This window comes from Coleofasciculus sp. B1-GNL1-01, assembly GCF_040220235.1.
In the GTDB taxonomy this organism is placed as follows: domain Bacteria; phylum Cyanobacteriota; class Cyanobacteriia; order Cyanobacteriales; family Coleofasciculaceae; genus Coleofasciculus.
The window spans coordinates 1-115,343 of sequence record NZ_JAVJTO010000157.1; the positions used below are offsets into that span (position 1 = coordinate 1).

At 45.7% G+C, this 115,343-nt stretch carries 98 protein-coding genes (1 of these 98 running past the window's edge); 51 read left to right on the plus strand and 47 right to left on the minus strand.

Annotated elements, in window-relative coordinates; genetic code table 11:
- Positions 1-161: 161 nt before the first annotated feature.
- From RID53_RS33720 to RID53_RS33730, 3 genes are all read right to left on the minus strand, one after another.
- Complete coding sequence (locus RID53_RS33720; RefSeq protein WP_446392244.1) at positions 162-2,741, minus strand: single-stranded-DNA-specific exonuclease RecJ; 2,580 nt, start codon at positions 2,739-2,741, stop codon at positions 162-164.
- Positions 2,742-3,244: 503 nt separating this feature from the next.
- Positions 3,245-6,232 carry a Calx-beta domain-containing protein gene (locus tag RID53_RS33725; protein WP_446392245.1) on the minus strand — a complete coding sequence of 996 codons (2,988 nt, stop codon included), beginning with the start codon at positions 6,230-6,232 and terminating at the stop codon, positions 3,245-3,247.
- Positions 6,171-6,383 (minus strand): hypothetical protein, encoded by a 213-nt coding sequence (locus RID53_RS33730; protein WP_446392246.1) that lies wholly within the window; start codon positions 6,381-6,383, stop codon positions 6,171-6,173. The genes RID53_RS33725 and RID53_RS33730 overlap by 62 nt, the downstream gene beginning before the upstream one ends.
- A 351-nt stretch (positions 6,384-6,734) precedes the next feature.
- Between RID53_RS33730 and RID53_RS33735 the strand changes: the two genes are divergently transcribed.
- Positions 6,735-8,492 carry a peroxidase family protein gene (locus RID53_RS33735; protein ID WP_446392247.1) on the plus strand — a complete coding sequence of 586 codons (1,758 nt, stop codon included), beginning with the start codon at positions 6,735-6,737 and terminating at the stop codon, positions 8,490-8,492.
- 608 nt (positions 8,493-9,100) lie between these two features.
- On the opposite strand, the gene RID53_RS33740 is transcribed toward RID53_RS33735, so the two are convergent.
- Positions 9,101-9,376 carry a TRADD-N-associated membrane domain-containing protein gene (locus tag RID53_RS33740; protein WP_446392248.1) on the minus strand — a complete coding sequence of 92 codons (276 nt, stop codon included), beginning with the start codon at positions 9,374-9,376 and terminating at the stop codon, positions 9,101-9,103.
- Between the two features lie 162 nt (positions 9,377-9,538).
- On the opposite strand from RID53_RS33740, the gene RID53_RS33745 reads away from it, so the two are divergent.
- Together RID53_RS33745 and RID53_RS33750 are read left to right on the plus strand one after the other, a co-directional pair.
- Positions 9,539-10,750, plus strand: a complete 1,212-nt coding sequence (locus tag RID53_RS33745; RefSeq protein ID WP_446392249.1) for a pentapeptide repeat-containing protein — start codon at positions 9,539-9,541, stop codon at positions 10,748-10,750.
- Between the two features lie 37 nt (positions 10,751-10,787).
- The gene (locus RID53_RS33750) at positions 10,788-11,603 is read left to right on the plus strand and encodes an SDR family oxidoreductase (protein WP_446392250.1); all 816 of its coding nucleotides are present in this window, start codon (positions 10,788-10,790) and stop codon (positions 11,601-11,603) included.
- 96 nt (positions 11,604-11,699) lie between these two features.
- Here the strand turns inward: RID53_RS33750 and RID53_RS33755 are convergent, their stop codons facing one another.
- Together RID53_RS33755 and RID53_RS33760 are read right to left on the minus strand one after the other, a co-directional pair.
- Complete coding sequence (locus RID53_RS33755) at positions 11,700-11,867, minus strand: hypothetical protein (protein ID WP_446392251.1); 168 nt, start codon at positions 11,865-11,867, stop codon at positions 11,700-11,702.
- Positions 11,868-11,972: 105 nt separating this feature from the next.
- Positions 11,973-12,212, minus strand: coding sequence for a helix-turn-helix transcriptional regulator (locus RID53_RS33760; protein WP_446392252.1), 240 nt, complete (start codon positions 12,210-12,212; stop codon positions 11,973-11,975).
- Positions 12,213-12,532: 320 nt separating this feature from the next.
- Here RID53_RS33760 and RID53_RS33765 point away from each other — a divergent pair, with 320 nt between their 5' ends.
- Positions 12,533-12,994: a hypothetical protein gene (locus RID53_RS33765; protein ID WP_446392253.1), complete on the plus strand. Its 462-nt coding sequence runs from the start codon at positions 12,533-12,535 to the stop codon at positions 12,992-12,994.
- Between the two features lie 96 nt (positions 12,995-13,090).
- Here RID53_RS33765 and RID53_RS33770 read toward each other — a convergent pair whose 3' ends face one another.
- On the minus strand, positions 13,091-14,014 hold the full coding sequence (locus RID53_RS33770; RefSeq protein ID WP_446392254.1) for a Sll0314/Alr1548 family TPR repeat-containing protein: 924 nt from the start codon (positions 14,012-14,014) through the stop codon (positions 13,091-13,093).
- Positions 14,015-14,143: 129 nt separating this feature from the next.
- On the opposite strand from RID53_RS33770, the gene RID53_RS33775 reads away from it, so the two are divergent.
- The 4 genes from RID53_RS33775 to rpiA all read left to right on the plus strand — a co-directional run bounded on the left by RID53_RS33775 (position 14,144) and on the right by rpiA (position 17,446).
- Complete coding sequence (locus RID53_RS33775; RefSeq protein WP_446392255.1) at positions 14,144-14,812, plus strand: ABC transporter ATP-binding protein; 669 nt, start codon at positions 14,144-14,146, stop codon at positions 14,810-14,812.
- Positions 14,813-14,868: 56 nt separating this feature from the next.
- Positions 14,869-15,558, plus strand: a complete 690-nt coding sequence (rsmG, locus tag RID53_RS33780; RefSeq protein ID WP_446392256.1) for a 16S rRNA (guanine(527)-N(7))-methyltransferase RsmG — start codon at positions 14,869-14,871, stop codon at positions 15,556-15,558.
- Between the two features lie 451 nt (positions 15,559-16,009).
- A complete protein-coding gene (locus RID53_RS33785) occupies positions 16,010-16,453 on the plus strand; it encodes an RNA recognition motif domain-containing protein (RefSeq protein WP_446392257.1) in 444 nt (147 codons plus the stop codon).
- Positions 16,454-16,735: 282 nt separating this feature from the next.
- Positions 16,736-17,446: a ribose-5-phosphate isomerase RpiA gene (rpiA, locus tag RID53_RS33790; RefSeq protein WP_446392258.1), complete on the plus strand. Its 711-nt coding sequence runs from the start codon at positions 16,736-16,738 to the stop codon at positions 17,444-17,446.
- Positions 17,447-17,819: 373 nt separating this feature from the next.
- Here the strand turns inward: rpiA and glgX are convergent, their stop codons facing one another.
- Positions 17,820-19,943: a glycogen debranching protein GlgX gene (gene glgX, locus RID53_RS33795; RefSeq protein ID WP_446392259.1), complete on the minus strand. Its 2,124-nt coding sequence runs from the start codon at positions 19,941-19,943 to the stop codon at positions 17,820-17,822.
- Positions 19,944-20,286: 343 nt separating this feature from the next.
- On the opposite strand from glgX, the gene RID53_RS33800 reads away from it, so the two are divergent.
- Positions 20,287-21,093, plus strand: coding sequence for a pantothenate kinase (locus RID53_RS33800; RefSeq protein ID WP_446392260.1), 807 nt, complete (start codon positions 20,287-20,289; stop codon positions 21,091-21,093).
- A gap of 255 nt (positions 21,094-21,348) precedes the next feature.
- Entirely contained in the window at positions 21,349-21,531 is a 183-nt protein-coding gene (locus tag RID53_RS33805; protein WP_446392261.1) for a hypothetical protein, read from the plus strand.
- 125 nt (positions 21,532-21,656) lie between these two features.
- Here the strand turns inward: RID53_RS33805 and RID53_RS33810 are convergent, their stop codons facing one another.
- Positions 21,657-22,256 (minus strand): hypothetical protein, encoded by a 600-nt coding sequence (locus tag RID53_RS33810; RefSeq protein WP_446392262.1) that lies wholly within the window; start codon positions 22,254-22,256, stop codon positions 21,657-21,659.
- A gap of 273 nt (positions 22,257-22,529) precedes the next feature.
- Between RID53_RS33810 and RID53_RS33815 the strand changes: the two genes are divergently transcribed.
- Positions 22,530-24,110 carry a BON domain-containing protein gene (locus RID53_RS33815; protein ID WP_446392263.1) on the plus strand — a complete coding sequence of 527 codons (1,581 nt, stop codon included), beginning with the start codon at positions 22,530-22,532 and terminating at the stop codon, positions 24,108-24,110.
- A gap of 560 nt (positions 24,111-24,670) precedes the next feature.
- The gene (locus RID53_RS33820; protein WP_446392264.1) at positions 24,671-26,398 is read left to right on the plus strand and encodes a diflavin flavoprotein; all 1,728 of its coding nucleotides are present in this window, start codon (positions 24,671-24,673) and stop codon (positions 26,396-26,398) included.
- A 21-nt stretch (positions 26,399-26,419) separates the two neighbouring features.
- On the opposite strand, the gene RID53_RS33825 is transcribed toward RID53_RS33820, so the two are convergent.
- A complete protein-coding gene (locus tag RID53_RS33825; RefSeq protein ID WP_446392265.1) occupies positions 26,420-27,340 on the minus strand; it encodes an SDR family oxidoreductase in 921 nt (306 codons plus the stop codon).
- Positions 27,341-27,645: 305 nt separating this feature from the next.
- A complete protein-coding gene (locus RID53_RS33830) occupies positions 27,646-27,990 on the minus strand; it encodes a hypothetical protein (RefSeq protein WP_446392266.1) in 345 nt (114 codons plus the stop codon).
- A 308-nt stretch (positions 27,991-28,298) separates the two neighbouring features.
- Here RID53_RS33830 and RID53_RS33835 point away from each other — a divergent pair, with 308 nt between their 5' ends.
- On the plus strand, positions 28,299-28,808 hold the full coding sequence (locus RID53_RS33835; protein ID WP_446392267.1) for a GUN4 domain-containing protein: 510 nt from the start codon (positions 28,299-28,301) through the stop codon (positions 28,806-28,808).
- Positions 28,809-28,879: 71 nt separating this feature from the next.
- Here RID53_RS33835 and RID53_RS33840 read toward each other — a convergent pair whose 3' ends face one another.
- From RID53_RS33840 to RID53_RS33850, 3 genes are all read right to left on the minus strand, one after another.
- Entirely contained in the window at positions 28,880-29,113 is a 234-nt protein-coding gene (locus RID53_RS33840) for a TIGR02450 family Trp-rich protein (protein ID WP_446392268.1), read from the minus strand.
- Positions 29,114-29,301: 188 nt separating this feature from the next.
- Complete coding sequence (locus RID53_RS33845; RefSeq protein WP_446392269.1) at positions 29,302-29,904, minus strand: rhomboid family intramembrane serine protease; 603 nt, start codon at positions 29,902-29,904, stop codon at positions 29,302-29,304.
- A gap of 277 nt (positions 29,905-30,181) precedes the next feature.
- Complete coding sequence (locus RID53_RS33850; protein WP_446392270.1) at positions 30,182-32,119, minus strand: S9 family peptidase; 1,938 nt, start codon at positions 32,117-32,119, stop codon at positions 30,182-30,184.
- 534 nt (positions 32,120-32,653) lie between these two features.
- On the opposite strand from RID53_RS33850, the gene RID53_RS33855 reads away from it, so the two are divergent.
- From RID53_RS33855 to surE, 3 genes are all read left to right on the plus strand, one after another.
- Complete coding sequence (locus tag RID53_RS33855) at positions 32,654-33,367, plus strand: PEP-CTERM sorting domain-containing protein (protein ID WP_446392271.1); 714 nt, start codon at positions 32,654-32,656, stop codon at positions 33,365-33,367.
- A gap of 353 nt (positions 33,368-33,720) precedes the next feature.
- The gene (locus RID53_RS33860) at positions 33,721-35,445 is read left to right on the plus strand and encodes a rhomboid family intramembrane serine protease (protein WP_446392272.1); all 1,725 of its coding nucleotides are present in this window, start codon (positions 33,721-33,723) and stop codon (positions 35,443-35,445) included.
- Between the two features lie 177 nt (positions 35,446-35,622).
- Positions 35,623-36,411: a 5'/3'-nucleotidase SurE gene (gene surE / locus RID53_RS33865; protein WP_446392273.1), complete on the plus strand. Its 789-nt coding sequence runs from the start codon at positions 35,623-35,625 to the stop codon at positions 36,409-36,411.
- Between the two features lie 308 nt (positions 36,412-36,719).
- Here surE and RID53_RS33870 read toward each other — a convergent pair whose 3' ends face one another.
- Both RID53_RS33870 and RID53_RS33875 read right to left on the minus strand, forming a co-directional pair.
- Positions 36,720-36,947, minus strand: a complete 228-nt coding sequence (locus tag RID53_RS33870) for an indolepyruvate ferredoxin oxidoreductase subunit alpha (protein ID WP_446377919.1) — start codon at positions 36,945-36,947, stop codon at positions 36,720-36,722.
- Between the two features lie 105 nt (positions 36,948-37,052).
- Entirely contained in the window at positions 37,053-37,244 is a 192-nt protein-coding gene (locus RID53_RS33875; protein ID WP_446392274.1) for a hypothetical protein, read from the minus strand.
- An 812-nt stretch (positions 37,245-38,056) separates the two neighbouring features.
- On the opposite strand from RID53_RS33875, the gene RID53_RS33880 reads away from it, so the two are divergent.
- Positions 38,057-40,660, plus strand: a complete 2,604-nt coding sequence (locus RID53_RS33880) for a GAF domain-containing protein (RefSeq protein WP_446392275.1) — start codon at positions 38,057-38,059, stop codon at positions 40,658-40,660.
- A 178-nt stretch (positions 40,661-40,838) separates the two neighbouring features.
- Here the strand turns inward: RID53_RS33880 and RID53_RS33885 are convergent, their stop codons facing one another.
- Complete coding sequence (locus RID53_RS33885) at positions 40,839-41,429, minus strand: DUF3122 domain-containing protein (RefSeq protein WP_446392276.1); 591 nt, start codon at positions 41,427-41,429, stop codon at positions 40,839-40,841.
- A 286-nt stretch (positions 41,430-41,715) separates the two neighbouring features.
- Here RID53_RS33885 and RID53_RS33890 point away from each other — a divergent pair, with 286 nt between their 5' ends.
- From RID53_RS33890 to RID53_RS33900, 3 genes are all read left to right on the plus strand, one after another.
- The gene (locus RID53_RS33890) at positions 41,716-42,051 is read left to right on the plus strand and encodes a cupin domain-containing protein (protein WP_446392277.1); all 336 of its coding nucleotides are present in this window, start codon (positions 41,716-41,718) and stop codon (positions 42,049-42,051) included.
- 282 nt (positions 42,052-42,333) lie between these two features.
- On the plus strand, positions 42,334-44,727 hold the full coding sequence (locus tag RID53_RS33895) for a PAS domain S-box protein (protein ID WP_446392278.1): 2,394 nt from the start codon (positions 42,334-42,336) through the stop codon (positions 44,725-44,727).
- A 153-nt stretch (positions 44,728-44,880) separates the two neighbouring features.
- On the plus strand, positions 44,881-46,758 hold the full coding sequence (locus tag RID53_RS33900; protein WP_446392279.1) for a sensor histidine kinase: 1,878 nt from the start codon (positions 44,881-44,883) through the stop codon (positions 46,756-46,758).
- Between the two features lie 74 nt (positions 46,759-46,832).
- Here the strand turns inward: RID53_RS33900 and RID53_RS33905 are convergent, their stop codons facing one another.
- Positions 46,833-47,039, minus strand: coding sequence for a hypothetical protein (locus RID53_RS33905; RefSeq protein ID WP_446392280.1), 207 nt, complete (start codon positions 47,037-47,039; stop codon positions 46,833-46,835).
- Positions 47,040-47,065: 26 nt separating this feature from the next.
- On the opposite strand from RID53_RS33905, the gene RID53_RS33910 reads away from it, so the two are divergent.
- Together RID53_RS33910 and RID53_RS33915 are read left to right on the plus strand one after the other, a co-directional pair.
- Complete coding sequence (locus RID53_RS33910; protein WP_006101218.1) at positions 47,066-47,506, plus strand: response regulator; 441 nt, start codon at positions 47,066-47,068, stop codon at positions 47,504-47,506.
- Positions 47,507-47,511: 5 nt separating this feature from the next.
- Positions 47,512-48,741, plus strand: a complete 1,230-nt coding sequence (locus tag RID53_RS33915; protein WP_446392281.1) for an ATP-binding protein — start codon at positions 47,512-47,514, stop codon at positions 48,739-48,741.
- Positions 48,742-49,239: 498 nt separating this feature from the next.
- On the opposite strand, the gene RID53_RS33920 is transcribed toward RID53_RS33915, so the two are convergent.
- Positions 49,240-50,031 carry a YdcF family protein gene (locus tag RID53_RS33920; RefSeq protein ID WP_446392282.1) on the minus strand — a complete coding sequence of 264 codons (792 nt, stop codon included), beginning with the start codon at positions 50,029-50,031 and terminating at the stop codon, positions 49,240-49,242.
- Between the two features lie 201 nt (positions 50,032-50,232).
- Here RID53_RS33920 and RID53_RS33925 point away from each other — a divergent pair, with 201 nt between their 5' ends.
- From RID53_RS33925 to RID53_RS33935, 3 genes are all read left to right on the plus strand, one after another.
- Entirely contained in the window at positions 50,233-50,838 is a 606-nt protein-coding gene (locus RID53_RS33925; RefSeq protein WP_446392283.1) for an HD-GYP domain-containing protein, read from the plus strand.
- 389 nt (positions 50,839-51,227) lie between these two features.
- Positions 51,228-52,991: a S8 family peptidase gene (locus RID53_RS33930; protein ID WP_446392284.1), complete on the plus strand. Its 1,764-nt coding sequence runs from the start codon at positions 51,228-51,230 to the stop codon at positions 52,989-52,991.
- Positions 52,988-53,212, plus strand: a complete 225-nt coding sequence (locus tag RID53_RS33935; RefSeq protein ID WP_446392285.1) for a hypothetical protein — start codon at positions 52,988-52,990, stop codon at positions 53,210-53,212. The genes RID53_RS33930 and RID53_RS33935 overlap by 4 nt, the downstream gene beginning before the upstream one ends.
- 159 nt (positions 53,213-53,371) lie before the next feature.
- Here the strand turns inward: RID53_RS33935 and RID53_RS33940 are convergent, their stop codons facing one another.
- Both RID53_RS33940 and RID53_RS33945 read right to left on the minus strand, forming a co-directional pair.
- Positions 53,372-53,938, minus strand: a complete 567-nt coding sequence (locus tag RID53_RS33940) for a Uma2 family endonuclease (protein WP_446362420.1) — start codon at positions 53,936-53,938, stop codon at positions 53,372-53,374.
- 174 nt (positions 53,939-54,112) lie between these two features.
- On the minus strand, positions 54,113-54,907 hold the full coding sequence (locus tag RID53_RS33945) for a hypothetical protein (protein ID WP_446392286.1): 795 nt from the start codon (positions 54,905-54,907) through the stop codon (positions 54,113-54,115).
- A 275-nt stretch (positions 54,908-55,182) separates the two neighbouring features.
- On the opposite strand from RID53_RS33945, the gene argB reads away from it, so the two are divergent.
- Entirely contained in the window at positions 55,183-56,082 is a 900-nt protein-coding gene (gene argB, locus RID53_RS33950) for an acetylglutamate kinase (RefSeq protein WP_446392287.1), read from the plus strand.
- A gap of 297 nt (positions 56,083-56,379) precedes the next feature.
- Here the strand turns inward: argB and RID53_RS33955 are convergent, their stop codons facing one another.
- Positions 56,380-56,715 (minus strand): hypothetical protein, encoded by a 336-nt coding sequence (locus RID53_RS33955; RefSeq protein WP_446392288.1) that lies wholly within the window; start codon positions 56,713-56,715, stop codon positions 56,380-56,382.
- A 399-nt stretch (positions 56,716-57,114) separates the two neighbouring features.
- Here RID53_RS33955 and RID53_RS33960 point away from each other — a divergent pair, with 399 nt between their 5' ends.
- The 4 genes from RID53_RS33960 to RID53_RS33975 all read left to right on the plus strand — a co-directional run bounded on the left by RID53_RS33960 (position 57,115) and on the right by RID53_RS33975 (position 61,014).
- Complete coding sequence (locus RID53_RS33960) at positions 57,115-57,963, plus strand: hypothetical protein (protein WP_446392289.1); 849 nt, start codon at positions 57,115-57,117, stop codon at positions 57,961-57,963.
- 239 nt (positions 57,964-58,202) lie between these two features.
- Positions 58,203-58,757, plus strand: a complete 555-nt coding sequence (locus RID53_RS33965) for a DUF5666 domain-containing protein (protein ID WP_446392290.1) — start codon at positions 58,203-58,205, stop codon at positions 58,755-58,757.
- Between the two features lie 91 nt (positions 58,758-58,848).
- A complete protein-coding gene (gene rppA, locus RID53_RS33970) occupies positions 58,849-59,526 on the plus strand; it encodes a two-component system response regulator RppA (protein ID WP_446392291.1) in 678 nt (225 codons plus the stop codon).
- A gap of 3 nt (positions 59,527-59,529) precedes the next feature.
- The gene (locus tag RID53_RS33975) at positions 59,530-61,014 is read left to right on the plus strand and encodes a sensor histidine kinase (protein WP_446392292.1); all 1,485 of its coding nucleotides are present in this window, start codon (positions 59,530-59,532) and stop codon (positions 61,012-61,014) included.
- On the opposite strand, the gene RID53_RS33980 is transcribed toward RID53_RS33975, so the two are convergent.
- Entirely contained in the window at positions 60,955-65,658 is a 4,704-nt protein-coding gene (locus RID53_RS33980) for an Hsp70 family protein (RefSeq protein WP_446392293.1), read from the minus strand. The two genes, RID53_RS33975 and RID53_RS33980, sit on opposite strands and share 60 nt — an antisense overlap.
- Before the next feature lie 175 nt (positions 65,659-65,833).
- Here RID53_RS33980 and RID53_RS33985 point away from each other — a divergent pair, with 175 nt between their 5' ends.
- A complete protein-coding gene (locus tag RID53_RS33985) occupies positions 65,834-66,031 on the plus strand; it encodes a hypothetical protein (RefSeq protein WP_446392294.1) in 198 nt (65 codons plus the stop codon).
- A 436-nt stretch (positions 66,032-66,467) separates the two neighbouring features.
- Positions 66,468-68,519: a DICT sensory domain-containing protein gene (locus tag RID53_RS33990; protein WP_446392295.1), complete on the plus strand. Its 2,052-nt coding sequence runs from the start codon at positions 66,468-66,470 to the stop codon at positions 68,517-68,519.
- Positions 68,520-68,689: 170 nt separating this feature from the next.
- Here RID53_RS33990 and RID53_RS33995 read toward each other — a convergent pair whose 3' ends face one another.
- Positions 68,690-69,007, minus strand: a complete 318-nt coding sequence (locus tag RID53_RS33995; protein ID WP_446392296.1) for a hypothetical protein — start codon at positions 69,005-69,007, stop codon at positions 68,690-68,692.
- A 275-nt stretch (positions 69,008-69,282) separates the two neighbouring features.
- Between RID53_RS33995 and RID53_RS34000 the strand changes: the two genes are divergently transcribed.
- Both RID53_RS34000 and RID53_RS34005 read left to right on the plus strand, forming a co-directional pair.
- Entirely contained in the window at positions 69,283-69,813 is a 531-nt protein-coding gene (locus RID53_RS34000; RefSeq protein ID WP_446392297.1) for an O-acetyl-ADP-ribose deacetylase, read from the plus strand.
- A gap of 3 nt (positions 69,814-69,816) precedes the next feature.
- On the plus strand, positions 69,817-71,172 hold the full coding sequence (locus tag RID53_RS34005; RefSeq protein ID WP_446392298.1) for an inorganic phosphate transporter: 1,356 nt from the start codon (positions 69,817-69,819) through the stop codon (positions 71,170-71,172).
- A 111-nt stretch (positions 71,173-71,283) separates the two neighbouring features.
- Here the strand turns inward: RID53_RS34005 and RID53_RS34010 are convergent, their stop codons facing one another.
- Positions 71,284-71,901, minus strand: a complete 618-nt coding sequence (locus RID53_RS34010; RefSeq protein WP_446392299.1) for a hypothetical protein — start codon at positions 71,899-71,901, stop codon at positions 71,284-71,286.
- 272 nt (positions 71,902-72,173) lie between these two features.
- Positions 72,174-73,394 carry a peptidoglycan recognition protein family protein gene (locus RID53_RS34015; protein WP_446392300.1) on the minus strand — a complete coding sequence of 407 codons (1,221 nt, stop codon included), beginning with the start codon at positions 73,392-73,394 and terminating at the stop codon, positions 72,174-72,176.
- 154 nt (positions 73,395-73,548) lie between these two features.
- On the opposite strand from RID53_RS34015, the gene RID53_RS34020 reads away from it, so the two are divergent.
- From RID53_RS34020 to RID53_RS34030, 3 genes are all read left to right on the plus strand, one after another.
- Positions 73,549-74,400: an alpha/beta fold hydrolase gene (locus RID53_RS34020; RefSeq protein WP_446392301.1), complete on the plus strand. Its 852-nt coding sequence runs from the start codon at positions 73,549-73,551 to the stop codon at positions 74,398-74,400.
- 80 nt (positions 74,401-74,480) lie between these two features.
- Positions 74,481-75,656 (plus strand): nuclear transport factor 2 family protein, encoded by a 1,176-nt coding sequence (locus RID53_RS34025; protein ID WP_446392302.1) that lies wholly within the window; start codon positions 74,481-74,483, stop codon positions 75,654-75,656.
- Positions 75,657-75,782: 126 nt separating this feature from the next.
- A complete protein-coding gene (locus RID53_RS34030; protein WP_446392303.1) occupies positions 75,783-76,265 on the plus strand; it encodes a DUF4079 domain-containing protein in 483 nt (160 codons plus the stop codon).
- Between the two features lie 119 nt (positions 76,266-76,384).
- On the opposite strand, the gene recD2 is transcribed toward RID53_RS34030, so the two are convergent.
- The 3 genes from recD2 to RID53_RS34045 form a co-directional block, all read right to left on the minus strand.
- A complete protein-coding gene (gene recD2 / locus RID53_RS34035) occupies positions 76,385-78,718 on the minus strand; it encodes an SF1B family DNA helicase RecD2 (protein WP_446392304.1) in 2,334 nt (777 codons plus the stop codon).
- A 366-nt stretch (positions 78,719-79,084) separates the two neighbouring features.
- Positions 79,085-79,219 (minus strand): hypothetical protein, encoded by a 135-nt coding sequence (locus tag RID53_RS34040; RefSeq protein ID WP_446392305.1) that lies wholly within the window; start codon positions 79,217-79,219, stop codon positions 79,085-79,087.
- A complete protein-coding gene (locus tag RID53_RS34045) occupies positions 79,210-81,246 on the minus strand; it encodes an FAD-dependent oxidoreductase (protein WP_446392306.1) in 2,037 nt (678 codons plus the stop codon). The genes RID53_RS34040 and RID53_RS34045 overlap by 10 nt, the downstream gene beginning before the upstream one ends.
- A gap of 148 nt (positions 81,247-81,394) precedes the next feature.
- Here RID53_RS34045 and RID53_RS34050 point away from each other — a divergent pair, with 148 nt between their 5' ends.
- Together RID53_RS34050 and RID53_RS34055 are read left to right on the plus strand one after the other, a co-directional pair.
- On the plus strand, positions 81,395-82,576 hold the full coding sequence (locus RID53_RS34050) for an RtcB family protein (RefSeq protein WP_446392307.1): 1,182 nt from the start codon (positions 81,395-81,397) through the stop codon (positions 82,574-82,576).
- Between the two features lie 170 nt (positions 82,577-82,746).
- Complete coding sequence (locus tag RID53_RS34055; RefSeq protein WP_446392308.1) at positions 82,747-83,823, plus strand: DNA-methyltransferase; 1,077 nt, start codon at positions 82,747-82,749, stop codon at positions 83,821-83,823.
- A gap of 15 nt (positions 83,824-83,838) precedes the next feature.
- Here the strand turns inward: RID53_RS34055 and RID53_RS34060 are convergent, their stop codons facing one another.
- From RID53_RS34060 to RID53_RS34070, 3 genes are all read right to left on the minus strand, one after another.
- A complete protein-coding gene (locus RID53_RS34060; protein ID WP_446392309.1) occupies positions 83,839-84,765 on the minus strand; it encodes a BstXI family restriction endonuclease in 927 nt (308 codons plus the stop codon).
- A 53-nt stretch (positions 84,766-84,818) separates the two neighbouring features.
- Entirely contained in the window at positions 84,819-85,064 is a 246-nt protein-coding gene (locus RID53_RS34065; RefSeq protein WP_446354374.1) for a helix-turn-helix domain-containing protein, read from the minus strand.
- 105 nt (positions 85,065-85,169) lie between these two features.
- Positions 85,170-85,409, minus strand: a complete 240-nt coding sequence (locus RID53_RS34070; RefSeq protein ID WP_446377654.1) for a helix-turn-helix domain-containing protein — start codon at positions 85,407-85,409, stop codon at positions 85,170-85,172.
- Between the two features lie 118 nt (positions 85,410-85,527).
- Between RID53_RS34070 and RID53_RS34075 the strand changes: the two genes are divergently transcribed.
- The 5 genes from RID53_RS34075 to RID53_RS34095 all read left to right on the plus strand — a co-directional run bounded on the left by RID53_RS34075 (position 85,528) and on the right by RID53_RS34095 (position 91,470).
- The gene (locus RID53_RS34075) at positions 85,528-85,779 is read left to right on the plus strand and encodes a hypothetical protein (protein ID WP_446392310.1); all 252 of its coding nucleotides are present in this window, start codon (positions 85,528-85,530) and stop codon (positions 85,777-85,779) included.
- 80 nt (positions 85,780-85,859) lie between these two features.
- Positions 85,860-86,216: a hypothetical protein gene (locus RID53_RS34080; protein WP_446392311.1), complete on the plus strand. Its 357-nt coding sequence runs from the start codon at positions 85,860-85,862 to the stop codon at positions 86,214-86,216.
- A 659-nt stretch (positions 86,217-86,875) separates the two neighbouring features.
- The gene (locus RID53_RS34085; protein WP_446392312.1) at positions 86,876-89,542 is read left to right on the plus strand and encodes an EAL domain-containing protein; all 2,667 of its coding nucleotides are present in this window, start codon (positions 86,876-86,878) and stop codon (positions 89,540-89,542) included.
- 95 nt (positions 89,543-89,637) lie between these two features.
- A complete protein-coding gene (locus RID53_RS34090) occupies positions 89,638-90,906 on the plus strand; it encodes an alpha/beta hydrolase fold domain-containing protein (RefSeq protein ID WP_446392313.1) in 1,269 nt (422 codons plus the stop codon).
- Positions 90,907-91,260: 354 nt separating this feature from the next.
- Positions 91,261-91,470 (plus strand): hypothetical protein, encoded by a 210-nt coding sequence (locus RID53_RS34095; RefSeq protein ID WP_446392314.1) that lies wholly within the window; start codon positions 91,261-91,263, stop codon positions 91,468-91,470.
- 159 nt (positions 91,471-91,629) lie between these two features.
- Here the strand turns inward: RID53_RS34095 and RID53_RS34100 are convergent, their stop codons facing one another.
- Both RID53_RS34100 and RID53_RS34105 read right to left on the minus strand, forming a co-directional pair.
- Positions 91,630-92,682 (minus strand): pentapeptide repeat-containing protein, encoded by a 1,053-nt coding sequence (locus RID53_RS34100; RefSeq protein ID WP_446392315.1) that lies wholly within the window; start codon positions 92,680-92,682, stop codon positions 91,630-91,632.
- An 822-nt stretch (positions 92,683-93,504) separates the two neighbouring features.
- Positions 93,505-93,795 (minus strand): hypothetical protein, encoded by a 291-nt coding sequence (locus RID53_RS34105; RefSeq protein WP_446392316.1) that lies wholly within the window; start codon positions 93,793-93,795, stop codon positions 93,505-93,507.
- A 66-nt stretch (positions 93,796-93,861) separates the two neighbouring features.
- Between RID53_RS34105 and RID53_RS34110 the strand changes: the two genes are divergently transcribed.
- The 3 genes from RID53_RS34110 (at position 93,862) to RID53_RS34120 (ending at position 96,705) form a co-directional block, all read left to right on the plus strand.
- A complete protein-coding gene (locus tag RID53_RS34110; protein ID WP_446392317.1) occupies positions 93,862-94,893 on the plus strand; it encodes a CHAD domain-containing protein in 1,032 nt (343 codons plus the stop codon).
- Positions 94,894-95,010: 117 nt separating this feature from the next.
- Complete coding sequence (locus tag RID53_RS34115) at positions 95,011-95,658, plus strand: Crp/Fnr family transcriptional regulator (RefSeq protein WP_446392318.1); 648 nt, start codon at positions 95,011-95,013, stop codon at positions 95,656-95,658.
- Between the two features lie 435 nt (positions 95,659-96,093).
- The gene (locus tag RID53_RS34120; RefSeq protein ID WP_446392361.1) at positions 96,094-96,705 is read left to right on the plus strand and encodes an alpha/beta hydrolase; all 612 of its coding nucleotides are present in this window, start codon (positions 96,094-96,096) and stop codon (positions 96,703-96,705) included.
- A gap of 300 nt (positions 96,706-97,005) precedes the next feature.
- Here RID53_RS34120 and RID53_RS34125 read toward each other — a convergent pair whose 3' ends face one another.
- The 3 genes from RID53_RS34125 to fraC form a co-directional block, all read right to left on the minus strand.
- On the minus strand, positions 97,006-97,785 hold the full coding sequence (locus RID53_RS34125; protein ID WP_446392319.1) for an ABC transporter permease: 780 nt from the start codon (positions 97,783-97,785) through the stop codon (positions 97,006-97,008).
- Positions 97,786-97,967: 182 nt separating this feature from the next.
- Entirely contained in the window at positions 97,968-98,999 is a 1,032-nt protein-coding gene (locus RID53_RS34130) for a DUF5357 family protein (protein WP_446392320.1), read from the minus strand.
- Positions 99,000-99,091: 92 nt separating this feature from the next.
- Positions 99,092-99,676: a filament integrity protein FraC gene (gene fraC / locus RID53_RS34135; protein WP_446392321.1), complete on the minus strand. Its 585-nt coding sequence runs from the start codon at positions 99,674-99,676 to the stop codon at positions 99,092-99,094.
- A gap of 244 nt (positions 99,677-99,920) precedes the next feature.
- On the opposite strand from fraC, the gene RID53_RS34140 reads away from it, so the two are divergent.
- Complete coding sequence (locus RID53_RS34140) at positions 99,921-101,054, plus strand: cob(I)yrinic acid a,c-diamide adenosyltransferase (protein WP_446376746.1); 1,134 nt, start codon at positions 99,921-99,923, stop codon at positions 101,052-101,054.
- A 100-nt stretch (positions 101,055-101,154) separates the two neighbouring features.
- Here RID53_RS34140 and RID53_RS34145 read toward each other — a convergent pair whose 3' ends face one another.
- The 5 genes from RID53_RS34145 to RID53_RS34165 all read right to left on the minus strand — a co-directional run bounded on the left by RID53_RS34145 (position 101,155) and on the right by RID53_RS34165 (position 106,790).
- Positions 101,155-101,295, minus strand: a complete 141-nt coding sequence (locus RID53_RS34145; protein WP_446392322.1) for a hypothetical protein — start codon at positions 101,293-101,295, stop codon at positions 101,155-101,157.
- Between the two features lie 675 nt (positions 101,296-101,970).
- The gene (locus RID53_RS34150; protein ID WP_446392323.1) at positions 101,971-104,001 is read right to left on the minus strand and encodes a CHASE2 domain-containing protein; all 2,031 of its coding nucleotides are present in this window, start codon (positions 103,999-104,001) and stop codon (positions 101,971-101,973) included.
- A 17-nt stretch (positions 104,002-104,018) separates the two neighbouring features.
- Positions 104,019-104,849 carry a hypothetical protein gene (locus RID53_RS34155; protein ID WP_446392324.1) on the minus strand — a complete coding sequence of 277 codons (831 nt, stop codon included), beginning with the start codon at positions 104,847-104,849 and terminating at the stop codon, positions 104,019-104,021.
- Positions 104,850-104,937: 88 nt separating this feature from the next.
- Positions 104,938-105,426, minus strand: a complete 489-nt coding sequence (locus RID53_RS34160; protein ID WP_446392325.1) for a universal stress protein — start codon at positions 105,424-105,426, stop codon at positions 104,938-104,940.
- Between the two features lie 197 nt (positions 105,427-105,623).
- Positions 105,624-106,790 (minus strand): pyridoxal phosphate-dependent aminotransferase, encoded by a 1,167-nt coding sequence (locus tag RID53_RS34165; RefSeq protein WP_446392326.1) that lies wholly within the window; start codon positions 106,788-106,790, stop codon positions 105,624-105,626.
- A 467-nt stretch (positions 106,791-107,257) separates the two neighbouring features.
- On the opposite strand from RID53_RS34165, the gene RID53_RS34170 reads away from it, so the two are divergent.
- The gene (locus RID53_RS34170) at positions 107,258-107,650 is read left to right on the plus strand and encodes a J domain-containing protein (RefSeq protein ID WP_446392327.1); all 393 of its coding nucleotides are present in this window, start codon (positions 107,258-107,260) and stop codon (positions 107,648-107,650) included.
- 177 nt (positions 107,651-107,827) lie between these two features.
- On the opposite strand, the gene RID53_RS34175 is transcribed toward RID53_RS34170, so the two are convergent.
- From RID53_RS34175 to RID53_RS34190, 4 genes are all read right to left on the minus strand, one after another.
- The gene (locus tag RID53_RS34175) at positions 107,828-108,631 is read right to left on the minus strand and encodes an ABC transporter ATP-binding protein (protein ID WP_446392328.1); all 804 of its coding nucleotides are present in this window, start codon (positions 108,629-108,631) and stop codon (positions 107,828-107,830) included.
- 27 nt (positions 108,632-108,658) lie between these two features.
- Positions 108,659-109,507, minus strand: coding sequence for an ABC transporter permease (locus RID53_RS34180; protein WP_446392329.1), 849 nt, complete (start codon positions 109,505-109,507; stop codon positions 108,659-108,661).
- 141 nt (positions 109,508-109,648) lie between these two features.
- Positions 109,649-110,674 (minus strand): ABC transporter substrate-binding protein, encoded by a 1,026-nt coding sequence (locus tag RID53_RS34185; RefSeq protein WP_446392330.1) that lies wholly within the window; start codon positions 110,672-110,674, stop codon positions 109,649-109,651.
- Between the two features lie 118 nt (positions 110,675-110,792).
- Complete coding sequence (locus RID53_RS34190) at positions 110,793-112,352, minus strand: OmpA family protein (protein WP_446392331.1); 1,560 nt, start codon at positions 112,350-112,352, stop codon at positions 110,793-110,795.
- A 372-nt stretch (positions 112,353-112,724) separates the two neighbouring features.
- On the opposite strand from RID53_RS34190, the gene RID53_RS34195 reads away from it, so the two are divergent.
- Complete coding sequence (locus RID53_RS34195; RefSeq protein ID WP_446392362.1) at positions 112,725-113,087, plus strand: EamA family transporter; 363 nt, start codon at positions 112,725-112,727, stop codon at positions 113,085-113,087.
- A gap of 351 nt (positions 113,088-113,438) precedes the next feature.
- On the opposite strand, the gene apcB is transcribed toward RID53_RS34195, so the two are convergent.
- The gene (gene apcB, locus RID53_RS34200) at positions 113,439-113,948 is read right to left on the minus strand and encodes an allophycocyanin subunit beta (protein WP_446392332.1); all 510 of its coding nucleotides are present in this window, start codon (positions 113,946-113,948) and stop codon (positions 113,439-113,441) included.
- 697 nt (positions 113,949-114,645) lie between these two features.
- Here apcB and glnA point away from each other — a divergent pair.
- Positions 114,646-115,343, plus strand: partial view of a type I glutamate--ammonia ligase gene (glnA, locus tag RID53_RS34205; protein WP_446392333.1) — the 5' portion only. The gene runs 724 nt beyond the window's last position; only the first 698 of its 1,422 coding nucleotides appear in the window; the start codon lies at positions 114,646-114,648; its stop codon lies off the right edge, out of view.

A 115,343-nucleotide genomic window follows, 5' to 3' on the forward strand; every position in this document is an offset into this window, starting at 1 on the left:
CTGGCACTTGGGTTAAGGCTTCCAGGAGATTGACCTTCATAGCAAGCAAATGACTCGATTAAACTATGGCTGCAAGATTTAGTTTACGCTAAATTCTGGTCGTCCTAATTTTCTCTCATCACAATGAATTAGCCCTGCCCCGCTCCCCCTCACCACAGCACTTAGCAGCCCCTATTTGTTGATAGCGCTAACATTCCATGAATGGTGGACAAGGGAACCTGATAAAAATACTGACGCAAAAATTGTTCTTCTTCGACAGCCGATAAAAAGAGTTGAATGCTTTCCTTTGTGGTTGGATCGATCGCGTCTCCATCCCACTCCCCCATTGACCCACTGATTTGGATAGACCAGCCTTGGTGGGTTACCTGAAACCCTAACCCAGAAAGGGCGGTTAGTCCCCGATGTAAGGTGCGATCGCTTAAGTCTAACTTGTCTTGCAATTGCCCTAGGGTAGCGGATTTCCCAGTACGACTGAGGAATTTAGCTAGTCCAACTAATTTCTCCCACACCTGGCGGGAGGAGAGTTGAGGCGGTGGCGGATAGGCGATCGCTAATTTCCGTTCGCTTTGCATCGCCCGTCTAAACCAGAGTTGCAATTCATCCCAACTGGTGGGACATTCGCGAACGGTTAATGGATCACTGGGTTCAGGTGTGGGCGTTTCCTCTGGTTCGCCAACTAAGACGGGTGGAGTCAAAGGATTGGACATCGACAGCAGGTTCTCGCTATCCTCCTGCATTCCATCGCGCCAATCTACAATCCAATCCAGTTGACTGGGAAGATTAAATGAGGAAATCCTATCCCCCGATTGAACGGCGACTAAGCGCACTTCGGGACGTTTTTTGAAGTTATTATAGTCCAGTTCCACAATCGCATTACATCGACCTTTGGGAACTTCATCGCGATAATGTCCCCACCAGATACCGGGAAATCCCATACTTGTGGAATCATCCCAGATTTCTAATTCGGTTTTAATATATTGCACTTTTTTACCTTTCAAGTCCTGAGTATTACGATTCCAAACTGATTCAAACCAACAGTTTTCAATTAGCAATTTGGGAACCGGATTTCCCATGCCACAAGGTTCTAAGAGTTTAAGTTCCTGGAATAGCGGTTTGCCTAAAGCCGCAACCGTGACGACAATATCAGCGGTAACAACAGGGGCTAACAAGGCGTCTTGGGCGGCGACTTGTTGGCGTAACTTTTGATTAATCCCTTCGCTAAATAAGGGAATATTTTCTACAGGCAAACTTAAGCCAGCAGCAAAAGGATGTCCGCCAAATCGGTGTAATAGGTGTTCTTGGGATTGGACTAATTCATACAGGTCTATTCCATTCACTGAACGGGCAGACCCTCTGGCGATCGGCGAAGTGGTGAGTTTTGACCCTTCGCCATCCTCGTAGGGAACCTGGTTTTGAGGGTGTAGGGGCGGGTTTAGGGAATTTCGTTGCCCTATTGGTGATAACCTTTGTTCAAAACCCGCCCTAACGGAGTGTTGAGTGAACTCTTCTTTCTCCTTTGTCTCCTCTGCACCTTCGTCGCCCCAATTTTCACCTGTACTTAATAAAACCGTCGGGCGTCCATATTCTTGGGCAATTTGACCCGCAACTAAGCCTAAAACGCCTGCTGACCATTGGGGATCATCTAGAACAATAACACAGGTGGTTGAAAGGTCAAGTTGTGCCAGTTTTCGTTTAACCTGTTCCGTAATATCTTTCTGTAAGGATTTGCGGCGACTATTAGCTAATTCGGTTTCTAGGGCTAAGGTTTGAGTATAGGCTTCATCGCGACGGGTTAATAATTCCACACAAAAAGACGCATCCCCCTGAATCCGACTGACTGCATTAATTCTTGGACCTAAGCCAAAGGAAATATCCGTAGGGCGATCGCCACTGCGCTGACAGAGTTCTAAAAGTTTAGCTACACCGGGGCGGGTGCGGGTTTTCAATTGTTGCTGTAGCGTTTGAATTCCCCGTTGGGCTAAATAGCGACAATCACCACTCAGTTGGACTAAATCAGCAATTAAACCAATTGCTACTAAATCTAATAAGTCCTCTAACGGTTGTTGAGGACTATCCGGTAATGTTTGATAAAGTGCCTCGACTAATTTATACGCTACCGCCACACCAGAGAGATGAAACAGGGGATGGGTTTCGACAAAATAGCGAGGATTAATAATCGAAACAACGTTCGGTCGCTCCTCTGGTAAAGTATGATGATCGGTAATAATGATGTCTATTCCTAACTGATCAGCATAGTCAATTTCGCTGAGATTGGTGCTGCCTGTATCGCAGGTGACAATCAGTTGAGTTCCCGATTCTGCTAGTTGGTCAATTCCCGAACAATTCAACCCGTGAGATTCGGTGAGACGATTGGGAATATAATAGGTGAGGTATTGATTCTGCGGCAAAAACTGCCCCAATCCGTCCCATAAAACGCTGGTTGCGGTAATTCCATCGGCGTCAAAGTCTCCCCAAATTGCTACTTTTTCCCCCTTATCCCGCGCTTGTTGCAATCGCTGTACCGCCCGTTTCATTTCCTGACCAAATTCAAAGGGACTCGCGGGTTGATATAAGTCGGGATTAATAAATCCAGCTAATTGATTTAACTCCCGAATTCCGCGTTGCCATAGTAATTGGGCGGCGTAATATCCTTCTGATGCGGGGGTGTAGGATTTAACCGCATCCAGGAACCATTGGGGAACATCTGGAGAGGGTTGAACGTGCCATTGGGGTTGAGGCATAAGTCGGCGGGGAGGAGAGTTAGGGGAGACAGTTGACGGTTCGACGGCGTGAGTTGAAACAACGCCCCTATGAAAATCTTAGCCTGTTTTATGCGGGAAATAAGCGGTCACGCCTTTAAATTGGGTACAGTAAGTAGGTGGACACAATTAATGGGAACGGTGAAGAACTCGCTGTCGCGAGTATAACAAATGACGATCTTCACTGTTAACTGTTATTTTCTCTACCTACTTAAGGTGATTAAATCTAAATCCGTCAGGTATCCAGGGATTATCCCGATTAATTTATTGACTTGAGGTTAATTAAAATGGCATCGACTTAAGCTGAGTTCAGAGTCAGCAGTTTAGGGCTAGAAGCGAAGACAGCACGTATAGCAATAGGACACATCATTTATGTAGAGACGCGCCATGGCGCGTCTCTACAATGGTGCTTAAGGGGATACCGCTTACATGAATAAGGGCGCACTGATGTGCGCCCCTACGTGTTTATGGCAGTTTAGGATTAATTAAACGAAACTAAAGGTGGAACTCTCTAAACTTAGAGAAGAAACATTCTGAACAATCCCGATTAATTCATCGGACGTTCCCAAATCCCGGTAGATTCCGGTTCCTTCCGGTAAACTACCAGACGTTGCCATTAACTGATAGTCAGCCGCACTTCCAGCCAGTTGAATCATATCTTGACTGACATCAAAGTCCATAATCAAGGCGTAATCATCCACCCCATTGTCGGCGTATAATGCCCCGGTTCCATCTCCTAAGATAAAGGTATCGACATTGGCAGTTCCGGTCAGAGTATCTACCTCTCCGACACTGGGATCAGTCCCAGTAATCTCGTCCGTTGCACTCTGTTCGTACACTTGAATATTACGGAACTGACTCGCTGCATTGGGATTTTTCACATCATGGTCATTTCCTAATACCAAGTAATTCATTTGACCTGTGAAGAAATCGCCAACCCGGATTTGATAGGATTGCCACTCACCAGCAGTATCGCTGTAATTATTGAAGCCTTTGATGCCCCAGGATTGAGTACCGTCTTCATTGCCATCCCAGGTAAAGTCAACCAAGGCGTTTTTATCTTGGTTCCCCGCGTAGGAGATTAAGGCGTAACTATTGGTTACTTCATCGGTGGTGATGTTTAATTCCGTGGGGAAATCATCTTTAACAATTGTTGCCACACCTTGACTATTATCTAAGATAGCGTTGTTGGGATTACTCAGATTCAAGGCAAAGGTTTCATCATCCTCAAATGCTGTATCGCCAATGACGTCAACATTTATCGTTTGACTGGTTTGACCAGGGGCAAAGGTTAGCGTACCATTGATAGCTGTATAATCACGCTTCACCGTGGCGCTATTATCGGCAGTGGTATAGTCTACGGTAACGGTTTCGTGAAAGGCTTGGGAAAGGTTAACTGTAAATTCAGCATTGGTGATGCCACTGTCACCTTCTGTGAGGCTGATATTCTCTATGGAGAGACTCGGCAAGTCATTATTTTCAATCGTAACCGTTCCTTGATTATCCGCGATCGCACCATTAATCGCGTTACTGAGATTCAGAACCAAGCTTTCATCAGTTTCTATCTTGGTATCGCCGGAAATCTCTACATTGACGGTTTTCGTGGTTTCACCGGGGTCAAAGGTTAGGATACCGTTTGTGGCGATATAGTCTTCACCTGCGATCGCACTTTCATCTGAGGTATGGTAGTCTACACTAACCACCTCACTATAGGCATCGGACAGGTTAACGGTAAAGTTAGCGTATTGGCTACCATTATCTCCCTCAGTCAGGGTGACATCATCCACCGTAATTTCTGGTGGTACAACTAAGCGATTGCGAAAATCAACCTTAGCTTGGGTTTCACCAGGATTGAGGGTAACGGTATGGGTTCCAGGAATTTCCGTGTAATCGCCAACGCCAATCTTAATGTTATATCCACCTGTGCTATAGCCGGAACCACTATTTGCCACAAACGGATCATACCAATTGCCAGAACTACTCACCCCGATATAATAAGTACCGGATTCAAGGGCGGTAAAGTCGAGATAAGGATCAAATCCTGATTCCACTTCCCCAGGTGCAGATTCGTTGTCACTCCAGGCGATGTCATATCCCCTAGCATCAAACAGGTACAATTGGGCGTCAAGTTGAGAACCTACCTGCCAAGCATCAATATCAACGGTAACTCGTTCTCCGGCTTCCAGGTTAACTTTATAGAAATCAACATCAGATTCCGCCATCGTCGGGTTGTCGGGATAGCCATTATCGCCAATGATGGCGGTATCGGTAAAGACACCAGGAGTCGTGGAACTTAACCCAGTTGCGATCGCGTTAAAAATGGTATCGTTAGATTCATCGGGTCCTCGATTATCGTCAATGTCGATCGTTACCTGGTATGCCCCAGTCTTACCCCAACCATTGCCACTATTTGGCACAACGGGGTCATACGTCAAATTATCCGCGCCACTAATTCCCACATAATAGGTATCACTGTGGAATGCTTCAAACTCGATATAAGGTTCCCATACCGACTCACCTGGCGCTAAATCAGTGATACTGAACGCCACTTCCTCGCCAGTGGAATTAAATAGCCGTAATGCTGTATCTAACCGGGAGTCAAATACCTCATCGATGTCAATCGTAACCCGTTGTCCTTGGTTAAGCTGGAAGGCAATCACATCCACATCCGACTCTGGATGATTCGGATTATCGCCAATGATGCCAATATCGGTAAACGTACCGGGATTTGTACCCGTCAAACCACTCTGTAGCGCCTGGGCGATCGTATCATTGGATTCATAACTGAGATCCCTTTGACTCACGCCAACGTCATCTCCACCTAGGGCAGAGATATCATAAGGTAAGCTAATTGTCCGCTGGAATACCCCATTTTGATCCAAAACATCAATGGTTTGATCTCCCATGAAGGAGTCAACATAGATTTCGTTGTTAACAACAGCGACTCCGCCTAAAAGATTTGTTGTCCCGGTAAAAAAGGTATCGCTAATTACGCCAGTGTTTGGATCAATGGCAAATATCGTATCCTGGTCATTAGTAACCAGCAACTGATTCGGATTCGTCATCGCCCCCAGTCCACCAACCCTGTCGATACCGGAATTAATCACATCGATATTGAGAATGTTGGTAACTGTATCGCTGTTGGGGTCAAATTCGATAATATCCTTACGCTGGTAGTCTAAGAGATAGACCTTACCACCCAACGCCGCTAACCCATCAATCGCATCCATTCCCCCCGGAATTACATCGGAATCAATCACTGTTCCGGTATCCGGATTTAGTTCCCACAAGGAATCGAAACCATTGGTAAAGAATAGGCTATTACCATCGTAGGCTAAACCATCCGATCCTTCACTCACCCAATCTGGCGCAGCGAAACGGTTGATTTCTGCACCCGTTAACGGATTTAACTCAACAATGTGATCTGACCCATCCATGGGTGTAGCAAATAACCGTATAATTGCCGTCTTCATCGGTTAGCGTTGAACGTTCGCCGACATCGAATTTACCATTGTGATTGTCATCCAGGTAAACTGTCCCACCTGCGATTTCCGGTTCAAAACTATCCTGGAATCCATTACCATTCAGGTTATGCCAAAGCTTGCCATTAATCTCAGAGTTCATGGGTATTGATGCTGGGTAAAACGAATACTGCTGGGACTAAGACGTTTAAATCTCAGCGAATGTGAATTTTATTTACTTAAGTTTAATTCTGTAAATTATAAGATTATGTGAAATTACCTCTGTTTTTTATGAAGATTTGGTAAAGTTTTGAGGACATTAAAGTTTTTTTGCTACGGACAGGTAAACCTATTTTTTTTTGTAAATAAATATAACAATCTCTCGCTTTTTGCATAAAATTGGTGGGTTAATCGAGAGTAATAAGTAGAACTGAATTTTGCAAATTGATACCTTCAGGTACTTTCAGAGCCAGATTTTTCAGTTCGTTCATAACTATCAAGGTGTACTTCAACCATGATGACTGCTCACAAAATTCGTCAAACGCTTCTCACTCTAACCAGTTTTGCTACGTTAGGATTTGCTGTATCCCTACCCGCCCAAGCCATAGAATTTAGGTCGATTGATGGGTCAAACAACAACCTGGATAATCCGACTTGGGGTGAAGCCGAAATTGAACTGATTCGACTCCTCGAACCCGATTACAGTGACGGAATTTCCGCGCCTGCGGGGATGAATCGCCCCAACCCTCGCGCCATCAGCAACGCGATCGCCTCTCAATCCGAATCACTTCCCAATCCCTTTAACGCAAGCGATTGGCTATGGCAATGGGGACAATTCGTAGATCATGACCTCGACTTGACTGATCCGCCTGCGGGTGCAGAATTTTTACCCATCCCCGTTCCTAGTAATGATCCGATATTTCCACCTGGATCAATTATCCCCTTCCGCAGAAATGCACCCGCCCCAGGAACAGGTACAGATACCAATAATCCTCGCCAACAAGTTAACGCGATTACCGCTTATATTGATGGGTCAAGTGTCTATGGTTCAGACTTAGAACGGGCGAATTTTTTACGATCTGGAGAAGGTGGAAAACTGAAAACCAGTGCTGGGAATCTGTTACCATTTAATACCGCAAATTTGCATAATGCCAATCCCTTTCATGTCAGCCCTGAGGAACTATTTATTGCTGGGGATGTGCGGGCAAATGAACAGATTGCTTTAACGGCGGTTCACACGCTTTTTGTCCGGGAACACAATCGATTAGCCGAGGAAATTGCCGCTGATCCAACAACGTCTCAAAAAGCCGCTGATGCGGGACTTTCTGTAGACGACTATATCTATCAAACCACCCGCCGGATTGTCGGTGCCCAAATTCAGGCAATTACCTACAATGAGTTTCTGCCTTTACTCTTAGGTGAAGCGGCAATTGATCCCTATAGCGGCTACGATGAAACGGTAAATCCTAGCATCAGCAACGAATTTTCCACTGCCGCCTATCGAGTCGGTCATACAATGTTATCTCCAGAACTGCAACGGATCAATAATGATGGCACATCGGCGGGAAGTATTTCATTGAGAGACAGCTTTTTTAAACCTCAAGAAATTACCGAGAATGGGATTGATTCCTTACTATTAGGATTAGCCTCTCAGAAAGCCCAAACCATCGATGCATTTTTAGTCGATGATGTTCGCAATTCCCTCTTCCCTGCTGGGAACGGCGGACTGGATTTAGCTGCTGTAAATATTCAACGGGGACGCGACCACGGACTTCCCGGTTATAATGAAGCGCGTCAGGCGTTAGGATTAGGCGAATATACCAGTTTCGATCAAATTACATCCGACGCCGAAATTGCCCAGCGCTTCCGAGATATTTACGGCACAACCGATGGTCAGGATAACATTGATTTAGTTGATTTGTGGATTGGGGGAATTGCTGAAGACGCCTATAATGGCGGAATGGTTGGCGAATTGTTCAATGTTATTATCTCCGATCAATTCCAGCGTTTACAGGATGGCGATCGCTTCTTTTATCTAGCCGATCAGGATCTCCTAAGTTTAGTCCCGGATATTGGCGATACAACCCTTTCGGATATTATTGTTCGCAATACGGATATTACCACGATTCAGGATAATGCCTTCATTGTCGCCAAAGATGTACCAGAACCTTCTGCACTATTCGGATTGTTTTTAATTGGGGTGTTTGGCGGTAGTTTGGGGCAATTGCGTCAGCGCAAATCTGCCAACCCAGGACATTCCCAATCCATCTAGCGGTTCATGCTGTAGGGGTGCACGCTCCGTCCCGGTTCCCTCCCCTTGGTAAGGGGAGGGTTAGAGTGGGGTAGAGTCAAGGTATTGCTTGGGTTTTCCACTTAAGTTGACACCAATGACGCTCCGTGCGCCCTGATCAAGGTATCGCCTCAGACTGTAAAGGCTTTAGCCTGAGATTTTGTTGGGTAACAGGCGTCAAACCAACCTACGACCTATCTATCCAGTAATTTGAATTATTTATTGCCAGTCAATTGTAGGGGCGGGTTTAGGGAATCAATTCTGCTATTCCCCAATCAATGAACAACAAAACCCGCCCGGGTCGCTTATGTTACAGTTTTTCAGTGCTGCTAACATCTTAAGATGAAAACATTAACCAATAAAACCTTTATTAAGCTGTCACGCATTTAAATTGGGAATGGGTAGCGAGCAAGATGCTCGCACTACTGTTCCCTGTCGGTTCTGGCGGTTCGGGAGCAAAAAAATAAGTGTCGGACTTAAGCACACAGGTCATTTAGGGTAGGGGCACGATATTATCGTGCCCCTACAAGTGGCTTGAAGAGTTTCCCAACACCCGACACCCGACACCCTACCCCCTATTTACTTTTTAGCTATCTTACCCGCCCATTAAGCTTATCGAGTCTATCATTGGCATCTTTTGACAGCTTGAGACAATAGCCAGTCGATGCTAGACCCCCAGTCGCGGTGATGGTTCCCTCATTCGCTTTGCCCAGAAGGACAAGACCAACTCCCGCAAAACTGATTAGAATGCAAGTTGTAGTTGTCATAAGAGCCAGGTTAAAACTCTGACGGGCTTGACGTAATCGTTCTTGGGCAATAATCAGTTCGATGGTGGAGTCAGAGTTAGGGGTTAGGTTGTCATTCATCGGTTTCGTTGTGCCTAAACTTCATAGTTCTAATATGGCTCTAAATCCTTGAAACCCAGACTACACAATGATTTAATTGCCAATCACTTGTGATTTCTCTATGATTGTTCTATGCCCTAGTTGTGATGGAGTAAGCGATCGCTTCTTGAGTTTCCCCAGATTATGACAGATAATAGCCGCTCCAAAAAGAGGAAGATAACTATTCGCGCATCTCCACAAGGGGTAGAGAAGGCAGAGAAAGCCTTGATCCGTCTAGGCTTTGAAACAAAAACAAATTTTTCTAAATCCCGATTTTTATCACGAAGTACAGTTACAAAATTTTTTAATTTTCAACCTATTCAGGTTGATACCTTTAAGAAAATCTGTAAAGAATTGAAATTGAATTGGCGAGAAACGGCAGAAATTACAGAAGATAAAACACCTGAGCGTCTAGAGAAGTCTGATTGCAGTCGTTCGGAGTTGAATGAGGGGAGTGAGGGGGATGAATCGATGCAAAGGCTTAGGCGTCAAGTAACCGTTCTAGACAAAGACAGTCAAGAAACTAAGGTAGTTATTACCTTAGAAGGAAATATAAATTCAGCCCCTAATCTTAAACTTCTAGAATCAGCTCTCAAAACCTATTCGGGACATACTATTAAAATACTTGACATTCAAGCAGGTAGTATCAAATTAATCGTCGAGGGTTCTCAAGAGGATATCGAAAAACTTTTATTGAATTTTCAATCAGGAGAAATCAAGGAGTTAAACGGTTTTCCGGTTGAGGATATTCAAGTTTTGAGTGAAAGCGCGGAGGATGATGAAAACGATAAGTGGCGTTTAGTAGAAGATATTGTCAGGCGAGAGGTTAAGAATCGCAACTTGAGTGGAGCTGACTTAAGCGATGCCAACCTGAGTGGTACAGACCTGAGTGATGCCAACCTGAGCGGTGCAGACCTGAGTGGCGCAGACCTGAGTGATGCCAACCTGAGCGGTGCCAACCTGAGTCGTGCTGACCTGATTTCTGCCAATCTGATTTTTGCTGACCTGAGTGGTGTTGACCTGATTTCTGCCAACCTGAGTGGCGCCAACCTGTGGCGTGCCAACCTGAGTCGTGCCAACCTCATCAGCGCCGACTTGAGGGGAGCTGACTTAGGCGATGCTGACCTAAGCGATGCCAACCTGAGTGGTGTCAACCTGAGTAGTGCCAACCTGAGTGGTGCCAACCTGGGTGGTGCTAACCTGATTTTTGCTAACCTGAGAGATGCCGATGTGAATGAGGCTCGGTTTAAAGAAAATCCAGGGCTTACTGAAGAACTGAAATTTGACTTGAAACAACGCGGAGCTATCTTTGAGGATTCTCCAGGCGATCGCTCTGGGGTTTTGAGCCGTCGCTGACTTAAGAGTTTTTCAGTAACTTTAGCATTTTGAGTTAATGACATTAACCAATAAAACCTTTATTATTACCGGAGCCTCGGCTGGAATTGGACAAGCATTAGCGATTAAACTCGCCAAACAAGGAAGCAATGTAGTCCTAGCCGCACGAAATCAGGCGGCGCTGATGAAAACGGCTGATGATTGCTTAAAAGCCGGGGGTCAAGCGATCGCGGTTCCGACGGATGTCACGAACCCAGAAGCCTGTCAAAACCTGATCGAACAGGCGGTGAGTCGATTTGGTGCGATCACGGGATTGGTGAATAATGCCGGAATCTCCATGTATGCACCGTTTGAGATGGTGACGGATTTGTCGTTATTTGAGCAGATTATGCGGGTGAACTATTTGGGTGCAGTGTATTGTACCCACTATGCTTTACCGTATTTAAAAGCTTCTAAAGGGTTATTAGTCGCCATTTCCTCCCTCTGTGGCAAACATGGAGTTCCTACCCGCAGTGGTTATGTTGCCAGTAAACACGCGATGCAAGGCTTTTTTGATACCCTACGGATTGAGTTACGGGAGACGGGGGTAGATGTGTTGGTAGTTTCACCGGGATTTGTGGCGACAACAATTCGCGATCGCGCTTTGGGTGCAGAAGGTATCCCGATCCAAGCAAACCGACAACATCAGCCACCGCAAGCCATGTCCGTTGAAGACTGTGTGAATCAGATTCTTCAGGCGATGGTACAGCGTCGGCGAGAATTAGTTATGACTCCCAAAGGGCGTTTAGGATTATGGTTAAAATTAATTGCACCAGCCTGGGTTGATTGGATGACAGCTAAAGCTATTCAACCACAGCGTCAGGCGAGTAAGTAGTGGACTGACACAGCTAAAATTGTGGGATAGGTTGTAGGTTGGGTTTCCTATCGTCAACCCAACCTACAACTATTTAACGGGTGCAAGATGTAAGTTTTAACAGATTTTCCTTGAACAAACGGCGGTAATATTCTCTTGGGCTTGACCCTTACCAATAAAACGCATGACTTCAGGATCACCGTAAATGGCAAAGGCTTGGCAAGCGTCCTGTTGGGGTTCATAAGTGCGGACGATGAGACGTTCGGTTTGAAAAAGAATAGTCATTGAGTGGACTCATCACGAAATTACCACTGTCTATGGCGAAGATAGCACCGACGACAAACAGTGCGATCGCTGCCTTGGGTGCAAATCATGGAAAGCGCGGTGATGCTAATTCTCCTCTAACGGCGATTCTGGTGGACCGAAGTCATCGGGAAGTTCTTCTGGTGTCACCTTCAACACAGCCAGCAGGGTTTTAAATTGGGAAACGGTTAGCCTCGGCACAGCCCTGCCTCTTTCCCAATTTGCCACAGTGTCTTGGGTCACACCCAATACATCTGCAAGTTCTTGCTGGGTAAGGTTTTGAAGCATTCTGAGCTTTTTGAGGGGCGACAAAGGCTTTTTCGCCATTTTTACTGAATTAATTTAGCTAAATAGCTTGATACTTTTACTGAATTGGTTTAGACTATTGCTATCGACCCTAAACCGCTTTAGGGAGATAAGCACCAAAAAAGGTACGTGACTGCAACAAAAAGTGCTGTACGCCTAGTACGCGAATCACGTTCTAGGCAATCACTGTCTTGTCCATTAATAGATTACCTATAAGCCAATCAAAAGTAACAGACACTTTACGAGTCACGCAAGATATTGCTGTCTTGACAAAGAAGCAACTGCGTGTTCTGAGTGCAGTCACTAGGGTTCATCTATCAATTAATAAACGAGGAAACTCCATGAAACATTCTGACTGGCTACGCCTTCAAATTGAAGGTGAGAAACTGTGTGCCTTGCTGCGACAACACAATTATCAATGTCTGAAGCAACCCCGCCGCTTATCCTGGAAAATCCACAAAGACGGCTACTCCCACCTCCTGACTTGGCTACCCGCACCTGTGGGCGACTGGGGTTTACTCCCCAACGACACCACCCCAGCACGTAGTATCCTTTGGCATCTCATCCACAGCATCCTCAATATTATCCGAGGTAGAGAACTGACAAATCAACCCATTCCCTCATCTGTGGACTTGACCCGCCCTTGGGCAATTGTTCGCCTTCTCCCCAACGCTCAACGCTACACAATCGCTAGATTCTACAACCGCCAAGATGCCCAAGATTATTTGAGAGTTCTCAACCGCTTCATTCCCAACGCAGAATTTGAACTTTTGTTTGATGTTTCCCCAAAAAGGAGAATCTGAAAGTAAGGACACGACATGTCGTGTCCCTACAGATGGTGGTTCAACTAAAGGATTGCTGGCATCCCACATCACAACGTTGAATGCAACAGCGATCAATTAATTACCTTCTCTGGCGCGATTTCGTTCGGCTCGACAATCCCGATCAATATTATCAACTTCTTCTTGGGCTTTACATTGCTCGTAGACAATTTGACCCGTCGAATAATTAGGAAGTTGCGCCCGTTTTTCTAATGCTTTTTTAAAGTAGTCTAGTGCAGCTTCCGGCTTATCTTGATGCACTAAAATTTGGGCTTTCAGATATAAGACTTCTGGATTATCCGGCGTCATTGCCAAAGCGCGTTCGACATAATCCATCGCCTGATCATATTTTTTCAAATCGCGATAAGCTACAGCAATCCCTCGATACGCCAGATACTTGGGATAACCATGAGTTTCTAACTTTTCAATCGCATCAGCCGGATCAGCAAAGGGGACATTAACCGCTAACATCAAATCCATGTGACCGATGAGTAAGTTCAACTCTGGATCTTCACCATCAATAGCTTTGGCGGCGTCTAAATATTGAAAGACTTTCTGTAATTTACTCAGCGCTCTAACTGGACCTTCTTTCTCAAAGTTATAGGTTCCTTCTAAAAAGTGACCGACCGCCGTGTAAAGATTGCCGCGTAGTGGATCAGACGTAATCAGTTGTTCAGCCGTGGTTCGGGTTTTTGTGGCGTAAGTATTCAGGGTTTCTAACTCTCGCTCAGTGTAAGCGATCGCGGCTAGCATGGCATAGATTAACGGATCAGTTCCTTCACTGGCTTCAGCTTGCTGAAGGTAGTCCTTAGCGGTTTTATAATCTCCTTGTTTAAAAATCGATTCAAATGCGGCTTCTGTCTTATCGCCAATATTGCGAGGATTACTGGGACGAAACGGATCGCCAGCTAAACTCGGAGTCACCCAAAAACTGACAACCATAATCGCTGCGCCAGCTAAAGCATTTACAGTTCGTCGGGGGGTTGGCAACCAATGATTCATCGTCTTCACTACCACTAATGTCTGTTAACGTTCGACGTTGGCGGGAATTGCAGGTTCCAGTCCGCAATCCCAAGACAATCGATGTCAGAATGAAGAAGATCCGACCATCTTTTTGCACAACGGATTTGGATGCTTTATCTCAAAAATATAACCTATCACCCCCCCGCTACTCCCACCGCTATCTTAAAAGGTCTGACTTTAACCCTAGCACCGCAACAACTCGGACTGATTATAGGTCGCAGTGGGTCGGGTAAAACGACCTTATTGGAGATTCTGGCAGGTTTAGCCCAAGCCACATCGGGTGATATATTCTGGGGTGAACAAGGATTAACGCCTGATCACTTGCAACAACTCGCCGGATTGGTGTTTCAGTTTCCTGAACGGCACTTTTGTGGGAGTACGGTGCTAGAGGAATTGCGGATGGGACACCCGGAATTGGGTGCAGAACGGGTTCAGGAAGCCTTAACTGAAGTGGGACTGGGTGATATTTCGCTGTATACCTCTCCTCATGCGCTCAGTGGCGGTCAACAACGCCGTTTAGCCTTAGCGGTTCAGTTGATTCGCCAACCGACGGTATTGATGTTAGACGAACCCACGGCGGGACTGGATTGGTCAATGCGCCGCCAGTTAGCGAATTTGCTCCTAAAACTCAAGTCTCATTGGACATTACTGGTGGTGACTCACGATGCAGGGGAGTTATTGCAAATTGCTGACTCCTGTTGGACAATCCAACAGGGTGAACTGAACGCGGTTGACCCGACGAGTCTGGGACAAAAAGCGGTGGTTACGAGTCATTAGTCATTCGTCTTTTGTCATTAGTCATTCGTCCTTCGTCCTTCGTGGACATGATATTAATGAACGATAAACAATTGCTTCCGGAAATGGTTGAGGTTTGGCAGGAAACCTTAGACTGGCAACCGACTGAGAGTCAGCAACGGCAATTTCAGCGCCTGTATGCTGGAATTTTGGCAGGGAATCGCCAGTTGAATTTAACCCGCATCACCCAACCGGAGGATTTTTGGGAGAAGCATTTATGGGATTCACTGCGAGGTGTGGCTTCCCTGTTGTCAGAGGCGGAGAAACCGCTCAATATTATTGATATTGGTACAGGTGCAGGATTTCCCGGATTGCCTGTCGCGATCGCGCTTCCCTCAAGTTCGGTGACGTTACTCGATTCAACGCGCAAAAAAATTACCTTTCTCGATTCCCTGATTCCCCAGTTAGTTATCCCTAATGCTACAACTGTACTGGGTCGGGCGGAAAAAGTTGGACAACACCGCCAGCATCACCAACACTATGACATCGCCCTGGTTCGGGCTGTGGGTTCGGCATCCGCTTGTGCGGACTATGTGTTACCCTTCCTGAAGCCGGGAGGGTTAGGGATTTTATATCGAGGACATTGGAGTGAAGATCAAACCGATGAGTTGAAGGGGAAGGTTGAATCATTAGGGAGCGCGATCGCATCGGTTGAATCCTTTACCACACCCCTATCCCATAGCATCCGCCACTGTTTATACTTACGAGTTCCAATACGGCTCGGATAAGTCCTCATTTAATTTCTTCTCTCCCAGCTTCCAGACGCGCCATGGCACGTCTCTACATTGCTTCCCCAGCTTCACCGCATTGACAAGCGGCTAAATCATTCACATCTGGTAAACAACCCCAATCTTTCTGATATACTAGCTTGCCTGCGGCAACTCGTGTTAGGTTAACAATAGTGTAAATATTCTGTAATAATTAGAGTTACGAGCCAAAGCATTAGCTTCAAACCTGATATGACGACCCGGAGTTCACAAAAGGGTCGTAGTTAAACCGTGTAAATGGTCAAAAGAGTTTGATTTTACTACATCAGTCTGTGCTGTTGAGGTTGGTCAGGATCAGTGGAAAATTATCTGGACGTAGAAATCGTTCATTCGTTTCCTCTATCCTGTTTCAATCCAATTGCTGGTGTATGCTCATGGATTTAAATTTCAATCACATCTGGAGGTATCCTTCATGTCCGTTCGTCTTTATGTTGGCAACCTGCCAAAAGAACCCGTTGATCGCGATGAACTGCAAGCGGTTTTTGCCGAAGCCAGTCCATCGGTTTCCACCAAAGTGATTAAAGATCGCAAAACGGGGAAATGTCGCGGATTTGGTTTTGTCACCGTTCCCAATGATGAGTTGGCTGAGCAAATTATTGAGAAATTCAACGGTCACGTCTTTAAAGACAGCGCCTTGAAAATTGAAAAAGCCCAGCCCAAGTCAAAAAGTTCCAATGACGATGAATCTCGCCCATCTGGAGGTGGTGGCGGTACCTCCGGGCGTCGAGGGGGTGGCAAAAAATCCAAACGGAATACTCCATCACCCGATTCGGGTTCAGTTCAACCTGACCCCCGATGGGCAGATGATTTGGCAAAACTCAAGGAACTTTTATCGGCACAACCGAATAATTCTTAGAGTTGGTTTAATTCAAAAGCCCAACCAACTGAACTCGTCTAGCGACAAAAGCGACGTTAGACAACCCGCGCTAACCGTAGGACACGGTAAACGCAGTATTTTCTGCTGCCAATTTGCCGTGTCCGTCTTTGTTGCCAAATTTCAGGCAATGGCGATCGCTAAAGACCGACCGACAATGATACCCTTACTTCTGGGGTGACATCCTGAAATCTGGGCATCGTTAACCTAACGATGACATAAGCCCCATCCCCAGTAATTCATAACCAAGAAGGACATTTTAGTATGAGTGCAGAAACTGACCCGGTTAAGGTGATGAAGCAAGAAGTCGGTAAAGCAGCGGCTGAACGGGTGCAATCCGGGACAATTGTTGGCTTAGGTACAGGCTCAACCACGGCGTATGCGATTCAGTATATCGGCGATCGCATCAAAAAAGGTGATCTGAAAGATATCAAGGGGATTCCCACTTCATTTCAGGCAGAGGTGTTAGCTAAAGACCATGGTATTCCCTTAACTAGCTTAGATGCCGTGGATCATATTGACGTTGCCATTGATGGCGCTGATGAAGTTGATCCGCAAAAGAATTTGATTAAAGGCGGTGGTGCGGCGCATACTCGTGAGAAAGTGGTGGATTCTCTCGCTGATCAATTTATTGTGGTGGTTGATAGTGGTAAGCTGGTTGATCGTTTGGGTTCTACGTTTAAACTGCCTGTAGAAGTTATTCCCATGGCGTATGCCCCAGTGATGCGGGCGATCGAGAAATTGGGAGGCAAACCGGAATTACGGATGGGGGTCAAGAAAGCGGGTCCCGTGGTAACCGATCAGGGCAATATGGTGATTGATGTTACCTTTGATTCTATGGATAACCCAGGTGAATTAGAAAAGACGATTAATAATATTCCTGGTGTTTTAGAGAATGGTTTATTTGTTGGTGTGGCTAATGTGGTGCTAGTCGGTGAAGTGAAAGATGGTAAACCGCTAGTACGCGAGATGTAGTCGGTTATCCATCTAGTTTTATTGTAGGGTGGGCAAGACGATAAATAATGAAATGCTGATGTTACCGTTCGTTGCTCTTGCCCACCGAGCGAGTAACTGCAATTTAGTAGTATGGTTAAGTTGGGCGCACGTTGGCAAAGGGCGCACGTCAGTAAGATGGTGCGTTACGCTGCGCTAACGCACCCTACAATTTTATTAATTTGCATTCGATTCTTTTTGTTGTAACGCTTGCTTAGAAGACAGGGCGACCCGAGTAAATTGAATGGATAAAGTTATTCATTGGTGCAAGCGGGTCGCCCCTACACAATGATGGTATTATTTGTGTTTATAAGCACGGGTAGAGACGCGCCATGGCGCGTCTCTACAGCCAACCTTATCGTCGTCGCAACACCATCACCGATCGCGCAGTAACTGGAATCGGCTTATCCTCGGTATAGATGATTTCTTCCTCGACAAAGCGAGGCTTGTCGGTGTCAATCACCACCACCCATTCTCTGGCTTGCAATCCTGGAGGGAGCGTAAATTCAATCATCTCATAGTGAGCATTGAAGCAGATGAAGAAACTCTCATCCATGACTCGTTCCCCCTCCTCTCCTGGCGTGGCAATTTCTTCACCATTTAAGAAAATACCGATCGCCTTGGTATACCCCGCCATCCATTGATCCTCGGTCATGTCGCCACCGTCGGGGTTAAACCAACCAATGTCCTTAACGCTAGAACCATGAATCGCTCGACCGAGAAACCACTTGCGTCGTCGGAATGTCGGATGCTGGCGGCGGAAATAGATCAGTTGACGGGTGAAGTCTAAGAGTGCCGCATTTTCCTCCGGTAAATCCCAATCAAACCAAGAGATTTTACTATCCTGACAGTAGGCATTATTATTCCCCCCTTGCGATCGCCCAATTTCATCGCCGCCTAGTAACATGGGGACACCTTGGGATAACATCAGCGTGACCAAAAAGTTGCGCCGTTGTCTATTCCTTAACTGGAGAATCTCTGAATCATCGGTTTCGCCTTCCGCCCCACAATTCCAGGAACGGTTATGGCTTTCCCCATCCTGATTTTCTTCCCCATTTGCCTCGTTATGTTTTTCGTTATAACTTACCAGGTCGTTCAGGGTAAATCCATCATGGGCGGTAATGAAATTAATGCTAGCACTCGGTCGTCGTCCATTGGACTCATACAAGTCAGAACTTCCCGTGAACCGATAGGCAAATTCGGCTAAACTGCTATCTTCACCACGCCAAAAATCGCGCACGGTATCCCGATATTTCCCATTCCATTCAGACCATAGCAAAGGGAATTTACCCACTTGATAGCCCCCCATGCCCACATCCCAGGGTTCAGCAATCAGCTTCACATTCGAGAGGACTGGGTCTTGGTGAATAATATCAAAGAATGCCGCCAGACTGTCCACCTCATAGAGTTCTCGCGCCAACGCCGAGGCTAAGTCAAAGCGGAAGCCATCCACATGCATCTGTAGCACCCAATAGCGCAGGCTATCCATAATTAGCTTTAGGACTTGGGGATGACGCACGTTCAGGGAATTTCCACACCCAGTAAAATCCATGTAGTAGCGAGGATCATCTTCCATGGTGCGGTAGTATGCCACATTGTCAATGCCGCGCAGGGAAAGCGTCGGACCCAGATGATTGCCTTCGCCAGTATGATTGTAGACGACATCCAGAATCACCTCAATCCCCGCTTTATGCAGCGCCTTGACCATTTCCTTAAACTCACGCACCTGTTGCCCTTGAGTACCACTGGCGCTGTAGTTGGCATGGGGCGCGAGATAGGCGATGGAATCATACCCCCAGTAATTCTTTAACTCTTTATCCACCAAATGTCCCGGTTGGGACAAAAAGTGATGCACGGGGAGCAATTCTACTGCCGTAATCCCCAAGGTCTGAAGATAGGCGATCGCGGCAGGATGGGCAAGTCCCGCATAAGTTCCCCGTAGCGGTTCGGGGATGTCTGGGTTTAGCTTCGTGAAGCCCCTAACATGGGTTTCGTAAATAATCGTTTCGTGAGCCTGTCGTTGCAGCAGTTCGTCCTCTTCCCAGTCAAAAGACTCATCGACAACCACGGCTTTGGGTATCAGATGAGCATCATCACGTTCAGACAAGACCAAGTCTTTTTCTGGATCATCCCACGGATAACCAAAGATTTCCTCCCCGTAGCCAATCTCGCCATCCAATGCCTTAGCATAAGGGTCAATCAGCAGTTTATTGGGATTGAAGCGATGACCCTCCTCCGGTGCAACCGGACCATGGACGCGGAAACCGTACCGTTGTCCCGGACCGATACCCGGTAAATAACCATGCCAGACGAAGTTGCTGACTTCCGTCAACTCGAAGCGTGTCTCCTCATCCTGATCATCGAATAAACAAAGCTCGACAGCCGTTGCGTTCTCACTGAACAAGGCAAAATTTGTGCCTTTACCATCCCAGGTTGCTCCTAAAGGGTAACTTTTACCGGGCCAAACGGGTACGTACATGCATGAACCTCCTTACTCCATCACTATAAAATACTCAAGCTAAAGGCAACCTTTCTCCTAAGCCGTAAGATGGATCTAATTACTTATCGCATTTGCGCCTGATCAGGATCAACCTATAATTTTGCAGATTATTCCCTTCCCTAACAATAGATGCAGTTGATTAGTAATGGGTAGATCAGCCAATCAATTGTTTTGGGGAGTGGTAGGGTTAACGACTGCTTTGAGACATCAAACATCTAACAGAATGGGTCTGCGCTGATGGATGAAACGTTGATTACACCCAATGGTATACCTTTAAACTGTTCAATCACTAATCCTTAATGTCTAAGCAATTCTAACGAACATGAATCTCCCCGACCACTATGTCGCATTGATGATTGGTAACTCTCGGCTGCACTGGGCTTGGTTTGCGGGAGATACGCTCCAAGAGGCTTGGGATACCCAGCATTTCCCAGCCGCAGAGGTGGAATCAATCATTCAACACTGGACATCTGGTCTTTTACCTACCACCATCTTCGGTGAACCATTCGTTTGTGAGTATTCTTCCAATCCATACCTACCCCTTTATATCGCTTCAGTCATTCCTGAGCAAACTCTATTGTGGCAAACTTATCCAGTTGCCCACGTTATTACTCTAGAGGATGTACCTCTGTTAGGCGTCTATCCCACCTTGGGTATTGATCGCGCCCTCGCTGTGTTAGGGGCGGGAGAAACCTATAATTATCCGGTGCTGGTGATTGATGCGGGTACAGCACTAACCGTTACGGGTGTTGATGATCGTCGCCATCTTGTCGGCGGCGCTATTTTACCGGGACTCAAATTACAACTTGAATCCTTAGCCCACAACACAGCCGCTTTACCGTCTATCTCACTGAAGCGCCAATTACCCAATCGTTGGGCGATAGATACCTTGACCGCGATTGAAAGTGGCGTTATTTATACTCTATTAGCAGGAATTCGAGAGTTTATTGCCGATTGGTTGCATCGCTTCCCTAGCAGCCTAATTGCTTTCACGGGTGGGGACGCTGACTTATTACTCTACTATATACATAGTCGTTATCCTAGATTTTATCCTTATCTTGTTGCCGATCGCCACTTAATTTTTTGGGGAATTAAATTTGTGGCTATAACCCAGAATATTTCAGGTTAAGATGTATAGCCGAAACGATAGATATTTATTTAGGGAAGACTAGATCGAGCGCCAAGACAACCACAAAATTCTCTATTGATAACATAGTGTTTAAGTTTTGTTTATCAAAAAATAATTTAATTAAGTTTTGTTGAAAAAATCTTTATCATTTTTTAGCGATAACTTCACAAAAAAAACACAGGTAATACACTGAATTTCTTAGTAAGTCTGGAATACTGGAAATAGGCAATGGTCAACAGTTAAGAGAATAAAAAAATGTCCTTTTCTTACCAACTCCAGCTACTTGATCTAAAAGATATGGAAGAAAATCTTGAAGAACTCCTTTCTAGATGTCGTCAAATCCGACAGGGTTCAGGCGATGACCAAGACACCGAGGTACGACATCAAACCGCTTCTGCTGACCAAGAGTCAGACTCAGACGATACATACTGGAGTTGAGCATTCGGGAGCGCGATCGCATTAGCTAGATTAATTGGCAAGCCTTTGAGGAGTGACCCAAATGCTTGCCTCTAAATTATGCAAATTTTGCACGTTCTGTCAAGTTATTTTACTGAACCGACACTCTAGCTGCCGTAGAGAGTAATCATTTCATCCGGTTCCACCACAACCACTCGGTCAGCCGTAACATTACCCGCAACACCACCAGCGACAGCGCCGCCAATGATTTCTTCAATGTCCGCATCGCCGAAAACTTCACCTAATATCGCCCCACCAGCAGCACCGATACCCGCATCTTCTGCAATTGATCCGGCGGAGGTGTCCCGTGGGTCTTTTTGGTCTTCTATCACCTCTGAAGTAGCATCCAGGTTGTAGGTGCGACCATTCATTCTCACGCCTGTCGCCACATAGCGTAATCCTCCACTCGCTGGTTCATAGCGACCCAAAATAGTTGCACCAGCCGGAATATACATCCCATCGACAGTGGTGCCACGGGCAACTTCCAGATTGTACGAATAAGTCCTGTCATTATTCAAATGAAGCGTCTGGCTTTGAGCGCTCGTTGCTGGAATAGCAGCCGTCTGAGCGACTACCATCTGGTTTTGAGCCTGTGCTACCTCAGATACCAGCAACGGTGTACCGAAAAGTAAAGCAGAACCAGCCGCTAGTGCAGAAATTCCTCGTGTCAGGGAGTTTTTTGAAGCTTGCGAATTTTGATAGAACATAGCGTATAGACCTTTATTAAACGACTCATCTAATTCTATGTTCGCTCTGTTCCGGAGTTTTCTACATCCCTTGATAGTTAGAAAAATCAGAAATCTTTTCTCTTATTAAAGTAGTATTTCACCTGCTACCCAACCTTATTGGCTGGGGTTAAATCAGTTGAAGGATTGCATTTGCCTGTTTCCGAGTGACAAATTTTACTTACGACAGAGGTGAGTTAGTTCTAGATTAGATAGCCTTGACCATGAGGTGTATGGAAGGCAAGCTTATCCACCATGAATTATTTTAAACTGAAAGAAAATGGCGTACTCCAAACATTTTCCTCAGGATTGCTAGCTGCCGTCACGTTAACAGCGCTCACAGCCTGCGCGACCGATCAGATTGAGAGTCGCCCACTCACGACAACAGACTCTCCCACGGCTGTCGCTGTAGCAGACGAACAGTTAGCCGATAGCGAGATTACAGAAACAATTAAGGGTGAATTTTTAGTGGCGCGAGGCGTTCCCTCTGACGCTATTGAAGTGGAAACTAACGAAGGGATTGTTACTTTATCCGGTTCAGTCAATAATATCCTCGCCAAAGACCGCGCCCAACGGATTACTGAAATGATTAAAGGTGTGAGATCTATCGTCAATACTATCAATGTCGCACCATCAGGGCAATCTGATATAGAAATTTCTGGGGATATTTCCGCCGCCCTTGCTGCTGACCCCGCAACGGAAAGTTGGGAAATCAATTCTACGGTCAATAATGGTATAGTCACCCTAACCGGTAGCGTTGATTCCTGGCAAGAGAAACAACTGGTGGCAAAGGTTGTCAAAGGGGTGAGAGGAGTCACTGGACTGGAAAATAATATCTCAGTAAATCCAGATGTTGTCCGTCCCGATAATGAAATTCGCGAAGAAGTTGAGGACGCGCTGCAATGGGATGCACGAGTGGATGATGGACTGATTGAGGTTAGCGTTAATGATGGTATTGTTACCCTCGGTGGTTCAGTCGGTAGTCTCCATGAAAAATCCCTCGCCACTGCAGACGCTTATGTGACGGGTGTGAGTTCCGTGGTGAATGATCCGTTAACGGTTGAGTGGTGGGCGCGTGATCAAATGATCCGCAAGCAGATGTATGCGGATGCAACTGACGAGGAAATTCAGGATGCGGTTAAGGATGCGTTACTGTATGACCCCCGTGTGGCTAGCTTTAATGTGAATGTGGCTGTAGATAATGGCGAGGTTATGCTCACGGGTAACGTTGATAATCTAAAAGCTAAGAACGCGGCGGCACAAGATGCGAGTAATACGCTGGGTGTCTGGAACGTAGAAAACCAGATTAATGTACAACCTGTTGACGAAGTAAGCCAGAGTGATATCACTACCAATGTGAAGAATGCACTTGAGCGTGATCCTTATGTGGAAGCGAGTGAAGTTGATGTGGCGGTGAGTGATAGCATGGTTACTCTCACGGGTGTGGTTGATTCCTACTTTGAGAAGTGGCAAGCGGGTGATGCGGCTGTTCGGGTTAGAGGTGCGCTGGCGGTGGATAATAATCTCACCGTTGACTACGAACAATTAACTTATGAGACTTCTTTCTACGATTGGGACCCGACAGTCTATGACTATGATTATGCGATCGCGTCCAAAACTGATGCCGAAATCGCTGAAGATATAGGAGATGAGTTGTATTGGTCTCCTTTCGTTGACCGCGACGAGGTGACGGTGGCGGTGGATAATGGAGTTGCCACGTTAACGGGTAATGTGGATACCTGGAATGAACGCAATCAAGCCACGGAAGAAGCCTACGAAGGCGGCGCGATGAGTGTGATTAATCAGCTTGATGTTGATTATGATATTCAGTCCTAATCGGCAGATTGGCGAAAATTAAGAAAAAACCTCTCACCGGATGAGAAGCTAGCTGAAGTGTTGAGCCATCCTGCTTTTAGCCCATTTCTTCTTGTCACAGATAAGGTCAAAGATAGGGGTTGTTTCTGGGGGACCAGCCCCCCATACCCCCCGCGCAACGCTTCGCTTGAATATATCTCATCGGGTGGTCTTCATCTGTCAATAAGGCTTCATCTTTGGAGATGCTAATGTCGCTCAAAGCCTTATTTAAAAAGTTTTAGACGGCTTGTCACTCCTTCAGAAAAAACCCTCAACGCGAAGGAGAAATAGGCGTTGAGGGGAGTCATCAGGGTGCATCTACCTTTCCCTCCTTCTCTATATGCCTGACTGTATCCGGAAAAACGCGAAATCCAGGGGGGAGAGAAGGCAGAAGGCAGCAGGAAATAATGATTGTTTAGAGGGACTGGATATTAAATCCTGAATCATTTTCATAAGCTATTTAAATCTAAAACATCCAATTAATATGTAAAGATAATTAAAAAGCAGAGTAAATGAAGTTTATATAAGAAAGGAGACAACCGATGGTCGCAGTAGCAGAGGGAATTCAGCGTCGGTTGACGATGCAAACCGTCGAAATTGCCCCGGATACCACAGCAATCCGATCGCTGGATTGGGATCGCGATCGCTTTGATATAGAATTTGGGTTACAGAATGGTACGACGTATAACTCGTTCCTGATTCAGAGTGAAAAAACGGCGTTGGTGGATACGTCCCATGAAAAGTTTCGCCAACTCTACCTCGATACATTGACGGGATTAATTGACCCAGCCAGATTAGATTATTTGGTGGTTAGCCACACGGAACCGGATCATAGTGGCTTAGTTAAAGATATTTTGGCGCTTGCCCCCAATATTACGGTGGTGGGTTCAAAAGTGGCGATCCAATTCCTGGAAAATTGGGTGAATCAGCCGTTTCAATCGCAAATCGTCAAAAATGGCGATCGCGTTGATTTAGGAAATGGGCATATCCTAGAAGCCGTCATTGCGCCCAATCTCCATTGGCCCGATACGATATTCACCTATGATACCAAAACCCAGGTTCTATTTACCTGTGATGCTTTTGGGATGCACTACTGTGATGATTACACCTTCGATGAAGACATAGACCTGATCGAAAATGACTTTAAATATTACTATGACTGTTTAATGGGTCCCAATGCCCGTTCGGTGCTATCCGCCCTGAAACGGATGGACAAGTTACCCGAAATTAGCACCATTGCCACAGGTCATGGTCCCTTACTCTATCACAACCTAAGTGAACTCACCGGACGGTATCGGCGCTGGAGTGAGGAACAGGCAAAAGCTGACACGACGGTTGCTGTATTTTACTTATCGGATTACGGATATAGCGATCGCCTCTCCCAAGCGATTGCCCATGGGATTACTAAAACTGGTGTAGCGGTGGATATGATGGACTTGCGATCGGCTGATCCGCAAGAGATTAAGGAATTGATGAGTATTGCGTCTGGGGTGGTGATGGGTACACCGCCAACAACGGGAGAGGTAGCTTCTGTCGCCCAAACTGCGATGGGTACAATTTTAGGGGCGACGAATCCGAAGCAATCCTTTGGTGTGTTTGAATCGGGGGCGGGTGAGAGTGAATCGGCGTATCTATTGGTGAATAAGTTTCGGGATTTAGGACTAACGCCAGGATTTGCGCCAATTTTAGTTAAGGATACGCCTGATGAACAGGTTTATCAGTTATGTGAAGAAGCGGGGACTGATTTAGGACAATGGTTGTCACGCGATCGCACGATTAAGCAAACGAAGTCCCTGGATAGTGATTTGGATAAAGCCTTGGGGCGAATCAGCAGTGGGCTATATGTTATTACTGCCAAAAAGGGCAATATCAGCAGTGCGATGGTAGCGTCGTGGGTAGCGCAAGCCTCATTTAAACCCTTGGGTGTCTCGGTGGCGGTGGCAAAGGATCGGGCGATCGAGTCGTTTATGTATGTGGGCGATCGCTTTGTTCTCAATGTCTTGGAAGCCGGGAATTACCAAGGGCTAATGAAGCATTTCCTCAAGCGTTTCCCGCCCGGTGCCAACCGTTTTGAGGGGATTAAAACCTATTCTGCCAGCAATGGTTCTCCGATTTTAGCTGATGCTTTAGCCTATATGGAATGTGAAGTAAAAAGTCGCTTAGATTGTGGCGATCACTGGACAATTTATGCCACTGTTTCGGCGGGACGACTTTCTAAGACGGATGCGATGACGGCGGTACATCATCGTAAGGTGGGGAATCATTATTAGTCATTTGTCATTTGTCATTTGTCATTTGTCCTTGGTTGGTGATGAATGGGTGCGATCGCATCGCTGAACTTGTCGTGGTTTGTCTGCCTCTAATTCTTCTCGCAAGGATAGAGGATCATATCCTAACGCAAACGCCTTGGAACTATCCAAGGAAACATCTGAAGGTCTTGGCGCTGCCATTTTTACATCAGCTTGGCGACAAGATTTTAATCTAGGTTTAGGTAACTGTAACACATCAACCAGGAGACGACCAAAGTCATAACGTGATATCCGCTCTTTTCCCCCCAGATGCAGATATCCTTGAACCTGATCCAGGGCTAACAACAACCCTTTAGCTGCGGTGGTTCCACTCACAGGCGTGCGAAATTCATCAATAAATAACTTTAACTCTTTTCCCGCTTGTAACGTTTCAATAAATGGCTGAATAAAGCTGATTGCCGTTGGTGTCGCCTGACCAAACATTAACGGCATTCTGCAAATTGCTGTTTGAGGATAATGGGTTAACATCAGATTTTCAGCCCTAACTTTTTGCTCTCCGTAATAACTAATTGGCGAAACCGGATCAGTTTCCCGATAGGGTGGATTTAAACCGTTGAATACCAGATCAGTAGAGGTAAATACACAAGGAATACCATAATCTGCACACAGTCCCGCAATATCCCCCGATGCTGTAACATTTATGGCTTCCGTTTCCTGGGGATGCACCTGACAAAAATTGGGATTCGATTGAGCCGCCGTATGAATAACCGCGTCAGGTTTAACCGCTTGGAACATCTGTTTGAGTTCCCAAAAATTGGTTAAATTAATCTTGATTATATTTAAGCCTGGACTATTAACAGACTTAGAACAGCAAGTCCCATAGACATTCCATTTTCGTTTAGATAACTGGCAAATATGCCATCCTAAAAACCCACTAGCCCCTGTCACTAATAACGTTTTCATTTGTCATTCGTCGTTTATCATTTGTCAGTAGTGCGAGCATCTTGCTCGCTACTATAGCGCTACGCGCTGGTGTATTTACACATTAGAAATGGAGGCTTTATCAGGAGTAATTTAGAACATTTGTACTGTAACTACGCGAGAGCGTACTGCTATAAAACTTTCTCAGACTTGTTTCAGATGATGTCCGGACTCATCATCCCTAATAAAAATGTACGGGCTTTTTTACCAAGTACGGGCTTTGTTACCAAGCCCCTACTGTAATTATGGGTATTCAACCGGACATGATATCACCTCCCATCACTCCATCACTCACAGGTCAACACCTGATTAACAGGGGCAAAACCGTCAGGATCATCGTACCCCACTAACTCAGAATAATAATTCTTGTTTTGCAGGAGAATAACCCGTGCCGTATCCAAGGGAGTATCATGAAATGTAAGTTCTCGTTTCGTTGTTAGAGTAATATTTTCATCAATAGTTGAGGGGAACTGTTCATAAGTAACAATTGTGCTTCCCTCGTCTTCTGTAAGAGTAATATATGCCCTCATGCCCAAAGGATTGGGTTTGCCAGACTCAGGATTATATTGACAGACTCTACTACTGCTAGAAGCGGCGCAACTCAACGGAAAAATCACAAAAGCCAGTAGCATGATCAATCGTGACAAATTAATTTTCATAATCAAGCCTTTGAATGAGTTTTGATGATGTCGAATGTCACAGACTTAAGGCTGGTGGGTTGAGCGAAGTCGAAGTGGGTTGAGCGAAGTCGAAGTGGGTTGAGCGAAGTCGAAGTGGGTTGAGCGAAGTCGAAACCCACCCTACGGTATATCAAAGGTTTTGGTGATCTCACAATGCTTAAGGAGCGTGCCATTCGAGCTAAGTCTATATCGGATACGGTTTGCTTTTTGGCTATTAAACTGATAGTTTAACATAATAAGTTCTGTCAAACTTAACTATCATGTCCACTGATTTTAGCATCCCTGATTTTAGGCGTTCAGCTCAGGTGTCTACTTATGCTAACTTGTACGATTTATTACGAAGCAAACGCTGGAAAGAGGCTGACATTGAAACTCGACGGTTAATGTTAACAATTGTCGGTGCGAATCAAAAACCCGACTGCTTACTCACTCAAGATAATATTCAGCAATTTCCCTGTCAGGATCTGGTTTACATTGACCAACTTTGGCGATACTTCAGTGATGAGCGCTTTGGATTTCATCCGATTTATCAAATCTATGTAGAAGTTAATAAAGATTATACGGCGTTGTCTGAACGGGTGGGTTGGCGTAGGGGTAGCAAATGGATCGGCTATAATGATGTCATTTTTACAGATGATGCACCAATTGGACATTTACCTATTACTTGGTTAGTACCAACCACATTTTGGATGTATTGGCTGGCACGTTTTGCCAGTGTAGGTTGGCGTTTACTGTTGGAGCGTTGGGAAGTTTGTCACCCGTTAAAATAAGCTCTATGCTGCTTTATTATTTAGCTTGAATCTATACAATTTATCAACTGACTATGATTTTTGTGCCAATTTTATTCATTCATTTCTTGTAAAGACTGCCAACCTGGTTTCCATAGAGAACGGTCTTTAAGCTGTTTAGCATTCAACCAAAAGCGAACCGTAGGGTCACAAGATGCCACCATTTCAGCAAACACCCATTGACCCTGATTTTTGCGGTTGACCACTTGAAAATGTCGCCAACCCCAGGTTTGTTGCGTTGCTGTCCATTTAGAACCAACCAGATAAGGAAATTTTTGTTTTGCCATTAATAATTGGGAAAATATTGACCCTTCACAACCTTCGAGGGCAGTGTGTAGGGGCGGGTTTCACTATTATCGTTTCTTACTTAACCCAAAGGTAACTAAACCCGCCCCGATCAAGTGTTGAATTAATTTCCCCATCTTCCCCATCTTCCAGACGCGCCATGGCGCGTCTCTACATGCTTCCCCATTCCTTATCCCTTACGCTGAGACAACAGGCGTGCCGCGATGATTCCACCAATAAAGCCAAATAAATGCCCTTCCCAGGATACACCAGGAACCGTTGGTAAAATCCCCCAAATTGCGCCTCCATAGAGAAATCCCACGATCAGGGAAAGCAAAATAGAGGGAACATTACGTTGAAAATAACCACGCAATAGCAGAAAACCCAGATAGCCAAAAACTAGACCGCTAGCGCCAATGTGAACACCGGGAGAACCCAGCAGCCAAACCCCTAAACCGCTAACCACCATGGTGATGGCGGTGACAATAAAAAAGTCGCTGGTTTCTTGTAACATGACAAACCAGCCGAGGGTGAGAAAGGGAACCGTATTAGCAATTAGGTGAGGTAAACCCCCATGCAGAAACGGGGCAAATAGGATACCCCTTAACCCAATAATTGTCCGGGGAAAAATACCATAACGGTTGAGTGCGCCTTGGAAAATAATTAAATCAATGAGTTCCAAACCCCACATCACCGCGACGAGTCCGCCTAAAATGGTAGCCTGGTTTTTGACTTCACGGGCAAGGGCTTGGGTTTCCTGACGGACAAGTTTTCGGGTTTCCCGGTTACTCATGGCTGGATTCTCTGAGATAAATTGTTGAGTATTAATGGTTCTAGGTTAGCAATTTCCTGTGACATCCTCCGATAGCAATCCTAGGGAAGGGCGGGTTTTGTTGTTCCGTTATCGGTGAGAAGGGGCGGGTTTTGTTGTTCCGTTATTGGTGAGAAGGGCGGGTTTTGTTGTTCCGTTATCGGTGAGAAGGGCGGGTTTTGTTGTTCCGTTATTGGTGGATATCTGAATTTAGTCCCTAAACCCGCCCCTACAGTTGAATTTCCCGATAAAATAGGGGTTAAAAATTGTCGATCGCGACGGGTTCGATGGGTTCGGCTAACTCAAACCCGAATATCCGCGAATAAAAGTATAACTCGGCTTCTAAGGTGCGCTTGATGTTCTCCGCCCGTCGGAATCCATGCTGTTCTTCGGGGTAGGTGATGTATGCTACGGGTAATCCCTTTGCTTTTAACGCCTCCACCATCGTCTCGGCTTGGTTGGGGGGAACCACTTTATCCTCTAACCCTTGGAAGAAAATCACCGGACAGGACAATTTGTCGGTAAAATGAATCGGCGATCGCGCTTTGTATAAGTCTTGGCGTTCTGGATAAGCACCAATTAACCCATCCAGGTAACGGGATTCAAATTTATGGGTATCGGTGGCTAGGGTTTCCAAGTCACTGACGCCGTAATAACTCGCCCCGGCTTTAAATACATCTCGGAAAGTAAGGGCGGCTAAGGTAGTATACCCCCCAGCGCTACCCCCTGCGATCGCTAACCGTTCTCCATCCACAAATCCTTGTTCCGCCAAATACTTTGCACCATTGGCGCAGTCATCGACATCCACAATTCCCCATTGATTCTGGAGGCGTTGGCGATAGTCGCGTCCATACCCTGTACTTCCGCCATAATTAACATCTAAGAAGGCAAAGCCGCGACTTGTCCAATATTGAATTTTTAGATTAAACGTACTGGATGTGGATGCAGTGGGTCCACCGTGACTTTTGACAATCAGGGGCGGTTTCTCCGTTTCGGGTGCTTGATAGTCTTTATTTTGCGGGGGATAGAAGAAGCCGTAAGCCGTTTTACCGTTTTCGGTGGGAAATGTGATCGCTTCGGGGATGGAGAGATATCCTTTATCTATGTCTAATGTTGTCGATTGACGCAGAACCTCTATCTGTTGGCTAGCTACGTCCATCTGTACCACGGCGGTGGGTTCGGTGGCGGAACCACCAATAAAGACGACGCGATCCTCTGTCGCTTGCACCGATGAAATACTGGTATAAGGGGTTTCAATCGGGTTTAATTTCTTCGTTTGTAAATCGATACTCCCTAAGCGCCATCGACCTTGGACAGTATAAGCACAGATTAGGCGATCGCGGGATGAAATGCCATAAGTAGACATCCCAAACACCCATTGAGGAAGACCAAATTCCGCCTCCATTTCACACACAGGTTCTATCCCTTGCTGATTCCACCGATAAAAATTCCACCACCCTGTCCGATCTGAAACAAAGTATAATGAACCATCAGCAGACCATTCAGGTTTAAAGATTGACTCGTCAACCCCACCTGCAATACATTTAGATTCACCTAATACTCCATTCCCTTGAATCGGCGCTACCCACAGTTGCGTCCCATCCCATGGCATATTGGGATGATTCCATGTCAACCAGGCTAACTGAGAACCATCTGGACTTAATCGAGGTGAGGCGTAGAAGTCATGTCCGGAAGCGATAATTTGGATATCGTCACGATTATTTAGCGAAATACTGACTAAGGTGTTAACGGGTTCTGCACCCTCACTACTGTGATCTTCCCGCACACAAATCAGCCGTTGTCCCTGGGAATCAATTACCATATCCGCATAACGCAGAGACTTTCCTGACTCTGGGGTGATGGGTTGAGGTTCTGCATCACCTGTCTGTTGGTAAAGGCGCTGATCCTGATAATTGGCAAAATACATAATCCCATCCTTGACCGTATAAGCACCACCACCATATTCATGAACGCGAGTACGCACATTAAACGGAGAGGGGGTAATATCTGCGATCGCGCCATTCCCTTGACGTCGTACAATCACATTACGTCCGGCTTCCATGGGTCGTGCTTCGATCCAGTAGGTATCCGTACCATCTAGGGCAATACTCCCCAAACCAATCGTACCCGCCACAATGAGTTCGGCGGCGATGGGAGAGTTCCAGGAACCGTAGGGAGAGATTTGCGGTTGAGTCATCGTTAATTCGATTATGCCGTCGTTCGTTAATTTTACCGACTTCACATACTTCACGACACGATCACTTAGAGTATTACGCAGATTATGATTATATTGGTAAGGCAGGTTTTTGGGGAATTAGCGACGTTTCCGTTAACTCTCCTCAATTCAAGGATTTTAAGTACCATCCCCAAATTAGGTAAATATACCTAGCATAACACTCGATTTATGAAGCTTTGATGAAGTCAAGGGCTTTTTGTATAAAGATTCAGTAAAGATACGGAAAATCTCTTTCCAAAAAAATAAATTAGCGATAAAGTTACAGACAAGAAAGGAGTTAGTAGCTATCTCGATGTAGAGAGTGGGTGGACGTTTAAATAGTTAGTGCTTGATCCAATTAATGGAAGCCACTGATACCAACATTTGTAGGTATCGAGGTAATCAAACCCTATCTTTGACCGCCTGCTTTATTAAGATTCTGTAATTTTATCTAGGCTCATACTAACTCACTTTGTTAACTTGTGTCAACTTTAGCCGAATTTGGAGATATATAGTATGAACCGTCAAAGTGCATTCGCCGTTGCCTGTGCCGTTAGCGCTACCACAGTGTTGGGAGTTGTGGCAAGTCCAGCTGGGGCACTTACGCTAGGAGAACCCATTATTGTTGGAGAGAAGAAGTTTACCTTCACTGAGTGCTTTATTGTTCGTGGTGGTAATCAAAATGTCAGTCCTGGCAGTTGTGATGATATTGGCATATTACCAATTTTAGGAGAGCATCAAGGTATCTCAATTCGATCTCCCTTTATTGCTTTTGATGATTCCTCTATCGATGTTTCATTGGAATACATTTTAGAAAAGGCAGACCCAGATTCCGATAGTTTGTTCACCGATGCCAAACTATTTTTTAATGGGGCATTTACCGGTCCTGGACTCACAAACGTGACTGAAACTTTCTTTGATGCTGATACGGATGAAGTTATTGGACAATTTGGAGTAACCAATCCTCCACCAGACTTAATGGACCCTCCCCTAGAAACAGTATTTCCTTTTGGAGGAGATGTACCCTTCAGCAAACACGTAGCAAAAGTTAAAGTTAAGAAAGATATCGGACTGGTAGCCTTTGAGGGCGCCCAAGCAAATATTTCGATTATCGATCAAACCTTCAAGCACAAAGACGTACCCGAACCTGGTACAGTGACTGGCTTACTCGCCATCGGTTCCTTAAGCGTCGGCGCAATGTTGAAGCGGCACTTTGGCAAGAAAGCCTAAACTGAATATCTAGGCTACACGCACCAAATCTAATCATTCAGTAGCTGAAACAGTAGCTGAAATTTTGCCGCCGTCAACCACCCAGTTGGTAGGGCGGATTTTTCTTGGCTGTCAATGTTTTGGCAACATCTGTAGGGGCGACCCGCTGTATTAAAATAGGAGAACCAACCTATCAATTTGATCGGGTCGCCCGACCCATGATACCGTCAATTCAAGACTAATAATCTTGGGGTTGCCCCTGAAAAAAATTCACACAGGCAACCCATTCATCTTATCGCGGGAACCCGGCATCAAGTATCAAAAATAATTGAACACCATCTAGATTTAGACTAGGGCGAGTCGAGACAGGTTAATTGTCACACCTCAATAGTTGCTCAGCGACTCGCCCCTACAACCGCGAACCCGATAATTCCCACAACCGCGATCGCGTCTTGGATCGGGTTATGGTTGAAAAGGTGAACTTCGCCAAATCCTCCCAGCCCGATCGCCAATCACTCTTGATGGATATTAATCAGTTACTCCTCTGGATTGTCTGCACCTCCTGCATTCTGAACATTATCGTCGGAATTCGCCGTGCTAGTATTTCGGATTCAGCCGTGTATATCCGTAGCTGGATGCTTGTTTCTGGTTTAGTATTAGCCACAACAGGTGTCTTATATGTCCTCACTCCAGAGAATGCAGGCTGGATTGGTGGGGGGTTATGGGGGTTGTTGATCTTAATGCCGATTCTGGGGTTTAGACTCATGAATCAACTGGCATATCAGGAACGCTTTGGTGCAGCTAGCCGACTGGGTAAACTCCTGTGTTGGCTACACCCCGCCCAAAATTGGCGTCAATTTGCTGAATTGTTGGACACCCTGGAACAATTGAAGCAGGGTTCAACTACTGAAGCCACGGCGATTATTAACCGCTACAAAACCACCAATCGTCCTCTGGTGCGACATACCATTGCCACTCTCTATAAAATGGAGGCACGTTGGCAAGAGTTGCGGGAGTGGATTGAAACCAACGTATCACAGACCGCCCTGGAACATGATCCCAGTCTAATCCTGTACTACCTGAGAGCGTTGGCAGAGATGGGGGACTTAAATCATTTGCTCACCCAAGTTGATCGATTTGAACGTATCTTAGAACGGAGCGATCGCGGCATCAATCAGAGTCAAGCTTATTTATTTGCCTTTGCCTTTTGCGGTCAAAAAGCCCAGGTCGTACAATTACTCACTGGACCTTTAGCATTTTATCCAAAGTACATTCGCCAATTTTGGCTGGCTACAGCAGATTGGGCGGCGGGAGACGTAGAGGAAGCACGTCAGCAACTGTCGGCTATTTCTAACCGCCATACTGGACTCTACCGCCATGCGATTCAAGCTCGTTTATCCCAGTCACCTGTTAACCCTGATGCTGTTTTGACTCCATATTCTCAGCAGATTTTAGCGCGACTTACACTCAATCTCCAACATCAGATGCGATACGGTTCCAGAGAACGGTTTCTAGGTTCTAGAGCCTATACAACTTGGGCAATTATTGGATTAAACCTGATTGTATTTGGATTGGAAATTCACTTTGGTGGAAGTGAAAATCCGCAAGTTTTATACAAACTTGGAGCCTTAGTACCAGAGGAAGTTCTCGACGGTGCTTGGTGGCGGTTATTAACCTCAACATTTTTGCACTTTGGATTTCTGCATCTATTAATGAATATGCTGGGTCTGTATATCCTTGGACCCTTTGTCGAATATGCGCTCTCTGGGTGGCGATATTTGCTGCTTTACCTCAGTTGTGGTGTTGGTTCGATGTTTGTGGTATCTCTAGCCACTCATTTCGGATATTCTGAGGCACAATTTGTGGTTGGGGCATCCGGTTCCGTGATGGGGATTGTGGGCGCAACTGCAGCTATTTTACTTCAAGGATGGCGGCGCGAAAAATCGCGTTTAGCCTCTCGTCGTTTACGGTTTATTTTATTTATTATTGCCTTTCAAGTTATCTTTGACTTATCAATTCCTCAAGTCAGTGTCACGGGTCACACATCAGGCTTAATTATCGGTTTTTTGGTTGGGAGTATACTAAGTCATAAATCATAAACATGCCCTCGAAGGTGATGAAGGGTCAATTGTAGGGGCGGGTTTAGCCACTCGAACAAGCTTGTTACCAATAACTGACCAACAAAACCCGCCCTTACTCAAATCTTGCGCTACTCCCCCAGCCACCAAGCTAAAATCAAACAACGACTTTCATCTCGTGGGGCGCAACTAAGTTTGATGAAATTGCTGATCAGCAACGATGACGGAATTTTTGCCTTGGGGATTCGCACCTTGGCTGATACACTGGCACAAGCGGGTCATGATGTTACCGTCGTTTGTCCAGATCGAGAGCGATCGGCAACGGGTCACGGTTTAACCCTCCATGATCCCATTCGCGCCGAAGCAGTTGATACGATTTTTCACCCGGCGGTTAAAGCTTGGTCTTGTTCTGGAACTCCCTCCGATTGTGTAAAGTTAGCATTGGGAGCCTTAATTGATAGTCCTCCCGATTTTGTCCTATCTGGGATTAACCACGGTTCTAACTTAGGAACTGATATCCTTTACTCTGGCACGGTTTCCGCCGCCATGGAAGGGGTTTTAGAAGGAATTCCCAGTATTGCCTTCAGTCTGACTAGCTACACGTCAAAGGAGTTTCATGTTGCAGCCACGTTCGCCAAAAGCCTGATTGAGCGACTCTCTGGTACACCCCTAGCCAAAGTCATGTTACTTAATGTTAATGTACCGCCTGTGAGTCAGGCGGAAATTGCTGGGGTTAAGGTTACCCGCCAAGGAATTCGTCGTTATTTCGACACCTTTGAGAAACGAGTTGATCCACGGGGTAAAACCTATTATTGGTTAGCGGGTGAAGTGATTGAAGATATAGAACAACCCCCCCATTCCCATCTTCCCCCCGATTTAGCTACCGATGTTCAAGCAATTAAGGAAAACTATATTGCCATTACCCCCCTGCAATACAACCTGACGGATATTGCTGGCGTCTCTAGTTTGCAGAGTATAGAGTTTTAAGTCATTTAGACAGGGCGGGTTTAGTGACATTAGAGTGGGCAAAAAACGATAGTAGTAAAACCCGCCCCTACATATAAAACTCTTTTCTAGCTAGGGCTTGCTGCACAACTCCCAAACCCTTAGCTATCAAGGCTTTGAGTGGTATTGATATTTGCTCCTGTTCAAGGAAAAAGGGTTAAACCCTTTTATACCCTTGCACCGCTATCAGGGAAAATGTACTATGGCTCCCCCAGCTCCCCCAGCTCCCCCCGCTTCCCCTGCTTCCCCTGCTCCCTACCCCCACCACAATTTATTCAGCAAGCCCTAATTTATTGGGGCGTTTTCTGCAACTCCGGTCGCTCTTCCGGAACGATCGCGCCTTCTACAGGACAGACCTGTAAACATATACCACAATCGATGCAGGTATCGAAATCAATCCAATACCAGTCTGTCCCCTTGACATTTTTGCCGGGACCTGGGTGAATGCAAGCAACTGGACAAGCATCGACGCAATCTGCAACCCCTTCGCAGGTTTCCGTAACAATAGTGTGAGACACGCTATTCCCTCTCGTAGTTACATGACATTGAGAGATGATCCCCCATGGGTTTTATGTTACTGCATTATCGGCAAGGAATCCATGTATCTCAACACCAATCAACGATTATAGTGTGCCGTTTATTGCTCCACCTTTTCCCCGACAATTCGCCAAATAGGAATGAATAAGACTTGCTTCGGGTGTATCTTTGACTTCTCGACGAGTTTTGATCAGGAAGCCACCAATGACATAAGCCGCAAATAAGAGTGCGATTCCGATGACAACCTGAAGCACGATATTACTAGGGCGTTTTTTCATAGCCGATTAAGTTTGAACATCTTTTGCAGGGGTTTCCTGTTGATAAGAAGTCAGTAGAAACGTTCCGCCAGAACGTCTGTATCAAGCATGTCCTCTTGTCGCAATGAAGGAGCAATTTTCGGGGCGGGTTTATCGGTTTAATTCGGTATCTAAGCGGTTCGGCATTTAAACCTTAATGTCAATCATGGCTCTCATCCTTGTAGTGCGTTTAGCGAAGCCATGCCGCAGGCTTTAGCGAAGCCATGCCGCAGGCTTTGCATCTTGCTCGCTACTAATATCCAATTTACAGCGCTTTTCACGTTTATGGAATACAAAATTGTATCGGCTTGCTTGTCAGCGCAATCATCGTCTGTAGTCTACTAACTTGAAAACTGCTGTAAATGCATGACAGCTTACCGATCACCTCTCAACCAAACCCAGCCCTGCTTCCAGACGTGTCATGGAACGCCTGCCCCCACCATATCGCTCGATCTATTGGCGTCTGGCTGTAACTGGGTGCAGAATGATTGAAGGGCAATCCTCAACTCAGCCAGCAGAAGTCCCTCTGGTCATGGGGTGAGGAGGGCAGAAGGATGAGACAATAGAGGTAATAGTGCATGACAAAGCATATAAAACAAATAATAACTCAGACAGATAAATTTATCTAAAATTGAGATTGGTCTAAACTAACTGAAAACGGAAGCGTTTTTCAACGTTCACCGATATCGCTGCGCTTATTTGTTTTAAATCTCCCGACTGAAACAGTCAACCAGACGTGCATGAGCGTGCGTCTGACAGCCAGAGCAAAAAGTAGCTGCTCAACAGCGAATACTATGACACTGTCTAATGCCGGTAGCGTTCTTGCTACATTGACCCAGTTAACCCAACTCAATCGCACGAGCGTTTTAACTCATCGAGTTAAAGACCTATCCCTTCCCGAATTTATCTGCTTACTGGACTTCATCACCGCCGAATTTCAGCAATTTCTGCGGGCGCTGGAAATGATTAACCATGAAGCGCTAGAAACCATGCTGGAGCAGGTGATGGAGGCGTTTACCCTAAAAATCGGTCAACTCCTACAAGCTGAGCGTACTACTATCTTCCTCGTTGATGGTGACAAAGACCAGCTTTGGGCAAAAATTCCCTCGGGTGAGGACAACGCCGCCAAGGAGGTTCGCATTCCCCTAAATGTGGGTTTAGCGGGTCATGTGGCGACGACAGGCGAATCACTCAATATCACCGAAGCCTATAACCATCCACTGTTTAATCCTGAAGTTGACGAATCTCCGGGCTATCATACCAATTCACTCTTGTGTATGCCCATTGTCAGTAGCAATAAAAAGATTGTCGCTGTCGTGCAGTTGTTGAATAAAGCGGGGGGTGTCCCGTTTGACGAAGAAGATGAACAGCGCTTCCGTGACTTTGCCGCCTCGATTGGCATTATCCTGGAAACCTGTCAATCGTTCTATATGGCAGCCCGTAACCAACGTGGTGCAGCCGCCCTCTTGAAGGCAACCCAGTACCTGGGTCAAAGTTTAGACCTAGAAGCCACACTGCGTCTAGTTATGGATCAAGCGCGGGAGTTAATGCAAGCCGACCGCTCTACCTTATTTATGCTCAGTAAAGATGATGGGGAACTGTGGAGTAAGGTCGCCACGGCTGATGGCAAAGAGATGGTGGAAATCCGAATCTCAGCCAATCGGGGAATTGCTGGATATGTAGCGTCTACGGGTCAACCGTTGAATATTGCCGATGCCTATAAAGATCCTCGCTTTGATCCAACGACGGACAAAAAAACAGGCTATGTCACCCGTAATATTCTCTGTATGCCTGTCTTCAATTCGGGTGGCGAATTAATTGGTGTGACTCAATTGATTAATAAGAATCAAGGCAGCTTCACTACCTCCGACGAAGAGTTTATGCGGGCATTTAATATTCAAGCGGGAATTGCTCTAGAGAATGCCAAACTTTTTGAAAATGTTCTGATCGAAAAGCAATATCAAAAAGATATCTTGCAAAGCCTTTCTGATGCGGTTATTTCTACCGATATGCAGGGACGAATTGTGACAATTAATGATGCGGCGTTAGGATTACTGGGATGTCCCTTACAACAACTCGACAATCGCAACCGTCAGTTGTGGGAAGAAAAACTTACCAATCGCTATGTCTGGGATGTTGTACCCATTGAACATCTGCAATTCCGCTTACAAGACAGCCTAACTACGGGGGCGAAGCATTACCTTCCTGAACAAAATTTAATGGTTGGTCTGTTCCAATGTCCCCTGGAAGAGATAGAAATACCCAATACTCCCCCCTATTGCCAATCCCATGATGATACTCATCTTTATCTCCTAGCTATTCCCAAAAGCGATGACCCAAAAATCTATAGTTTGTGGAATGAAGATTCTGATAATTCTGGGGGTTTAGGTTACCTGTCTAAACAGCAAGTTCAACCTATTGAACGGAGTATTAATTTAACAGTTAATCCGCTAACCAATCCCCAAGGAATGGTGCGAGGGGGTCTGGTTGTATTAGAAGATATTAGTCGAGAAAAGCGGCTGAAAACAACCATGTATCGCTACATGACTCCAGAGGTGGCGGATGAAGTCTTAGCCTTAGGTGAAGATGCGCTGATGCAGGGGAGTAAAAAGGATGTCACTATTTTATTTTCAGATATTCGGGGGTATACGACTTTAACCGAAAATTTGGGAGCGTCGGAAGTTGTATCGCTACTGAATAAATACTTTGAAACAATGGTCGAATCGGTATTTGAGCATAAAGGCACCTTAGATAAATTTATTGGTGATGCACTGATGGCAGTTTTTGGCGCTCCCTTGGCGTTAAAAGAAAATCATGGCTGGATGGCGGTTCAATCTGCCTTAGATATGCGGTGGCGTTTAGCCAAGTTTAATGAACCTCGGATGCGAAATCGCCAACCTTTAATTCATATTGGGATTGGAATTAGTTCGGGAGAAGTGGTGTCAGGTAATATTGGTTCCCATAAACGCATGGACTACACGGTTATCGGAGATGGCGTGAACCTCAGCGCCCGCCTGGAAAGTATTACGAAAGAGTACGGTTGCGATATTATCATTAGTGAATATACCTATAACCTCTGTCGTCATAATGTTTGGGTGCGGGAACTGGATAAAATCCGCGTGAAGGGGAAAAACCAAGCGGTCAGCATTTATCATTTGATTCAAGATATCGATACCCCTCTTAATGATAACACCCACAAATTTTTAGACCTGTATGCTAAAGGGCGTCAGGCATACATAAGTCGCGACTTCTCGAAGGCAATTGTTTATTTTGAACAAGCCTATCAACTTGAACCTAATGATAAGCCAGTTTTGATTCATATTGAACGGGCTAAACATTATCAGAATAATCCTCCTCCCGATTATTGGGATGGCGTTCATACGATGACTAGAAAATAGGGGACAGGCACAAGTTTGGATTCTTTGATGTTAATCGACTACAGAACATTCTACTTACAGCAGATTTGGTGGTTGATGAAGTATAGCCTTAAGCAAGATCCCCGACTTCTTGAAGAAGTCGGGGATCTGTCTTACTTTTGGTCGGGATCTGAAAAACCTCTCTCCAAACCTCTCTCCTTCAAGGAGAGAGGCTTTGAACTCTCCCCCTTTTGAAGGGAAGAGGGGGATCTAAAAGGGAAGGGGGCTGGGGGATTAGGTTTGATATCGATTTTTCTAGATGACGTGAAAAGTCAGGGGGATCTGTCTCGATTTCTGTGATCAATAATTGCCACTCGATAACTAAAGATTTGGGAATAGTTAAGGAGAGGGGTTGTCCATGATTGAGGGGTATGGAAAGGGTCAGGGATTCATCCGCTTGTAATTTGGCAAAAACATCGGTAACATCGTACTGACCAACATTAGGCGCAGGCGCGGCTTGGGCAAATACATCAGGGGCGGTGAGCAGTTTACCCCCTGCTGTGGCAATTTCCAGGAATTGGGGATGGGTAAACTCAGCCATACCCGGAAAGCCGACTAACCGCAGATTCAGGCGCGTTGGTTGACCTGGTATGATTTTTTTGAATAGAACTACCTGCCAAGTTCGTCCTGATTTATCTTTCAACGACTCCTGGGAGTGATAGCGCATGATTCCCGGCGCGTCTTGGTGTTGTCGCAGTACAGCGATGGCTGGCGGAGTCAGGAATGTGGCTTGGAATAGGAGTAATATCATGAGGAATCTACCAAGCGTTAGAAGCCAAGAAAAGCATTGCTGAATAGGATTAACCATAAGTACTCGATATCAAGCTAACTCAAGGATGTTTGTATATTTCCCCAGAAGGCTTCGCCCATTCGTTACCCCCGCCAGAAACAAATATCAATAATACCAAGGATAGATGTGTCGGGGTGACCTGCTCACCTAAATTAACAATTCAAATTCATTAAATTTTATCGGGTCGCCCTTTATTCTCGCTAATATGGGATATCTTATTTAAATTGTGCCATAGGAGAAATTCATCATGACCAGTCAAATTCCCAGCCAATCATCGTTTTCATTGCAATTGCGCGATCGCATAGAATATCCTGAAGGAGGTGTGGTGAGTAAAGTTATCCATAAAGATGACCAGTGTGACCACACGTTGTTCTGTCTGGCGGCGGACACGAGCATTTCTGAACATACGTCACCTCGTAACGCTACGATTAATGTGATTGAAGGAAAGGGAATCTTTACTTTGGAGGGTAAGGAGATTGAATTGGAACCAGGCGTTTTTATTTCAATGGAGGCGAATGCGCCCCATGCTTTAAAGGCGGAACAAAATCTGGCGTTTCTGTTAACGCTATGGAAAAATGATTAGTGTGGAAATGCAGGGGTGCGATCGCGTATCATTATCTTTATATCAATGGCGCTGAAAAATTGCCTTTTTGGATCGCTAAAACCCTTGATATACTTACTGTAGGGTGGGTTTCGACTTCGCAAGAGCCCACCAGCCTTAATGAGCGTGACATTCATCTTTTTGTCCAAAGTCCAATCTATGTCCCCAATCCCCAATTAACCCCAATATGATACATCCCCTAAGCGAAACGGGAATACTTTAGTATAGCCGTCACGCTAATCCCGCTTTTGCCCAAGGATGTTCATGAGTCAACCATTACCCACCCCCGAATCCCTTCCGCTTAACGCCCTCAAGGAACAACGCGAGTTAACCGCAGCGATGTTGGATTTAATCGGTGCGTTAATTGTTATCCTCGATGCTCAAGGACGAATTGTTTATTTCAATCACGCCTGTGAACAGTTAACGGGTTATTTGTGCCAGGAAGTTCAAGGTAAATATGCTTGGGATTTATTAATCTTACCGGAAGATGTAGCCTCAATTCAAGCCATTTTTGATAACTTAATCCCCGATAATTTCCCCCAACCCTGTGAAAGCTGCTGGGTGACGCGGGATGGAGACTGGCGCTGGATTGCGTGGATGGATACGGTTTGTTTGAATGAACAGGGGGCTGTAGAATATGTAATTGCTACAGGTCAGGATATCACAGAGCGTAAACAGGCAGAAAAGGCGCTGCGGGAATTGGCTACTTTAAATCAAGCGATTTTAGATAGTGCCAATTATACGATTATCTCCACTACCGTTGATGGTACGATTTCCACCTTTAATCGAGCGGCTGAGAAATGGCTCGGTTATTCGGCGTCAGACGTTGTGGGTAAAACCACACCCGCTCTATTTCATGACCCTGAAGAAATGGTAGAGCGATCGCGCGAACTTTGCAAAGAACTTGGTACTCTGATTCAACCTGGATTTGAGACATTTGTTGCCAAAGCTCGTTGGGGAGAAATTGATGAACGAGAATGGACTTATATTCGCCACGATAGGAGTCTCTTTCCAGTTTTACTCTCGATTACCGCTTTATATAACTCCGATAACCAAATTGTCGGATTTTTGGGGATTGGTAGTGATATTAGTCTCCGGAAACAAGCCGAACAATCCTTGCGCGACAGTCAGCACTTTAGTCAACGCATTGCGGATACAGTTCCTGGTATCTTGTACCTCTATGATGTAATAGAACAACGCAATGTTTATGCCAATCGTTCTACGGTTGAACTGTTAGGGTATACACCCCAAGACATTCAAGATATCGGTACAGATTTTATGTCTCATCTGGTACATCCAGAGGATATTCCTCACATTATAGAACATCAAAAGCACTTGACGACGCTTACCGAGAATGATCATCTCACGCTTGAGTATCGGATGAAACATGCCAATGGAGAATGGCGCTGGCTGCGGAGTCGAGAAACGGTTTTTTCTAGAACAGTTGAAGAATTACCGAAACTGGTTCTCGGTATCGCAGAAGATATTACTGACTATAAACGGGTTGAGGATGCCCTGCGTCAAACCAATGAAGACTTAGAACAGCGGGTAAAACAGCGAACGGTTGAGTTGGAGAATGCCCATCATCAATTACGGTTTCATGTCGAAAATTCCCCTCTGGGAGTGATAGAGTGGGATAGTCAGTTTCGGGTTCAGCGTTGGTCAAAACAAGCCGAGTTTATGTTTGGCTGGAAGGGAGAAGATGTTCTGGGCAAACGGTTGACGGATTGGCAGTTTGTTTATCCAGATGACCTGGAATTTGTCCATCAAAAAGCTTTAAACCTATTGAATCCAGAATCGCCACCTGAGATTATTGAAAACCGGAATTTAACTAAGGATGGCAATATGGTATATTGCCAGTGGTATAACTCGGTCTTGTTTGATGAATCAAACGCTGTCGTTTCTATTCTGTCTCTGGTGCAGGATCAGACAGAACGTAAGCACAGTGAGGAACAACTCCAGCAACTGAATCAACAGCTTCAGCGTTCTAACCAAGAATTAGAACAATTTGCCTACGTCGCCTCCCACGATTTGCGAGAACCCCTACGAAAAATTAGGAGTTATAGTGATTTATTGGTGAAACGTTATCAGGGTCAATTGGATGAACGAGCGGATAAATATATCAACTACATTACCGATAGCGTTATCCGGATGCAGGCGTTAATTACAGATTTATTGACCTATTCACGAGTCAGTCGCAATGAACTGGTTTTAGAACCAACTGATTTAGGTGAAATTCTTCAGCAGACGTTAATGGATTTAAGTCCAGCGATTGAAGAAAATCACGCAATTATAAATACCACGCTGCTGCCCATTGTGCAAGCAAATCCCTTACAAATTGGGCAAGTATTACAGAATTTAATTGCCAATGCGATTAAATTTTGCCGCGAACAGCCGCCACGAATTGATATTAAGGCTGACTGTCAGGATAATTTTTGGCAGATTTCCATTCAAGATAATGGAATTGGCATTGATCCGAACTATAGCGATCGCATTTTTGCCATTTTTCAACGCCTACATTATCGGGAAGAGTATCCAGGGACAGGGATTGGGTTAGCTATTTGTCAAAAAATAGTGGAACGTCACGGCGGAAAAATTTGGGTTGAGTCAGAATTTGGTCAGGGAAGTACATTTTACTTTACTCTACCTGTTGTGTAGGGGAGATGAGGGAGATGAGGGAGATGGGGAAGATGGGGGAGAAAACGAAGGACAAATGACAAATGACAAATGACAAATGACAAATGACAAATGACAAATGACAAATGACAAATGACAAATGACAAATGACAAATGACAAATGACAAATGACAAATGACCATTATGTATATTCCCCACGGACATTGTTATCTTTGGCAAACAAATTTAGTTGGATTGCATGTTATTGCGGATGGTTTGATTGCCCTAGCCTATTATTCAATTCCGGTTACGCTGCTGTACTTTATCCAAAAGCGGCAGGATGTACCCTTTAAAGGCGTATTTTGGTTATTTAGTGCCTTTATTATTAGCTGCGGTACGACTCATTTAATGGGGATTGTAACACTCTGGCATCCTATCTATTGGGTATCGGGATTGATTAAAGCCATAACCGCCCTTATTTCTATCTACACAGCTTTGGCAATAATCCCGATGCTCCCGCAAGCATTAACGTTACCCAGTCCCGCCAAACTGAAGCAAATTAACGATGAGTTAGCTGCTCAAATTGCCCAGCGAGAGCAAATAGAAGCATCGTTACGGGAAACACAAGAGCGATTTATTTTGGCAGTTAGGGGGTCAGGCGATGGATTATGGGATTGGAATGTTTTGACACAGGAGGTTTATTACTCGCCTCGACTTAAACAGATCTTGGGTTATGAAGAACAAGAAGGCGAAAATTATTATAATTTCTGGGAATCTAGAGTCCACCCCGACGATCGCGATCGCGTCATGAATGCGATGCAAGATCACTTAGAGAATCACGTTCCTTATGCCATAGAATATCGCCTCCGCCAAAAATCTGGGGACTATTGCTGGATTTACGCTAGGGCGCAAGCAATTTGGGATGAAACGGGTAAACCAACGCGAATGGCGGGTTCAATTAGTGATATCACGGATCGCAAACGCGCTGAAGAAGCCTTACAGCAAAGTGAGGCAAAATATCGGGCATTAATTGATACCACGCAGACGGGTTATGTGGTATTGGATCAACAGGGTATAGTGTTAGATGCCAATCAGGAATATGTTCGCGTTACTGGACAGAGTAATATGTCCGATATTCTGGGTCAACCTGTTCTCAATTGGATAGCGCCTTATGATTTAGAACGCAATGTGGCGGAAATACAAAAGGCGTTAGTGGAACGATCAGTGCAAAATTTAGAGACTGATTATTGTCATGCCAATGGTACAATTATTCCGATTGAAATTAATGCTAAAGTTATCGACACCGACGAAGGTTGTCGCATCTTAGCCTTATGTCGAGATATTACCGAACGCAAACAAGCCAGACAAGAACTCAAAGCCGCGATCGCAGATTTAGCCCGTTCTAATCAAGACTTAGAACAGTTTGCTTATGTCGCCTCCCATGATTTACGAGAACCGCTGCGAAAAATTAGGAGTTATAGTGATTTGTTAGTGAAACGTTACCGAGGTAAACTTGACGAACGCGCCGATAAATATATCGCCTATATTACTGATGCAACACAGAGAATGCAAAGCCTGATTAGCGACTTGTTAACTTATTCACGGGTAAGTAAACCGGAACTGATTCCCGAACCCACGGATTTGGGACACATTCTTAAGAAAACCCTGGCAGATTTAAGTCCTTTGATTAAAGAAAATAAGGCAATAATTACCACTGACTCGTTACCCAAAGTGAACGCCAATCCCACCCAAATGGCGCAACTGCTGCAAAACCTGATTACCAATGGGATTAAATTCCGTACCCAACAGCCGCCTCGCATCCACATCACGGCGACGCGAGAGGGTCAATTTTGGCAGATTGCGGTTCAGGATAATGGTATCGGAATGGAATCCCAGTATCGCGATCGCATCTTTGTCATTTTCCAGCGCCTCCATTACCGGGAAGAGTATCCAGGGACAGGGATTGGACTCGCCGTCTGCAAAAAAATAGTCGAACGTCACGGCGGACAAATCTGGGTAGAATCAGAGTTAGGACAAGGTAGCACGTTTTACTTTACACTACCCGCCGTGTAGAAGAGATGGGGGAGCTGGGGAAGCTGGGGAAGTTAACTACAAAACTTTACCTTACTTATTCTATAGCCTATAGCCTATAGCCTATAGCCTGACGAATGACGAATGACGAATGACCAATGACGAATGACCAATGACGAATGACCAATGACCAATGACCAATGACCAATGACCAATGACCAATGACCAATGACCAATGACCAATGACCAATGACAAACAACGTTAGTTTTCCCCAGATTTGGGGAATTATGTAATAAATGGGAATAGTGCGAAAATTATCCACAAACACTGTATGTTATGACCTGCTTGATGAACCCAGTAACTAAAGCGATTGAAATTCTCCTAGTTGAAGATGATCCGGGGGATATTGACTTAATTGAAGAAGCCCTAGAAGATGCCAAATTACAGATTAACCTCAATAGTGTCAGGGATGGAGTTGAGGCGCTGGCTTACTTACGACAAGAAGGCAAATATACTCAGGCTATCTCGCCCGACTTAATTCTCCTGGATCTCAATCTACCCCGTCGAGATGGGCGTGAGGTACTCCAAGATATTAAAGGTGACAACTACTTTAAACGCATCCCTGTGGTGGTTTTAACCACGTCCGATGCTGAGGACGATATTCTTAAGTCCTATAACTTGGGTGCGAACTGCTATGTATCAAAACCTCTGGGTATGCAGGACTTTATCAAAATTGTCGAATCCATCGAAAACTTCTGGTTTACCGTTGTCAAACTTCCACCCAAATAATTACCATGTACACTGCTCCTATCCGAGTCTTACTCATTGAAGATGACCTCGGTGATGCTGATTTAATCACAGAATTCCTCGATTTGATCAAGTCAACTCCGTTCCAAATTACTCACCATCGCTGTTTGCAAGAGGTACTACAGCCGAGGGAGCAAGATGCTTATGATGTTATCTTATTGGATTTGTCATTACCCGACAGTTTCGGATTGGAAACTGTTGAGCAGGTGTACAATCAATTTCCCACTATTCCCATTGTGATTCTCAGCGGATTAGAGGATGAATCGCTAGCGACGATTGCGGTTCAGAAAGGAGCGCAAGATTATTTAGTTAAGGGTGATTTTGACAGTAATTTATTAGTGCGTTCTATTCGCTATGCCATTGAACGGTCTAAAATTATCCAATTACTCAATCAAAAAGAGAAACAATTACAACAGGCAAATGAACAACTCGAACATCGCGTCGCTGAACGGACAAGCGAACTCCAACACGCCAATGATCAATTACGAACCTTAGAATCTCAGTTGCGTCTAGCGCTGGCTCAAGAACAAGAACTCAGTCATTTCAAATCTCGGATTATATCTACCGTTTCTCATGAATACCGCACGCCATTAACTACGATAAACTCATCTGCCGAAATTCTGGAACGGTATCTCCACAAATTGGATGAACAGAAGCAGCGCAAACATTTTCAGCGGATTCAGATCTCCGTTAAACATCTAACCGCTTTAGTGGAAGATGTGCTGTTTATTAATAAGGCAGAACTTGAGAAAGTCGAGTTCAACCCAGAACTTATCTACCTGGTTGGCTTTTTTGAGGAAATCGTTGAAGGATTACAAATTACCGTTGATGAGAAACATCAGCTAATTTTTACGCATCACGGGAGTTGTGAGTGCGCTAATTTCGATCCTAAATTACTACGACAAATGATTACTAACTTGCTCTCGAATGCGATTAAGTATTCACCGCAGGGGGGTAAAATTATGCTAACGTTAACCTGTAAAGACAAGCAGGTTGTATTTCAGGTACAGGATCAGGGGATTGGTATTCCCCAAGCCGACCAATCAAAGTTATTTGAATCTTTTAGTCGTGCCGGGAATGTGGGAACGATTGCCGGAACCGGGTTAGGATTATCAATTGTTAAAAAATGTGTTGAGTTACACCAGGGTGAGATAACAGTAAAAAGCGAGGTCGGTGTTGGTACAACCTTTACGGTAAAATTACCTTTAATTAAGTAATAAATAATAAGTCATATTGTAGGGGCGGGTTTAGGCACTCAGGTAAGCTTCTCACCGATAAGTGAAGAGCAAAACCCGCCCTTCACTTATCGGGGCTTCTGGATTTATGCATTCTTAAGCTGTCATTCATTTAAATTGGGTATTAGTAGTGAGCAAGATGCAAAGCCTGCGGCATGGCTTCGCTAAACGCACTACAAAGATTTCGCTATTATAATCTTCCTCCTTCTCTTCTGCCTTCTGCCTTCTGCCCTCCGCCCCTCTACTCTCTGCCTTCTTGAATCCTTTGACACTAAGCTGTCATGCATTTAAATTGGGTATTAGTAGCGAGCAAGATGCTCAATCTAGCGAGCAAGGTGCTCAATCTAGCGAGCAAGATGCTTAATCTAGCGAGCAAGATGCTTAATCTAGCGAGCAAGATGCTCAATCTAGCGAGCAAGATGCTCGCACTACGGCAAGGATTGCGCCCTTATTGATATTAAGGTTTAAATGCCGAACAGCTTATAACCATCCTCGTAGCCAATAAACGGCTGTACCAATATATTCCTTAATCGCCCGGGTCGTCATATCTAAATTTTGAACATCTGGCAAACCATTCAATAAAATAGCCGCTAGACTACTATTCGGTTCATTCAGTTCTTGTTGAGTGACCAAAAAATCAGTCGGTGCTGGAATCGCCTCAATCCCCTGACGTTGAAAAACCCGCAGGGCGCGGGGTGTATGCATGGCAGAAGTAACTAATAATACCTTTTTTATCCCTTCCTGCTGTAAAATTCTTCGCACATTGACCGCATTTTGGTGAGTGTTCAGAGACGCCGGATCTTGTAAAATTGCTGAGGGAGGAACGCCAATCATTTCCAAGATTGCAGCCATATCCGCTGATTCCGGAGAACCCCCACCCCGCCACTCAATCCGTCCCCCAGAGGCAATAATCACAGGGGCTTTCCCTTGCTGATAAAGCTGCGCCCCGTAGAAAACGCGATCGCCTGCTTCATTTAAATCTGGTGCAGGGCGCGGCGGAATGGCAGATCGCGTCGCCCCACCCAAAATCACGATCGCTTCCGCCTGGGGTAACTCGGTTGGCGGAATATGCTGCCACTCTAGGGATTGAACCATGCTATTGGCAACCCAACCATTGCTAGCGACTAACAAGATGATCAATCCTAAGGCGACAGGGATAGGAACCAAACGGGGGCGTTTCCAGGACAAGACTAACGCCACAACCATGAGTATGCAAGCGAGTCCTAATGGATACACAAATAAGGGAAGTAGCTTTGAGAGAAATAAAAACATACAGTAGTAAAATTAAATCTATCCAGCCTTATGGTAAGGTTAAGGATGTAGCAATCAACCCCTCTACTGTATAAAGAGCTACACAGTCCTCCTCCTAACCCAACTGACTGGTCTGTGTCTAAAAGCGTTAATTGAGGTGGGGATAACTAACCTCAACAAAAATGCAACAATAAAAGTAACCTAAACTCATTCTGAAGTGGAATGCTTCGCCCCGGCGACGCCGATATCTTAAATTTTCTTGAACAAATCCAGCTGGCTCGAAACGTCACGGCTGGTTTACGCTGCTATCGTCTGCGAACGATGTGCTTACATTTTGGGCGATGGCTGAAATTAAGCAAAACCCAACTGCGCCAGCTTGTTTTCCTGAGTTACTGTCATGGCTTAGGCAAACTCAGCATTCCCGACTCGATTTTACTCAATCCCGGTTCCTTAAGTGAACAGGATTGGGTAAAAATTCGCGAGTATCCCGAAGTGTCTGCTTTGATCTGCAAGCAGCTTCCGGGGTTGAAAGAATTTGTCCCTCTTGTCTTGTCTCATCAAGAACGACTCAATGGCACCGGCTATCCTAAAGGACTCAAGGGTGATGAAATTCCGTTTATTGTCCAAGTTTTCCAGCTTGTCAATATCGCCGATGCCATTATCAGTAAGCGACTCCATCGCACCCGGAATGAACCCTCAAGCGATCGCCCCTACTGGATGCAAGCCATAGAGGAGATTACCAAGGAGATGGAAGCAGGCGCACGCGATCCCAACTTATGTGAGAAGTTTTTCCGATTTCTGGAGCTGTTCTACCAAGGCGGCGGGTGATGGGAAGATTGGGGAGCTGAGGGAGCGGGGGGAGCAGGGGGAGCAGGGGGAGCAGGGGGAGCAGGGGGAGCAGGGGGAGCAGGGGGAGCAGGGGGAGCAGGGGAAGCAGGGGGAGCAGGGGGAGCAGGGGAAGCAGGGGGAGCAGGGGGAGCAAGGGGAGCAGGGGGAGCAGGGGGAGCAGGGGAAGCAGGGGGAGCAGGGGAAGATGGGGGACACAATTTCTATAGCCCATTACCCTATTCCCTATTCCCTATTCCCTATTCCCTATTGCCCATTCCCTATTGCCCATTCCCTGTTCCCTATTCCCTGACAAATGATGAATGACGAATGACCAATAACAAATAAGCTATCGTAGAGGTTAAACTGGCACGATAGACGGATGGTTGCCAATGAAAAAGTTTTTGTTACTGTGTTTGTTTGTAATTGGGCTAGGTTTTGCCCTGTTCAACTTTAAAGGGTTGGCAAATCAGGGGGAATTTGGCTCAATTGTACTGGATTTCCGGGAAGATATTCCCGCCACAGAGATTAGCGCTGAGGTGGACGCGATCGCACAAAAATACGGTGTGACGCCGCGACTCAATAGCGAATTCTCTGACGTTGACAATATTTACATTTTGGAGGGAGATAAACAAGTCCTGCGTCAGCTCAAACGGTCAGAACTGGCAAAAGACACTGAATATATTGAACCCAACTACATCTACAGTACGTTTTTTGTTCCCAACGACCCCAGCTATAGCCAGCAATGGAATCTTCGCAGCATTAATGTGGAAGCCGCCTGGGATGAGACGCGGGGAAGTGGGATTACGGTAGCGGTGATTGACACTGGGGTTAGTCCGGTTCCTGATCTCAAAGATACCAAACTGGTTGAAGGGTACGACTTCGTAAACGATAGAGTTGATGCCTTCGATGATAATGGTCACGGGACTCACGTTGCTGGAACCATTGCCCAATCTACCAATAATAGTTATGGGGTGGCTGGTGTAGCCTACGAAGCCAGTCTCATGCCCTTAAAAGTATTGAGTGCGGGTGGCGGTGGTACGATTTCCGATATCGCCGAAGCGATTAAATTCGCCGCTGATAATGGCGCGGATGTGATCAATATGAGCTTGGGCGGTGGCGGTGAAAGTAAACTGATGCAAGAAGCGATCGACTATGCCTATAACAAAGGTGTGGCGATTATTGCAGCCGCCGGGAATGCTAACCAAAATTCCGCCTCCTATCCCGCCCGATATCCCCATGTTCTCGGTGTTTCTGCGGTGGATTCGGCTGGCGTGAAAGCCCCCTATTCTAACTACGGTGCAGGAGTTGATATTTCTGCCCCTGGTGGTAGTGAAGCGGGTAAGATTGTCCAAGAAACCATTAATCCCAAAACCAAAACTGCCATGTTTTCTGGCTTTCAGGGAACCAGTATGGCAGCCCCCCATGTTGCTGGGGTAGCAGCTTTGGTGAAAGCGAGTGGGATTAATGATCCCGATGAAATTTTCACCGTTCTCCAACAATCCAGTCGCCAGGTTGAAGATGATCCCCTCAACCACTTTGGCGCGGGACAACTAGATGCTGGAGGTGCAGTGCAATTGGCGACGAAGGGACAAATTACCTTCCGTGATTTCTTCCGGTGGTTGCGCGATAACGGTTATCTGAATCTCCGGTTCTGGATTGATGGTGGTGCAGTTGCACTGTTGCCGAAAGTTCTCATGGTTCTGGGTTCCTACCTCTTGGCGTGGTTCTTACGGAATTATTTGTCCTTTGGCTGGAGTTTGACCACAGGATTAGTGGCTGGAAGTTCGGGATTATTCTTCCTGCGCGGCTTCTATATCTTTGACTTACCCCAGTGGCCCCTACGAGTCATGGGCAGTTCGATTCCGGAACTGGGTACTGCGGTTCAAGGCAGTAGTTTATTAAATCCCATTTTTGCCAGTGTGCTGATTCCCTTTGTTTTAGTGGCATTGTTCCTGGGAAATCCCCAATGGAAATGGGTGGCAATTGGTTCAGCCTTGGGTGTTGCCAGTTGCTTGGCGGTAAGTGTGGTAATGTCTCCTAGTCTGCTGTGGCTAGGAAGTGGGATTGGGGCGCGTCTATTCTTAATGGCGAATGCTCTCCTCTGCTTTGGACTTGCCTATTTTGCCTCTAAAGAAGAGGGGAGATTTGCATGAGCATTAATGTTACGGGCAAAATCGAACACAAGGATATTGGCATGGGGGCTTGGGCTTTAGTTGCCGATTCTGGAGAAACCTATGAACTTCAGGATGCCCCCGATGAGTTACAGCAATCTAACCTGAACGTGAAGGTGCAAGGAGAGGTGCGAGAGGATGTGATGACCACAGCAATGATTGGTCCAGTCCTACAAGTGCAGTCCTTTGAAGTGATGGATTGAACTGAAAATCTAGGCTCTCCCGTAATTGATGTGATTCCTAAAAACTTATCACATTAGTTACGGGAGAGTTGCTTTTTGGGGAATAACTAACATAGCCAAAAGTTCTCTTTTTCATAAAAAGACCTAAGTTCTATGTAGAAAATCAAAATTGAGCGATCGCTAAAAATCCCACTCTTCAAACAGTTCAGCAACCGACATGGAAAAGCCAGGAACGATCGCGTCACCCTCTAGCGTGTCTTGAGGACGAAGTAAGCGATCGGGTTCGGGCGAATGGTAAACCAGAACATATTTTTCATCGGGATGAATCACCCAAACTAAGCGAGTATCGTTGTCAAAATATTCCACAATCTTGTCGTGGATTTCTTCAACGGTATTGTTGGGAGAGAGAATTTCCACCGCCAGATCAGGAGAACCTTGAAAGAACCCACGAGGGGGACGCTTTAAACCCTTGAGCCGTTCTTTAGAGACAAAAGAGACGTCAGGCGATCGCTTGTTGCCGTTCTTTAAGGTAAACGCTGTACTAGAATCACAAACCGTTCCCAATTTGTGTTGCCGAACATAGATTGCCAGAAGCCCCCCCAGAAATGAGCCAATTCCGCCATGCTCCATCCCTGAATTGCCCATATTCACAAGCTCCCCGTTTACTAACTCATAACAATGCCCATCTTTGGACAGTGCCATAAATTCCTCATCTGTCCAAACTTTTTTCTCAGTGGAGATTGTCATAGCCCAAGCTTCCTCTCGATTTTCCGGAATCGCTACTTCTAGTTTGACATGTTACATGACGGGGAAAAAGGATACATCATTTAGGTAGAGACGTTCCGGCGGAACGTCTCTACAACAGTTCTTTTGTCCTAATAGATGTGTCTACTGCTATAACCAATACTACCGGATTAACTATTATTGAGCAGAGGGATAGATGGATTTAGCGATAAAGACAGGCTTATTCTCGTATTCGGCTTCCAGTTGACGTTTGACATCCAAATCCCAAGTTAACTCATAATCCCGCTCAAATTCAGCGGCGACAAAGGGACGTATCTCACCCGTCACGACAACATCTTCACCTTCAACCATGGTTCTCTCCGGTGGGACTAAGGTGAAGACTAACAAATCACCGCCACCTGCTATCTGGTCTTCATCAAGGGTAAAGGTATTGTTACTCATAATCTCTTCCACTTCACCCTCTACAGCCACAATTTGATTGTAGAATCGGCTAGGATCTTCGGTAATTTCTCCGGGGTCGGGTGCAAGTGCCAGTGATTCAGCGACAATAGCAGGCTGTTGTTCGTAGTCGGTATCGAATTGCAAGTCTAAGTCGAATTCTTCCTCAAACTCTACCCTATTAAACTGACGCACTTCACCGGTGACTTGGACTTCAACATCGTCCTCTTCTGGCAGCATAAAGGGTTCGCCAGAGGTATTGACTACGATAATCTCATCACCAAAAAGCTCATCCTCTGAGATGGTAAAGGTGACATTATCCAGAACCTCTCTCACTTCGCCTCGTATGCTCACGCTTTGACCGAACAGTTGTTCGGTGTTCTCCTCGACTTCCTCAGCCGTTACGTTTTCTTCCTCTTGTCCTGCGGTGACAACGTCTTGTGTAGTGTCGGCGCAGGAGGGAAGCAGTACAGCCATCAGCGCTAAGGCGATCGCACTGGCAGGTAAGCTTTTACGATAGTGTTTAATAAACATGTATGAATGTCCTCTCTCAATAGTTAGCAAATCTTAGAAGTTAACGCTTCCACCATTCATTCAAAGGCAATCTAGCCGCGATCGCATCTTTCTCAGGAGTAGCAATCAACTCTATCCGATGGGGGATTTTGGCGATTAGGGAAATGGGGAAGATGAGGGAGCAGGGGGAGCATGTAGAGACGTAGCATGCTACGTCTGGGGAGCTGGGGGAGATATTTGATAAAAAAATGATCTAAACTGCTTGGGATATCTTATTGGTCTTCCAGTTGCTGTCAATGCAAAAAGAAAACAATCACGATTTAATCCGGGAAGCCGAAGCAACCCGTGTGCAGATACTCAGTGAAGCCCTACCTTACATCCAGCAGTTTGCAGGACGAACGGTTGTGGTTAAGTATGGAGGGGCGGCGATGAAGGATAGCAACCTCAAAGATAAAGTGATTCGGGATGTTGTCTTCTTATCCTGTGTCGGCGTTCGTCCCGTCGTGGTTCACGGCGGTGGTCCCGAAATTAATAGCTGGTTGGATAAGCTGGGGATTGAACCACAGTTTAAGGATGGGTTGCGGGTAACGGATGCACCCACGATGGATGTTGTGGAGATGGTTCTCGTGGGTCGAGTTAATAAAGAGTTAGTCTCTCTGATTAACCGGGCTGGGGGTTTAGCCGTGGGACTTTGCGGTAAAGACGGAAATTTAATCAAAGCCCGTCCGGAAGGGCGCAAGGGGATTGGCTTTGTTGGAGAAGTCAGCAGTGTTGATATTAAACTGGTGGACTCCTTGGTCAAAAGTGGCTACATTCCAGTTGTGTCAAGTGTTTCTGCTGATGAGGCGGGTCAAGCCTATAATATCAACGCTGATACCGTTGCTGGCGAAATTGCTGCCGCTTTGGGAGCCGAAAAGTTAATTCTACTCACTGATACTCCGGGGATTTTGCAGGATTACCAAGACCCCTCCACTCTCATGGCTAAGCTGGATATCCAACAAGCACGAGAGTTAATGGCATCAGGCGTTGTGGCTGGCGGTATGATACCTAAGGTTAACTGTTGTGTGCGATCGCTGGCTCAGGGGGTACGGGCGGCTCATATTATTGATGGTCGAATTCCCCACGCTCTACTTTTAGAAATTTTTACCAATAAAGGAATTGGTTCTATGATTGTGGCATCTGAATTTACAGAATAGCGCTTGCTGAATAAGTGTTGCGGTGAGGGGAGGGAACAGGACACGGGGAATAGAGAACAGTGCGAGCGTCTCGCTCGCTATTTTAGTAGGTGGACACAATTAAAGTTAGCGGTGGAGATTAGGGAACAGGGAACAGGGAACAGGGAACAGTAAGGGTTTGAGGCTTGTTTACATAACTTAATCTAGTTAAGTTTATTTCCACCAACCTACTTTGTATGGCTTTTTGGCTCTTTTGGCTCTATCGAGGTTTTCTTCTTTTTTGTCCGACGACTTACCTGTTCCCGGATTGAGAGTACATTACTTACTTCGGTTTAATAATCCCGTCAATGGAATGGAGCTTTTCTGGGAACGCCTCCTCGCTCTAGCATCTCGACGCTGTTTCGCCAAGGTTAATCCACTTAACTTGACGGGGGTTTCCTCTGGCTCATCTTGGGGTTCAGAGGGTGCTTCCTTTGGTTTATCTTTACTATTCCACCAAGCCACAATCCAGCCGCCAGCAATTCCCCCAACAGCACCCACCACGATACTGAAGGGAACTGAGTATCCCAGTAAAACCAGACATAGCAAAAACACTAACCATACTCTTAGCGCTACAGGGAACCCCTCGGAGAAACCTGGCAACAGTTTATTCATTCCTTTGTCCTTTGTCCGTCCTTTGTCCGTCCTTTGTCCTTTGTCCTTTGTCCTTTGTCCTTTGTCAAGGGGCAGTTGTTAAATATTGTGTGAAGATAAAATCTATTAATTAGCATAAGTTTAGCTTATATTTATAAGGATTGGCTTGGGTGAAATAGTTAATTTTATTGAAGTGTTGTAAATATTTTTTACGAATATGGGAATATTTTTATCGATGTACCTGGAATGATGGGTCTATCCGCTCATCTGTGTAACGCCTTTCTTAACCATTATTAAATTTAACAATGATCCCATTAATTGATCGATGTAAAGAGTTTGTGAAGAAGACCAAAAACTAGAGAATTAAACTTTGGACTTATGTATTCTGAATATTAGTAAGCTGATTATAGCATCACTAATATGAATAAGCTATTAATAACAATAACCTTATCCCTAGCTATTCTTCTCGAAGCTTTAGGAGTAAATTCGGCAGGTGCATTAACGATAAGAAGTTGGGACAGCGCAAATCAGCGTGGGGGTGACTTATTTAATGCCGGAAATGGTGCATTGCAATATGGTGCATTCAGCTTAAGTCTTCTGGAACGTTTACATACTATCCTTCCAGGAGTATCAACCCTAACCGAGGCAAATCTTGCTGACGTTGATATATTCTTTCATGGAGCGTCCTCAAAAACACTGACGAACACTGAAAGTAGCGTGCTGAGAAATTTCGTCAAAACTGGTGGTTGTCTGATTATTGAAGCCGATTCAACTCGTTCTGAGCAGACATCGGCTAATTCTGTACTGGAATCGCTAGGACTCGGTTCCCGATATACAGGTGTTGTCGGTGGTGTCAATTCTTCTACAGGTGGCACGTTTACAAATACGGTGTCTCTAACCACTGTCGGCACATTCGGCGACCTCAGAGGTCAAACATTTGGTACATCTTTAGCCACTGATATTAACCCAATGGTAACCGATATTTCTTCACATGGAGGGATGCTGATTGGTACAAATGGCTCAATCAGGTCGATAGTGGAATTTCAGCCCTTTGCTAACGGTGGTAAAGTCTTGGCTGTTGGTGATCCCTACGGTTTTAATCTTTTCCAGAGTTCAGATGATTCTTTGTATAATTCTAACAATCAAAAAGCCTATTTAAATTTCATCGAGTCTAAACAATCGAGAATACCTGTTCCGGAAACATCAACGGTATTGGGTCTATTAACATTAGGGACTTGTGCTGTGGGAAACAAATTCAATAAAAAATGATTAAACCATGGATAATTCAGAAAATCCCCGGGGTGACAGTAGGGGGATATTGTCGCTGATTGGGGAGACGCATTGATGTGCGAATCGGCAGTTAGGGAGGCGGATTTCGGGTAGTCTCAACCCTCACAGGTGTCAAGGCTAGCCAGTTTTTGGTTTAATGTATCGTTTTGCCTGTCATTTTGTGGTCATTTTTCATCAGTATATTCATTATTGTTCCTCAACAGTGTCAGGACTAAACCATGAAACGCATCAAAACATTAACCTTGATCGCCGCCGGAGTCTTGTCTACCATCGCTGTGCCACTTGTGAGCCATACACAGACAACCTACACGGGAACAGTTGAGCGGGTGTGGGAAGATGGATTTCATTTCAGAACCGGCGATCGCAGCTTCAAGGTGGATACATGGGAACTCTACGGTGATAACACAGCCGAACAGATTAAAATAGGCGATCGCGTAACCATCTCTGGAGAATTTGAAAATGGCGAATTTGATGCCAACTCCCTCACCAATGCGGCTACCTCTAAACCTTCAACGACCGATACGGAAACTGCCACACCGTCACCGGTGAGCCGCGCCCAGACAACCTACACAGGAACAGTTGAGCGGGTGTGGGAAGATGGATTTCATTTCAGAACCGGCGATCGCAGCTTCAAGGTGGATACATGGGAACTCTACGGTGACAACACAGCCGAACAGATTAAAATAGGCGATCGCGTAACCATCTCTGGAGAATTTGAAAATGGCGAATTTGATGCCAACTCCCTCACCGATGCGGCTACCTCCACACCTTAAACAGGGCGGCTAAAAGTGTTTTGTGGGCTGTGGAAGGCACAAATGCCAAATCCACAGTTCCGATCATAGACTCTCACCCACGCCACAAGATATGCGAATCTTGCTCGTCGAAGATGATCCAGAACAAATTGAACCCCTCCACGCCGCCTTGACTCGTTCAGGACATATCGTCGATGCGGTGGAAGATGGAACAACCGCCCGATGGCTGATGGGCGAAAAAGACTATGACTTGCTCATTTTAGACTGGATGTTGCCCGGTGAGGATGGTATTTGTCTGTGTCAGCAGTATCGTCAGGCAGGAAAAGCCGCTCCCATTCTCATGCTGACGGCAAAAGATACCATTGCCGATAAGGTGATGGGGTTAGATGCTGGCGCCGATGATTATCTGGTCAAGCCTGTGGATATTCAAGAACTGCTGGCGCGGGTGAGGGCTTTGCGGCGACGAGCGCCCCTCTGGTGCGGTGACGTGGTGCAAGTTAGCGATCTATCCCTGCATCTCGACACCATGCGCGTGGAACGGGGAAGCGTTAGCCTGAAACTAGCAAGCCGGGATTTTCAACTTCTGGAGTACATGATGCGCCATCCCCACCAGATCCTCACTCACGATCAGATTGAACAGGCACTATGGGAATGGGGAGAGGAACCCGAAAGTAATGCGGTAACCGCTCGGATTAGACGCCTGCGTCAACGGTTGCGCGAAATCGGTGTAGACGGTTGGATTGAAACCCTCTACGGCACAGGTTATCGTCTTGAACCTCCTTCGGATTGAGATATGACTCATCCAGTTTCTGTTGTTCATCAACGCTGGCAAACACTGCCGATTCGAGTGCGGGGAACCGTGATTATTGTACTTCCCGTAACCTGTTTGTTCATGGCATTGTCGGCATTTGCCTGGTTGAAAGCCAGCTTGGTGGAAGATGAAACCTGGGTGCAACACACTCAAATTGTGCGTTTGGAAACCAAACGTCTCTTGAATGCCTTGGTTGATGCGGAAACCGGAGTTCGAGGGTATGGATTGACCCAACGAGATGAATTTTTGACTCCTTACAACCGGGCTAAAGCGATTATTCCTAAATCGTTGGATCGATTAGAACAACTGGTACAAGACAATCCTCAACAAACCCAACGAATACAGGATATTCGGACAGGGGTTGATGAGAATCTAAGGATTTTTCAACAGAAATTAACCTTACAGCGAGAACTAAAACTCATTCAGGGACAAACCGATATTTTTGTTCCAGTTGCCTCTCTCTATGCGTGGTTAGAGGAAGGAAAAGCGACGATGGATGCTACCCGAACAGAAATCGATCGCTTTGCCCAAACCGAGGAAGAATTATGGGTACAACGCCGACAACACCAAGACTTTTATCGACAAATTACCTGGATTGTGTTATGTATTTTTGGCGTAATTGGGACGCTCAGTGCCTGGTTTGCCGTTCACCTTTTCTATCAGTTGGAACGAGAGTTAGCCAACCGGGAAGATCGCTTGCGTCAAACGAATCAACGTTTGGAGATTGTCTGTGAGCAACTCCAACGATTTACCGCCAATGCCTCTCATGAATTGCGGGCGCCTTTAGCGGCAGTGTTGAGTAATGCTCAGGTGGGATTGATGGATCTCGATGACTTGGAAGAGGAGTCAATTCCACTGCGCCAACGACTCGACAAGATTGTCAATTTGACCAAACAGATGAGTTCACTGGTGAGTGACTTGTTATTTTTGGCGCGACATGAAGGGTTATTGGCGGCTGATTCACTCCAATGTGTTGATCTGACCGATTTATTAAGTAATTTAGTGGTCGATTGGCTACCGCAAGGGAAAACCCATCAGCTAACGCTAACGAGTCAGTTACCCAAAATGGCGGTTGAAGTGAATGCCGATGCCAACTTGTTGCAGCAAGCGATCGCGAATCTCCTCAGTAATGCTTGCCGCTATACACCCGCCGGAGGCATGATCGAACTGCGTCTACTTACACGCACCGATCAAGCCTTGATTCAGGTTGAAGATACTGGAATCGGTATTCCCCCAGAGGCTCTACCTCATCTGTTTGAACGGTTTTATCGCGTTGATTCAAAGCGTGCCAAAGCCTCCGGCGGCTTTGGCTTAGGATTAGCGATCGCACAACAGATTGTTCAGGCTCATGGGGGACACATCAACGTTACCAGCACCCTGGGACAGGGTTCGACGTTTCAAATTTCTCTACCCTTGAACATTTCCACGAAGGCGGCGCAAAACCTCAACAGGAATGGCATAAAATGACTGTTCGCTGTAACTCTGTCCACTAGAGTTCTCCCGTTTGCGCTCCGTGAAGAAGCTTAACAATCCCACAACCTCTCCCAATTGATTCAAAATCGGCGCACCGCTAATCCCCCCCTGAAGCGGAATACTCACCTCTAGCACCCGCTCAGTGCAAAGTTGACTCGGTCGGATACGGTTGACCAAGCCAACATTACAGTAGAGATTTTCTTCAAACCCACCCTCCCCAGGCGCCGGAAAACCAACGGTCAAAATCCGCTCCCCAACCTCAACGAGTTCCGAAAAGCCTAACCGTAATGGAGTAACAGGAGTAGACTCAGGTCGCAAGCACAGGATTGCCACATCGTCCGCGCCCCAAGTCGGTAAATAGATTTCTGTTACCTGGAGACGACCTTCCTTGGTAATTACGCTGACCGCTTCCGGTAAAATGCATTGTCCTGTGGACTGGTTTACGACAACGTGACGGTTGGTCGCCACTGCATCGGGACTAATAACAAAGCCACTACCACTGCCAGCAAATCCGCCTACATTCACCTGTATCCAAACCACGGAGGAGGCATAAATCCGCACCGAATGATTGAGGCTCTCAAAGTCGGGACTGTGAGAGCCAAGCATTGGGGCGTGGTCTAAAAACAATGCGCTATAAGCCTCTCGTTGGCGGGAACGAGCCAAAATTTCCAAACCGAGTTCGACCTGGGATGGAGATAGGGGAGCCTCAATCCGATGAAAATGAGTAATGGCTTCTGAATAGCGGTTAAGACGGAGGAAATGTTGAGCCAGTTCTTCAGCATTTCCCTCAGGGTTAATCGGAAGGTTCTCAATGGCACTCAACCATCTCCTGTAAGTCGCCGCCACGTCTGTCACCTCTTGGGCGGCTGAGCGGGTGCGCTCAAGCAGGCTAGTGCCTTCCTCGATTAATTGCTCCACTTGCTGTGAGACTTGTGTAGAACGCCAATCGAGCGACCCATAACCCTCCAACCAAGTCCGGCTACTCCGGCTCAAGCTGTCCCATCGATCCTGGGCTAACCGTGCCTTCATCTCTAATTCGTCGCGGTTGCGGTAGACCTCAAACAACCTGTCATTGTCTGTCGGAGTCGGCAAATACCGCTCTCGGTGACGTTCATAGTAGTGCAATCGCTGTTGCAAACCGGCTGAGAGTTCCAGAATATTGATCCGTTGGGTCTCTTGCAGCATCTGTGTGAGGTTCCTCGCCAGTTTCTCTAACCCTGTCAGGTGTCCTTGATGAGTCTGAGAGTCTCGGAATCTGGCTTGCAGCGAAGCCGCTTGAGCCGGCGTCAGTAGGTGCGAGTCGGAGATAGTGATGCTGCATTGTTTTCCCGTTCCAGCATCGCGAGCGGTCACAGTCAGAAGGCAATTGCTATCGATATCAAAAGTGACATCGATTTGGGGAATTCTAGCTTGGGCGGGAAGTATTCCTTGCAGAATAAATTGTCCGATCTTAAAATTTTCCTCAGGAACAGAGGATTCTCCCTGAAAGATCTGAATTCTAACGTTGGTCTGATTGTCCTCAACTGTAGTATAGCGTCGTGTTGTTTGAGTCGGGATGGTCGTGTGCTTGGGGATTAAGGAATCAAACTTGAACTGACCCGGTGCTACATAGGATTTAATCCCCAGACTGAACGGAACAGCATCCAACAAGATAGCATCCTGTAGTGAACCCATCAGGATCGCCGCTTGCAGAGCCGCTCCACGGGCAACGGCTGTTAGCGGATCTAAATCCGAGTTAGGGTCTTGGGCAAACACATCCCCAATACACTCACGAACCGCAGGCATCATCGCTCCACCGCCGATGAGAAGTATCCGACTCGGTTGGCGATTAATCTTTTGGCAGGTTGTCCGAATGCGATCCAGCCAAGGTGCAGCTAGGCGTTCGAGTTCGTCTCGTGTCAGTTCCAGGGTGATCGGGCTACCGTTAATCAAATCGGGTAGCTCAATTGTCCAAGCGCTGCGGGAGGACAGTTCAATCTTGAGTTCTTCGCCAGCCTGACGCAGACGGGTGACGGTGCGGCGATCGCCGTTTATATCCTGCCCGGTTTCAGCTTTAATCACCTCTAGAAAATGAGCATACAACACATCATCTAAATCAGCACTGCCAAGTGCATTATCTCCCTCGATTTCCAGTACCTCAAAGACGCTTTCCTCGACTTCAATAATGGAAAGATCAAAGGTTCCTGCTCCCAAGTCAGCGACTAAAATCGTTTCATTGATAGAAGAGCGGGTACGCTGGGCAAGGCAAGCCGCCGTTGGTTCGTGAATTAAGCGCAGGATGTTGATATCCGCCAGCACTCCGGCAGTCTTTGTCGCTTGTTTCTGGGCATCATTGAAGTAAGCCGGTACTGTAATCACAGCATTGGCTAAAGGAATGGTGGGGGGATGTTGATCGAGGTAGGTTATTACCCAGTCCTCTGGCACAGATGTTCCGATCACCTGAGCCGCCATTCGGGAAATTTTCTCACCAATCTTTTTGTGCAGATACTCCCTCGCTAATTCACGGGCGTGGTTAATAATCCGCGCTGAAATTTCTTCAGGACGGTATACCTGACCCCCGGCTTTGAATTTGGTGTCCGTTCCCATCTGCCGTTTAGCTTGAGTGACAATGGCGCGAGGTGATTTCCCCAGCAGCTCGGATATCGGCACACCAACCCGTTCCCGCCCCACTTGATCGATCGCAAACACGGACGGAATCTGCCGTCGCCCCTGCCATTCGACAACCTCTGGCTCTCCTTGCTTTTGGTTATACAGACAAACCACACTGTTACTGGTACCCAGGTCAAGCGCGATCGCATCAATGTAGTCTGCCAGAATCTCCTGAGTCGCGGCTTGCACCCATCGATCCGCTTGCTCTTCAAATCGACGCCTATCTAACGCCTCAATGCTGGGCAACTCTGTAGCAACCAGGTCTAGCCATTTGCCACTCACCAACCCTTGCTCTCCTAGGTCTTTCAGGCGTCGTAGTAAACGCGCTTTTTCCTCGGGCGGTTGCTCCCGTTCGTAGGCTTGAGCCGCGCAAAGTTCCGCCAGTTCCTCGACTTGACCGGCTTTGGTGATTAATTCTTGGAAGCGATGATCGAATACGACCCGCTGATCGCCAAGTTGCTGCCGTCGGAGTTGGGCAGCACGCTGGTATTCCCTCGCCTGTTCGTACATTGAAATCGCCTGTTCGATTTCTCCCAAACGTTCGTAGAGAAGTCCCGCCATAAAGAAGTCACCGCCTTGCTCGAGCAACTGAGCCTTTTTCCGAGGGTTGGGATGGTCTGGATCGGCAGAATCCAGGGCAATCAGGGCTTGACCAAAGGCACCGGCTTTCTCAAATAATAAGGATGCGGCAAAATAGTCTTGAGCTTTCTCTGCCTGGAATCCAGCTTCGAGATAATTACCAGCAGCTTCTTCCAACAGGCTCCATTGTTTGAACAGGTCTTTTTCTGATTGTCCCTGAGTCGTTGGCAATTGGGCTTCAAAGGAGGCTCGAACGGTTCGGATTACTTCCGAGAGCAGGTGTTGGGTGCGATCCGCCTCAGAGCGAAGACTTGACTCGGCAGATTTGTTTCGCCATGCTTGCTCTACGGTTCGTAGTAGGCGAACTGCCTCTAAAAAGTCTTGGCGATCAAGATGCCCTCGGACGGTGTTCTCCATTGCCTCTCGGATATCGAGTATCCACTCAGAACGAATCGCGGGACGGAGTTGGATTGCCAGTTCGAGCTGTCCCATTTGTTGGTAACAGTCGCTGGCGCCCTCGAGGTTGCCAGCTTTTTGAAAGTGTTCTCGGGCATCGGCATAACTCCCTTGCTCCCAGAACCATGAGGCTACGTTCTCATGGGCTTGGGCAATTGTATCGGGGTCTTTGACACGCTCCGCCAAGTCGAGAACGCGAAGGGCAGTTTCTTTACCTGGAACAGACAGGAGGTAACGGATAGCACTGGCGTAATCTCTGGCTACTTCTGCCAAGTTTGCCGCTTCCTCATAGCGCTCCATTAGGGCATAAACCTGATGAATTTGAGGCAGTTGGGTGTCCGGAAATTCTGAGAAGAAGGCTTTCCAGGGATGGCTATCCTCAAAGGAATTGTGGTCTAAATAGGTGGAGAGGATTTCATGGAGTTCGGCTTTAGGGAGACACCCTTGTTCTCGTCGCTTTAGCAACTTCACCAGTAGTCCATTGGTGTCACCAATTCGGGCAGATTGGACACAGATTAGCTGTTGTATCTCGGTTTGCCGTAACGGGTTTTGCAGTCGCCCCGAAAGCCGCCATGCCGCATCGAGGGCTTGAGCCGTTGGCGATTGGGCTTTCAGTAGAACCGAGAGCGATCGCTCTTGCCGAAAGCTGGAATTGGGCTGCCACTCCCCAAAGAGCGGGTCAAATTGCACGATGACTTGGATGAGTTGTGAGTAATCGCATTGCTCAGCCAGGGATAGGGCTTTGCCATAGGTTTTCCAAGCTTTCTCTTTCGCGCGATCGGAAGGGTTAGCAGTGGTTAATTGCTTGTGTAGCGTTTGGCAAGTCACTGTCAACTGCTGCTGGGGTGAGCCGAATCCTGGTATTCGTTTCCGCAAAAAGCTGGGCAAAGTTCTGGTCAGATGTTTGCCTAAAACCTGAAACAACCTCTGTAAGTTTAGGTGCCAATTAAACATCTATGTAAGGATTTAGGTTGAGTGTGCATTATACGACTAAAGCAGAAGGCTGACGGTTACCAGAAGTTCAGTATAGATATAATATCCTACGTCTACAGGGAGTCAACCGTCAAAAAAGGGGAATTGAGTATCTTAGATTACCGTTTTTTAGGAAATGATCACTGACGAGAACGACATGAGATCAAGATTTAACACAAATTCCGGCGGAATCGTTTCTCCTGAAAGGGTAGCAGGAGATTCGAGTCCCTCAACCTCTCGAAGCATGGAAGTGCTGGTACTTTATGCACCTTTGATCGTCCTCAAAACCTTTATTTTTCTGGATTTGGCGAGTTTTGCAGCCAGCCCTAAGGAGTCGGACTTTCATTCAAGTTAATGGTTGAGGTTAGGGAACTCACGGATTTTTAACAGGGAAACGTAAGGATTGAGCGGCTCCTTAACATTTCTTAGTACAGCGGCAAGAATTTATGTCCAGGTACTTATTTGAGTAGCTTACCCGTCCCTTCAGCACTCTAGATCGGGTTCGAGACATTCGCTCAACTGGACATCTCCTCGAAGCCTAGAGAGGAATTTTATCGGGTTCGCTAGGTGGAAGTTACCTTCTTTTTTGTACGATAGGTTGATAGGACAAGTTATCAACTCTCGATGACCCACAGCGGTTCTTTGCCGAATCGTGTTGCTTAATGGCGTTCCCCATACCTGCCGATTGCTCTTAAGCCATTGGGTATTGCGGCAATTTGAATCATAAAAGAGGGGAATTGTCAAGAGTTTGTTGCCAAGCTCAAGCTAAACACTGCTTATCGCTTATTTGAATGATCATCAAAACTTCGGTGCTGGCTCACTTACTCCAAGCCATGCCCCACCTGAGGCAACAAGTATATTTCAAAGCGTCGTTGACCGCACTCTCCCATGCGATGGAAGATCAGGTCTTAGCTGGTTCGGAGCAACCGTTGGTGATTGCCTGTTTTCAGCGAGAACGCTTCTATCGTCAGGAAGCCCATCGCTATCGACGCATTGCCCAACGGACACCTCATGTCTATGTCTTAGCCGCACCAGAAACGGATTTCAAGAATAGCTCAGATCACTACGAAACCGTGGCATTTGATCCGGGCGATGGCTTAAGTCACGAGTGGCATTTAGTGGTGATTGGTTCTCACTACGCCAACTGTTTGATCTGCCGAGAAAAACGTTCGTCTTCCTCCAGTAGCGCCAATGGGGAGATGGATACCTCTCGACGTTTTGAGGGAATTTGGACATTTGACCGGACGGTTAGCGCTAAAGCCGCTGAGTTGATTTTGGATCGCATTGCCACCTATCGACCGGAGTTAGCGGATAAAATCGAGCAGGCAAAAGCTGAGTATATCAGTTTTGGCTCCACTCAACCCTCAGATCGGAATCTGGGAGACTCACCCAATCCTGATCCATTTGTGCATCGGTTGGTGACTTACTTACAAGCGGGTCAGTATAAACTCCTGAAAGCCTATCGCTCGATCACGGCTCAAGAACAACGCGAGCGTTTGGTGAATTCGATTACCACGGCGATTCGGCGATCGCTCGATCCTCATGAAGTTCTAGAAATCGCGGTGCAAGAGTTAGGACGCGCCATGGGTTCCTGTCGCTGTCTACTTTACCGCTGTAAAGCCACGGATACTCAAGCCACGATTACCCATGAGTACCTAGAAACTCAAGGGCGCGATCGCACGATCCTCTGTTCTACTCTAGGTAGTCCTTGGCCCCTAAAAGACAATACTCTGTTTCAAGCGATTGTCGAACATCAAGAGTCCATTTCCGTAGAAGACACCCAACATGATCCTCGGCTGAATCAGACATCCAGTAAAAATGCAAATTCCCCGTCTTCTAAATTAAAGGAATTGGTGCAAACCTTTGGTATGCGATCGTGGCTGATGGTTCCGGTATTGTATCAGGGTCGATTATTGGGGATGGTTGAGTTACACCATTGCGGCGAAACCCCTTATCGGTGGAAGGATGAAGAACTCGCCCTCGTGGAAGCGATCGCAACTCAAGTGGGTGTCGCCTTAATCCAAGCGGAAGCTTACGCGAATTTGCAAGATTTGAACCAACAACTCGCCGCCCTTGACCGGACTCGTAGTAACTTAGTGGCAATCACGGGTCATGAACTCCGTACCCCCCTGTCCACAATTCAGGTGTGCCTAGAAAGTCTCGCCAGCGAACCGGATATGTCACCGGAATTGCGTCAGGTGATGCTGAATACCGCCCTTGACGACGCTGAACGCCTGCGGAAACTGGTGCAAGACTTTCTCACCCTCTCGCGCCTGGAAAGTGGTCGTGTGGAATGGAATGTCGAAGCCCTTTCTCTACAAGAATGTGTTGATTTAGCCCTCAGCCGGATCAACGTCCATTGGTCAGAGGATCGACGACCGAACATTATCACTCAAGTTCCCACAGATCTGCCCTTAGTCCAAGCCGATGGCGAGTGGCTGGTGGAAACCCTTGCCAAATTGTTAGACAATGCCTGCAAATTTACGTCTCCCCAAGGAGAAATCACGATTGGGATTGAAACCAATGGAAATTCGATGTTAAAAGTGACTGTCGCCGATACCGGGCGAGGGATTGAACCGAATCGCCTAGAGGATGTCTTTGATCGCTTTTATCAAGAAGAAGGGGCGCTGCGACGGACTACAGGCGGCACAGGCTTAGGTCTAGCAATTTGTCGCCAAATTGTCAAGGGATGGGGCGGTAAAATTTGGGCAGACTCAGCGGGTAAAGATCAGGGGTCTCAGTTTCACTTTACGGTGCCAATGATTGCGCCAACCTCAGATTCTCAGTCCTCTAAAGGAAAGGGAAAAGGTAGTCGTAAGGGGTCAAGAGTTAAGCGCAAGTGAATTGAGGATTACGCGGTCAGATCAAGTTCATTCGTATGAATTATATTTTGTTAACGCAGAGTACGCAGAGGATACCGCTCCAGGTACGCAGAGGAATTGAGCGGACTTGAATGAAAATTTTAGAGAATTTGGAAACAACTGGAAATGAGAGGAGCCATCCCTATTTTTCCTTAAATTTTATAGCAGGGATTGTTTTTGACGATGGGCGTTTGGACTTCGTTCATCCAGGAATAATCCCAATCGGGTTCGGATTGTTCAGTTAGGGACACCATATCGCCCTGATAGTTTTGATTGATTTGAATGGCTTTAGAGTGCAAATGTTCTGGGACATAGCACAAATCAACGGGCAATCCATGTGCCACCATAAATTCTGCTAATTGCTCAGAATTAATGTAGATGCCTTCTCGATGGAGGCGTTGTAATATTTCCGTAAATGTGTGCCAGCGCTGATCCGTTCTTGGTTGAGATGGTAAGGGTGTGGGTAACATACTAGGCTAGAGCGTCAGTTCAATCTTGAAGAATCATCCCAGAAATAAGCCATCAGGTAGACGGTTCCAGAGGAACATCTATGGGAAGGTTGGGTAGCTAATGGTATCATTTATCGGCTGAGTCTACTGAGTCTTGGTTTTCTACAGAGCCTAACCCAGACGCGATCGCGCCTATCACAACACCACCAAAACTGTTCCCCTACTGCTGAGCTTACCTATCGGTGATCTGTGATGAATCCAACGAAACAGAATTATTTTCCAGGAGGATAATCTTCATGATAACAGGCAAAATAAATGTCATTGAAGGCGATATCACTCAGTTAACCGTTGATGCGATTGTCAATGCGGCAAACACCTCTCTCCTCGGTGGTGGTGGTGTGGATGGGGCGATTCATCGGGCGGCTGGACCCGGTTTGTTGGCAGAATGTCGAGGGTTGAATGGCTGTGAAACGGGTGATGCTAAAATTACTCAGGGTTACAATCTTCCGGCTGATTGGGTGATTCATACCGTGGGACTTGTCTGGCGGGATGGTAATCATGGCGAGGATGCTTTGTTAGCGAGTTGTTATTATCGGAGTTTAGAATTAGCTGAGCAAAATAATATTCGCAGTATTGCTTTTCCGGCAATTAGTACGGGCGCTTATGGGTTTCCGCCAGAACGGGCTGCCAGAATAGCTGTAGGTACAGTTAAGCAGGTTTTAGCAGAAAAGACAACTATCGAACAAGTGATTTTTGTTTGTTTCTCTACGCAATCCTATAATCACCATCGGCAAGCCGTGCAGGACATTATCACAAATAAGGGATAACGAGTGATTTCAATAGCTCTAATTCAACTCAGTTTAACTGCCATTCTTGCCTTCTATGTCGCTTGGAATCTAGGCGCTAATGATGTGGCGAATTCCATGGGAACGTCAGTTGGCTCAAAAGCGGTTACGCTACGACAAGCGCTAATTATTGCAGGAATTTTGGAGTTTACGGGTGCGGTTTTATTTGGTCAAGGGGTGGCGACAACGTTAGCCACGCGAGTGATTGATCCGACGTTATTTGCCCAAACGCCACAGGTGTTATTACTGGGGATGATGTCTGTATTACTCGCTTGTGGGTTATGGTTACAAATTGCCACCAGTCTGGGGTTACCTGTCGCCTCATCCCATGCTGTAGTTGGCGCGATCGCCGGATTTTGTTGGGTGGCGATTGGGGTGCAGGCGGTAGATTGGGGAACCTTGGGGCGTATTTCGTTAACTTGGATTATTACGCCTGTTGTTAGTGGTAGTTTAGCCGCCGTATTTTATAGTATTATCAATACCTCAATTTTAAGGCAAAGGAATCCGATGGTTCAGTTCCGGGAATGGATTCCTTGGCTAAGTGCTATTCTTTTGAGTATCTTTGGCGCGATTGTTATGCCAAGTTTATTTAATCGTCCTCTATTTTATGCCTTGCCAATTCCTACCCATGATTTACCAATTATTACGGTTTCAGTGGCGGCTATTGTCCTGAGTCTGATTAGTTGGCGTCAGTTGGAACGTAGCCCTTTAATTCTACCTGTTAATCCTGAAGAATCAACAGATAAGGATATTCGCCTCTGGGAAACTGGAGAAGCAGAAATTGAAGCTAATATTGCCCCACCCCCTAATGCTGTGTCTCCCTTTCCCTCACCAATTGAGCAACAACTGGCACGGTTTCAAGTTCTCAGCGCTTGTTTTGTAGCATTTGCTCACGGTTCCAACGATGTCGGGAATGCGATCGCTCCCTTAGCGGCGATCGCGTATATTATTGCTACGGGTACGGTTCCCCTCACGGCGTTTGATATTCCGTTGTGGATTCTCATCATTGGTGGTGCTGGTATCGTTGCAGGGTTAGCTGTTTGGGGTAAAAAGGTGATTACTACCGTTGGGGAAAATATTATCCCGTTGCAACCTAGTAGTGGATTCTGTGCCGAAATTGCCACGGCGACAACTGTTTTACTCGCCTCCCGCTTCGGTTTTCCGGTTTCAACGTCTCACGCTTTAGTGGGTGGTATTGTTGGCATTGGATTGATTCAGAATTGGCGCACAGTTCGCTTTCAAACCCTTAAATCGATTGCTCTGGCTTGGTTGATTACGCTACCTGTAGCCGCTAGTTTAGGGGCGATTATTTTTATTAGTTTACGTGGGATTTTTCTTTAGGCTCTTAAACAAGGGCGGGTTTTGTTGCTCATTTATCGGTTCTTCATTAGCGTTAGTCCCTAAACCCGCCCCTACAATTGACCATTTGATTGACTTGATTCGAGAGAATGCTTATTTATTAAATTTTTCGGCGATATAACCAATCCGATCAACAATATCGGCAACCTTACTAATGTAATAATTATTTTCGTTAACCGATAGTGTCAAGTTTTCTAGCAATAAAAACGACCAGACTTCCCCATCGGTGATAATGCCGTAGACTTGATCTTGCTGGAACTTCTTGAGAGTGGCATACATTTCAGCGACACATTGCCCTAACCCATCAGATAGACTGCTTTTTTTTACTTCAACCACTGAAATAATCGGCGAGATAAAATCAATCTCATCAAGACTTAAAGCGCAATCGTATTTACCATTTAAAGGGTGAGGCAAACCCGGTGTTTCCTCTGGATTAATATCAACGGGTGGTTCAAAAAAGATACCGAGATTATAAGTGTCGCTAGCTTCCCACAAAATGTGAGATACTAAGAGGCTGCCTCGGGTTGCTTCGTTATCCGATTTGGACAGGCTAATGCGAGACTTCATCTTTTTCACGGCTACCTGCAAATCAGGATAAGACTGATCTGTGGGGTGAAAGTTGTTAAATAAATTAGCGTCTTTCAATAGCGTGATATTAAAGATAGCTTTTAATTCAGCGGCTGAGTATTTTCTATAGTCACCAAAAGACATAATGTGCCTTCAGAATTAGGTAAAAATAGCGATTTGTCCTGTACAGGTAACGGTTGTACTATGATAACGTTTGTGCGATCGCTCACCAAATTCGCGGTTCAGTGAGTTCCTGTTGCCGATAGCGATCGCCTTCTAACCAAAATACCCGCAATTCGTCAGTATAGCGGTCGAAGACGATGTAGTAGGGAATGCTCTTTTCAAGTTGTGGGCTATGCCCGATGCAATCTCACGGCGCTTCTTCAGGAGTTTTGAAGGTTTTGCAGCTATTTACCTTAAGCTAAATTCAGAACCGACCATGTCACCGCCCCCACAATCCCATCTGCTGTCATTCCTTTTGAGCGCTGAAACGCAATAACGGCGGCTTTTGTCTTGGGACCATAGATCCCATCAGCAGGACCTGGATCAAAGCCTTCTTGCTGCAAAATCTCTTGGACTTGCTTCACTTGGGGACTCACGGAACCTTCCTGGAGTGGTAAAAAAGGCTCTAACGGTTGATTGCGCCATTTTTGGGAAAACTCCACCAATGTCGCCTGAGGCAGTTGTGCTTGTAACCACTGAATGGCTTGGGTTTGATGGGGGAGTTCCCGGTAATATTTATAGGTATCGAGGAGTTGAACTTGGGTGAAAGGGGTTTGTGGATTCAACGGTGTACTTCCCCCCGGTGTTGTATCCGGCGCCGTCGGAGTCCCAGTGTCGGTGGGAGGTGGCTGTGTCGGTTGAGACACCCGTTCTAAAACCTTCCACGTATTCGGTCCGACCAAACCATCGGGTTCTAACCCATAAAACTTTTGGAACAAAACCACCGCATCTTCAGTACCCGCGCCAAAAATACCATCAATTGGACCCGGATTAAACCCTTGAGCGCTGAGAATTTGCTGGAGTTCCTTCACTCGTAGTCCGGTGTCTCCTTCCCGCAAAACTTCGATGAAAGATGCTCCTAATCGCTGACGGACTTCCTGGCGTAAGCGAGGTAATTGACTATATAACCAATCTCCCGGACATTGAGTGGGAGAAAAGTCACGATGTCCGAGAATATTATCCGGGCTAATTTTAGTCGTTGAGCAAATCGAGGCGCATAATTCAACCAAACTATCCCACTGTTTGGCATTCATTTGATAGGTGATAAACGTTCCTTCATTTTCAATACCTGGCGACTGATTCCCTTTATTACTACCCGCATGGGATGAACGCACACTGCGTCCTTGTTTAGCCGCCGTCAGACTTCCATGTCTACCTTCTAGCAAATATCCGCCCGTCGTGTTTAAAAAATTGTGACCGGAATCAATCCAGCCAAAGCCATCCGTATGGGCTGTTTGAATGCTGCGGGCGAAGGTTTTGGCTCCCGTTAATGTCCCTCTAGAGACATCATTGGGGGGATTAGGAGTCGCCGTATGATGAATGATAATATATTGCGGTCTCGTTTGGGGGGGCCACTGTTTTGGGGGTCTAGCGCCCCATTCGTTCGTTGAAATAACACTCGCTGTAAATGCCATATCGATTCGCCCTCCATTCAATTTAAATCAGCCGTGAGTTGACTCAAACCAATCTGATTTGTTCTGATTCTACCTAATCCCTGCTCAGTAGAATGCGTTATCTTTTATTGATATTTGCTATTCTACGTTCGGGTTGACACACTTGGAACGCAAAATGACACCAGCACGGCAAACTGTATCCTTACCTGGAATCCAACTGTCTTATCTGGAGTGGAAGCAAGGTTCAGAACCCTTATTACTGCTCCATGGTTTAGCGGATCACGCTTTAGTGTGGTCGAGTTTAGCAGAGTATCTAGCTGAGAGCTATCATATCATCGCTCCCGATATGCGCGGTCATGGGGAGAGTAGTAAGCCCGAAGATGATTATACCTTTGCCAGTGCGATCGCGGACTTAGAAGCCCTCATGGATTACTTGGGATGGTCATCAGCTCATATTATCGGACATTCCTGGACAGGTAAATTAGCGCCGATTTGGGCAAAACAGCATCCCGAACGGTTTTGCAGCATGATTCTGGTTGATCCGATTTTTATCTGGAAAATGCCTAGTCTGCTCAAGGTTACATTCCCTTTGTTATACCGGGTTTTGCCGTTTCTCAAAGGAATGGGTCCGTTTGAGAGTTATGAAGACGCCGAACAGAAAGTGCGTCAGTTAAGTCAATATCAAGATTGGACGCCATTACAGCAGCAAGTTTTTCAAGCCAGTATTGAGCAGAAACCCGATGGTTCTTGGGGGAGTAAGTTTACCGTGGCTGCCCGTGATGGTACGTTTGAAGATGTGATGCTCGTCGCCGGATTAACGGTTCCGATTCATATCCCTACCCTGTTTGTGCAACCGGAAAAAGGAGTGAATCGCCAAGACTGGCAACTGAAACCCTATAAAACCTATTTAAAAAATTTACAAGTTCGTCAGGTTCCTGGTAATCATTGGCCCTTTTTGGTCGCGCCAGAGGAGTTTAACCAAGCAGTAGCAGCATTTTTAGAGCAACATCGAAAAGCTAACGTTTAACCAGATTGATATTCATCTTCAATAAATAACCTGCACTCTCATTCACGATACATTCTTAATGAGAGTCACAAACTGCCAACATGACAAAACCTGCTCACTTGATGATTAAATCCCTGTATCAGGCAATCAACCGCAGGGATATTTCCGCCGCTATAGACTGCATCGATGATCAGTGCGTCTATGAGGATCTTAACTTTCCCCAACCCTTTCGTGGGAAAGCCGCCGTTCAGCAACTTTTTGAAGAATCCTATCAAGGTGTACCCGATGACTTACTCTTTGTTATTGATGATATTACGACAGGAGATCCATCTTCCACGGGTGTCCTTTGGCATGTTGAACTGGATGGTATTCCCTTTCCCAATGGACGAGGGGTCAGCTTTTATCGCCTATCTGAAACCACGGGGAAGTTAGTTTTCGCCCGTGATGTGGTGGAACCGCCAATTAAACCCGGTAAAGTTGCATTCTGGATTATTCGATTGGTTACTCCTCTGGTACGACGACTGCTTAAACGCCAGCCAGAAACCCATGCTATGGCTAAATCAGAACAACCTCAGCCATGGGTTGCGATCGCGTTGGCACTGATGGCTATACTCTATACTTATGTCCTCTTACTCTCTCCACCCAATCAACTTCTTCCCGGAGAACCAATTTGGGCAATTCAACCCGAAACCTTACAGGAAATTCTGGATGAGTCGCTCAATTTCTTCTTGATCTTACCGATTCTCAATGGGGTGGGTATTCATGTCATGGAATCCCCAACGGTTCACCCTACCCTAGAAGCACTGTTTAACTTTGCCGAAGCCTGGATATTTATGTTTCTCCCCTTGCTGTTAATGGATAAAAGGGGACGCCATTTACCTAAGGTTTTGATGTGGAGTGTGGCAATGTTCCTGACGAATGTTATTCTTACGCCTTATATGGCATTGCGTTATACCGTTCCCCCTCCTCAAGACAAGGATGAACCTGAAAAAAGCTGGTTAGCTCGTCTTTTCGGATGGATTGGGCTGATTGTAGGTACTCTAGCTATTGTATGGGGTTTTGTCGGAAGACCGGAGTTTGGAGATTTAGCACAGAGGGCGCACTATTTTAGAGAACTGCTAATGAGTAACCGGGTAACGATCGCATTTTGTATTGATTTGGTGTTGTTTTCCATTTTCCAGGGTGTACTGTTAACCGCCGTCATTCCATCTAATCAAAGGGGGCGCTGGCTGCGATATGTTCCCTTCTGGGGATTGGCGGTTTGGCTGATTATCTGATTAGTGATTTGTCATTTGTCTTATGTCTTATGTCCTTTGTCCCAGGTTTTATGCCAATCATTTAACTTGCTGAAAGTGCAAAACGTGTCAAAATAGATAGATGTAAAGAAAGATGAATTAAAACCGATGGGAGAACAACTGAGTCAAGTCCTAGAACCTATCGCGGCGTGGTTTCGCACGTTAGGCGTTCCTGAACCGATTGTTCACTGGGGACATCCTGTCATGATGGGAATCGTGATATTTGTTCTTGGTAGTTTTGTCGCCTATATGGGATGGCGTAGTCGGTTGACGAAGGATGGGGAAGTGGCAGCGAAAAGTCGGGCGTCTCACCGTCAGCTTGCGCCGTTGATGTACTTGTTTATTGCGCTGGGATATACCGGAGGAGTTCTTTCCCTGGTTATGCAGCATAAACCTATTTTTGAAAGTCCGCATTTTTGGACAGGTTCTTCTGCTGTCATTTTGTTAGGAATTAACGCGGTGATGACTTTCGGTTTTGGGGGTGATCAGAAGGAATCGTTTCGTACTGCTCATGCTTATTTGGGTAGTACAATCATGATCCTGCTCGTTGTTCACGTTGTCCTTGGTCTAAAACTGGGTCTTTCAATTTAAAACGTTAATGTCAACAACTGCAACATCGTTGTCATGTGAGCATCTTGCTCGCTACCCATTGCCAATTTAAATGCGTGACCGCTTAGAGACGTTACAGACGTTCCGCCGTAACGTCTCTACTAAGAACGATCGCCTTCCATAATAGTCCTAATTGCCCGATCCAGCAGTTCAATCGCTTCATTTTCATAATGATAGGTTTTAAACTTTTGTCCAGATTCTATCACTTCTGGGCGCTTGGAGGGACGGCGACCATAGTGGGATTGATAAAGCTGGAGCGCCAACGAGCCAATCGAAGTCTTTTGCCCTTTGGTAGCATCAATATTGAGTTCACGGAGTCGCATCGCCACGCTAACAAATTGTTGATTTGGCGATGCTGGAGACTGCATCGTTCTCACCTGATTCAGTGCATCAATTAAAGTTTGATGAGACTCAGATAATAATAAAGGCAACTGAGTATATCGGCGCATTGGTTTATCGATACTAACAGCATACCTTAACGTTTCTGGTCTACCAACGGCGATAAATCCACCATAGCTGGCACGAGTCATTGTGGTGTAGAGAAGTTGACGAGAAAGCATCCGGTGGTTTGAAGGCGACAGAGGCATAATTACATACTGGAATTCACTACCTTGAGCCTTATGGCAAGTTAGGCAAAACGAATGCATAATCTGCTCAAAAATGCCGGGGACATAATCAACAACCGCGCCGCCTTCAAATGCAACCGTAACCCGTTCAGGATTGGATTTGGTTTTAACCTCAATCACCCAACCCCCCTCGCCATTCATTACCGCCGGGATTGTATCATATCTATTCTTCAATTGAATCACGCGATCGCCAACTCGATACACCACCTCCCCCGTTTCCACTTCTGGCTGTTCCGGTTGTTTTGGGTTAAACAGAGGCTGCAATCGTTTATTTAACGCTTGAACCCCAACCACCCCTTTCTTTTGGGGAGCAAGAACCATTACCTGATCTTTTAAGTTAACCTGATCACGCTGCATCTGTGCCACTAGCTCGACAATGGTATCGGCAATTGCTTCCGGGGTGTGGCGACACAGCAGGGCGCAATCGGAAACTCGTTGCCATTGTTGAGGAGAGTAAAACTGTTGCAACTGAGGAACCAAGCCACGAATAACATCTTCTGCGGCATAGATAATTGGACTTTCTTGCCGTTGGCGGTAAATTTTGTTCAGGCGAGAACAGGGTACAACTTCAGATATCAGTAAGTCGCGCAGCACCATTCCCGCGCCCACACTCGGAAGCTGATTATGATCCCCAACCAACACGATTCTCGTATGGGGTTCTAAGGCTTTTAAGAGGGAATTAAACAGGAAAATATCAACCATACTAAATTCGTCGATAATTAACCAGTCAATCGGCAAGGGATTGTCCTGATTAAACTCAAACTTTTGACCGTACCCTCGCCACTGAAGTAGACGATGAATCGTTTGGGCATCTAACCCGGTGGCGTTCTTCATTCTTGTCGCTGCCTTTCCCGTAGGTGCAGCTAAAGCCACCTTGAATCTACACTCCGTTAGCCAATCGATCAAATACTTCAAAATATGCGTTTTCCCTCGCCCAGCACCCCCCGTAATAATGCTAATGGGTTGGGCATAGGACTTTAACAGTGCCTGTCGCTGTTCTAGATCAAGCACCCCAGACTGCCGCCATTCTACTGCTTCTAGTTCTTGTAACCACTCCTCTAACGGTTCGATAGGCAGTTTTCTGCGAGAGGCAAAATACAGAATCAATCGGGCGACATTAACCTCCGCCCGATAAATTGGTTTTAAATAAAGAGACTCGGATAACCGTCCCTCCACTACAATTTTTTGGGTGAGCGCATTCTCTAATACCTGATTAAGTAACTGGGGATTTGGTGTATGTCCCGGACAACTCAATAACTCTAGTGCTGCTTCAATAAGTTCGGAGCTGGGGAGAAAACAATGTCCCTGATTTCTGGCATCTTGTAAGGTTTGAAGAATCCCTTGCTCATAGCGCAGGGGACTATCAGGAGGCATCCCCAACTTGAGCGCTAAACTGTCAGCTATTTTAAATCCGATTCCATCAATCTCATTAATAATCTGATAAGGGTTGGTGTTGAGGACGGATGCTGTACGCTGATCATAGTAGTCAGTCAGTTTTAGGGTTAACCCCAAAGATATCCCCATCCCCAGCAACCAAGCTTGAGTCCCTCGGACTGGGTTGCTCTTGCTTTTCTCCCAAGCTGAGAGGATGGCATCAATCCGATATTGGTATAACCCAGGAATAAGTTTAAGTCGTTGGGGTGAGAACTCCAGAACGTCTAGGGTATCAGAGCCAAAATAGGCTGTCAGCAAAGTCGCTGTCTTCTTGCCAATGCCATGAAATATACCACTGGCAAGATACTGTTCGATTTCTGCTGGATCGAGCCTGGGGAATTGATCGTTGTTGTCTGTTGGGAAAGCCATTGGCATGATTGATTGCTCCCTGAACAGGTGAACCAGAAATCCTAAACTATACCTAATTTCAAGTCTGGTAGTATCTTCATTGTACAGTGGAGAGCGATCGCAAAAACCTGATTTAGTAAGCTGTCATGCATTTAAATTGGGAATGGGTAGCGAGCAAGATGCAAAGCCTGCGGCATGGCTTCGCTAAAGCCTGCGGCATGGCTTCGCTAAACGCACTACAAGGATTTCGCCCTTATTGATATTAAGGTTTAAATGCCGAACAGCTTAACAGCTTTAAAAGGTGACAAATTTAGGAAAAGGGCGCACGTCTATGCGCCCCTACAGTTAATTAATCAATTGCCAATATTATGGGAAACGGGTGTAATCCTTTCGTCAGATAATTCGGGTTTTCTGACTGACGCGATCGCACCATCTCTCTACCCCGTTTAAGGCACAAACAACCACTAAAGTGGCTACTACAAACAGGCTGCTACAAACAGCGCGATCGCACGTTTCCTTTAACGCCAATCGTCCCAATCCTGATTAAAAATCGACGTATCTGGAAACGCCGTCGGATTATTATTCCGTTCCAACCGTCGCCGCAACACCTGCAACTGCGGATCATGGGGTGGAAGTCCATCCACCAATTCAAACGGTGCAATTCCCTTCTCCAACGCAAACGCCGCCGCCGTTCCCGCCCCTGCACCCGATGACCATTCAAAGGAATGCACCCGATACGCCGCCGCTGCAATATGACTCGTGGCAATACTTTTTCCCGCCACTAACATATTGTCAATCTTTTGCGGAATCATCGCCCGCAGGGGAATTTGAAACGGATAGGCTTGACCCGCCCCCTGACGTTCCCCCTCTCGTTCTGTATTTCCTGGCGCTTCTGGGGGAGAGAAACTCATGCAGGGATGAAAATCAATGGCATAATGTCCAATTCCCACCGAATCGGGATAGATGGTTGAACGAGTACGTCGATTCACCTCATCGGGCGATACCTCACCCTGAATCACCGAAATCGCTTCTCGTCCCGCCAAAGCCGTCCATAATTGGCGATACATTTTGGGAGATAAGGTTTGACGGTAATAATCCTCCCGGTAATTGCGGCGAGACATATCAATTTCCCAAATTGTAAACCCCTCCGGATACCCAAACGCAGGGCGTCCGATAATTCGCCGTCCTTCCCGCATATAGGGATACTTAGATAACCCATGTACTGTTCCCATGGGAGAGTCTAATCCGGATAAATAACGATAACTGGGATGGGGTTCCTTGACGCCATCACCAAGTTGGGAGTCTGTTGTTCCGTCAACTAACCAATAGAAATATCCCAGGGAGAGTTCCTCTGCTTTGCGTAAACTCTCGGTTCGCAAACCACCCATCCAACCTCCGGGGGCTAACTGTCCCGTCTCTTGCAATTGGTCAGGAGTATAAACAAGGTTATCAGCTTCAGTACCGGGACGATAGTCATTTCCCCACGTCCAGTTTTGCATGGAGATATCCCCGACGGTGGGCGCGGTAAAGGAAATTCCGCCAAATTTCTCCGGTTCACCTTTTTTAGGACTCCAAATCCGCCGATAGGTAAATACTAAGTCAAAGTCGGCTAAGCGGGGTAATTCATAACTATAGTAGGGTTCGTACTGCCGATAAAATGGCGGCATTTCATGGCTTTGCGGTTCCTTGGTGGCTTCCATGGCAAAGGTGTAGGTAAACCCCTGAGTACAATAGGGATTCCCGGTGGCGCTGGAAGACGAGGGTTCGAGATGAGAACGGGGGTCAATTCCCAGGCGGTAAGGGACATCCGCCAACCCAATCAGTTCCCCGGTTTCTGTAGCCTCCACCACATACCAATCTGGGACGTTTCCCGGTGATGAGTTTTGAGGAACGAAGCGGATAATAGTTTTGTCAAAGCGGGGGGAATCTTGGTACTGATACCAATCTTCAATGGTTTGTGATAGAGGAAATGTATTTAGGGGGAGTGCATCCGAGGCGGGTTGATGCTGAATGGCGATCGCACTTTTAATCAAGTTCCCGGTAGGATTGTAGTCGAGTTCCTTTATCACCGTGGAGGGAAACCACTTCAGTGTCCCTTTCCCCCGTTTGGCTGCATCCTGCAACATATCCAGGAGGATATCATGGGCGTCGCTGGGAATAAAACAGGATTCACTCACCCAACAATCCCCCGGATTCAGTTCCCCATATTTGCGTCTAATCCGTTCCCGCAATTCCAAATAACCGCGAGAATAGAAAAGGCGCGATCGCTGAGTCGGGCGTTCATCCAGTGCAGAGGTTCCCTGGGAGGAAATCTGTCCCCCTACCCAGTCGGTAATCTCCGTCAAGCAAACCGTTCGTCCCGCGAGTAACCCTTCATAGGCTGTCGCTGCACCCGCTAATCCACCCCCAACCACCAAGATTTCACAGGTGACGGTTTCATCGGGCGTGCCATCGGAAACGCTACGGGCAATTGGGGCGAGGGATAGTAGAGAAATCAGGCTAAAAGACAAGGAAATGATAGATTTTCCGGCAGATACACGTCGAGAACGCTTCATAAGAGTTAAAATGCAGTGCGTATCAGATGTTACATTACAGTGGATGCCTTGACGTTGCCATCCCCCAATAAGTTCATCTCCTCAACGAAATCTTTCTGTATTATAATTGTAGTATGTTGATATTATTTAGCGCTAGAGGCGCATATTTATGCCTTACGAACAACTGAAACTGTCCACCGATAAGCCCGTTTTATCCTGGGCAAATCATGATTTAGGAAAGGATGAAACCCAAATGGCAAAAAATGTGGCATCCTTACCGTTTGTGTTTAAACATGTGGCGTTAATGCCAGATGTTCACTTAGGTAAAGGCGCATTAGTTGGGTCTGTTCTTGCCACCAAAGATGCGGTTATTCCTGCCGCTGTCGGTGTCGATATTGGCTGTGGGATGGCAGCAATTAAAACGCCATTTAGGGCGGAACAACTGGAGGGGAAACTCAAGAAAATTCGCTTAGATATTGAAGCCGCCATTCCGCTGGGATTTAACCAAAATAAAGAGGTGGAAAAAGATGCCAGCAATTGGCAAGGCTGGGCGCATTTCAAAGACTTACATCGCGGTGTGCAGGATGTGCAAGGAAAAGCGATGAAGCAGTTGGGTTCTCTGGGTGGTGGAAATCACTTTATTGAAGTGTGCCTTGATACGGAGGATTCCGTTTGGTTAATGCTTCATTCCGGTTCTCGGAATATTGGTAATCGCTTGGCGCAGTGTCATATTAGCACGGCAAAGGAATTAGCCAAATTAGCCGAAAATCGCTTACCTGATCCGGATTTAGCCTACTTTATCGCCGGAACTCCAGAATTTGCCGCCTACTGGCGAGATTTACAATGGGCGCAGAATTATGCCCGTTATAATCGCGATGTGATGATGGCGCGTTTTAAGCGAATTGTGGAACAACATTTGGCGGGCGGTAAGTCAACCAAGCCCTTGTTAGAGGTAAATTGCCATCACAATTATGCCGAGAAAGAAGTCCATTTTGGGGAAGACGTGTATGTGACGCGCAAGGGTGCAGTGCGGGCGCGTGAAGAGGATTACGGGATTATACCCGGTTCGATGGGGGCAAAGTCGTTTATTGTCAAAGGGAAAGGGAATCATGCAAGTTATTGCAGTTGCTCCCATGGCGCTGGGCGTTTAATGTCTCGGAACAAGGCAAAGAAACAGTTTTCCCTGGATGATTTGGTGACACAGACGCAAGGGGTTGAATGTCGCAAAGATGGTGGGGTTTTGGATGAGATTCCCGGCGCCTATAAACCCATTGATGAAGTGATGAATAATCAAGCGGATTTGGTGGAGGTGGTGGCGACACTGAAGCAGGTAGTTTGCGTGAAAGGCTGATTTGTCGGGTGGGCATTGCCCACCTTATTTGTTGATACTAAATTTGCTTTTCTATTTTTAGAAGCTTACCTCATGCTAGACAACTATAAGTTGTGGCTAACACAGACTCAATGATCAAGATTCGAGTTAAAATCGGATGAGTGTAGACATGACAAACGTTTCCTTTGAGAATGAAAATTTACCTAAAATCTCCTCAAGTCACTCTCTATCACGGAGATTGCTTAGATACACTGCGCTTGCTACCTGATGATTCAGTTAATCTTATCCTTACTGATCCACCTTATCATTCGACAAAAAAAGCCAACATTACGGGTGACAAAGACTTTAAACATGACCAAGATTACCTTAACTGGTTAGACACTATAGCAGAGCAATGGCAACGGGTGTTAGCTCCCAACGGTTCCCTATACTGTTGTGCCTCTCTCAAGATGGCAGCCAGAATTGAGGTGATGTTAGCTGAACGATTTAATGTACTCGCTTCAATCACCTGGACAAAGCCCAATGCTCCAGGGTATGACGGATGGAAGCAGAAAACAAACAAGGAAAGTCTACGCAGTTGGTATTTACATTCTGAGCGGATTATTTTTGCTGAGTCAGCATCCCCAGAAGAGCCTAAACAGGCTACTCGAAGATGCTCATCTCGCTCTGCTGCTACCACTTCATTATCCGCCTTTGGCAGCTTACTTAGAAAAACTCGCTTGGCAGCAGGACTATCTACAATTCAACTAACAGAAGCTATTGGTGAATATGGTAGTGTAAATCACGGTGGTGCGGTATCCAATTGGGAAACTGGCAGGAATATCCCAAGTCCTGAGCAATATCAAAAACTAAAATCAGTATTTGCTAAACTCAGTTCCCAAGTTCCCGAACTGCCTGATTACGAGAAAATAATCAGACCTTTCTGTGTAACAGCTAATATCCCCTACACGGATGTTTGGGATTTCCCTACAGTCAAACCTTATCCGGGTAAACATCCAGCGGAAAAGCCCCTAGATCTAATTACACATATTATCAAAGCCAGTTCTTATCCAGGTGACGTCGTTCTGGATTGCTTTGCTGGCTCAGGTGTTGTGGGACAAGCTGCTAAAATGTTAGGGCGTAAAGCCATTCTCGTTGAAATTGAGGAGCGTTGGTGTCACAAAATTGCTCTACGGTGTTCCGAGCCATCTGAGTTATTACCAGAAGTTAAGAAATCAGCCTTTGATTGGCAGAAAGAACCCTTATTTCAGCTATTGAACGATGGATGATATAGGTAAGTAAAACTATTTAATACGTTGATTGTTTCGGAGGACTTTTTCCATCCATTCTAGCGTATGTTCAACTCCCCAATCTCTTGCGGCTGCATTACAGTGGTGATGTCCCCATCCCAGGTTATAACGTCGATGGTTATATACTCCTGCTCTTAATTCCTTAACATGAAAAAGATTGGCTGTAGTCACTGTTAAATCTGGGACATTTCTGCCTTCAGCTTGTTCAACACGAGAAGCAAGTTCTTTAGCCGAAATTCGCTCTAAACAAAGAGGACAAACTGTACATCCATGACCATCCAGTAGCCTATTTTCCTGAAGTTTTTCCAGATTAGCCAGATCCATTTCCCGGCATTTATCCTCGATCCTCTGCTGGCATTCTTCAAGATTCGATATGCCTTCTTGACAAGCCATATCCATAATCCCCTCTGTTCGCCAAGCCAAAAAAGATAGTTGATACTTAGTTGCTTCTATCTCTTGAGAAGAAGCATACTCATAGACGCGGATTCCTGCCCCTTGACCTCCCGTCTTTGTGCCTGTATATCCATGTCTTATCTGAGAGTCATCAGAACGGGTAGTGTCGGGTACACGAGCAATGTATTGTCCGCCAAGTGGTGGAGTTCGGGAAGTTGCTGGAGACCAATCGTACTGACTCGGAGGGTAATTATTCCAGTGATATCTTGTTTCATAAAGAACTAATAAATTTCTGCCAAGCTTTAGGTCGTTGGGTAAATCGGGATGAGGCTCTGGAGGATTATCAGAAAAGTAATCTTCTGGAGAAGCAAGAACGATATAACCCTTCTCGAATCCACCTTCTGGTTGAAGAAAGTTACTGTTCCAAGAACTGATTGGGATTAGGACGGTATTACATCTCTTTACACGATTTTGGTATACAGTATCTTTTTCAGCTCCCCTTGTTTGACTGGTCTTGTAGATTTTCATCGCTATGGCTTCTGGCAGTCCAAGTTTGTAGCTTAGCTTAGTTTTTTTAGCCTTCACTCTTCTACCTCAATGCCGTAATTAGTAAAGAGAGCAGAAACAGATATATTTAGTGCTTTAGCTAGCTTTTCAATATTTTCTAATGAGGGATTGCGACTCCCCCTTTCAATACTTGAGATGTAAGTGCGGTGAAGGTCAGCTTTTTCAGCAAGTTCCTCTTGAGAAAAATCTAATTCTCGCCGACGTCGTCTTATCGCTTTGCCAAAGCGCTGTTTAATATCTGGTTTGCTATCTTGCCTCACAGCATAATTTTTAGGGAGCGCAGACAATAAGTCTACATACAATAAATAACTTTTTGTATACTATGAGTAACAAAATGGACATAGGCGATCGCTTAATCCCCAAAACTACTCCTCATCCTCATCTGACTCATCTAAATACAGCCGAATAAACTCTTGCGCCGCCGCCGGATCAATCTTCCGCAGTGCCTTTCTGATTTCCAAAACTGTCTCAGCGGAAGGATCTTGAGTGTTTTGATACCAGTAGTGAACCGTTGATCGACCAATCCCCATTGTCACCGCCAATTTATTTTGGCTGATTTTGTACGTCTGCAATACCTGTCTTAGCGCTTCACCTGCTTTTCCCATGGTTTCTATAGTGTCAGAGGCTTATGACTCAGTAAATGTTCATAGTTATGAACTTTGTGCTAAACTGACTTTGTGTTCGTTTTTATGAACATAAGCCCCAAAAATTAGGACAACTCCAATGACTGAAGACTTTATCCGCGATTCCTCTCCAACTCCCAATCCTGAAACCCCTGTACCATCTACGCCCCCGCCAGACAACCGACACCCTCTAAAAGTCATCGTTATCAGTTCACCCCAAGGCGTCACCCGCACCATTCATACCCTCTATCGCCTCGGCTACGCCCACGTCAGCGAGTGGAGTAAGCCCCAACCCACCCAGAATCCTGGCGAAGTGATGAGTGTTCTCTACCGCCGCCTTCGGATCGATTAATGAACAGACTTAACCCCTAACCTCCTTCTCAACCCGGGAAGGGGGAAAAATCAAACCCCATCGAAAACCCAAAAATAGCCATGATGCGAATCCGACACCGTATTAATCCCCAAACCTTTGTCATCACTCTCAACCAAATCGCCAAATACTTGAACATTGATCCCCGGCGCATCCTCAACTGGGAAAAATGGCACAATGTTCTTTGGGTACATATCCAAGGACGGGGCGGTTATTTTGTGAGTTATCGCCATCTCGAACAATGGATCGCCGCTTGCCGTACTCTGATCCGCTTCTGTCCAAACCTAGAAGCCCTAAACCTTCTCTGGTCATTGATTCAGCAAGAAGCCCAACGGTATACAAAACAGGTCTGGGATCGGCTTCAAGCTATGTGCCAGCAACGCTACGCCGAGTTATCTAGACGTTCAATGGTGATATAACTTCCATGAACGTGATTGTAAAAATAGCCTCAAACCCTTGTCCTGTCGTCCTACAAGGATGAACCTATAAACGATAGGGATAGGATAGGGATATCCTTAAAGTAAAATTAGGGATTGAATAGCCAGACTTCATCACCCCTAAGGCGTATAATTGAGGTAATCGGATTAATTTTTCTTAAATATTGAATGCAGTAGTCTCGCCGTTTATCTTCATCAAACTTAGGATTTATGGCAGGGTTAAATTAGGGTAGTTTCAACGGATTTTTGGCGAAACATCACATCTCCATTGTGATGTAAATCAATTGACCCAGTGATTGAAAATACAAAGAAATACTGAATTCTTCATAACAATAGAAAATAAGCAAATGGTGGGCTAAGTCAAAATAAGGAGCGATCGCCAAGCCAATAACCAAACAACGGCGATGTTCCAGGTCAGTGACAGCTAGGAACTAGACAGAACGTTTCCCCGTCAGGACTCAGACATTTAGAAACTCTAGATCTGACCCAACCGACTTATTGCCCAAAATCTTCCAGCTAAGGCTGGATGTAAGGGCTGCATCTATCGTAGAGCATCAAACAAGTGCGATTATTCCCATCGATATCACTATCGATCGCGATCGCGCCCTGTGAAAGCATCTATGATAAAAAGGTTTTAGTGCATGTCCGAACAATTCCGTCTGTTGCAATCTCTGATTCCGGCAATCGCCAAGGTTCCCGATCTTCACTCAGCACTGGATCTAGTGCTGCATCGCGTCTGTGAAGTGACCCATTGGGATTATGGTGAAGCATGGCTTCCGACTTCTGATTCTCGTCGTTTAACCTGTAGCCAAGCTTGGTCTGGTGATCCGTGTGATCTACAACCATGGCGACGCAGCAGAGAAACACTAATATTTTCCCCCAATATCGGCTTACCCGGACGGGTGTGGAGATCAAAACAACCAGAGTGGATTGACCAAACCAAGGCAAATGGGATTGATCCTGATGCCGAAACTACTCTGCTTAGCGCGACGGATCAGCCGCAAGGGTTTCAAGCTGGAGGCGCGATCCCCATTCTCCTTGATGATCAGGTACTTGCTGTCTTAACATTTTTTACCCGCCACTCTCATCCCAGCGATCGCCAATGGATGGAATGGATCGCGGCGATCGCGATGCAGTTAGGGTTGGTGATGGAATGCCAACAGTTAACCGAACAACTGCACCAACAACAGGAATTTAATCAAAATTTAGTCGAAACCCATGGTGGCTTTTTTGTCGCCATTGACCCCCAGGGAAAAACCCGGATGATGAATCCTAGATTACTAGAAACGTTGGGTTATACCCTGGATGAAGTGAAAGGAACGGATTTTGTCACCACATTTATTCGAGATGTTGACCGCAAACCCTTTGCCAAATTAATCAAAACCAGTCGTGAAAACTCAGAATTAAAATCGCCCACCGTACACCAAACCGGAGTCCTGACCAAAGAGGGTCGAGAACTTTGGGTAGAATGGCGTAGCCAACAGGTTTTTAAGAAAACGGGTGAACTTGACTTCTTTTTTGCCATCGGACGGGATCAGAACGAACATTGTCTTACCCATCAAGAAACAGCCCGTTTAGCCTCGTTTCCCCTATTGACCCCCAATCCCATTGTCGAAATTGATTTAGCAGGGCGGGTGCGTTATCTTAACCCAGAAGCCATGCGCTTGTTGCCAGAATTATTAGAGAGTGAAGCTGAACATCCATTTTTAGCAGAAATGCCCTCGATGATTCGATTGATGCAGCAGCAAAGTTCCTTGAGACGCGAGGTAAAAATTGGGGAAATTGTTTATGAACAAGTCCTGCATTACGTTCCCGAAATTGAGTGCATTCGCATTTATGCCTTAGATATTACCGATCGCAAACGAGCCGAAGAACTATTATTGTTTAATGCCTTTTACGATCGCCTCACCGGACTAGCGAACCGCGCCTTATTCATGGATCGCTTGCAGCAAGCCGGACGACGCGCCCAACCAGGTCAGGGGGAAAACCTGGATTCTGAACCCTATCGATTTGCCGTGGTGTTACTCAATCTCAATCGCTTCAAAGTGGTTAACGAAAGTTTGGGAAACCATTTGGGCGATCAATTGCTGCAAGCGTTTGGACAGCGCCTACAAGAGTGCTTGCGTCCCACGGATACTGTCGCCCGTTTGAGTGGGGATGAGTTTGCTATCCTGCTAGAAGGGATTCAGGGGGTTTGTGATGCCATTCAAGTGGCAGATGCGATTGAGCAAACCTTGACATTACCGTTTAACCTGGAAGGGCGGGACGTGTTCATGACAACCAGCATTGGCATTGCCCTAAATACGAATCGCGATCGCCAAATTTTATCGGCTGAAGATATACTCCGTAACGCCAATACTGCCATGCATCGCGCCCGTTCCCAAGGCAAACCGGGCTATGCTATCTTTGATAACCAGATGTTAAGTCGCACGGTTGATCGATTACAGCTAGAAACAGATATGCGGCGTGCGATCGAACGGCAAGAATTTCAAGTCTATTATCAACCCATCGTCTCCCTACTCACCCATCAAATTACTGGCTTTGAAGCATTGGTACGTTGGCAACATCCGCAACGCGGGTTAGTCTTTCCTGCCGAGTTTATTCCCATCGCCGAAGAAACTGGATTAATTATTCCGATCGGCTGGTGGATACTGCGGGAAGCTTGTCGCCAACTCAGTATTTGGCAGCAGCAATTTCAAAGTCCCCAACCGTTGACGATGAATGTCAATTTGTCCTGTAAACAGTTTACCCAACCGGATTTATTGGCGCAAATTGACCAAATATTAGAGGAAACCAATATTGCAGTTGGCAGTTTAAAGTTAGAGATTACCGAAAGTGTGGTAATCGATAATCCGGAACTGGTCAAAGACTTACTGTTGGAATTGAAAAAACGGCAAATTCACCTGTGCATTGACGACTTTGGCACTGGCTATTCTTCCTTAAGCCGCCTACATAATTTTCCGATTAGTACGCTAAAAATTGATCGCTCCTTTATCAGTCGGATTGGTGCGTTAGGTGAAAACTCAGAAATTGTTCAAGCGATTATCACCCTCGCCCGTACCATGAGTATGGATGTGGTGGCTGAGGGAATTGAGTTATTGGAACAAATTTCGCCTTTAGTGGCGTTGCAATGTCACTATGGTCAAGGATTTTTATTCTCAAAACCCGTAGACAGTGATGGCGCTAGAGAATTACTTCGAGGAAAATCGGTTCAGTTAGAACGTCAGTTTAGTCGTTCAGTGAGCGTTAAAAATGAAGTCAAAACTTCTGTATCTGTCGAGGATGAGCAAGTCCAAAAATTTTATTGACGTTTTCTGACATTAGCCGACATTCTATGTCCGGAATGGTATTCGTTTTATATAGCCGATGTAGGATTAAAGTATAATCATCGATTTTTCATTCCATGCTCCAAGTTAACTGGGACAAAAGCACAGGGCAAAGCATCAAAGGGAAAACAGCACTGATTTTGTTAGGCATGTTCCTACTGTCGCTGTTCTTGCCGTTGTTCCTGAGTGGAGTCGGATTGTGTCTGAGTCTCTGGGTGATTGTCCCAGCGCCTAAGTTATGGATGTTACCTCTAGCCGTGGCTGCGCCAGAAGCCAGTCCTTGGCTGCTGGGTGTGAATGCGATCGCACTAATACTCGCTATCTTAAATTTACATGAAGGCGGGCTTGACAATTTTGCCGTAATCTGTAGCCTGATTGGTTTAATCCTCAGCCTTTTACCGTTAATCCAGTTTCCCGCCGTGAATGCACGAATGGCGGCTCAAATGCACAGGGTTCTGGGTGTAGAGGATTGGGCAACAATTACTCCAGATGCACAGACACCCATGCGTCCTCAGCCTTTTAGTTTAGCCGATGCGTTTCGGGGGATTGCAATCTGGGAGGTTCGCATTGATCGAGGGATTATATTTTCTCAACCGGATGGGGTAAACCTTAAACTCAATGTTTACCGACCGTTGACGCTTGGCAACTATCCGACGATTATTACTATATATGGGGGGGCGTGGCAAATAGGGACTCCCGATAACAATGAGACATTTAACCGCTACATGGCAAATCAGGGCTACTCTGTGATCGCGATTGATTACCGCCATGCTCCCCAGTATCACTTTCCGACTCAACTTGAGGATGTACAGGCGGCTCTATCCTATATCCAAAGCCATGCTAATGAGTTGGAAATTGATACCGAACGAATTGCTCTCATGGGGCGATCGGCAGGAGCGCAACTGGCAGCACTTGCAGCTTATCATCTAGATACGATTCCGATTCGGGCTGTGGTGAATTACTACGGACCCGTTAACCTCAACCAGGGATATTATGATTTGCCCTGTCCTGACCCCATCAACGTTCGTTCGATTCTCCATGACTTCTTAGCCGGAACACCGGATGAAGTTCCAGAACTCTATGGGCAAGCTTCTCCTATTCGTTATATTAAATCCAATCTGCCTCCTACGTTATTGGTCTACGCGAGTCGGGATCATATCATCAAGGCAAAGTTTGGACACCAACTCTACGAGCAATTACAAGCGGCTGGAAATTGTGCTGTTTGGTTAGAAATTCCTTGGGCTGAACATGCTTTTGATGCGGTTTTTAATGGCGTGAGTAATCAGTTGGCATTGTATTACACTGAGCGATTTTTGGCTTGGGCGTTGAAGTTGAAGTCTTCTTGAAAATGAAGCGGGGAACTCAAGTTCCTGCTAAAAGCTCAAACCCGTTAAGTAGTCGGACAAAAGTTTTGGGACTGTATAAAGTTTTGTAAATATTGGTGAGTTGCCATTCTCGCTAGTATTATTACTTAAATCTAAACAGATAGTCGATTCCGGGTCAGTATTAATAATGTCCGAGCCTATTTGTACTAAAAAATCATTAACATTGTGACCTATGTCACTACCTAACTTGATCACAGATCACGATTTACTCTTTAGGCAAATCACAAACTATCTTTTAGGACGATCACAAAATTGATCGAGAAAATCATTCATAATTATGACAACAAAAATGAACATTTAATATTTGTGAAGTCAATGAACGTTACTCTGCCTCAGACCAATATCGAAGACTTAGTAACTAAGGTTTTAATGAATCGCTGCCTTACCCCCTCCGATCAGCAATTTTTAAAATGTGCTTTACTGTATAAAGATAGCTTAAAGGAACATGAACGAATTCTCATTGAACGAGTGTTTTATGGGATACGACATGGATTACTGGAAATCCTTGAATCTACATCGGTTTAGCGATTGTTCGGGATAGATAAATTCCAGAAAATTGGGATGGGCGTGTTCCCACCGATAAAACCTTGTCCTCGAACGAAGTGAAGGAGCCGGAAGCGTAATCCGTCAAATTGCCACAAAGGAAGCCTACACCGACCCTACGGTTACAGGTGTAGGAGGATGTCACGAGTGTATTCTACTATTGGGCATGATCGTTCCGGCTAAGGAGGCGTCACTTAAGTCCGCTCCCATTAAATTCGCGCCAATTAAATTAGCCCCATTCAGATTAGCATGACTCAAGTTAGCATCCGTTAAATAAGCCAAAAGCAAACCTGCTCGCTGGAGATTCGACTCCGCTAAGTTGGCATGTTCTAAGTTCGCCTCTAGCAAATTAGCCCCTGACAAATTAGCTTTATATAAATTGGCTCGGTTCAGGTTGGCTTTGCTAAGTTGGGCGCTCTGCAAATTGGCTTTTTTGAGGAGCAATCCACTGAGATTGGCGAGACTGAGATTCGCATTTTGCAAGTGGGTGCCAGTCAGATTAGCCCCCGTAAGATTCGCATGACTCAGATTCGCACAACTCAAGTCAGCCCTTGACAAATTAGCATGACTCAAATCAGCACCCTTGAGATCCGCATCACTCAAGTCAGCCCCTGTTAAATTAGCATCTCGCAAATCTGCCCGATGTAAATAGGCTCGAATACAGCAAGCGCCTCTCAGGTTTGCTCCCCTTAAATCTGCTTGGCTGAGAATGGCTCGATTTAAGATGACTCCCTGCAAGTCTGCGGCTTTGAGATTAGCGCGACTTAAGCTGGCTCCCGTACAGTTTGCCTTTGCCAGTTTTGCTCGTTTCATTTTGGCATCGATCAGACTTGTGCCAATTAAGGTAGCATGTCGTAGATCCGCATTGAGTAGAGTAGCGCCCGTGAGAATCGCACCACTCAAATCTGCTTCCCTAAGAATTGCAGCCGTCAGATCGGCTTGGGAAAGCGTGGCTTCAATCAATAGTGCATTCTTGAGATCAGCCTTACTTAAATCTGCATCTTTAAGCTGAGCGCCAATCAGTTTAGCTTTGGCTAAATTAGCTCGCTGTAAATGGGCAGCACTCAAATTAATATGACTCAGGTTGGCTTCAGTTAAATTAGCTCTGATCAAATTAACTCCGGGGAAATTGCGTTCTCCAGTTTCGTGCAAGTTCAGAATTTTTGCCTTAGTTGAACATTGACTTGATTTCATAAAAAAATTGAATTGATGTTTTTTGGTTAGCTAAAGACTATCGATTGGGAGAAGAAAAGACGTTTTGAAGTGGTGGTTGCATTCTCTATATATGATGTTAAATAGTAAATAAACGCCAGTACCAATAAAATTTTCCTCAAAAATTGTCATTGTCAAAAACAAAAAACTCGTCCTTTATAGAGTCGAAAATTAATGTAAATTAAATCCATGTCCCTATAAAAATATTAGATACTGAGTGCCATGATTTCTGTCTGAACGAGTTCGATAGACTAATCATTGTCAATGATTATCTTTGTCTTGCAATCAATAAATATAAATAAGCTTGTGGCAACTCTGTTGGTATCACCTCCAAAAGTTGGCATAATGAAAGCCAAAACAATAGGTGGAATTTATCGCTATTCACGGTTTTAGTTCTCACCAATTCCTGAGTCTAGGGCGGTATAAATAAGGAATCAGCGAATAGCTTATTTATACCCTGTCCCTTGGGAAAACTGGAGTTTTTTCTAAGGGGAAAACTACGGTCTTCACGGTAAAGGTGGTTGAAGCGAGATAAAGCTAGTCAATATCCCGATCCTGAATCAGGAGATAACTGCTCACCGATATTGGTTATTCCAACCGCTACAAAAAGTCTTTTCCTGACGATAAATTTTGATGCCAACCAGGTCTGGGCATTAAGCTAGAAAAATCGCTGCTCGTTAATGCCCTAGTGAATTGTACTGCTGCGCCCGAGTCTTGAGAAGGCGTCATACCGTTGGAGTTGAATTGCGTTAGTTTGTTGTTGTAACCGATCGCCCAATTGTCAGTCGCGATAAAGGAGCTTCCTTAGATAGCCATCGGTCTCTCGATTAGAGATTCCCTCAGACTATACGTCGCCGACAGGCTGACTTCGATTGGCTTAAAGGATGGCAAGAAGCCACGTTGATAAAACTCATGCTTTAAAGATAATCCCTGGGTGTCAGATCCGGCAAGGTATGATTGCCTAATGGGGCGGAGATGCCCATTCTGCTCAAAAATCATCCCCAAGGCGTTCTCATTGCTGTTATTGGGGAGTTGAAAGAACAATTTTTGATTCACGAGTATGGTAAACTCTTGTGATACAGGTTTTACAAACAAGCAACGTTCACCTCTATCTGATTCCCTAGGGGCAAACGTTCCGGATGTCTACCGCACACCATACCGATGATAACCACTGCCTCATCCGACCCAAAGCTCTTTGGCTATTGGGCTTATCTAGCTATTGAAAAACATTTCCAGAGAACCGTTCAGTATGAAACTGATGTTCTCAAGGATAAAGATCCCGAAGCGCTACACCAAATGCGCGTAGGGATGCGGCGGCTACGGACAGTGGTGAGCGGTTTTGCCCCAGCCCTGGTATTACCCAAAGCTGCTCGTGAGAAAAAGATTGCTAAAGTGGCGCGACGGTTGGGACAACTGCGGGATTTGGACATCATGCAAGATGCGCTACAAAATCAGTATCTGCCCACTTTGCCCAACTCTGAACAAAAAATAGGCAAAAAAGTATTAGCAACGTTGGAAAAGCGGCGTCACCAGGTCTTAGTTCAAGTTCAGAAAACTCTCAAGGATAAACCCTATCAGGAAATGAAACGGGCGTTTCAAGATTGGTTGCAGACGCCGACTTACGGAATTTTTGCCGAATTTCCAATTGATCAGATTTTGCCGGATTTACTGTTACCGTTTATGAGTCAGTTTTTCCTCCACCCCGCGTGGCTTATGGGTGTACACCTTTCAGACGGACAGAAGCAGGTGGCTCAGGATCTGAGTTTAGAGGATGTGGTTGAACTGTTCAGTGTTCAGGGTTCAGTGTTGCACAGTTTGCGGAAACAAGCCAAACGAGTGCGTTATCAGATGGAATTATTTACTGACTTTTATGAGACGCCTTATCAGGATTATGTGAACGAGATTAAATCGATTCAGCGTATTTTGGGACAGATTCAAGACAGTTTCGTCTTGGCAGAATTTCTGTCGGATTGTCTGAACTCAGAAATCAAGAAGAAACTCCCAACCTTGGTAGAGCAGTTGAGTGGCGATCGTTATCAATTATGGCAGGAATGGCGATCGCTCCAGGAACGATATCTCCATCCCCAAACCCGCAAGGACTTGCGTCTAATTGTTGTACACCCAGTAGAGAGTGTGACTCACACCTCATCGGTTAATATCCAAGACGCACAACATGCCAATTTGAGTACATAACATTAGATATTGAGATGATTTAATCTCTTGATTACCGAGCCTTTACCTTGATTGCTTACAGTAGAGCTGCCCTGCTATACCAGCTTGTAAAAATCTGGCTGGAGAGAGTTGCAGCCCATGATTCCAACTTCCAGAGCCGTTTTGGACGTAAACCCGACTCAATCTCTTGGTCAAGCCGAACTTCAAGATTCACGTCGATTGCATTTTTATGCGAAAGGCGACAAAATTCCCATAATTTCTCAAGGAGTTTGGCAGGTTTGCCAAGGTTTAGTTCAGCTCAGTACGCTTTGTCAGAATGGGGAAGAAGTGTGGCTAGGTTGGGCAGAGCCTTCAATGTTTTTTGGTCGTTGGTTTTCTCTGCTGAGTGCTTACCAAGCCACGGCATTGTCTGACGTCCATCTGATTTGGTTTTCTATAGAGGAGATCAATGCTTCACCGCGATTGGCTCAGATGATATTACCGCAAATCGTCCACCGGATACGCCAAACTGAGGCACTCCTAGCGATCGCGGGTCAGCGTCGAGTTGAAGATCGTTTACAACACTTGTTGCGGTTAATGCAACAGGAAATGGGTCAACCTGTACCCGACGGGACTCGTTTGAAGATGCGCCTGACGCACCAAAACCTTGCCAATGCGATCGGTACGACCCGTGTCACCGTCACCCGACTCCTGAACAAGTTAAAAAATCAGGGCAAGATTAGCTTTGACAGCGATCGCCACATTATTATTAAACCAGATAGCTTTAAAAATGTTGCTGAGTGGTAAGGAATTAGATCGCCGACTTCTGCAAGAACTTGGGGATCTGGACTAGCCAAAGCCAGATCTTAGATGCAGCCGTTTTGAGCTTCATGATTCTGTCCTCCGTCTTTCCAGGACGAAGGATAAATTTTTTTGTCAATATCCGCTATATCTTCTCGGATTGAACGCCAGAGAACGCTACTGTCAGAGAAATTTAGGCATTCCCTGACAAACAATAAGCCACTTAATGCGATCGTTTATCCCGATCCGGCGAGACTATCTCTACTGACAAGGAAGCGATAGGGGCGAATGAATCGCGTTTTATGAGAAAACTTGTTTTCATGGTATTCATCCTCACAGGTATAATACAAACAATAGTCAAGCTATCGATGGGGATTGGGAATTGCCAAAGTATGTGTAACCCCAGTCAAATCACACGTTAAATTTTTCAGGAGTAAGCCCCTGTCTTTGGAGACGATTTCAATTACACCAACTACAGGTAAACAACCAGTGGGACTGGTTGTAGTGTTGCATGGCTGGGGAGCTAATGCTCAGGATTTGCAACCTCTAGTGCCAGAATTGGCTCTATCCAACTACCATGTCTTGTTACCTAATGCACCCTTTGCTCACCCACAGGTGTCTGGAGGCTATATGTGGTATGACTTGGAACGAGAAGATTATCAGGGATTGGCACAAAGTCAACGTTTATTGACAGACTGGTTAAAGTCTTTGGAAAGTCTTACCAAGATTCCTCTAGCTTCTACGATTGTAATGGGCTTTTCTCAAGGGGGAGCTATGGCTCTAGATGTTGGGTTACATTTGCCCTTGGCGGGTTTAGTGTCAATGAGTGGTTATTGGCATCGCACCCCTCAAGAGATTGAACCTCCTTTGCCGCCTGTTTTAATTGTTCATGGTAGACAAGATAATGTTGTTCCTTTGAGAGTAGCTCATCGATTGCGGGATTATTTACTAGCGCTAGGTGCGCCGATGCAGTACAAAGAGGTGGATATGGGGCATGAGATTGCACCTGAAGTGGTGGAAATTGTGCGGGATTTTATTCTGGTTAATACATGAAATAGGGAACAGGGGGAGATGGGGGAGATGAGGGAGATGGGGGAGTTAACTCAACACTTAGTCAGGGCGGGTTTTGTACTAAAGTTACTATCAATAGCCGACAGAAAGTCCCTAAACCCGCCCCTACAAACCGGGTTTTGTACTAAAGTTACTATCAATAGCCGACAGAAAGTCCCTAAACCCGCCCCTACAAACCGGGTTTTGTACAAACGTTACCATCAATAGCTGACAGAAAGTCCCTAAACCCGCCCCTACAAAGTCGGTTGTCTTGAGCGAAGTGAAGGGACACCCAATCCCCAATTAAAACTCGCGTCGAGAGAAAATCAGAATCGCGATCGCAAGCAGCAAGATCGTGTAGAGTATGGCATAAATGGCATGTTCTAAAAGCTTTACAGAGGAAGGAAGCAAGCCATAGACTGCCTCATTTTTCAAATTTAGACGGGATAAATCGGGTAAGATTAGGTAAAGACCTTGGGTTATCGTCTCAATCGTCGCATTTTCGCTGAGTTTGCCTAACTCCTGTACATCGCGACTCAAATGTCCCATTAAATAAATGCCGAAGGTTAGGAGCGTGGCGAGGATTGAGCTAGTAAACACACCAAACATCAGTGCTACGGCGACAATTAGGCTTAACTCTAAAAACTGATAAAGCTCTGAAATCAGTAGGCTAGCTAAGGGGTAATTAATGCCATTGAAACTGAGGAGAGCTAAGTAAATAGCTGTCATGGCGATAACTAAAACCGCTAGGACTCCCAGTAATCCTAAATGCTTGCCAATAATTAATTCTGCTCGTGAGATAGGTTTGGGAATTAAAACCAACACAGTGCGTTTTTCGATTTCCTTATTAATCAAACCTGTCCCAACAAATATGGCAACCAGGACTCCCAACACACCAATCGCCGCTAGACCTAAATCCATAAATATTTTATCTTCTGTGGTGGCTGCTACTTCCCTCAGGAGTGGTAACGCAACCACCAACAGCAGGGCAAAAAAGCCAATCACATAAAAGATGCGATCGCGAATGACTTCCTGAAACCCATTTGTTGCTATTGTCCAAATTCTACCTAAAGTTTTCGTCATTTCTCCTTGGTCTTATGTCCTTTGTGTTCTATCAATTCATTCGTTGGGTCGATATAGCACTACGCACTCTAGTTAGGACAAATGAAGAAAAAATCAAATCACTCAATCCCTTGTAAGGTAAGCGTTTTTCTTCACTATTGCCTATTGCCCATTGCCCATTGCCCAGCGCGTGGCGCTATAATTCATAAACTTGGTGCTTTAGAGGTAACAATCGGTTCAGCGACGCCCCATCCTTCTACCGGATCACATTCTATCTGACTGATGAGACTAATACCTGTATCAGTTTGACGATTGACAGGTATTATCTGACAAGACTTAGTGAGTACGTTGGGTTTAATTTGCGATCGCGGACCTTGCCAAAGGGTATTTAGTTGAAAGTTATACCCCGACTCCCGGAGCGAAATATCACCGAGACTCACGTCTTGCCACAAGTTGTCTTCTTTGATATCAGGAGAGGCAATTTCTTGCCTCACTTGGGCGTCAATCTGCTTAATTAGCTGAATCAGTTTTTGGCGTTCTCGAATTAGAAGAATTTGTTCGATATCTGACCACTCTTGGTTATTGAGCTGTTCTTCTAAGCGAGATGCTACTAAATCTAAAATGGTAGTCCCACGGGGTAGCCTTTGTTTCGATTCATCGGTGGATAGTCTGACCACAAAGGCACTTTTTTCAAATGTATCAGACGCAAGTGTGGGATATTGAATTAACCAGTTTTGTACCAAAAAATAGAATTGAAACCAACTGCTTAGTATTAACTGACTTGTGAATAACCACACCAGCGGTTGACGTTTGTCTCTATCGGGTATTTTGGGTTGAAAATTCTCACCTAAACAAGTGGGCAATGCCGCAATTATTGCCGATATCAGGGGCCAGATCACTAAAGCGTAGGCTGGCAATTCGCCTGTAACAATGCCAACAATATAAATGGTAACCAACGCACCTGTAATCCAGGGACTTAAGAGGATTTTACCAATGCTGATGTCTTTATTGCTAGTTGTTGCCCAATAGACACCTAAAATTAAAAACCACCAACTAAAACTCGCTAATAGAATTGTAAAAAGATTCGTCGCCAGAAACGACATTGCCCACGAGAATACGCTTAACCCGATCAGGGTCTGCCAAGAGAAAGCTGTGTCCGGGTTAAAGATTTCAAAGATAGTTCTTAGGAGATTATTTACCCAATTTAATATATTGTTTAAAATTTTCCTAATCATTGGTTTAATTTGAAGCTAAAGGTAAGAGAATTGGAGGTCGTTGTAACAGACTGAAAACTACTTAAATTCAGTATTTATCGGTTGGGTATCGCTTAGAATAGAGTATTAAATCCAAGAATATTCAAGTCCATAAACCGTAAGACTAAAATCAGCAAGATAGCACTGTAGCTATAGGCATTAGCCAGTAGCAAAGTAAAAGCAGGATTGGGTTTAGGCTGGGTAATCTTCCGCTTGGGTTGCTTAAACAAGCTGGGTCTTTTGTTAGATATGTCGGAACTCATTTCAAACTGTTCTGGTTTATCATGAATCCATTGCTTTATCAGTTCAAAACCGATTATTTTAATAATAAAACTAAAAAAGAAAATCATGATACCAATCGAAATCAGTTGAGGATTTGGTGTATCTAATTGACTACCTAGGGGATGATCAAAGAAAATAAAGTTCACAATTTGAATTCGCAAAAATTGAGGCAACAAAGTCTCTAGAACTAAAAATGTTAACCAACCTAGGACAACGCTCCACAAATTCAGCGAGGTAGCATATTGCACACTGGTTTTACGAGTAAGGTTTAGCCGTCGGTGCAAGACCCTAGCTTCTAGGGCGATCGCGACCAACAGGAATAAGATTTGAAAGAGAATCAGTTGGAGAGGTAAGACAATAGTTAGGTTATCTACCATAATGGTTTCCGTTTAATCGATGGTATCAGTTCCTCGTTCGTCATACTCGCTTTCGTTAGCGACGATCAATGTTACATCCTGGGAACCTCTGACATTCAGCCTTATTCCTCCTAACGACGACGGGGATAACTGTCTGGCTTGTTTATACTATATTAGATTGGCAGGGATAAGAGGATAAATATTATTCTTACCATTCCCGGTTATATCGCTAAACTGAGTTGGGGTAAAGTCTTAAGGATCGTCCATGACCAGAACAGGTATTGGTATTCGCACGGCGGCTGAGCGTACAGAACGGATCACGGGTCAGATTCATGTTTACGATGGCATCGGTAAGGGGAAGTCTCAAGCCGCATTGGGCGTGGTTTTGCGCTCAATTGGTTTGGGAATCAACTGTGCGGAATCCAGTCGGGTCTTATTGTTACAGTTTCTTAAGGGACCGGGACGGAACTATGATGAGGATGCGGCGATTGAGGCGTTGCGACGGGCGTTTCCTCACTTGATTGATCAGGTTCGCACGGGACGAAGTGAGTTTTTTACCCAAGAGGAAGTGACGCGGTTTGACACGTTAGAGGCGCAGCGCGGTTGGGATGTGGCGAAAGGGGCGATCGCGTCCAATCTCTATTCGGTTGTGGTGCTGGATGAGTTGAATCCGTTGCTGGATTTGGGATTACTCCCGGTTGAGGAGGTGGTGCAAACCCTGAAAAATAAACCGCCGTCTCTGGAAGTGATTGTCACGGGACGCGGAACACCGCCAGCGCTGTTGGATTTGGCGGATTTACATAGTGAGTCGGTTCCTCATGATCATCCGGTTTCTCGGGAACAGGGGATTGAGGGAATTGAAATTTATACGGGTGCGGGGAAAGGAAAATCAACTAATGCGTTAGGGAAGGCGTTACAAGCCATTGGTCGGGGAATTAGTACGGATAAATCCCACCGGGTAATGATTATGCAGTGGCTGAAGGGAGGAAGCGGATATACCGAAGACGCCGCGATCGCAGCCTTGCGTCAAAGTTACCCGAATCTGGTGGATCATCAGCGTTGTGGTCGAGATGCGATCGTTTGGCGGGGACAGCAGCAGATTTTGGATTATGTGGAAGCGGAACGGGGATGGGAAATTGCGAGGGCGGCGTTAGCGTCAGGGTTGTATAAAACAATTATTCTGGATGAACTGAATCCGACGGTTGACTTGGAACTGTTGCAGGTTGAACCGATTGTCGAGGCGCTGTTACGTAAACCTCGTGACACGGAGGTTATTATTACAGGTCGTTGTAAAAATCAACCTGCTTATTTTGAATTGGCGACGGTTCATTCGGAGATGATTTGTCACAAGCATTATTGTGACAAAGGGGTGGATTTGAAGCGAGGGGTGGATTTTTAAGGTATTTGTCATTCGTCATACTCAAGGGAACGCCAAGCAAGTTATGTCCTTTGTCAGGGAACAGTTTTTCTATTTGCCTCTATCCTTTATATAACAAGCATTACAGCCGATAATCTTCAAAGGAGCGATCGCGGTTTTGAACGCCTAAAGATAGACTCAAGTCTGAATCCGAGTTCCTGCTTAGGTTTGAGTGCGATTCTACCTCACGAGTGATGGTTTCCCCGGTTCTGTATTGATACATTAGTAATAGCAAAGGAAAACGGCACTGGATGGAGGTTGTTCCGCTGTGATCCATTGTCGGACATCGAAGGAGAGCGACGTCAGATGTCTGGACAGTGTCGGATAAGCGATAGCTGAGGCGGTTGTGGAGTTTTTGTCGCTTCCTCCACTTCGTCACTACCAATGGGGGACGAAACTCCCCATCAGAGCGGTCAAAGGTAGTGAACGCCTAGAGTCGTGGCTTATAACAAATCGATATATCACTCAAACCGTCTGGGCTGATGTCCGAGGCGGTTTGTGTTATGAGTTTGGCATCACTCTGTTCTACAGCACTTTCTAACACCGTGTAGTACAGCAATCATCAGATAGCTTTGCTCTACTCTTGTTTAGCTGTATCACATGGAGTCTGAAAACGCTATAATCAACGTTGTAGACAGATCCCCAACTTCTCCAAGAAGTCGGGGATCTTGCTTAGAGACTGTACCTCATCCGCTCAGAATAGCCAATCTGTTTCACCCCGGCAGCAATCGTCTCTATTGCTTGCACCACAATCATTAGAGCCGATAACCTCAAGCTGTTCGGCATTTAAACCTTAATATCAATAACGGCGAAAGCCTTGTAGTGCGTTTAGCGAAGCCATGCCGAAGGCTTTAGCGAAGCCATGCCGCAGGCTTTGCATCTTGCTCGCTACTAATACTTAACCCTCTTTTTGCTGCAAAAATTCCTGCAAATCCCTCTGCACCTGCTGATATAATTGCGGCGACTCACCCTTTAACCCAATTAAACTATATAACTTTACCGTCCCCGCCCGTCCTCTTACCTCTTCTTCCCCTACCGACACCACCTCAACCTCATCTTTGACAACTTGATACAGAGAATCGGTAATCAAAATATCTGTGCCAAATTTCTTCGTTAACCCCTCTACCCGACTCGCTACATTCACCGCATCACCAATCACCGCATATTCTCGACGACGCTGAGAACCAATATCCCCAGCAATTAACTCCCCATAATTAATCCCAATCCCATTAAATAACGGAATTCGTTCTTCCTGACGCCATTCCTCACGTAGCTGATGCAAGGCTTTTCGCATCCCTAATGCCGCACGAATGGCATTCATCGCATCGGTTTCTTCCCCTTCAGATACCGGACAACCAAACTCAGCCATTACCGCATCGCCAATAAATTTATCCACAGTACCGCCAGCATCTAAAATCACCTCAACCATGTCATTGAGATATCGATTCAGTTGTCGCACTAATCGGACAGGTGAAATTTGGGAGGATAGGGTGGTAAAGCCGCGAATGTCGGAGAATAAAATAGCGGCTTTTAATTTACGTCCTTTTAGTAATTCCTGATAATCATCGTGTTGCTTGAGAATTTCTTGAACGACAGGTGCGGCGACATACCGTTCTAAGGTACTGCGGAAGCGGCGTTTTTCAATTTGATCCCCAATGAAAAGTGCTGTAAAGTAGGAAAAACTATTTAGGGTCATCGCGATCGCAGGAACGGCAATGGGGAAAATCAGTCTGGCGCTGCTATAGCCTAAAAATGCTAGTCCTACCCAAACCACTGCCATCCCCAATCCCCAAAACAAGCTTGCCGCAGTACGTCGGGGGAGTTTATACAACAGGATAGCGGTTCCCCCAACCAAGACAAACACAAACAATCCCTCTAGCCACGGATTGGGGATGGCGATAGCGATTGAACGTCCTTCCATTAAGGTGGCGATCGCGTTAGCATGAAGTTCCACCCCTGGCATATTGAATTGGATAGGTGTCGGCACAAAATCACCGATATTTTGCTCATCGGCTGTTGTGCCAATCAAGACAATTTTGTCTTTAAAGGTTTCTTCTCGTAAATGCACGTCCCATATATCTGATGCCAGAACCTGCCAAAATGGAATCGTGGTAAAAACACCTTGATTCTGAGTTGGTGTTCCGTAGAAGAAAACCTGACTCCCTTTTGGGGGTGGATAGCTAACATTTGCCACGTCTAAGGTAGCTTTAGCAAATGAAGGAATCCTTTCTAATCCCAACGGTTGCAGAATTTCCCGGCTGTATTCATTCCCCAGCCGATACACATTCCCATCCACCTCTGGGGGTAAAAAGTTGACTAAACCCAGTTGCGCCGAATCTGGATAAAGTTCGGGTAACGGCTTATACAACTCATACGTCGTAAACCCTTGGGGATCAATGGTATCTTCGTAGACAGCCGCTAGCACAATGCGATCGCTATAGTTAGTTAATGCTTGTTTAAACGGCTGATCATCTTCAGCACCATACCCACTGGGAAGATCAAATAGTAAATCAAAGGATACTGACTTAGCACCCGCCGCCATTAACCGTTCAAGCACCTCAGCATAAGCGGTTCGCTTCCAGGGAAACGGTGGTGTTAGCAACTCCACAACCAAGGCTTTATTCGGATCAACGGGATTGCTGTAGCGTTCTGATGCCGTTAATGATTGATCATCAATCGCTAAAATTACAATATCATCAGGCGGTACAACGGGTCCACGTAATTCAATGAACCACTTTTGGCTTTGCCGTTCAGCTAGCTGTATAAGTGTTCCCTGCCAAACCGTTACTCCAGCACCGACAATCGCCCAGCATCCCATTAGCATCAAACCAATTCGTTCGGGACGCCAAAACGGTTGGGAGTGACTCCGGCGACGCCGTCGGATGCGTTTTCGTCGTTGTTTTTCCAGCCATTGCCACCAGTGATTCATTGCCCTGACTCCAACGATTAAAAGGGATTGGGAATTGACGGCACATTGTCTCTCAATACATCGGGAATCTCTATTTGCGGAAACTGCTCATTCAAAACTTCTTCAAGTTTATCAATTCCTGGAATTGCAATATCAAATCCTTCAAACAACGCCCCGGTGACAATTTCTTCAATTTCCGCTTTTGACAGGTCGATTATCGTCCCTAACACCCCCTCCGGACTAATATTAATCCCTTGACCTTGACGTAACAAAACGGGCTGAGGGTTCCACAAATTATACCGTTCGCTCAAGGCAACTTCGCCCTGTAAAACCTTCACTTGTGCTTGTTCATTTTCATCAACTTCCATCAAATAAACCGTTCCCCGCGTCACAGCAGTAATCGAACCGACACATCCTTGCGCCCCCGAAACCACACTTCTACCACTTCGTAGCCGCACACAGCGACTCCCCACCGTGAGTGCCGAATTTTGTCCAAGTCGCACCCCCGCATTGTTATTAAACAGCAAATTTACCCGTGCTTGTTTGGTACTCACTGTTTGTCCTAATGTAGCAACCGCATTAACTTTAGCGGGTTTGTTTTGGATATACGCTTGATTTCCCCCTAAAATTTCTACAATTTTGGCTTGACTAATTCGTTGCGCTGATGCTGGCGGATTGTGCCATCCCAATGCCATCACGATTAACAAACCACTGATAAAACTGACTAAAGATTGCCACCTCAATCTTCTCCCTGGCATCAACGTCTTAGTTGGTTCACCGTGATTCCCTGCTAATTTTACTCTCTGGGTTAAACTGAGAATCTGTTTCTTGAAATTAACCCAACTTCTCAGCCTAAGTTTATCGTTCATAGACGCTGATTAACGTTAAATTTTTGTCCGAACTCTATGATATCAAAGACTTAGACCAATCAAAGGCTTACCAATGACATAAGACCAATTAGGTTTCCGACGTTTCATTCGCCACCCCTTGCACCACTAAAACGGAACAAGGAACATGGTGAACAACATGATTACTGACACTGCCTAAAAGCACTTCAGTTAAACCCCGACGACCTCGACGACCAATAACCACTAAATCAGCATCCCAACTGTTCACCAAGTCTCGAATTGCACTCCCAGCGTCTCCAATTTTGCAGGTCCATTCTGTTGCCACGCCTTCATCTGTTGCCTTCTGGCAATAGCCAGCCAGCCATTTTTGAGTTTCATCGGTTTCCTTTTTTAACTTTTCTTGCATACGACGGGAGAAGTCAACCAATTCTCTGCCAAACATATCTCCATAAAAACCTACACCTTGGTTTTCTACAGGCAAGCAATGAAAGAGCATCAATGCTGCATTTTCTTGTTTAGCTAGATCGACGGCTTGGGTAAAGATTCCCTCAGTTTGAGGGGAATTATCAAGGGCGACTAATATTCTTTTATAGGTCATCAGTGTTATCTCCTAATTTTTAAGAAACAGTTGTAAGTGTTGATTGTTTATCCTTGGCTTCGCTAGTTTGACATAGTTTTGACCCTTGGCTTCGTTCATGGAACCTAATTTGTAGGGGCGGGTTTAGGGATTTTCGTTTCGCTGTTGATGACAACGTTTATTCAAAACCCGCCCTGACTCCACCTAGAACCAAGCGCTCAACTTAACTGGCGAACAAATTTCTCCAATCGATCCATACCCTTTTCAATGGATGGCATATCAGTAGCATAGGACAGACGGATACAGTTATCGACACCAAAGGCAATACCGGGAACTGTCGCTACTTTCTCAGCCTCTAAAAGGCGATTACAAAACTCCAGGGATTGGAGTCCAGTTTTGCTAATATCGGCAAAGACGTAGAACGCCCCATTGGGTTGAGAACAACGAATTCCCGGAATATTATTCAGGCGTTCGTATATGACTTGTCGGCGTTTAGCAAAGGCAAGGCGCATTTCTTCTACACAGTCTTGGGGATTTTCCAGGGCTGCGATCGCGCCATACTGGGCAAAGGTACAAACATTAGAGGTACTGTGGCTTTGAATCGTGGTAACTGCCTTAATTAAATCCACAGCACCCGCTAAATACCCCACACGCCAACCCGTCATCGAGTAGGCTTTGGCAAACCCATTACTGGTAATCGTGCGATCAAAGATATCTGATCCAATAGCACCAATACTCAAATGTTGAGCGCCATCGTAAAGAATCTTTTCATAAATTTCATCCGAGACGACTAAAATATCCCGTTCTACAATCACTTGGGCAAGGGCTTTGAGTTCCTCTGGGGTATACACCATCCCGGTGGGGTTCGAGGGCGAATTGAGGATAAATAGCTTGGTTTGGGGCGTAATCGCCGCCTGGAGTTGCTCTGACGTGATTTTATACCCCGTTGACGCATCCGTTTGCACAATGATTGGTGTACCCCCTGCCAGTTTGACCATTTCCGGATAGGAAAGCCAATAGGGGGCGGGAATAATCACGTCATCCCCAGGTTCAATCAGCGCTTGCATTAAACCAAATAGGGAATGCTTACCGCCATTGGTGACGATGATATTCTCCGGCTGGTACTCTAACCCATTATCTCGGCGCAGTTTATTCGCGATCGCTTGCCGTAATTTCGGTTCCCCTGCGGCGGGTCCATATTTGGTTTTCCCCTCATCTAGGGCTTTCTTCGCCGCCGCCTTAATATGAGCCGGGGTATCAAAATCCGGTTCCCCTGCGCTGAAACTACACACATCCAAGCCATCGAGTTTCATCGCCTTGGCTTTGGCGGAAATCGCTAGGGTGAGAGAGGGAGAGACTTGACCAACTCGTGCTGCTAACTGCATTTTTACTCAACTTGAACGACTAGACGGTGTGTGAAAAGCACCTGAAAAGCTAGGGTAAGGGCTGGTGTGGGTTGTGGGCGAAAGGTTCAAAGCATTATAGCGATGTCTCAACCCGCCCTTCCTCTGTGCAGACACCTTTTTCAACACGCTCTGAGGAAATATACTACTTGATCTCCGTCTAATTACCTATTTTTCACCCCTCCTCTAGATTAGTTAGGGTTGTTCAACTTAAGAACGGGTAACTTGATCTGATATGACCTATATTGCTATAAAAACGCTCAAACTCTAAACAATTGAGTAAACAAGAGGATTTAAATTTGTTAACTTACGTTAACGAAAACTTACAAATTATATCTTTCCTAAATAGATGTATTGTTTTGCATGATTTCAGCCACAACAACAGAGAACTTGAATTACTATTTTTATCAATATCAAGATATTGCTGTCACTCGTGAGGATGGTTGTAGATGTTAGACGTAGAACGATACTACCGAGTCTTGGATTTAGATTCTAATGCCTCACCCGAGGAAGTCCACCAAGGGTATCTAGACATGACGTGGGTATGGCATCCTGACCGTTTTGTGGGTCATCCCCGCCTACAACGGAAAGCCCAGCACAAGTTACAAGAACTGAATGAAGCCCATGAATGCTTGCGTTCTCAATCGGCGGCTAAACGTAGACAAATGGCTCGTAAGTCAAAATACTCAGCTTCATCACCGCCAGCCCGTCATTCACCATCCCCAAATTTATCCAAATCACCAACCCAACAGAAGCAAAGAAAACAGGCTCCGCCAACGGTTAACACCAAGAAACCACCCATTCATTTTAAAGCCAATCCCATCGATGATTGGTTAGATTAAAATTAGGCAACGTGGAACGTCTTTGAGCTAACTAAGTGGGTGGACACAGTTAAAGTTAACTGTGGTGATCGTCATTCGTCATTCGTCATTCGTCATTCGTCCTTTGTAAGAGTCTGAGGGTTGTTTACATAACTTAATATATTTGAGTTTATTTACACCAACCTACTTAACAATCAATCAGCTCTGCAAAAGTGCAGCTTCTGGTTGATCGGTGAGTAACTCAATAATCTGATCGGTGTAGTCTTGAAACGCCGACAAACGTTTAATTTTCAGCCTACGTCCATCAGAATTATCAGTTACGCGATCGCGCGGTAAATCAATCCTCACTTCCCCTTGAATTGTACCCGGTTGCGTCGTCAGCACATAAATGCGTTGGGAGAGAAACACCGCTTCCCCTACATCATGGGTAATCATCAAAATTGTTGTCCCCGTTCGTTGCCATAATTGTAGGAGGAATTGCTGCATGGCTTCGCGAGTTTGCACATCCAAGGCGCCAAAGGGTTCATCCAGGAGTAAAATTTTAGGCTGACAGGCTAACGCCCGTGCGATCGCGACTCGTTGTTTCATTCCCCCGGAGAGTTCTTTGGGCAGTGCTTTAGCAAACTTTGATAATCCCACAACCTCTAAATAATAGGATATCTGCTGCCGTCGTTGCGCTTTGGATAGTCCCTGTAACTTTAAACCAAATCCCACATTATTAGCTACCGTCATCCAGGGATAGAGGGTATAACTTTGAAATACCATCCCTCGATCTGAACCGGGTCCAGTCACTCGCACGCCATCGACACAGATTTCACCTGCCGTTGGTTGATCCAACCCGGCAACTAGACGTAATAACGTTGATTTACCCGAACCTGATGCACCCACTACACTCACAAATTCACCCGTTTCAATGTGCATATTGATATCTTTAAGGGCAACTGTGACATCCTTACGACTGGAGAATTGTTTATAAAGTTGAGAAACAGTTAGTTGGCTCATTAGTCATTTGTCCTTTATAGTTAATCATCAATCTATAGTCCATTTACATGATAATCGCAGCAGCAATCTAAATAACAAATCGAACGTTAGACCAATTAGTCCAATAACAATGAGTCCCGCAAAAATTTGATCCGTTCTCAGAAACCGCTGTGCCACACTAATCCGGCGTCCCAATCCTTCAGTTGCTGCCACTAATTCTGCCACAATCACTAAATTCCAAGAGGCGGCAATATTGACCCGGCAAGCATCAATGATGCTGGGCAGAATAAAGGGAAAAACAACATTCAGTAAAACTTGATGGCGTTTTCCCCCTAACGTATAAGATGTTTCAATTAACTCCTTGGGGACAAACTTCACCGAATCCATGACCATCAGTGTATTAAAAAATAAAGTGCCGATAAAAATCAGCAAAATTTTCGGGGTTTCGCCAACACCAAAGTATAAAATGAGTAACGGAATAAAGGCTGGCGCAGGCATATATCGCACAATTCCAATAATCGGTTCCATTAACGCCCGAATACTGGCAAATGTTCCCATGAAAGTTCCCAAGGGAATCGAAATCAAGGCGGCGAGGAGAAACCCACTCAGAACCCGAAACACACTTGCTAAAATATCCTGGCGCAAATCGCCACTTGTCCAAAGTGACACAATCGCTTGCCAAACATTCTCTGGTGTCGGTAAAAACAGAGGCTCAACCCACCCCGAATGAGAAACCAGCCACCATAACCCCAATGGAATACCGATAGACAAAACCATCAATGTCCAAGTTAAGGATTTGGGAATGTCTTCGGCAATACGCCAAAATACCGTAGGTTTCAGTGTATGAGGAGAAGGTGTTACCTCTCTTGTACACAAATTGTCAGAAGTCCGAATCATTAAAATTTACCCGAAACGATTGGCTGCAATTCTCTACATCATCTTCTTAGGTTGATACACACCGGGTTGTTGTGGATAAAGATTCACAATGAATTAGGGCAACCACAATTGTGTACAAGAGCAAATCAGTCCTGAATCGATTCAGTTTTGCTGCTTTTCCGCATAGGCTTTAACAAAGCGATCATCTAAGAGTTGCCCCAAATCAGGAGCTTGTTCAATCAAACCCGTCTCTACCAAAAATGTACTAATTTCTTCAGCCGCATAAGGAAGTGATGTCATATCATCTCCTGGTTCAAACGCGGCTAAATTATCTTCAATACTAAAAATAGTAGTGCCAGCATCGTATTCCTTATATTCCTCCTCCGTCACTCCAGCTCGTTTGGCTAAAATCTGCAAAGACTTTTCCGAATTTTTATCCATAAAATTCAGCGTGTCAAACCACGTATTGACTAAAGCTTGTACCGCTTCCGGACGTTCCTCAACCATTTGCCGACTTACAACGAGATGATCAGGAATTGCACCAGGAAAGTCTTTTGAACTAAACAACTCTTTACTCCCTGGACGTTCTAATGCCTTGGTTGTAAACGGCGCAAATATACCGACAGCATCCACCTGTCCGGCAACAAAGGCGGCGGCGGCTGCCCCTGTTTCTAAGGGTTTGATTTCCACATCATCTGGAGATAATCCAGCTTCTTCTAAACCCAATAGTAAAAGGAAATGATCAACTGTCCCCTCTTCGACGGCAATCGTTTTTCCGGCTAAATCCTTGACCTCATCAATCCCTTCACGAACAATGATTTTGTCATTTCCGGTTGAATTATCATTCACCAAAACAATAACTTGATCCGAACCAGCGGCAACGGAACTAATCGTGTCATTCAAGGTTTGGGTATTAGCATCTAACTGACCTGCGGCTAGGGCATTAATTGAATCCAGATAGCCATCAAACCACTTCAAATCCACTTTCACATCATTGGCGGTAAAGAGTTGTTCTTCCTCGGCGATTTGCCAGGGAAACCAACCGGGCCACGCACTGAATCCCATCTGAACGGCTGGTGTTGAGGGGGATTCAGAGGTAGAGACATCAGTAGCAGGAGTACAGCTAACCGCAATCGTTAAACTGACAAAAAATAAGGTAAACCAGGCAACAATAGTCCGAATTTTCATGGTTTTAAACTCCACATTGAATACTTGATCGGGGCGGGTGTAGGGTGCGTTAGCGTAAGCGTAACGCACCATTTGAAAAGATAATAGTGAAACCCGCCCCTACACACTCAAAACTTTCTTAGTTAACCCGAACTAAGCGTATTTCTGTACGCTGTTGACGAGGATCTGTCGGCGGAATTCCAGGCAGAGGTTGATTAAAGCCTTTACCTTCTGCGACAAAGTTATGCTTAAGACCACGATTTTTGAGATAGTTCACCACAACTTGGGCGCGTTGTTGACTCAAGGTTTGGTTCAGCGCTGCTGCCCCTGTTTTCGAGGTATGACCAATCACCCGCACGGCTAAAGTTTGGGGATTAAACTCCTGAATTTCAGTGGCTAACTGATTCAGAGTTTGTTGCCCTTGATTCGTTAATGTCGCTGAACCCACACCAAATTTAACTTCGCCTCGCACTTCTAAGTTGCCAATATCCGGTGCAGCGGTAATCTGTTGGGCGGAGACTTGCGGCACAGCAGCAACGGTTTGCCCCTTCCCAGAAAGTCGGTCTGCCAATTCTGGGTTATCGGCACGCACTAGGCTAATTAAGGTTTCGGTATTATTTGCCGCTTTGGTGAGAAACTGAGGTGAAAATAAGGTCTGGGGGTTTTGAGGAACATCATTTAATCGACCCGCTAAAACTAATACGGCGGCGGTGGAACCAATCCGTTTTTCTAGGATATTATCACTCATCCATTGCTGGGCTTCAGAGGCAGTAAAAAAGTCAATTCCCTGTAAAACGGCACTAGCTTCACTAGAAGATAATTCCCCATCTTCTGCGATTTGTGTTTTTAATTGGGAGGGTTCGCGAACATTAGCGTCAATCCGGCGATAGTAGGCTTCCAGTAGTTCTGAAATTTTCTCTGGTTGAGACTCAATCAAGCGATTGGATGCCACAATCACATCCACAATAGCTTGGGGTGCATCCTGACTGGATAAAACGACAGTATGCCCTTGTTTTTTGGCTTGGGTGACATAGGGTTCCCAAATCACCGCCACCGCCACATTCTGATTGGGATCTTGTAAAAGTTGCCACGCCTCAGATGCATCAGCGACTTTTTTGACTTGAAAATCAGCCAGCTTAAACGCCTCAAACTTGGTACTCAACACCAGCGCCAGGTACTCACTGGGGGTATCGCCCGCAAAGGTGAGGGTTAACTGTCGTCCTTGCGATCGCTCCTGCTCAACTAATCGCTTAAGATCTAAGAGTGACTTCAGGTTTGGATATTTCTTCGTATTCAGCACAACGGCATCAGCGCCTACCGTGCGGTCAATCAAGCCAATAATTTGTCCTTCGGGTTGTTGTTGCAGGAACTGATCTAATGTCGTGACTAATAAATCGGCTTTTCCCTGATTCAATAATTCAGCCCGTCTAGCTTGATCAAACTCATCTTGATAGCGCAGTTTCAGCCCAACCTCTTCTAATGCCTCTTGAAACGGCTGACTGCGAAACGTGCTATAGCCGCTGAATGTATCTCCCAGAATTCTCAGTTCACCTTTGGCGGCTTTGGTTTGACTCTGACTTGACAGATTAGGAACTAGATCAGGTGCCGCCTTACTCAACACCCACAGACCACCTCCAATCAGACCCAAGGTAGCGGCTAAAGCTAAAATCAATACTAGCGGATTATCGCGTTTACTCATAACCTATAATCGACCTATTCTATTTCACTATGCTAGCGGTTGATTTATTGTACTTTATGTAACATTTTGGCGCGGGTTTCTGTAACGTTATGGTTTTTACAGATGTCACCGCATCCATGAATCAACCCAGATGCCGTAGGTCTACTCTCACTCACGCTCTCAACCCCCATTGGTTTTTTAGTGGACATCTGCAAGTTTCTCTCTAAATTTTGGCAGATTCAATGGGAAAAAGTCAGGAATAAAGCACAGATTAGCTCGGAATAAGTCAGGATCTCACTCAAGATGGCTCAGGTCAATTCAGATAAATGTCATGCGGCTTAATCCTAAATCTGGGGAGCAACAAAGGCTTATTTCTGTGACATTCAGATTAAGATAGTTCTACGCTCATTGGAGAATTTTTTCATGAATGCCTATTTCGCTTTAATTATTTCGATTCTTATCGGTATCGGTGGGCAACTAAGCCTTAAAGCTGGTGCTATGCAGGGTATTGGCAATAAGCTTTTCTTTCTTCAGCCCTACATTATTGTGGGATTATCCTCTTATTTCTGTGCTTCCCTTTTCTATATCTTTGCCCTTAGGGAAATCCCTGTTTCTGTGGCTTTTCCTAGCGTTTCAATTAGTTATGTAGCGGTGGCTTTTTTGGCTCATTTAATTTGGGGAGAACCGTTTGGCATCAGACAGGTTCTTGCCCTAGGGTTAATTGCTCTGGGAATATACACCTTATCCCAAAAGTAAATTAATCTGGAAAAATCGTTAAAGTCGCACCCAAAGAGCATCACATTGAGTATTTTCGGACTTTTAGCATCAGTTGTAAGTAGGTGGACACAATTAAAGTTAACGGTGGAGATTAGGGAACACCTCGACTTACCTCGACGCCGCTCGGTAACACGCTCGGTGTATAACAGGGAACAGGGAACAGTAAGGGTTTGAGGCTTGTTTACATAACTTAATCTAGTTAAGTTTATTTCCACCAACCTACTTAGTCATTAATTGTGAATACCCAGAAGAGACATTAAACATGTCCCTAATTACCTGTTCCCCAATCACCAAAAACCTAGATGTAACCCTTTTGGGTGCGAAATACCATTAAATATCGCTTTCGCTCAATTCACGAGTCATGTAGTCGAATGGCTGATCTACAAATGCCGTATTAGCAACTCCAGTGGCGGCGACTTGTTCTTTCAGGATATCTTTCATAATTTGGATACCACGAACCGTCGGACCAATAGGAACCCCCAACGAATTGTAGGTTTCCCGCAAACCTTGCAAGACCCGTTCATCTAGGACATCCATGCTCCCGGCAACCAGTGCATAACTGGCATAGCGGAGATAATAGTCCATATCCCGCAGACAAGCGGCATAGCGACGAGTCGTGTAAGCATTACCACCCGGACGAATCAGTTCCGGCACGTCTTCAAAGAGTTGCGATCCTGCCTGCTTGACAATTGAGGCGGCGTTGGCATTAATCACTGCTGCTGCCATAATTCGGGCTGTACCACTGTCAAAGTAAGATTTGAGTAAATCGATCGCATCGCGATCAAGGTAACGACCGCTAATATCGTAGTTTCTAATCAGGCTTGTAATCGCATCCCGCATGAGTCGGCTCTCCCAATCTATATATCTTTATCTATTTATATTGCCAGTTATTGCGACGCTCTCATCAAAAGTCTCTGGAATGAGAATTCCTGCACCATTCTTGAGCATATAAGCTGGACTGCCCAACTATTGCTCCCAAAGCAACTTGGCTTATCTAGACTAGAATACGTCATTGTTGAGCGGATTGACAAATAGGGGACGGGCAATCCTTATCATTTTGTAATATTTAATACAATTTAATCTTTTTCTTAGGACATCAAGGATCAGGAAACGAGATTCTGTAACTTTGGATACAAAAGCTCCCTCTCCCTCTCCCTAGGATGAGTCAGATGACCAGGAGACAGGTTTCAAGTCCAATCAGGTTGTTGAGGTAAACCTGAGATGGTACGATAACGGCTCCCAGGCTTAGGGAGAAAGTTCGCACCCAACCAACTGTATCTTGTCTCGTTTCTCACACGCCGGGGGCAAGCTGATCGGGTCTACCCGTGTTTCCATCTCCTGCCATGATCAACCGTATCGTTTTCTCATCTCATGTCTAGTTGGTTTGTGCGACATTTAATTCCCAAGTTCCCCTGTAGTCCTAAGCGTCAGGTTTAGGACAGGCATCACCGTCTGTTGAGGTCGGTGAGACCTGTAACTACCCCACCGTTATTTGAACTTTTCTAAACAATAGTCCACTTGACAAAAGGAGTCATTCATGCCAGAAACGCCCCAAGATGTCTTGAAACTGATTCAAGAGGAAGACATTAAGATTATTGACCTCAAATTCATTGATATGCCAGGGATCTGGCAGCACTGCTCGTTTTACTATGATCAAATTGACGAAAGTGCTTTTGAAGATGGGGTAGCTTTTGACGGGTCAAGTATTCGCGGTTGGAAATCCATTAACGAGTCCGACATGGCAATGGTGCCCGATCCGAAAACGGCTTGGATCGACCCATTCATGCAAGAAAAAACCCTGAGCATGATCTGCTCAATCAAGGAACCCCGCACGGGTGAATGGTACGACCGCGATCCCCGCACGATCGCTCAGAAAGCACTGGACTTTTTGAAGTCCACAGGAATTGGCGATATTGCCTTTTTTGGTCCGGAAGCGGAGTTCTTTATCTTCGACGATGTTCGCTTTGATCAAACCGAGAGCAAAGGCTTCTACTATGTAGACAGCGTGGAAGGGCGTTGGAATTCCGGACGGGAAGAAGCTGGCGGTAACCTAGGATACAAGCCTCGTTACAAAGAAGGGTATTTCCCCGTTTCACCTACGGATACGCTGCAAGATATGCGTACCGAAATGCTGCTGACCATGGGTCGGTGTGGGGTGCCGATTGAAAAGCATCACCACGAAGTTGCGTCAGGGGGACAGAACGAACTTGGTGTCCGTTTTGCGCCTATCGTTGA

Excerpts from the sequence above, each read along its gene's own strand:
- RID53_RS34080 (WP_446392311.1), top strand. The coding sequence starts at position 85,860 with ATGATGCGAATCCGACACCGTATTAATCCCCAAACCTTTGTCATCACT.
- RID53_RS33825 (WP_446392265.1), bottom strand. The coding sequence starts at position 27,340 with ATGAAAACGTTATTAGTGACAGGGGCTAGTGGGTTTTTAGGATGGCAT.
- RID53_RS33765 (WP_446392253.1), top strand. The coding sequence starts at position 12,533 with ATGAAACATTCTGACTGGCTACGCCTTCAAATTGAAGGTGAGAAACTG.
- RID53_RS33760 (WP_446392252.1), bottom strand. The coding sequence starts at position 12,212 with ATGGCGAAAAAGCCTTTGTCGCCCCTCAAAAAGCTCAGAATGCTTCAA.
- RID53_RS33735 (WP_446392247.1), top strand. The coding sequence starts at position 6,735 with ATGATGACTGCTCACAAAATTCGTCAAACGCTTCTCACTCTAACCAGT.
- RID53_RS33800 (WP_446392260.1), top strand. The coding sequence starts at position 20,287 with ATGAATCTCCCCGACCACTATGTCGCATTGATGATTGGTAACTCTCGG.
- RID53_RS34115 (WP_446392318.1), top strand. The coding sequence starts at position 95,011 with ATGATTCCAACTTCCAGAGCCGTTTTGGACGTAAACCCGACTCAATCT.
- RID53_RS33885 (WP_446392276.1), bottom strand. The coding sequence starts at position 41,429 with ATGATATTACTCCTATTCCAAGCCACATTCCTGACTCCGCCAGCCATC.
- RID53_RS34060 (WP_446392309.1), bottom strand. The coding sequence starts at position 84,765 with ATGAAAATCTACAAGACCAGTCAAACAAGGGGAGCTGAAAAAGATACT.
- RID53_RS33725 (WP_446392245.1), bottom strand. The coding sequence starts at position 6,232 with ATGAAGACGGCAATTATACGGTTATTTGCTACACCCATGGATGGGTCA.
- RID53_RS33730 (WP_446392246.1), bottom strand. The coding sequence starts at position 6,383 with ATGAACTCTGAGATTAATGGCAAGCTTTGGCATAACCTGAATGGTAAT.
- RID53_RS34155 (WP_446392324.1), bottom strand. The coding sequence starts at position 104,849 with ATGAACGATAAACTTAGGCTGAGAAGTTGGGTTAATTTCAAGAAACAG.
- RID53_RS33835 (WP_446392267.1), top strand. The coding sequence starts at position 28,299 with ATGTCCACTGATTTTAGCATCCCTGATTTTAGGCGTTCAGCTCAGGTG.
- RID53_RS33750 (WP_446392250.1), top strand. The coding sequence starts at position 10,788 with ATGACATTAACCAATAAAACCTTTATTATTACCGGAGCCTCGGCTGGA.
- RID53_RS33930 (WP_446392284.1), top strand. The coding sequence starts at position 51,228 with ATGAAAAAGTTTTTGTTACTGTGTTTGTTTGTAATTGGGCTAGGTTTT.
- RID53_RS34095 (WP_446392314.1), top strand. The coding sequence starts at position 91,261 with ATGAACGTTACTCTGCCTCAGACCAATATCGAAGACTTAGTAACTAAG.
- RID53_RS34130 (WP_446392320.1), bottom strand. The coding sequence starts at position 98,999 with ATGATTAGGAAAATTTTAAACAATATATTAAATTGGGTAAATAATCTC.
- RID53_RS34145 (WP_446392322.1), bottom strand. The coding sequence starts at position 101,295 with ATGTATCAATACAGAACCGGGGAAACCATCACTCGTGAGGTAGAATCG.
- RID53_RS33925 (WP_446392283.1), top strand. The coding sequence starts at position 50,233 with ATGCTTCGCCCCGGCGACGCCGATATCTTAAATTTTCTTGAACAAATC.
- RID53_RS33880 (WP_446392275.1), top strand. The coding sequence starts at position 38,057 with ATGACACTGTCTAATGCCGGTAGCGTTCTTGCTACATTGACCCAGTTA.
- rsmG (WP_446392256.1), top strand. The coding sequence starts at position 14,869 with ATGAACGATAAACAATTGCTTCCGGAAATGGTTGAGGTTTGGCAGGAA.
- RID53_RS34045 (WP_446392306.1), bottom strand. The coding sequence starts at position 81,246 with ATGAAGCGTTCTCGACGTGTATCTGCCGGAAAATCTATCATTTCCTTG.
- RID53_RS33840 (WP_446392268.1), bottom strand. The coding sequence starts at position 29,113 with ATGGCAAAACAAAAATTTCCTTATCTGGTTGGTTCTAAATGGACAGCA.
- RID53_RS33895 (WP_446392278.1), top strand. The coding sequence starts at position 42,334 with ATGAGTCAACCATTACCCACCCCCGAATCCCTTCCGCTTAACGCCCTC.
- RID53_RS33995 (WP_446392296.1), bottom strand. The coding sequence starts at position 69,007 with ATGTTACCCACACCCTTACCATCTCAACCAAGAACGGATCAGCGCTGG.
- RID53_RS33975 (WP_446392292.1), top strand. The coding sequence starts at position 59,530 with ATGACTCATCCAGTTTCTGTTGTTCATCAACGCTGGCAAACACTGCCG.
- RID53_RS33745 (WP_446392249.1), top strand. The coding sequence starts at position 9,539 with ATGACAGATAATAGCCGCTCCAAAAAGAGGAAGATAACTATTCGCGCA.
- RID53_RS33920 (WP_446392282.1), bottom strand. The coding sequence starts at position 50,031 with ATGTTTTTATTTCTCTCAAAGCTACTTCCCTTATTTGTGTATCCATTA.
- RID53_RS33955 (WP_446392288.1), bottom strand. The coding sequence starts at position 56,715 with ATGAATAAACTGTTGCCAGGTTTCTCCGAGGGGTTCCCTGTAGCGCTA.
- RID53_RS34025 (WP_446392302.1), top strand. The coding sequence starts at position 74,481 with ATGACAAAACCTGCTCACTTGATGATTAAATCCCTGTATCAGGCAATC.
- RID53_RS33850 (WP_446392270.1), bottom strand. The coding sequence starts at position 32,119 with ATGACTCAACCGCAAATCTCTCCCTACGGTTCCTGGAACTCTCCCATC.
- RID53_RS33890 (WP_446392277.1), top strand. The coding sequence starts at position 41,716 with ATGACCAGTCAAATTCCCAGCCAATCATCGTTTTCATTGCAATTGCGC.
- fraC (WP_446392321.1), bottom strand. The coding sequence starts at position 99,676 with ATGGTAGATAACCTAACTATTGTCTTACCTCTCCAACTGATTCTCTTT.
- apcB (WP_446392332.1), bottom strand. The coding sequence starts at position 113,948 with ATGCGGGATGCGATTACAAGCCTGATTAGAAACTACGATATTAGCGGT.
- RID53_RS34125 (WP_446392319.1), bottom strand. The coding sequence starts at position 97,785 with ATGACGAAAACTTTAGGTAGAATTTGGACAATAGCAACAAATGGGTTT.
- RID53_RS33775 (WP_446392255.1), top strand. The coding sequence starts at position 14,144 with ATGCTTTATCTCAAAAATATAACCTATCACCCCCCCGCTACTCCCACC.
- glgX (WP_446392259.1), bottom strand. The coding sequence starts at position 19,943 with ATGTACGTACCCGTTTGGCCCGGTAAAAGTTACCCTTTAGGAGCAACC.
- RID53_RS34055 (WP_446392308.1), top strand. The coding sequence starts at position 82,747 with ATGAAAATTTACCTAAAATCTCCTCAAGTCACTCTCTATCACGGAGAT.
- rpiA (WP_446392258.1), top strand. The coding sequence starts at position 16,736 with ATGAGTGCAGAAACTGACCCGGTTAAGGTGATGAAGCAAGAAGTCGGT.
- RID53_RS34090 (WP_446392313.1), top strand. The coding sequence starts at position 89,638 with ATGCTCCAAGTTAACTGGGACAAAAGCACAGGGCAAAGCATCAAAGGG.
- RID53_RS33830 (WP_446392266.1), bottom strand. The coding sequence starts at position 27,990 with ATGCTACTGGCTTTTGTGATTTTTCCGTTGAGTTGCGCCGCTTCTAGC.
- RID53_RS33980 (WP_446392293.1), bottom strand. The coding sequence starts at position 65,658 with ATGTTTAATTGGCACCTAAACTTACAGAGGTTGTTTCAGGTTTTAGGC.
- RID53_RS33785 (WP_446392257.1), top strand. The coding sequence starts at position 16,010 with ATGTCCGTTCGTCTTTATGTTGGCAACCTGCCAAAAGAACCCGTTGAT.
- RID53_RS33720 (WP_446392244.1), bottom strand. The coding sequence starts at position 2,741 with ATGCCTCAACCCCAATGGCACGTTCAACCCTCTCCAGATGTTCCCCAA.
- RID53_RS33845 (WP_446392269.1), bottom strand. The coding sequence starts at position 29,904 with ATGAGTAACCGGGAAACCCGAAAACTTGTCCGTCAGGAAACCCAAGCC.
- RID53_RS33985 (WP_446392294.1), top strand. The coding sequence starts at position 65,834 with ATGAGATCAAGATTTAACACAAATTCCGGCGGAATCGTTTCTCCTGAA.
- RID53_RS33965 (WP_446392290.1), top strand. The coding sequence starts at position 58,203 with ATGAAACGCATCAAAACATTAACCTTGATCGCCGCCGGAGTCTTGTCT.
- RID53_RS33910 (WP_006101218.1), top strand. The coding sequence starts at position 47,066 with ATGAACCCAGTAACTAAAGCGATTGAAATTCTCCTAGTTGAAGATGAT.
- RID53_RS34000 (WP_446392297.1), top strand. The coding sequence starts at position 69,283 with ATGATAACAGGCAAAATAAATGTCATTGAAGGCGATATCACTCAGTTA.
- RID53_RS34030 (WP_446392303.1), top strand. The coding sequence starts at position 75,783 with ATGGGAGAACAACTGAGTCAAGTCCTAGAACCTATCGCGGCGTGGTTT.
- RID53_RS34190 (WP_446392331.1), bottom strand. The coding sequence starts at position 112,352 with ATGAGTAAACGCGATAATCCGCTAGTATTGATTTTAGCTTTAGCCGCT.
- RID53_RS34020 (WP_446392301.1), top strand. The coding sequence starts at position 73,549 with ATGACACCAGCACGGCAAACTGTATCCTTACCTGGAATCCAACTGTCT.
- surE (WP_446392273.1), top strand. The coding sequence starts at position 35,623 with ATGAAATTGCTGATCAGCAACGATGACGGAATTTTTGCCTTGGGGATT.
- RID53_RS34150 (WP_446392323.1), bottom strand. The coding sequence starts at position 104,001 with ATGAATCACTGGTGGCAATGGCTGGAAAAACAACGACGAAAACGCATC.
- RID53_RS33805 (WP_446392261.1), top strand. The coding sequence starts at position 21,349 with ATGTCCTTTTCTTACCAACTCCAGCTACTTGATCTAAAAGATATGGAA.
- RID53_RS33940 (WP_446362420.1), bottom strand. The coding sequence starts at position 53,938 with ATGACAATCTCCACTGAGAAAAAAGTTTGGACAGATGAGGAATTTATG.
- RID53_RS33960 (WP_446392289.1), top strand. The coding sequence starts at position 57,115 with ATGAATAAGCTATTAATAACAATAACCTTATCCCTAGCTATTCTTCTC.
- RID53_RS34050 (WP_446392307.1), top strand. The coding sequence starts at position 81,395 with ATGCCTTACGAACAACTGAAACTGTCCACCGATAAGCCCGTTTTATCC.
- RID53_RS33855 (WP_446392271.1), top strand. The coding sequence starts at position 32,654 with ATGAACCGTCAAAGTGCATTCGCCGTTGCCTGTGCCGTTAGCGCTACC.
- recD2 (WP_446392304.1), bottom strand. The coding sequence starts at position 78,718 with ATGCCAATGGCTTTCCCAACAGACAACAACGATCAATTCCCCAGGCTC.
- RID53_RS33755 (WP_446392251.1), bottom strand. The coding sequence starts at position 11,867 with ATGACTATTCTTTTTCAAACCGAACGTCTCATCGTCCGCACTTATGAA.
- RID53_RS33770 (WP_446392254.1), bottom strand. The coding sequence starts at position 14,014 with ATGAATCATTGGTTGCCAACCCCCCGACGAACTGTAAATGCTTTAGCT.
- RID53_RS33810 (WP_446392262.1), bottom strand. The coding sequence starts at position 22,256 with ATGTTCTATCAAAATTCGCAAGCTTCAAAAAACTCCCTGACACGAGGA.
- RID53_RS34010 (WP_446392299.1), bottom strand. The coding sequence starts at position 71,901 with ATGTCTTTTGGTGACTATAGAAAATACTCAGCCGCTGAATTAAAAGCT.
- RID53_RS33945 (WP_446392286.1), bottom strand. The coding sequence starts at position 54,907 with ATGTTTATTAAACACTATCGTAAAAGCTTACCTGCCAGTGCGATCGCC.
- RID53_RS34070 (WP_446377654.1), bottom strand. The coding sequence starts at position 85,409 with ATGGGAAAAGCAGGTGAAGCGCTAAGACAGGTATTGCAGACGTACAAA.
- RID53_RS34165 (WP_446392326.1), bottom strand. The coding sequence starts at position 106,790 with ATGCAGTTAGCAGCACGAGTTGGTCAAGTCTCTCCCTCTCTCACCCTA.
- RID53_RS34075 (WP_446392310.1), top strand. The coding sequence starts at position 85,528 with ATGACTGAAGACTTTATCCGCGATTCCTCTCCAACTCCCAATCCTGAA.
- rppA (WP_446392291.1), top strand. The coding sequence starts at position 58,849 with ATGCGAATCTTGCTCGTCGAAGATGATCCAGAACAAATTGAACCCCTC.
- RID53_RS33740 (WP_446392248.1), bottom strand. The coding sequence starts at position 9,376 with ATGAATGACAACCTAACCCCTAACTCTGACTCCACCATCGAACTGATT.
- RID53_RS33820 (WP_446392264.1), top strand. The coding sequence starts at position 24,671 with ATGGTCGCAGTAGCAGAGGGAATTCAGCGTCGGTTGACGATGCAAACC.
- RID53_RS34170 (WP_446392327.1), top strand. The coding sequence starts at position 107,258 with ATGTTAGACGTAGAACGATACTACCGAGTCTTGGATTTAGATTCTAAT.
- RID53_RS33815 (WP_446392263.1), top strand. The coding sequence starts at position 22,530 with ATGAATTATTTTAAACTGAAAGAAAATGGCGTACTCCAAACATTTTCC.
- RID53_RS33935 (WP_446392285.1), top strand. The coding sequence starts at position 52,988 with ATGAGCATTAATGTTACGGGCAAAATCGAACACAAGGATATTGGCATG.
- RID53_RS34140 (WP_446376746.1), top strand. The coding sequence starts at position 99,921 with ATGACCAGAACAGGTATTGGTATTCGCACGGCGGCTGAGCGTACAGAA.
- RID53_RS33990 (WP_446392295.1), top strand. The coding sequence starts at position 66,468 with ATGATCATCAAAACTTCGGTGCTGGCTCACTTACTCCAAGCCATGCCC.
- RID53_RS34015 (WP_446392300.1), bottom strand. The coding sequence starts at position 73,394 with ATGGCATTTACAGCGAGTGTTATTTCAACGAACGAATGGGGCGCTAGA.
- RID53_RS34100 (WP_446392315.1), bottom strand. The coding sequence starts at position 92,682 with ATGAAATCAAGTCAATGTTCAACTAAGGCAAAAATTCTGAACTTGCAC.
- RID53_RS34085 (WP_446392312.1), top strand. The coding sequence starts at position 86,876 with ATGTCCGAACAATTCCGTCTGTTGCAATCTCTGATTCCGGCAATCGCC.
- RID53_RS34185 (WP_446392330.1), bottom strand. The coding sequence starts at position 110,674 with ATGAAAATTCGGACTATTGTTGCCTGGTTTACCTTATTTTTTGTCAGT.
- RID53_RS34110 (WP_446392317.1), top strand. The coding sequence starts at position 93,862 with ATGATAACCACTGCCTCATCCGACCCAAAGCTCTTTGGCTATTGGGCT.
- RID53_RS34180 (WP_446392329.1), bottom strand. The coding sequence starts at position 109,507 with ATGATTCGGACTTCTGACAATTTGTGTACAAGAGAGGTAACACCTTCT.
- argB (WP_446392287.1), top strand. The coding sequence starts at position 55,183 with ATGCAAAAAGAAAACAATCACGATTTAATCCGGGAAGCCGAAGCAACC.
- RID53_RS33900 (WP_446392279.1), top strand. The coding sequence starts at position 44,881 with ATGACCATTATGTATATTCCCCACGGACATTGTTATCTTTGGCAAACA.
- RID53_RS33915 (WP_446392281.1), top strand. The coding sequence starts at position 47,512 with ATGTACACTGCTCCTATCCGAGTCTTACTCATTGAAGATGACCTCGGT.
- RID53_RS33875 (WP_446392274.1), bottom strand. The coding sequence starts at position 37,244 with ATGAAAAAACGCCCTAGTAATATCGTGCTTCAGGTTGTCATCGGAATC.
- RID53_RS34160 (WP_446392325.1), bottom strand. The coding sequence starts at position 105,426 with ATGACCTATAAAAGAATATTAGTCGCCCTTGATAATTCCCCTCAAACT.
- RID53_RS34175 (WP_446392328.1), bottom strand. The coding sequence starts at position 108,631 with ATGAGCCAACTAACTGTTTCTCAACTTTATAAACAATTCTCCAGTCGT.